The 115,343-nt window shown below is 53.1% G+C and carries 100 protein-coding genes and 3 tRNA genes (2 of these 103 running past the window's edge); 67 read left to right on the top strand and 36 right to left on the bottom strand.

What is annotated here, in order from left to right:
• Positions 1–792: the final stretch of a recombinase family protein gene (locus ABKW30_RS18735; RefSeq protein ID WP_348600448.1), read on the top strand. 891 nt of this gene lie to the left of the window's left edge; 792 of the gene's 1,683 nt are visible here — the last part of the coding sequence; its start codon lies off the left edge, out of view; its stop codon occupies positions 790–792.
• Here the strand turns inward: ABKW30_RS18735 and ABKW30_RS18730 are convergent.
• Positions 751–825, bottom strand: a tRNA-Asn gene (locus ABKW30_RS18730). The two genes, ABKW30_RS18735 and ABKW30_RS18730, sit on opposite strands and share 42 nt — an antisense overlap.
• 278 nt (positions 826–1,103) lie before the next feature.
• Here ABKW30_RS18730 and ABKW30_RS18725 point away from each other — a divergent pair.
• Entirely contained in the window at positions 1,104–1,301 is a 198-nt protein-coding gene (locus tag ABKW30_RS18725; protein WP_348600447.1) for a hypothetical protein, read from the top strand.
• Positions 1,302–1,639: 338 nt separating this feature from the next.
• Positions 1,640–1,713 (top strand) — tRNA-Cys (locus ABKW30_RS18720).
• 720 nt (positions 1,714–2,433) lie between these two features.
• On the opposite strand, the gene ABKW30_RS18715 is transcribed toward ABKW30_RS18720, so the two are convergent.
• Positions 2,434–2,781 (bottom strand): hypothetical protein, encoded by a 348-nt coding sequence (locus ABKW30_RS18715; RefSeq protein WP_348600407.1) that lies wholly within the window; start codon positions 2,779–2,781, stop codon positions 2,434–2,436.
• A gap of 200 nt (positions 2,782–2,981) precedes the next feature.
• On the opposite strand from ABKW30_RS18715, the gene ABKW30_RS18710 reads away from it, so the two are divergent.
• Entirely contained in the window at positions 2,982–3,980 is a 999-nt protein-coding gene (locus ABKW30_RS18710) for a stealth family protein (protein ID WP_348600406.1), read from the top strand.
• A gap of 24 nt (positions 3,981–4,004) precedes the next feature.
• On the opposite strand, the gene ABKW30_RS18705 is transcribed toward ABKW30_RS18710, so the two are convergent.
• On the bottom strand, positions 4,005–4,199 hold the full coding sequence (locus ABKW30_RS18705) for a hypothetical protein (protein WP_348600405.1): 195 nt from the start codon (positions 4,197–4,199) through the stop codon (positions 4,005–4,007).
• A gap of 241 nt (positions 4,200–4,440) precedes the next feature.
• Positions 4,441–4,599 (bottom strand): hypothetical protein, encoded by a 159-nt coding sequence (locus tag ABKW30_RS18700; RefSeq protein WP_348600404.1) that lies wholly within the window; start codon positions 4,597–4,599, stop codon positions 4,441–4,443.
• 283 nt (positions 4,600–4,882) lie between these two features.
• Here ABKW30_RS18700 and ABKW30_RS18695 point away from each other — a divergent pair, with 283 nt between their 5' ends.
• Positions 4,883–6,172, top strand: coding sequence for a glycosyltransferase (locus ABKW30_RS18695; protein WP_348600403.1), 1,290 nt, complete (start codon positions 4,883–4,885; stop codon positions 6,170–6,172).
• A 41-nt stretch (positions 6,173–6,213) separates the two neighbouring features.
• On the opposite strand, the gene ABKW30_RS18690 is transcribed toward ABKW30_RS18695, so the two are convergent.
• Positions 6,214–6,765 carry a GGDEF domain-containing protein gene (locus tag ABKW30_RS18690; RefSeq protein ID WP_348600402.1) on the bottom strand — a complete coding sequence of 184 codons (552 nt, stop codon included), beginning with the start codon at positions 6,763–6,765 and terminating at the stop codon, positions 6,214–6,216.
• Between the two features lie 429 nt (positions 6,766–7,194).
• Between ABKW30_RS18690 and ABKW30_RS18685 the strand changes: the two genes are divergently transcribed.
• The 3 genes from ABKW30_RS18685 to ABKW30_RS18675 all read left to right on the top strand — a co-directional run bounded on the left by ABKW30_RS18685 (position 7,195) and on the right by ABKW30_RS18675 (position 10,438).
• A complete protein-coding gene (locus tag ABKW30_RS18685; RefSeq protein ID WP_348600401.1) occupies positions 7,195–7,869 on the top strand; it encodes a protein-L-isoaspartate O-methyltransferase in 675 nt (224 codons plus the stop codon).
• Positions 7,870–8,009: 140 nt separating this feature from the next.
• Positions 8,010–9,440, top strand: coding sequence for a TolC family outer membrane protein (locus ABKW30_RS18680; RefSeq protein WP_348600400.1), 1,431 nt, complete (start codon positions 8,010–8,012; stop codon positions 9,438–9,440).
• 197 nt (positions 9,441–9,637) lie between these two features.
• Positions 9,638–10,438 carry a DUF2497 domain-containing protein gene (locus ABKW30_RS18675; RefSeq protein WP_348600399.1) on the top strand — a complete coding sequence of 267 codons (801 nt, stop codon included), beginning with the start codon at positions 9,638–9,640 and terminating at the stop codon, positions 10,436–10,438.
• Between the two features lie 2 nt (positions 10,439–10,440).
• Here ABKW30_RS18675 and ABKW30_RS18670 read toward each other — a convergent pair whose 3' ends face one another.
• On the bottom strand, positions 10,441–10,785 hold the full coding sequence (locus ABKW30_RS18670) for a hypothetical protein (RefSeq protein WP_348600398.1): 345 nt from the start codon (positions 10,783–10,785) through the stop codon (positions 10,441–10,443).
• Between the two features lie 167 nt (positions 10,786–10,952).
• On the opposite strand from ABKW30_RS18670, the gene ABKW30_RS18665 reads away from it, so the two are divergent.
• From ABKW30_RS18665 to ABKW30_RS18650, 4 genes are all read left to right on the top strand, one after another.
• Entirely contained in the window at positions 10,953–13,739 is a 2,787-nt protein-coding gene (locus ABKW30_RS18665) for a valine--tRNA ligase (RefSeq protein WP_348600397.1), read from the top strand.
• Between the two features lie 382 nt (positions 13,740–14,121).
• Positions 14,122–15,414 (top strand): OmpP1/FadL family transporter, encoded by a 1,293-nt coding sequence (locus ABKW30_RS18660; RefSeq protein ID WP_348600396.1) that lies wholly within the window; start codon positions 14,122–14,124, stop codon positions 15,412–15,414.
• Between the two features lie 359 nt (positions 15,415–15,773).
• Positions 15,774–16,001 (top strand): hypothetical protein, encoded by a 228-nt coding sequence (locus ABKW30_RS18655; RefSeq protein ID WP_348600395.1) that lies wholly within the window; start codon positions 15,774–15,776, stop codon positions 15,999–16,001.
• 53 nt (positions 16,002–16,054) lie between these two features.
• Positions 16,055–16,789 (top strand): tetratricopeptide repeat protein, encoded by a 735-nt coding sequence (locus ABKW30_RS18650; RefSeq protein WP_348600446.1) that lies wholly within the window; start codon positions 16,055–16,057, stop codon positions 16,787–16,789.
• 3 nt (positions 16,790–16,792) lie between these two features.
• Here ABKW30_RS18650 and xth read toward each other — a convergent pair whose 3' ends face one another.
• The gene (gene xth / locus ABKW30_RS18645) at positions 16,793–17,572 is read right to left on the bottom strand and encodes an exodeoxyribonuclease III (RefSeq protein ID WP_348600394.1); all 780 of its coding nucleotides are present in this window, start codon (positions 17,570–17,572) and stop codon (positions 16,793–16,795) included.
• A 141-nt stretch (positions 17,573–17,713) separates the two neighbouring features.
• Here xth and ABKW30_RS18640 point away from each other — a divergent pair, with 141 nt between their 5' ends.
• Entirely contained in the window at positions 17,714–19,204 is a 1,491-nt protein-coding gene (locus ABKW30_RS18640; RefSeq protein ID WP_348600393.1) for a nucleobase:cation symporter-2 family protein, read from the top strand.
• Positions 19,205–19,260: 56 nt separating this feature from the next.
• Here ABKW30_RS18640 and erpA read toward each other — a convergent pair whose 3' ends face one another.
• Complete coding sequence (gene erpA, locus ABKW30_RS18635; protein WP_115052915.1) at positions 19,261–19,596, bottom strand: iron-sulfur cluster insertion protein ErpA; 336 nt, start codon at positions 19,594–19,596, stop codon at positions 19,261–19,263.
• A gap of 303 nt (positions 19,597–19,899) precedes the next feature.
• On the opposite strand from erpA, the gene ABKW30_RS18630 reads away from it, so the two are divergent.
• From ABKW30_RS18630 to ABKW30_RS18570, 13 genes are all read left to right on the top strand, one after another.
• Complete coding sequence (locus ABKW30_RS18630; RefSeq protein WP_348600392.1) at positions 19,900–21,108, top strand: deoxyguanosinetriphosphate triphosphohydrolase; 1,209 nt, start codon at positions 19,900–19,902, stop codon at positions 21,106–21,108.
• Positions 21,109–21,308: 200 nt separating this feature from the next.
• The gene (gene argS, locus ABKW30_RS18625) at positions 21,309–23,066 is read left to right on the top strand and encodes an arginine--tRNA ligase (RefSeq protein ID WP_348600391.1); all 1,758 of its coding nucleotides are present in this window, start codon (positions 21,309–21,311) and stop codon (positions 23,064–23,066) included.
• A 100-nt stretch (positions 23,067–23,166) separates the two neighbouring features.
• The gene (locus ABKW30_RS18620; RefSeq protein WP_348600390.1) at positions 23,167–25,692 is read left to right on the top strand and encodes an SPOR domain-containing protein; all 2,526 of its coding nucleotides are present in this window, start codon (positions 23,167–23,169) and stop codon (positions 25,690–25,692) included.
• Positions 25,693–25,767: 75 nt separating this feature from the next.
• Entirely contained in the window at positions 25,768–26,787 is a 1,020-nt protein-coding gene (gene nagZ, locus ABKW30_RS18615; protein WP_348600389.1) for a beta-N-acetylhexosaminidase, read from the top strand.
• A 28-nt stretch (positions 26,788–26,815) separates the two neighbouring features.
• On the top strand, positions 26,816–27,658 hold the full coding sequence (locus ABKW30_RS18610; protein WP_348600388.1) for a ScpA family protein: 843 nt from the start codon (positions 26,816–26,818) through the stop codon (positions 27,656–27,658).
• Positions 27,651–28,373 (top strand): SMC-Scp complex subunit ScpB, encoded by a 723-nt coding sequence (gene scpB, locus ABKW30_RS18605; RefSeq protein ID WP_348600387.1) that lies wholly within the window; start codon positions 27,651–27,653, stop codon positions 28,371–28,373. The genes ABKW30_RS18610 and scpB overlap by 8 nt, the downstream gene beginning before the upstream one ends.
• 179 nt (positions 28,374–28,552) lie before the next feature.
• Positions 28,553–28,783 carry a twin-arginine translocase TatA/TatE family subunit gene (locus tag ABKW30_RS18600; protein ID WP_348600386.1) on the top strand — a complete coding sequence of 77 codons (231 nt, stop codon included), beginning with the start codon at positions 28,553–28,555 and terminating at the stop codon, positions 28,781–28,783.
• Between the two features lie 65 nt (positions 28,784–28,848).
• Positions 28,849–29,511, top strand: a complete 663-nt coding sequence (gene tatB, locus ABKW30_RS18595; RefSeq protein WP_348600385.1) for a Sec-independent protein translocase protein TatB — start codon at positions 28,849–28,851, stop codon at positions 29,509–29,511.
• Positions 29,508–30,326: a twin-arginine translocase subunit TatC gene (gene tatC / locus ABKW30_RS18590; protein WP_348600384.1), complete on the top strand. Its 819-nt coding sequence runs from the start codon at positions 29,508–29,510 to the stop codon at positions 30,324–30,326. Before tatB ends, tatC begins: the two co-directional genes overlap by 4 nt.
• A gap of 66 nt (positions 30,327–30,392) precedes the next feature.
• Positions 30,393–31,676: a serine--tRNA ligase gene (gene serS, locus ABKW30_RS18585; RefSeq protein ID WP_348600383.1), complete on the top strand. Its 1,284-nt coding sequence runs from the start codon at positions 30,393–30,395 to the stop codon at positions 31,674–31,676.
• Positions 31,677–31,692: 16 nt separating this feature from the next.
• Positions 31,693–32,451 (top strand): 5'/3'-nucleotidase SurE, encoded by a 759-nt coding sequence (surE, locus tag ABKW30_RS18580; protein ID WP_348600382.1) that lies wholly within the window; start codon positions 31,693–31,695, stop codon positions 32,449–32,451.
• Positions 32,448–33,101 carry a protein-L-isoaspartate(D-aspartate) O-methyltransferase gene (locus ABKW30_RS18575; RefSeq protein ID WP_348600381.1) on the top strand — a complete coding sequence of 218 codons (654 nt, stop codon included), beginning with the start codon at positions 32,448–32,450 and terminating at the stop codon, positions 33,099–33,101. The genes surE and ABKW30_RS18575 overlap by 4 nt, the downstream gene beginning before the upstream one ends.
• A gap of 146 nt (positions 33,102–33,247) precedes the next feature.
• Positions 33,248–34,510 carry a peptidoglycan DD-metalloendopeptidase family protein gene (locus tag ABKW30_RS18570; protein ID WP_348600379.1) on the top strand — a complete coding sequence of 421 codons (1,263 nt, stop codon included), beginning with the start codon at positions 33,248–33,250 and terminating at the stop codon, positions 34,508–34,510.
• Positions 34,511–34,564: 54 nt separating this feature from the next.
• Here the strand turns inward: ABKW30_RS18570 and ABKW30_RS18565 are convergent, their stop codons facing one another.
• Positions 34,565–35,428, bottom strand: coding sequence for an ATP-binding protein (locus tag ABKW30_RS18565; protein WP_348600445.1), 864 nt, complete (start codon positions 35,426–35,428; stop codon positions 34,565–34,567).
• 157 nt (positions 35,429–35,585) lie between these two features.
• Between ABKW30_RS18565 and yajC the strand changes: the two genes are divergently transcribed.
• The 4 genes from yajC (at position 35,586) to ABKW30_RS18545 (ending at position 39,612) form a co-directional block, all read left to right on the top strand.
• Complete coding sequence (gene yajC / locus ABKW30_RS18560) at positions 35,586–35,927, top strand: preprotein translocase subunit YajC (protein ID WP_348600378.1); 342 nt, start codon at positions 35,586–35,588, stop codon at positions 35,925–35,927.
• Between the two features lie 158 nt (positions 35,928–36,085).
• Positions 36,086–38,356 (top strand): protein translocase subunit SecD, encoded by a 2,271-nt coding sequence (gene secD / locus ABKW30_RS18555; RefSeq protein WP_348600377.1) that lies wholly within the window; start codon positions 36,086–36,088, stop codon positions 38,354–38,356.
• Between the two features lie 2 nt (positions 38,357–38,358).
• Positions 38,359–38,748 carry an Mth938-like domain-containing protein gene (locus tag ABKW30_RS18550; RefSeq protein WP_348600376.1) on the top strand — a complete coding sequence of 130 codons (390 nt, stop codon included), beginning with the start codon at positions 38,359–38,361 and terminating at the stop codon, positions 38,746–38,748.
• A 27-nt stretch (positions 38,749–38,775) separates the two neighbouring features.
• Positions 38,776–39,612, top strand: a complete 837-nt coding sequence (locus ABKW30_RS18545; protein WP_348600375.1) for a phytoene/squalene synthase family protein — start codon at positions 38,776–38,778, stop codon at positions 39,610–39,612.
• 185 nt (positions 39,613–39,797) lie between these two features.
• On the opposite strand, the gene parE is transcribed toward ABKW30_RS18545, so the two are convergent.
• Both parE and ABKW30_RS18535 read right to left on the bottom strand, forming a co-directional pair.
• On the bottom strand, positions 39,798–41,903 hold the full coding sequence (gene parE, locus ABKW30_RS18540; protein ID WP_348600374.1) for a DNA topoisomerase IV subunit B: 2,106 nt from the start codon (positions 41,901–41,903) through the stop codon (positions 39,798–39,800).
• A 124-nt stretch (positions 41,904–42,027) separates the two neighbouring features.
• Positions 42,028–42,402: a helix-turn-helix transcriptional regulator gene (locus ABKW30_RS18535; RefSeq protein WP_348600373.1), complete on the bottom strand. Its 375-nt coding sequence runs from the start codon at positions 42,400–42,402 to the stop codon at positions 42,028–42,030.
• Positions 42,403–42,584: 182 nt separating this feature from the next.
• Here ABKW30_RS18535 and ABKW30_RS18530 point away from each other — a divergent pair, with 182 nt between their 5' ends.
• Both ABKW30_RS18530 and ABKW30_RS18525 read left to right on the top strand, forming a co-directional pair.
• On the top strand, positions 42,585–43,511 hold the full coding sequence (locus ABKW30_RS18530; RefSeq protein ID WP_348600372.1) for an EamA family transporter: 927 nt from the start codon (positions 42,585–42,587) through the stop codon (positions 43,509–43,511).
• A gap of 62 nt (positions 43,512–43,573) precedes the next feature.
• On the top strand, positions 43,574–45,586 hold the full coding sequence (locus ABKW30_RS18525) for an acetyl/propionyl/methylcrotonyl-CoA carboxylase subunit alpha (RefSeq protein WP_348600371.1): 2,013 nt from the start codon (positions 43,574–43,576) through the stop codon (positions 45,584–45,586).
• A 9-nt stretch (positions 45,587–45,595) separates the two neighbouring features.
• Here ABKW30_RS18525 and lipB read toward each other — a convergent pair whose 3' ends face one another.
• Entirely contained in the window at positions 45,596–46,315 is a 720-nt protein-coding gene (lipB, locus tag ABKW30_RS18520; RefSeq protein ID WP_348600370.1) for a lipoyl(octanoyl) transferase LipB, read from the bottom strand.
• Positions 46,316–46,543: 228 nt separating this feature from the next.
• Here lipB and ABKW30_RS18515 point away from each other — a divergent pair.
• A tRNA-Leu gene (locus tag ABKW30_RS18515) sits at positions 46,544–46,628 on the top strand.
• A gap of 245 nt (positions 46,629–46,873) precedes the next feature.
• Positions 46,874–47,305, top strand: a complete 432-nt coding sequence (locus ABKW30_RS18510; RefSeq protein WP_348600369.1) for a PaaI family thioesterase — start codon at positions 46,874–46,876, stop codon at positions 47,303–47,305.
• 219 nt (positions 47,306–47,524) lie between these two features.
• Here the strand turns inward: ABKW30_RS18510 and ABKW30_RS18505 are convergent, their stop codons facing one another.
• Positions 47,525–49,486 carry an acyltransferase family protein gene (locus ABKW30_RS18505; protein WP_348600368.1) on the bottom strand — a complete coding sequence of 654 codons (1,962 nt, stop codon included), beginning with the start codon at positions 49,484–49,486 and terminating at the stop codon, positions 47,525–47,527.
• A 220-nt stretch (positions 49,487–49,706) separates the two neighbouring features.
• On the opposite strand from ABKW30_RS18505, the gene ABKW30_RS18500 reads away from it, so the two are divergent.
• A complete protein-coding gene (locus ABKW30_RS18500; RefSeq protein ID WP_348600367.1) occupies positions 49,707–51,749 on the top strand; it encodes an NADH:flavin oxidoreductase in 2,043 nt (680 codons plus the stop codon).
• A gap of 41 nt (positions 51,750–51,790) precedes the next feature.
• Here ABKW30_RS18500 and ABKW30_RS18495 read toward each other — a convergent pair whose 3' ends face one another.
• Entirely contained in the window at positions 51,791–52,792 is a 1,002-nt protein-coding gene (locus tag ABKW30_RS18495) for an ABC transporter substrate-binding protein (RefSeq protein WP_348600366.1), read from the bottom strand.
• A 277-nt stretch (positions 52,793–53,069) separates the two neighbouring features.
• Between ABKW30_RS18495 and ABKW30_RS18490 the strand changes: the two genes are divergently transcribed.
• Positions 53,070–54,494: an aldehyde dehydrogenase family protein gene (locus ABKW30_RS18490; protein ID WP_348600365.1), complete on the top strand. Its 1,425-nt coding sequence runs from the start codon at positions 53,070–53,072 to the stop codon at positions 54,492–54,494.
• 29 nt (positions 54,495–54,523) lie between these two features.
• Here the strand turns inward: ABKW30_RS18490 and ABKW30_RS18485 are convergent, their stop codons facing one another.
• From ABKW30_RS18485 to ABKW30_RS18470, 4 genes are read right to left on the bottom strand one after another with little or no spacing between them, the layout of a single operon-like run.
• Positions 54,524–56,110 carry a 5-guanidino-2-oxopentanoate decarboxylase gene (locus ABKW30_RS18485; RefSeq protein WP_348600364.1) on the bottom strand — a complete coding sequence of 529 codons (1,587 nt, stop codon included), beginning with the start codon at positions 56,108–56,110 and terminating at the stop codon, positions 54,524–54,526.
• Entirely contained in the window at positions 56,107–57,294 is a 1,188-nt protein-coding gene (locus ABKW30_RS18480) for a pyridoxal phosphate-dependent aminotransferase (protein WP_348600444.1), read from the bottom strand. Before ABKW30_RS18480 ends, ABKW30_RS18485 begins: the two co-directional genes overlap by 4 nt.
• Positions 57,294–57,950: a TetR family transcriptional regulator C-terminal domain-containing protein gene (locus ABKW30_RS18475; protein WP_348600363.1), complete on the bottom strand. Its 657-nt coding sequence runs from the start codon at positions 57,948–57,950 to the stop codon at positions 57,294–57,296. Before ABKW30_RS18475 ends, ABKW30_RS18480 begins: the two co-directional genes overlap by 1 nt.
• Complete coding sequence (locus tag ABKW30_RS18470) at positions 57,947–58,819, bottom strand: arginine deiminase family protein (RefSeq protein WP_348600362.1); 873 nt, start codon at positions 58,817–58,819, stop codon at positions 57,947–57,949. The genes ABKW30_RS18475 and ABKW30_RS18470 overlap by 4 nt, the downstream gene beginning before the upstream one ends.
• Before the next feature lie 171 nt (positions 58,820–58,990).
• On the opposite strand from ABKW30_RS18470, the gene ABKW30_RS18465 reads away from it, so the two are divergent.
• The 9 genes from ABKW30_RS18465 to ABKW30_RS18425 all read left to right on the top strand — a co-directional run bounded on the left by ABKW30_RS18465 (position 58,991) and on the right by ABKW30_RS18425 (position 69,706).
• Positions 58,991–59,809, top strand: a complete 819-nt coding sequence (locus ABKW30_RS18465; protein ID WP_348600361.1) for an ABC transporter ATP-binding protein — start codon at positions 58,991–58,993, stop codon at positions 59,807–59,809.
• 56 nt (positions 59,810–59,865) lie between these two features.
• Positions 59,866–60,645 carry a transporter substrate-binding domain-containing protein gene (locus tag ABKW30_RS18460; protein ID WP_348600443.1) on the top strand — a complete coding sequence of 260 codons (780 nt, stop codon included), beginning with the start codon at positions 59,866–59,868 and terminating at the stop codon, positions 60,643–60,645.
• Between the two features lie 122 nt (positions 60,646–60,767).
• Positions 60,768–61,481, top strand: a complete 714-nt coding sequence (locus tag ABKW30_RS18455) for an ABC transporter permease (RefSeq protein ID WP_348600442.1) — start codon at positions 60,768–60,770, stop codon at positions 61,479–61,481.
• A 116-nt stretch (positions 61,482–61,597) separates the two neighbouring features.
• Positions 61,598–62,332, top strand: a complete 735-nt coding sequence (locus ABKW30_RS18450; RefSeq protein WP_348600441.1) for an ABC transporter permease subunit — start codon at positions 61,598–61,600, stop codon at positions 62,330–62,332.
• Positions 62,333–62,525: 193 nt separating this feature from the next.
• Positions 62,526–64,529, top strand: coding sequence for a CocE/NonD family hydrolase (locus tag ABKW30_RS18445; RefSeq protein ID WP_348600360.1), 2,004 nt, complete (start codon positions 62,526–62,528; stop codon positions 64,527–64,529).
• Positions 64,530–64,647: 118 nt separating this feature from the next.
• Positions 64,648–66,237: an ABC transporter substrate-binding protein gene (locus tag ABKW30_RS18440; RefSeq protein WP_348600359.1), complete on the top strand. Its 1,590-nt coding sequence runs from the start codon at positions 64,648–64,650 to the stop codon at positions 66,235–66,237.
• 13 nt (positions 66,238–66,250) lie between these two features.
• Complete coding sequence (locus ABKW30_RS18435; RefSeq protein WP_008129150.1) at positions 66,251–67,210, top strand: ABC transporter permease; 960 nt, start codon at positions 66,251–66,253, stop codon at positions 67,208–67,210.
• Between the two features lie 10 nt (positions 67,211–67,220).
• Complete coding sequence (locus ABKW30_RS18430; RefSeq protein ID WP_348600358.1) at positions 67,221–68,045, top strand: ABC transporter permease; 825 nt, start codon at positions 67,221–67,223, stop codon at positions 68,043–68,045.
• A complete protein-coding gene (locus tag ABKW30_RS18425; RefSeq protein ID WP_348600357.1) occupies positions 68,045–69,706 on the top strand; it encodes an ABC transporter ATP-binding protein in 1,662 nt (553 codons plus the stop codon). Before ABKW30_RS18430 ends, ABKW30_RS18425 begins: the two co-directional genes overlap by 1 nt.
• Before the next feature lie 2 nt (positions 69,707–69,708).
• On the opposite strand, the gene ABKW30_RS18420 is transcribed toward ABKW30_RS18425, so the two are convergent.
• The 6 genes from ABKW30_RS18420 to ABKW30_RS18395 are packed head-to-tail and all read right to left on the bottom strand — an operon-like array spanning position 69,709 to position 76,649.
• Positions 69,709–70,659 carry an alpha/beta hydrolase gene (locus tag ABKW30_RS18420; protein ID WP_348600356.1) on the bottom strand — a complete coding sequence of 317 codons (951 nt, stop codon included), beginning with the start codon at positions 70,657–70,659 and terminating at the stop codon, positions 69,709–69,711.
• Complete coding sequence (locus ABKW30_RS18415) at positions 70,656–71,438, bottom strand: carnitinyl-CoA dehydratase (protein ID WP_348600355.1); 783 nt, start codon at positions 71,436–71,438, stop codon at positions 70,656–70,658. The genes ABKW30_RS18420 and ABKW30_RS18415 overlap by 4 nt, the downstream gene beginning before the upstream one ends.
• Positions 71,435–73,510, bottom strand: a complete 2,076-nt coding sequence (locus ABKW30_RS18410) for an acetate--CoA ligase family protein (RefSeq protein ID WP_348600354.1) — start codon at positions 73,508–73,510, stop codon at positions 71,435–71,437. The genes ABKW30_RS18415 and ABKW30_RS18410 overlap by 4 nt, the downstream gene beginning before the upstream one ends.
• Positions 73,507–74,670 carry an acyl-CoA dehydrogenase family protein gene (locus ABKW30_RS18405; RefSeq protein WP_348600353.1) on the bottom strand — a complete coding sequence of 388 codons (1,164 nt, stop codon included), beginning with the start codon at positions 74,668–74,670 and terminating at the stop codon, positions 73,507–73,509. Before ABKW30_RS18405 ends, ABKW30_RS18410 begins: the two co-directional genes overlap by 4 nt.
• Before the next feature lie 4 nt (positions 74,671–74,674).
• Positions 74,675–75,739, bottom strand: coding sequence for a carnitine 3-dehydrogenase (locus ABKW30_RS18400; RefSeq protein ID WP_348600352.1), 1,065 nt, complete (start codon positions 75,737–75,739; stop codon positions 74,675–74,677).
• A gap of 4 nt (positions 75,740–75,743) precedes the next feature.
• A complete protein-coding gene (locus ABKW30_RS18395; protein ID WP_348600351.1) occupies positions 75,744–76,649 on the bottom strand; it encodes a 3-keto-5-aminohexanoate cleavage protein in 906 nt (301 codons plus the stop codon).
• A 78-nt stretch (positions 76,650–76,727) separates the two neighbouring features.
• Here ABKW30_RS18395 and ABKW30_RS18390 point away from each other — a divergent pair, with 78 nt between their 5' ends.
• Both ABKW30_RS18390 and ABKW30_RS18385 read left to right on the top strand, forming a co-directional pair.
• Positions 76,728–77,708 (top strand): GlxA family transcriptional regulator, encoded by a 981-nt coding sequence (locus tag ABKW30_RS18390; protein ID WP_348600350.1) that lies wholly within the window; start codon positions 76,728–76,730, stop codon positions 77,706–77,708.
• 79 nt (positions 77,709–77,787) lie between these two features.
• Entirely contained in the window at positions 77,788–78,279 is a 492-nt protein-coding gene (locus ABKW30_RS18385) for a thioesterase family protein (protein ID WP_348600349.1), read from the top strand.
• On the opposite strand, the gene ABKW30_RS18380 is transcribed toward ABKW30_RS18385, so the two are convergent.
• A complete protein-coding gene (locus tag ABKW30_RS18380) occupies positions 78,266–79,171 on the bottom strand; it encodes a LysR substrate-binding domain-containing protein (protein WP_348600348.1) in 906 nt (301 codons plus the stop codon). The two genes, ABKW30_RS18385 and ABKW30_RS18380, sit on opposite strands and share 14 nt — an antisense overlap.
• Positions 79,172–79,322: 151 nt before the next feature.
• Here ABKW30_RS18380 and ABKW30_RS18375 point away from each other — a divergent pair, with 151 nt between their 5' ends.
• The 3 genes from ABKW30_RS18375 to ABKW30_RS18365 are packed head-to-tail and all read left to right on the top strand — an operon-like array spanning position 79,323 to position 85,475.
• On the top strand, positions 79,323–80,555 hold the full coding sequence (locus ABKW30_RS18375) for an aromatic ring-hydroxylating dioxygenase subunit alpha (RefSeq protein ID WP_348600347.1): 1,233 nt from the start codon (positions 79,323–79,325) through the stop codon (positions 80,553–80,555).
• Positions 80,556–80,586: 31 nt separating this feature from the next.
• Entirely contained in the window at positions 80,587–83,034 is a 2,448-nt protein-coding gene (locus ABKW30_RS18370; RefSeq protein WP_348600346.1) for an FAD-dependent oxidoreductase, read from the top strand.
• Positions 83,031–85,475, top strand: a complete 2,445-nt coding sequence (locus ABKW30_RS18365) for an FAD-dependent oxidoreductase (protein ID WP_348600345.1) — start codon at positions 83,031–83,033, stop codon at positions 85,473–85,475. The genes ABKW30_RS18370 and ABKW30_RS18365 overlap by 4 nt, the downstream gene beginning before the upstream one ends.
• 399 nt (positions 85,476–85,874) lie before the next feature.
• On the opposite strand, the gene ABKW30_RS18360 is transcribed toward ABKW30_RS18365, so the two are convergent.
• Positions 85,875–86,222, bottom strand: a complete 348-nt coding sequence (locus ABKW30_RS18360) for an antibiotic biosynthesis monooxygenase (RefSeq protein WP_348600344.1) — start codon at positions 86,220–86,222, stop codon at positions 85,875–85,877.
• Positions 86,219–86,548, bottom strand: a complete 330-nt coding sequence (locus tag ABKW30_RS18355) for an NIPSNAP family protein (protein ID WP_348600343.1) — start codon at positions 86,546–86,548, stop codon at positions 86,219–86,221. Before ABKW30_RS18355 ends, ABKW30_RS18360 begins: the two co-directional genes overlap by 4 nt.
• Positions 86,549–86,736: 188 nt before the next feature.
• On the opposite strand from ABKW30_RS18355, the gene ABKW30_RS18350 reads away from it, so the two are divergent.
• Positions 86,737–87,432: a winged helix-turn-helix domain-containing protein gene (locus ABKW30_RS18350; protein WP_348600342.1), complete on the top strand. Its 696-nt coding sequence runs from the start codon at positions 86,737–86,739 to the stop codon at positions 87,430–87,432.
• A 132-nt stretch (positions 87,433–87,564) separates the two neighbouring features.
• A complete protein-coding gene (locus ABKW30_RS18345) occupies positions 87,565–88,227 on the top strand; it encodes an OmpA family protein (RefSeq protein WP_307285291.1) in 663 nt (220 codons plus the stop codon).
• On the opposite strand, the gene ABKW30_RS18340 is transcribed toward ABKW30_RS18345, so the two are convergent.
• Together ABKW30_RS18340 and ABKW30_RS18335 are read right to left on the bottom strand one after the other, a co-directional pair.
• Positions 88,217–89,140 (bottom strand): pseudouridine-5'-phosphate glycosidase, encoded by a 924-nt coding sequence (locus ABKW30_RS18340; protein WP_348600341.1) that lies wholly within the window; start codon positions 89,138–89,140, stop codon positions 88,217–88,219. The two genes, ABKW30_RS18345 and ABKW30_RS18340, sit on opposite strands and share 11 nt — an antisense overlap.
• A 10-nt stretch (positions 89,141–89,150) precedes the next feature.
• Positions 89,151–90,101: a carbohydrate kinase family protein gene (locus ABKW30_RS18335; RefSeq protein ID WP_348600340.1), complete on the bottom strand. Its 951-nt coding sequence runs from the start codon at positions 90,099–90,101 to the stop codon at positions 89,151–89,153.
• A gap of 318 nt (positions 90,102–90,419) precedes the next feature.
• On the opposite strand from ABKW30_RS18335, the gene recA reads away from it, so the two are divergent.
• The 4 genes from recA to ABKW30_RS18315 all read left to right on the top strand — a co-directional run bounded on the left by recA (position 90,420) and on the right by ABKW30_RS18315 (position 95,189).
• The gene (gene recA / locus ABKW30_RS18330; protein WP_348600339.1) at positions 90,420–91,514 is read left to right on the top strand and encodes a recombinase RecA; all 1,095 of its coding nucleotides are present in this window, start codon (positions 90,420–90,422) and stop codon (positions 91,512–91,514) included.
• Positions 91,515–91,537: 23 nt separating this feature from the next.
• Positions 91,538–91,678: a hypothetical protein gene (locus ABKW30_RS18325; protein WP_348600338.1), complete on the top strand. Its 141-nt coding sequence runs from the start codon at positions 91,538–91,540 to the stop codon at positions 91,676–91,678.
• A gap of 36 nt (positions 91,679–91,714) precedes the next feature.
• Positions 91,715–94,372, top strand: coding sequence for an alanine--tRNA ligase (gene alaS / locus ABKW30_RS18320; protein WP_348600337.1), 2,658 nt, complete (start codon positions 91,715–91,717; stop codon positions 94,370–94,372).
• Between the two features lie 349 nt (positions 94,373–94,721).
• The gene (locus tag ABKW30_RS18315; RefSeq protein WP_348600336.1) at positions 94,722–95,189 is read left to right on the top strand and encodes a hypothetical protein; all 468 of its coding nucleotides are present in this window, start codon (positions 94,722–94,724) and stop codon (positions 95,187–95,189) included.
• A 19-nt stretch (positions 95,190–95,208) separates the two neighbouring features.
• Here ABKW30_RS18315 and ABKW30_RS18310 read toward each other — a convergent pair whose 3' ends face one another.
• A complete protein-coding gene (locus ABKW30_RS18310) occupies positions 95,209–96,429 on the bottom strand; it encodes a PLP-dependent aminotransferase family protein (RefSeq protein ID WP_348600335.1) in 1,221 nt (406 codons plus the stop codon).
• 148 nt (positions 96,430–96,577) lie between these two features.
• Positions 96,578–97,792 (bottom strand): NADP-dependent isocitrate dehydrogenase, encoded by a 1,215-nt coding sequence (locus ABKW30_RS18305; RefSeq protein ID WP_348600334.1) that lies wholly within the window; start codon positions 97,790–97,792, stop codon positions 96,578–96,580.
• A gap of 284 nt (positions 97,793–98,076) precedes the next feature.
• Here ABKW30_RS18305 and ABKW30_RS18300 point away from each other — a divergent pair, with 284 nt between their 5' ends.
• Complete coding sequence (locus tag ABKW30_RS18300) at positions 98,077–98,943, top strand: RNA methyltransferase (protein ID WP_348600333.1); 867 nt, start codon at positions 98,077–98,079, stop codon at positions 98,941–98,943.
• On the top strand, positions 98,936–99,739 hold the full coding sequence (murI, locus tag ABKW30_RS18295; RefSeq protein ID WP_348600332.1) for a glutamate racemase: 804 nt from the start codon (positions 98,936–98,938) through the stop codon (positions 99,737–99,739). Before ABKW30_RS18300 ends, murI begins: the two co-directional genes overlap by 8 nt.
• Here murI and ABKW30_RS18290 read toward each other — a convergent pair.
• Positions 99,736–100,773 (bottom strand): LLM class flavin-dependent oxidoreductase, encoded by a 1,038-nt coding sequence (locus ABKW30_RS18290; protein ID WP_348600331.1) that lies wholly within the window; start codon positions 100,771–100,773, stop codon positions 99,736–99,738. The genes murI and ABKW30_RS18290 overlap by 4 nt on opposite strands.
• Before the next feature lie 408 nt (positions 100,774–101,181).
• Here ABKW30_RS18290 and ABKW30_RS18285 point away from each other — a divergent pair, with 408 nt between their 5' ends.
• Positions 101,182–101,820 carry a LysE family translocator gene (locus tag ABKW30_RS18285; RefSeq protein WP_348600330.1) on the top strand — a complete coding sequence of 213 codons (639 nt, stop codon included), beginning with the start codon at positions 101,182–101,184 and terminating at the stop codon, positions 101,818–101,820.
• Positions 101,821–101,877: 57 nt separating this feature from the next.
• On the opposite strand, the gene rocD is transcribed toward ABKW30_RS18285, so the two are convergent.
• Positions 101,878–103,086, bottom strand: a complete 1,209-nt coding sequence (rocD, locus tag ABKW30_RS18280; protein ID WP_348600440.1) for an ornithine--oxo-acid transaminase — start codon at positions 103,084–103,086, stop codon at positions 101,878–101,880.
• Positions 103,087–103,110: 24 nt separating this feature from the next.
• A complete protein-coding gene (rocF, locus tag ABKW30_RS18275; protein ID WP_348600329.1) occupies positions 103,111–104,100 on the bottom strand; it encodes an arginase in 990 nt (329 codons plus the stop codon).
• 132 nt (positions 104,101–104,232) lie between these two features.
• Between rocF and ABKW30_RS18270 the strand changes: the two genes are divergently transcribed.
• From ABKW30_RS18270 to ABKW30_RS18245, 6 genes are all read left to right on the top strand, one after another.
• Positions 104,233–104,655 (top strand): Lrp/AsnC family transcriptional regulator, encoded by a 423-nt coding sequence (locus ABKW30_RS18270; protein ID WP_348600439.1) that lies wholly within the window; start codon positions 104,233–104,235, stop codon positions 104,653–104,655.
• A 200-nt stretch (positions 104,656–104,855) separates the two neighbouring features.
• Complete coding sequence (gene pabB / locus ABKW30_RS18265) at positions 104,856–106,250, top strand: aminodeoxychorismate synthase component I (protein WP_348600328.1); 1,395 nt, start codon at positions 104,856–104,858, stop codon at positions 106,248–106,250.
• Positions 106,247–106,849 carry an aminodeoxychorismate/anthranilate synthase component II gene (locus ABKW30_RS18260; protein ID WP_348600327.1) on the top strand — a complete coding sequence of 201 codons (603 nt, stop codon included), beginning with the start codon at positions 106,247–106,249 and terminating at the stop codon, positions 106,847–106,849. Before pabB ends, ABKW30_RS18260 begins: the two co-directional genes overlap by 4 nt.
• A 131-nt stretch (positions 106,850–106,980) precedes the next feature.
• On the top strand, positions 106,981–108,429 hold the full coding sequence (locus tag ABKW30_RS18255) for an aldehyde dehydrogenase family protein (RefSeq protein ID WP_348600326.1): 1,449 nt from the start codon (positions 106,981–106,983) through the stop codon (positions 108,427–108,429).
• 52 nt (positions 108,430–108,481) lie between these two features.
• Complete coding sequence (gene mgtE / locus ABKW30_RS18250; RefSeq protein WP_348600325.1) at positions 108,482–109,894, top strand: magnesium transporter; 1,413 nt, start codon at positions 108,482–108,484, stop codon at positions 109,892–109,894.
• Between the two features lie 110 nt (positions 109,895–110,004).
• A complete protein-coding gene (locus ABKW30_RS18245) occupies positions 110,005–110,391 on the top strand; it encodes a MerR family DNA-binding transcriptional regulator (RefSeq protein WP_040856683.1) in 387 nt (128 codons plus the stop codon).
• A 5-nt stretch (positions 110,392–110,396) separates the two neighbouring features.
• Here ABKW30_RS18245 and ABKW30_RS18240 read toward each other — a convergent pair whose 3' ends face one another.
• Positions 110,397–111,368, bottom strand: coding sequence for a DUF1624 domain-containing protein (locus ABKW30_RS18240; protein WP_348600324.1), 972 nt, complete (start codon positions 111,366–111,368; stop codon positions 110,397–110,399).
• Positions 111,369–111,568: 200 nt separating this feature from the next.
• Between ABKW30_RS18240 and ABKW30_RS18235 the strand changes: the two genes are divergently transcribed.
• A complete protein-coding gene (locus ABKW30_RS18235; protein WP_348600323.1) occupies positions 111,569–112,768 on the top strand; it encodes an MFS transporter in 1,200 nt (399 codons plus the stop codon).
• Here ABKW30_RS18235 and ABKW30_RS18230 read toward each other — a convergent pair.
• The gene (locus ABKW30_RS18230; RefSeq protein WP_348600322.1) at positions 112,763–113,464 is read right to left on the bottom strand and encodes a DUF599 family protein; all 702 of its coding nucleotides are present in this window, start codon (positions 113,462–113,464) and stop codon (positions 112,763–112,765) included. The two genes, ABKW30_RS18235 and ABKW30_RS18230, sit on opposite strands and share 6 nt — an antisense overlap.
• Positions 113,465–113,961: 497 nt before the next feature.
• Here ABKW30_RS18230 and ABKW30_RS18225 point away from each other — a divergent pair, with 497 nt between their 5' ends.
• Positions 113,962–115,343, top strand: partial view of an L-serine ammonia-lyase gene (locus ABKW30_RS18225; protein WP_348600321.1) — the 5' portion only. The gene runs 22 nt beyond the window's last position; only the first 1,382 of its 1,404 coding nucleotides appear in the window; the start codon lies at positions 113,962–113,964; its stop codon lies off the right edge, out of view.

Here is a 115,343-nt window from a genome sequence, read left to right as displayed (position 1 = left end):
GCGCCGCAACTCAAGGCCCCACGATTCGTGAACTCTCCGACACTCCTCGGCGGCGTTGTCTTTTGTGCGGATTGCGGCGGGGCGATGACCTTGCGCACCTCCGGTAAGGGGGACGGATACCGCTATTATACCTGCTGCACGGCGGCCAGGCAGGGAAAGACCGGGTGTAAGGGCCGGACCATCCCGATGGCGGACCTCGATGCCTTGGTCGTGGATCACATCGAGACTCGGCTGCTGTCGCCGGGTCGACTGGAGAACGTGCTGGGGGGTCTTGTCGATCGGCGCTCGGAGCAGGTCGAAAAGGAGAAGGAGCGTATCACCGCGCTGCGGCACCAAGCGGCGCAGGCCGAGGAAAAACTCACTCGGCTCTATACCGCAATCGAAAACGGGTTGGCGGAACTGGACGATTCGAATCTCAAGGGGCGAATCAGCGAGCTGAAACGGATTCGCGATTCGGCGCGGGCGGATGCTGAGCGCGCGGAGAACCGCGACGCCAATGCGGCACGGCTGACGATGGAATCGATCCGGGAGTTCGCGAAGGTGGCGCGGCAGCGTCTGCGCCGGGAGGACGGGACTTTCCGCCGCAGCCACGTTCAAAAATTCGTTCAACGGGCTGAAATCGGCTCGGATCAGATTGTGATCCGTGGCTCCGCCCTGCGGCTCCTCCAGAGCCTCGCCGAGGCGTCTGGAGGCGAGCCGAGGGTAGTAGTGGAAACTGCGGGGTCGGAAGTTCGCAGTTTCGTACCGAAATGGCTCCCCGGGCCGGATTCGAACCAGCGACCAACCGGTTAACAGCCGGTTGCTCTACCACTGAGCTACCGGGGAATAGCTTTTCAGTCATCAGCGAGGTGGCCTATAGCAAAAGGGTTTCGCTTTTGCAAAGGACCATTTCACTTTTTTTCACTTAATGTGCACAACAAAACGCTGGTACACGCGAAAACACTTCCTACATCAGGCCTATCACGTTCAATAACATGGAAAGAATTTGAGTGTCCGGCGGACCTAAAGATACTGACAACCCTGGTGATCAGGAGGAAACACCCTTGAAGCGGCGCCATATCCGCATTCTCGGGCGGCATATACCTGTGCCGCAATCGGTGGCAATGCGTCGCACGCTTGGTGGAGGGTTGATTGCCGGTGGCATACTGGGTTTTCTGCCGGTTCTCGGCTTCTGGATGGTGCCGCTTGGACTCGTTGTGCTCTCGCAGGATTCGGCCATCGTCAGGCGTAAGCGCCGCCAGCTCGAGGTCAAAATCTTACGCCGCTGGAAAGCGAGCAGATCGGGTAAGGGTAAAAGCTAACCTTGACTGTACCTGCTGTTGCCGGCAGGGGCCGGTTCAGCCTTCCGGTTTCTTACCGTAACGCAGGATCACAATAGCCTCGACAGACGTTTTGGAGGTTTGCGCCACTGCTTGCGAAGTTGGCGCCAGCATTGCAATCGCTACGGCGGAACAAGCGTTGATTTAGTGTATGAAGATTCAATTTGTTAAGCAGGATGCAGGCTCTCTGTGAATGTTTCATTTTACCTGTTGCAGCACAAAACAAAAACGACTATTCAGAACGCCGCAAGCGACCGCGTTCGGACTGAAAATGCATTGCTTGTTTAAGTAGTTAATTTCATTAGCTATTTTGCAGTTGAGGCCTCGTGGCGGAGTGGTTACGCAGAGGACTGCAAATCCTTGCACCCCGGTTCGATTCCGGGCGAGGCCTCCAAAAAAATTAATCAAATGAAATCCAACAGATAAGGCAGTTTCTGGTCTGTCGAGCATCTGCCCGTATTTCGCAACTCGACGCGATACATTCCCATTGGTCTCCAAAGATTTCACGAAGCACGGCGAATCCATGCGCCACGAATTGCATCATTACGATGATGGACAACTGGTTTTGGCAGGTTGTGAGGTACTGATTGAACTATTCATGCTCCGTTAAGGAACCTAAGCGCAGCTTATTCTTTATGGTTCTGATAGGAGATATCATGAAGAAAATAGTAACATACCTAACTTCAGGCGCTCTGGCTGCTTTCATGTCAGTTGGATCGCTAGGCATGGCATCTGCGGCACCAGTCGCAGTTCCGAGCATTCCAGGGGCCACGCAGATAGAGCAAGTTCAGTACCGTGAACTTAAACGTCATGACAGACGCGACGATAAACGAAAAAAATGGGACCGGCATGACCGGAAGGATGACAAGCGAAAAAACCGGGATCGACATGACCGGAGCGAAAGCAGGTATCATAAGGATCGCGAGCGCCCAGGATATTGGATGGGTATGCGAGGCTCAACCTACCAGAAAAGAGGTTACCGCCGTCATAGCAACGGATATTGGTATCCAGAGGTCTATTTCAATCGCAGCAGCAACTGAACCACTGCGCCAATCAATTGGTAAGGCGGCACTTTTAGCCGCCTTTACCATGTGTTCTCACATCCCCATAGATCTCAATGTACATTGTACGTTGCAAAGGAAGTAAACTCGATTGGAAACTCCGGATCGGGCCAATCTTCTCCATTGACGTAGCCTTCAATTGAAACAGTTGCTTTGCCTTCGAAGCATAAGAGAAAGCCCAAGGTATCATCTGAACCCAACGGTAACGCTTCCGGAATGTGTTGGTACACTCTTTCATTCCAATCCCAGTCGACGGCTGCATTTGCGACCATGATTGTAGTTATGAATCCCACCGGATTTCTATCGCGGCTAATCACTTTGATTGTATCGGGCAGTGGGAGACGCTTTCCTTCTTGCTCACAGTATTTCCGCAAAATTGCATATTCGAGATCGGTGATCATTATCTCTAACTCTGCATAAGAGATGGGCCAATAACTGGCTCTATATATGTGGTTCCTACGTTAAGCCGTGGCTTTATTACAACTCTGGCCCCGATTTATTTCTTCAGTTGAAGGAACCAGACAGCTCTGGAATTGATTACTGTTAAAATTTACATGTAAATTTTTAACCAGCTAAGTTGATTCGGGAGATTCTTCAGCGATTGCAACCTTCAATTGATCTATCAGTCGATGCAGTAATAGCTTGGGTGGATGGTTCCGACCCAAAGCATTTCGCCAAGATGCAAGAGCACTTGGATGGGCATGTGCTCGGCAAGTCGACGAGATATGCCAACAATGGAGAAATCTATTACTGTATTGCGTCAATTCTAAAATTTGCGCCATTTATACGGCGGGTCTGGATAGTCACCGATAGCCAGAAACCACAGTTTATTGACGAATTCGCCAGAGCTGGCCTGTGCGAACAGGATTTTATCCAAGTTGTCGATCACAAGACGCTATTCGCAGGTTTTGAAGGAGTGCTGCCGACTTTCAACGCCAGAACGATCGAAGCGATGCTATGGCGTATCCCGGAACTCAGTGAGCACTACATTTATCTGAACGACGATTTTTTCATGAACAAGCGTTTGACGCCGGATTTTTTCTTCCGGAATGGACTGCCTGTGATCTTCGGAAAGTGGGTGCCGCCGGAGCGCTGGCGCTTAAAGACGTTCATTCGCGGTGCATTGAGGCTCAAGAAGGCTTCGCAACCGAATCGCCGACCAACATATAGGTTGGCGCATGAACTAGGTGCGAATATTGCCGGATTCACCGGTAAATTCGTTCTGGTGGATCACCTTCCTCATCCCTTGCGTAAATCAACGCAACAGGCTTTTTATCAGAGTCAACCTGAGGTGTTGCGTAAGCAGATAAAGTTCCGCTCACGGAGTCTCGAGCAATATTCTCCAGTCGCCTTGATTAATCATCTCGAGATTGCGACCCGCAACGCCTATGTCCACAAACCCGTTGATATCGCTTATGTGACACCCCACGCCCTTATTTTGGTCTACCGCTTTGCCCAGCAGGTCCGCAGTCAACACAGAGTATTTGGCTGTATTCAAAGCCTGGACGGGTTTCCCGCCTCGGCAATGCGGCTGGTTCGAAAAGTGATGAAGCAAAAACTCGGGCGCTTTTTGCCGGAAACCATCGTTCTCGACGACTAGGGCGGCTCATGTCTCTCAAGCCTGCTAATGGGATGGTTTCGCGAGCAAGAATTGCGTTAGCTCATTTTGAAGTTGTTCGACTGTCTTTTTGTTGACTGCTAAAATTAGATTTCCCTCAACAGTCTGCATCATCATGGCGCCAAGCAATGGATCGTCGTTTAATTTTACAATTTCCGAGCACAATAATCGATTTAATGAACTTTCTGTCTTCTTAGGCATTCTGTCCTCCCTTGGCGGAGGTAATACACGCTCTCAGTTGGTTGGATAACGACTTGAAATGCAGAGCAGCTATGCACTTATAGCGTGTATAACGTAGAACGTTTTGCCATCATTGTTACGACTTGGAGAGTTTTATAAACTTGTGCGAGCAGGACTCTGCCATTTCTGCGGGAAAGGGGTGCGAGCCCAGTTGCGGTTTTCTTGACACTGCCGGAGATGAGGCTTGCCAATAGTCGATGCTCTAGTTTTGTCCCTTGGGACTGCAATCCCAATAGCCGGACGCGCATGATCTTGCAGAGGGAGTTGTGTCCGTCTTGCGAGGCGTCCAGCCATTATAAGTGCCGCAACCGGCGACCAGCAATGTGCTGGAAATTGCAATGACTGTAGATAGTTTTTTCATATCGTCTCCCATTCGACACAACGCGCCAATTCCCTTGGCAACAATACATTTGGCTTGGACAGAGTCTAGTCGTGTCTGATCGGGAAATCACGCATAGGTTGTTGTGCGCAGTCCGGGAATCTACCCGACTGCTCAAGACATTTACCGATGCAAAGAATGGAGGGAGTTTAGGAAATGCTCTTCCCACACTTGATATATGGAGCATAAGGGACTTGCTTCAAGAGCCTGTCCCCCCCTTATAAACGCATCCCTAAAGCAGAATCGTGGCGAAGGGAGTAGCGAAATGCGTGTGTTGTTATCGACTTATGGATCACGTGGGGATGTCGAACCTCTGGCTGGACTTGGCGTAGCGCTGCAGAAGTGTGGTGTGGAAACAACAGTCTGCGCGCCAGCAGATCAGGAGTTCGTGGAATTGCTGGAACGTGCCGGTGTGCCATTGGCGCCTGCCTTTTCGCCCGTACGCGAATGGGCAGTAAAAGCGATGGCAAACCGCGAAAAGATGGATTTTCCCAAACGCGCCGCAGAGATAATCGCTGCTCAATTCGACGCAATTTCCGCAGCAGCAGAAGGATGCGATCTGATCGTGGCGACTGGCTTGTTTCCTTCTACTGCAGCGGCCAAATCCGTATCCGAAAAATTTGGCATCCCGTATGTATACGCTGCCTATTGCCCTTACTTCGTGCCGTCGACCCATCACCGCCCACACGAATATCCGGGCAGGCTTCACCCGCAGGGGATTACCGACAACAGGATGCTTTGGGATCTGGATGTGGCAAACATGAATGCGCTGTTCGGTGGAGCATTCAACAATCACCGCGCAACAATCGGGCTGCCTGCAGTGGAGAATGTTCGCGATTACATTTTCACCAGTCATCCCTTGCTGGCATGTGACCCTGTTCTGGGTCCGTGGAAAGCAACAGACCTTCGTGAAGTAACGCAAACGGGTGCGTGGATACTGTCAGACGAACGTCCGCTCCCTGACGATTTGATTGCCTTTATCGAGGCAGGTCCGGCGCCGGTTTACGTTGGCTTTGGCAGCATGCCCATGCATGCATCGAAGGATGTTGCAGAAATAGCTATCAATGCTTTGAGGGCGCAAGGGTGCCGCGCAGTTTTATCCCGTGGCTGGGCTGATCTGGCTTTAATTGATGACGGGAATGACTGCTTCTTCGTTGGGGACATCAACCAGCAAGCACTGTTCAGTCGAATGGCCGCCGTCATTCATCATGGTGGCGCAGGCACCACGACAACCGCAACGCGAGCGGGCGTACCTCAATTAGTGGTTCCTCAAATCGCTGATCAGCCTTACTGGGCAACTCGCGTAGCAGAATTGGGTATTGGTGTCGCACATAACGGCCCGGTGCCGACCTTCGAATCTCTTTCGGCAGCTTTGGCAATTGCTTTGGACCCGGCCACGCGAAAAAGGGCCATTACTGTTGCCAGCACCATTCGCAGGGATGGGGCGATGATAGCTGCGAAGCTGTTGATCGATTCGCCGAGCCGGGAAGGATCTGTTCCGTTTGGATGCGGAGGAACGTCCCAACTTGTTTGTCAAAAGCGAATTGACAGGTGAGTTCAACGAACTGCTTACTATCGGCTGCTTGATGAGTTCTTTTAGCTTGAACGTCGCTCTGAATAACGGCGATAAATGCCTTTGCCGGCTTTCTTGGCAATATAAAGAGCTGCGTCGCCGCACCAGAGCAGGCTTTCCGGTGTATCGCCATCGCGTGGTGCCAGGGCTGCGCCTATCGTGACCGTGATTGCCGCCGTATCAGCATTAACAAGATCATAGGGCTGAGAAACACTGCCGATGATACGATCTGCAACGTTGGCAACTTCATTGGCGGTAACTTGCAACAACACTACGGCAAACTCATCACCATCGATGCGATAGACAACATCGTTCTTGCGCATGCATGTCTGAAGGCGATCAGCAACAAGCTTTAGTACCAGATCACCTTCGGCACGCCCGTACTTTTCATTGAATTGCTTGAACCCATCAAGATCAATGCAAAGAATCGCAAATTGCAGACGGTCGTCAAAGTCACTATCGGCATAGGATCCGAAGAGGCTGTCCAGATGTTCCTCTAGCGCAGCCCGGTCGGCGAGACCCGTAAGCTCATCCTGGCTGACAGGAAAATCGCCAAATCCCTTAGTTTCAATCATTCGCCTAAAGTTCCCATCGTTCACTTGAACGACTCCATTTTTGCTGTGTGTAGAATGACAGGTGCTGACATTGTACACAATACAGGAAGATTCATAGGGTTAAGAGTTTTTTATCACAAGCTGAAAGTATCCGATATCAGAAAGTCAGTAGAAGTGTGTTGTGATACCGCGATCAATTGACGGTTGGTTCATTTTTTGACAAACCCCTTGCGGGTTGGCCTGCCGGTCCCGATATGCTTTCGAGTTCACCGGGTCCGTGTCCAACTGGCATAAACATGTTATGCACGTGCGAAGTGTTCTGCGCATAATCCAAATACTGGAATCGCCTTCCGGAAAAGGTTATACGGAGTCTCGTAATGCCATTGCAATGTGTGCCGATATTGATCGCACAATGCGAATATACTGCTGCTGTTAGGAAAGCTCGTAAATATGGTGCTGAATTTCGAAGACCTGCGGACCAAGATGGTCGACAACCAGTTGCGTACCACCGACGTAACCGACAAGCCTTTGCTGCAGGCGTTTCTGGACGTTCCGCGTGAAAAATTCGTACCAAGCGTTCGTGCGCCCCTTGCCTATATTGATGACGATGTGATTGTTTCGACGGCGACTGCCGAAGCAAGCGCGCGCTACATCATGCAGCCTTCACCTTTCGCCAAGCTCGTCCAGCTTGCAAACATCCAGCCTGAGGATGTTGTGCTCGATATTGGCTGCGCTACAGGATATTCAGCGGCTGTTCTATCAAGGATCTCCGGATCGGTTATCGCTGTAGAAAGCGATGCGAATCTTGCAGGGCAGGCGACGTCCATCCTGTCGTCGCTTGGTTATGACAATGTGGTCGTTTTGACGGGGCCTTTGGAAAAAGGCCATGCGCCGGAAGCGCCGTTTGATGTAATCATAATTGAGGGTAGCGTTGACCACGTTCCTGTTACATTATTCGATCAGTTGAAAGACGGGGGGCGACTCGTTGCCGTTGAAGGCAGCGGAAACTCCGGGAAATCAATGATTTACGTGAAGAACGAAGGAATCGTATCAGGACGACGCGCTTTCAATTCCGCGGTGAAGCCCCTCCCAGGCTTCGAGAAAGTACCTGAATTCGAGTTCTGAGCGTGTCGCACGTGAGGCATAAGTGCAACGGTTGATCACTTTGTTTGCGAATTGGGGTTTGCAGCTGTGGTCAATTCTGGAATTGGCTTGTATTGAAATTACAACGTCGAACCGATTGGTTCGGTCGGAATATGTGAGACATGAAGGGGTTTATAGTGTTCATAGCGGGTAAGCGATTACTGACCGCAGTGCTGATGTCAGCCACGGTACTAGCCTCTACGCCATCAATGGCTGAGACAATCTTTGGCGCAATGGCCAAAGCATACAAAAACAATTCAGAGCTTAACGCCAGCCGTGCCGGCGTCCGTGTTACGGATGAAGGGGTTGCCATCGCTAAATCAGGCTATCGGCCGGTGATTTCTGCGACGGCAAATCTAACATCGACATATACGAAAATCGATGGACGGGGTGTTGGTAATGCTTTGACAGGTTTCGTTGACCATGGAACTTCGAATACCGGAGTTTTTGGTGTTTCGGTCGATCAGATGCTGTTCGACGGATTTACGACAAGGAACAATGTTTCGGCTTCAAAGACTCAAGTCTTGGCAGCCCGCGAAAATCTGCGCAACACTGAGCAGAATCAACTCTTCGCAGCAGCGCAGGCCTATATGGACGTGTATCTGACGCGGCAAATCGTTGCCCTGCGCCAGAAAAATATCGAAGCGCTCGACGAAAGCCTGCGCGCAGCGCGTGCGCGTTTTGATGTTGGTGAAGGAACGCGTACCGACGTTGCGCAATCCGATGCAGCTAAAGCAACTGCAATTGCTCAATTGAATGTTGCCAAATCAAACCAGAAGACTGCAGAAGCTACTTACATACAAGTTGTCGGGGAAGCTCCCGGACGTTTGGATCGTGCACCGGCAGCCAAGAAATCTTTGCCGCGTTCGATGGATGAAGCCTATGCTGTTGCGGAGAACACTCATCCTGCAATTCTTGCTACACGCTATGCGGTAGATGCTGCTGGATATACCGTGAAGGCAACAGAGGGCACATTGCTTCCGCAAGTGAGCTTGAGAGGCGAAATTTCGCGTGACGAAATATTCGGCGACCCTAGTGATCTTTCCACAAACAGTAATAATTCGACCAGCGCTTCAGCTGGAATTCGCGTAACTGTGCCGATCTACAGTGGTGGACGCACATCAGCGCAGGTTCGCCAAGGCAAGGAAACTGTCGCCCAACGTCGCATTGAGGTAGATGTAACACGTGACGATGTTCGTCAGGCAATTGCGAGTGCTTATGCTGAGATGGAAGCGGCCAATGCTTCGATTGTTGCGCAAAGAACTGCCGTTGCTGCCGCTCAGCTGGCTTTGAACGGCGTTGTTGAAGAACGTAAGGTTGGGCAGCGCACAACGCTCGATGTGTTGAACGAGCAGACAAATGTTCTGATCGCGCAGATCAATCTTGTGCAGTCTGAGCGCGATGCGGTTGTTACCAGCTATGCTGCGTTGCTTGGGGCAGGGCGTTTGACCGCATCCCAGATCGGTTTGCAGGTTGCTGAACACCGTCCGGAAGAACATTACGAAGCGGTCAAGGATAAGTGGATTGGCCTGCGTACGCCGGATAGCCGTTAATCTGCGCCTACGTATGACAAGAATTTTGGCCGCGGGATAATATCCGGCGGCCATTTCATTTTCAGGAGAGCGAATCAAAAGTCTGTGGGTTAGCCCGAAACATCGCTCTCAGGGATTCTCAAACAGATAACCAGCCTCTACACTGCATGCAGATTCGTTGCACCGCACCGAAACAAGATGTAGTAGGCAAGTTGATCATGGCACAATCACCAATCGGGGCGTCCTCTGGGCTTGGCACAGCACGAGAGCCTTCAATGGAAGAAATTCTGGCCTCGATACGCCGCATTATTGAGGAGAGCGATACGGGGCAGCCGGACGCGGCTCCACCGCTCGCTGTAAACTCCGACGTGCCAGCTCAAACGGCATCGAAGGAGCGGTACGAGGACACTCTCGATAGCGAGGAGGCAGAACTTGCGCCACGGCAGGGAATCGCCGTTGCTCCGCCAGTACAGAAAATGCCTGAGCCGGCGTTTTCTCGTGCCTTGCCGGAAGTCGAATCAAAGCCGGTCGAAGCAGCGGTTGGTCCGAGCCCTGAACAGGAAGCAGTTATTACAACCGCACAGGCACCAGTTGAAGAGCTATTATCTGCTGAAACCGCAAAACAGCCTGCTGCAGAACCGTCATTGGCAGCGCCGCAGCCAATAGCTTATGCAGGCTTCAATGAGCAGAAGAGTGAGCCGGAAGCCAAGGCGACTTTGCCGGAACCCGAACCTATCGTAATCGAAGAATTCGAAACAAGTATGGAAGAGGAGGTCTCGCTCGATCTGGCGCAGGCGCTAGAACCTATCCTCTCTGAAAGCACCGAACGGCAGGTCAGCGCTGCATTTGAAGATCTGTCGTTTGCCGTCCGTAGCGAACAACGGCGTTCATTCGATGAAATCGCCCAGGAAATCATGCGGCCTTTGCTGCAGGATTGGCTGGATAACAACTTGCCCAATCTGGTGGAACGCCTTGTACGCGAGGAAATCGAGCGCGTAGCGCGGGGCGGCAAGCGTTAATCTTAGCGCCCTTGAATCACTTTCAAGACCATTGGGGTGAGATTGCCTTTGCTGCTCTCATTGACATCTTCGCGTGTCAGCCTTCCGCTTGCCAAAGCTTGGCCGATGCGTCTGCAGAATGTTGTTGGCATGTTCTCGATATTCGTGCCCGTCACCACAGCAAGGTTCTGGCGATATTTTAGAGGCTTGTCGCCCATGCGATTTGAGCAGTAGCCGACCATTTGCTTATGCTGTGCGGGCTTCGCGAGAGTTTTTTGCATTTGGACGTAGCTGGACTCCGAAACGCGTTGGCAGCCAGCAAGTGCAATAATGGCGAAACTCAGTGTGATAAGATGTGATAACTTCATAGTGCCCCCAAAGCGCCAATAATGTATGGCGCATTGGAGTATTGGCCTTATGCCGCTGCGATTCGTCAAGCCGGGAGCCATCGCATTTGAAAGACCTCATTGACTTGCGGCTCGCCATTGGGTTTACACCCTAACAATCCTTTTTTCCGCAAATGACGGACAGTTTTATGCTTGAGAAGACTTATGACGCCGCGGCCGTAGAGCCAGAGATTGCAAAACGCTGGGAAGAGGCGGGTGCCTTCAAGGCCGGTGCCGGTTCCAAGCCGGGCGCAGATCCATTTTCAATCGTCATTCCGCCACCGAATGTGACGGGTTCTCTACATATGGGCCATGCGCTCAACAATACGATTCAGGACATCATGGTCCGTTTTGAACGTATGCGCGGCAAGAACGTTCTCTGGCAGCCAGGTATGGATCATGCCGGTATCGCAACGCAAATGGTTGTGGAACGCCAGTTGATGGAGCGTCAGCAACCAGACCGCCGTGCTATGGGCCGCGAGAAATTCGTTGAGCGGGTATGGGAGTGGAAAGCAGAGTCCGGAGGTATCATTGCCGGGCAGTTGAAACGGCTTGGAGCATCGTGCGACTGGTCGCGTGAACGCTTTACCATGGATGAAGGTCTTTCGAAGGCTGTGCTTGAGGTGTTTGTCACCCTCTATAAGCAGGGGCTGATCTATAAGGATAAGCGTCTGGTCAACTGGGACCCGAAGCTTTTAACGGCAATTTCCGATATTGAAGTCGAGTCGCGTGAAGTCAAAGGCCACCTTTGGCATTTCCGCTATCCGCTTGAGAATGTCGCATTCGATCCGGAAAATCCGCATACATTTATCGTGGTAGCAACCACTCGTCCCGAGACGATGCTGGGCGATACCGGTGTTGCCGTCAATCCCGAAGATGCACGCTATCATGCGCTCGTTGGTAATGATGTGGTTCTGCCGCTTGTTGGCCGCCACATTCCGATCGTTGCCGATGATTATGCCGATCCTGACGCCGGATCGGGCGCAGTAAAGATCACGCCTGCTCATGATTTCAACGATTTTGAAGTCGGCAAGCGCAACGATCTGCGCCAGATCAATATTCTCAATACGGATGCTTCCTTATTCCTCAAGGAAAACAATGATTTCCTCGAAGGTCTGGAGAAATCGAGTCATCTCGACCAGTTGATCCATGCCTTGGATGGCAAGGACCGCTTTCATGCCCGCAAGCTGATTGTCAGCATGATGGACGAGGGTGGATATCTGGAGAAAATCGAGGATCACACGCATGCCGTGCCGCATGGCGACCGCGGTGATGTGCCGATCGAGCCTTATCTGACGGACCAATGGTATGTGAATGCAGGCGAACTTGCCAAGCCGGCCATTGCCAGTGTCCGCGAAGGCCGGACAAACTTTGTGCCGAAGAATTGGGAAAAAACCTATTACGACTGGATGGAAAACATCCAGCCATGGGCAATCTCACGTCAATTGTGGTGGGGACACCAGATTCCAGCCTGGTATGGGCCGGATGGGCAGGTATTCGTTGAGCGCACGGAAGAAGAGGCGCTCAGCGCAGCGGTTCAGCACTATCTCGCGCATGAAGGACCGATGAAGGCTCATGTCCAGAACCTTCTGGAGAACCTGAAGCCGGGCGAAATCCTGACGCGCGATGAGGACGTGCTTGATACGTGGTTTTCTTCGGCGCTTTGGCCTTTTTCCACTCTTGGCTGGCCGGACAAGACACCGGAGCTTTCGACCTATTATCCGACCAGCGTTCTGGTCAGCGGCTTTGACATCATCTTTTTCTGGGTTGCTCGGATGATGATGATGGGTCTGCATTTCATGGATACAGAACCCTTTCACACGGTCTACATGCACGCTCTGGTGCGCGATAAGAACGGCGCCAAGATGTCGAAGTCGAAGGGCAACGTCATCGATCCGTTGGAACTGATGGATGAATATGGGGCAGATGCGCTGCGTTTCACGCTTGCCATCATGGCTGCGCAGGGCCGCGACGTGAAGCTCGATACAAGCCGTATCGCCGGATATCGTAACTTTGGCACCAAGTTGTGGAATTCAACCCGCTTTGCCGAGATGAACGGCGTTGTGCGTAACCCATCCTTCAAGCCTGAAGACGCCAAGCTGACAGTCAATCGCTGGATTTTGACCGAACTTACCAACGCGGTACGCGATGTGACAGACGGTATTGCCAATTATCGTTTCAATGATGCAGCCAGCGCTGCATATCGCTTTGTATGGAACCAGTTCTGCGATTGGTACATCGAACTGTTGAAGCCGGTCTTCAATGGCGAAGATGCCGAAGCAAAGGCGGAGGCGCAGGCTTGTGCGGCCTATGTATTGGATGAAATCTACAAGCTTTTGCATCCGTTCATGCCGTTCATGACAGAAGAACTCTGGGCACATACGGCGGGTGAGGGCGTAAAGCGCGAAACGCTGCTGTGCCACGCGGAGTGGCCTGCCTCAACATTCTTCGACGCGGAAGCGGCAGCGGAGATCAACTGGCTGATCGATCTGGTAACGGGAATCCGTTCGGTTCGTGCCGAAATGAATGTTCCTGCGTCTGCGGTCGCTCCCTTGGTGGTCATTGGTGCGAACGATGCATCCAAAGCGAGATTGGAACGCCATGAGGCTTCGATCAAATGGCGCGCTCGCGTAGACACCATCACTCTGGCAGGTGAAGCACCGAAGGGGTCGGCGCAGTTTGTCATCGGTGAAGCCACAGCCTGTTTGCCGCTTGGTAGTCTTATTGATGTCGGCGCGGAAATTGCGCGCCTGACAAAAGAGGCAGGAAAGATCGCCGATGAGAGCGATAAGATCGGCAAGAAGCTAGGCAACGAGAAATTTGTTGCCAACGCGAAGCCTGAGATTGTCCAGGCAGAGCGTGACCGTCTGGCAGAACTTGAGGAAGCTGCAGTCAAGATTGAAGTGGCGATACGCCGGGTCCGTGAGGCGGGCTGATTCCACTTTTTGCTGCGAATATATGAAAAATAGGGTGGCTCGCTCTTGAAAAAGAACGCCAGCCACCCCATTTCAGACTATCAAAAGCCCCAATTTTGTCATTTTTCACCCACGTTGCATTTGCGCAACAATGACGTTTTTTGGCCAAAAAACCCCGTTTTTTGCCCTAATGCTTTGTGACTAGAATAAAACTTCCGGTAAATTTGAGTGCAATCCTGCTGAAAATCGCATTTTGAATAATCTCACCAATTTTCACCAACAATTCGACTTGTTCAAAGCCGTTGCACGAGGTGCGGATGCTTTGTTACCTATTACGTATTGGTAATATTTTTCCGAATACGCTGAAATTCGGACACATACAAAAGCTTTTGGGGAGGACTTAATGTCTAAAGCTATTTCGACAATTTTGGGCGGGGCAATATTGTTGACAGGTGTGGCCTCCGCTGCACAGGCCGGGGGGCTGGAGCGCGGAGGCTACAACTACGATCTACTTTTCAGCGAAGATCGTTTTGCGTCAGAAGCTGGCGTCATTTATGTCATGCCAGACCGCAAGATTAAAAATGCTCGTGACACTGATCCCAGCGATGGTTTGGGTGCAAACGGTAGCCCGCTACTCGGCCTCGGCAAAACATCGGTGAGCGAAACCGAGAACTACACGATACCACGGGCCGGTGTTAAGATCGGCATCACTTCAGATTTTGACTGCCTTGCTCAATACAGTCAGCCTTGGGGCGTTCATACCAAACCGGGCGATGAATGGGTGGGCGTAAACGAGAATATTGAAACAAAGATTTCCAGCGACGAATATGGTCTAACTTGCTCCTACAAGTTTGACGTTGGCAAAGGTTATCTGCGCGCAATAGGCGGTGTATCCTATCAGGAACTTGAGGGCTTTAAGGAGCGTCTGGTTCTTTCACCAAATATTTTCAGACAGATTCCAGGCCTTGAAGGTTTTCCCGGCAACGGAACTGGTAAACTGGAACTGGAAGGCGATGGCGTCGGCTGGCGCATTGGTGCCGCTTATGAAATTCCCGAAATTGCACTGCGTGCAAGCTTGATCTATAACGCAGAAGTCGATCTTGGCGATGTAACGGGTACTTTGGACCTTACAAACCTTCCGGCGCCTATCCGCCCGGGGCTTGCAGGAAAGGTCAGCAATGTTTTCGGCACAGCGACCATGCCTCAATCACTGGAATTCAAACTTCAGACAGGTATTGCACCTGATTGGCTGGCGTTTGGTTCGGTTAAGTGGGTGGATTGGAGCGTCCTGAACGTTGTTGGGTTCTGCGTGCAAGGGACGCCTAAATGTACCCCTGACAAATATGCTACCTCGCTCGATCTGATGTTCCGCGACGGTTGGACAGTCGCTGCTGGTGTTGGACACAAGTTCAACGATCAGTGGAGCGGTCAGGTTCAGGTTAGCTGGGACCGCGGTACTTCCACAGGTCTGACCACACAGACAGACACCTGGTTGCTCTCTTCGGGTGTTTCGTGGTCGCCTAACAAGAACTTCGAAATCCGCGCAGGTGGTGCTGTAGGTGTTCTGACGTCCGGTTCATTCGGTGGTGCGCGCGATTGCGCCAACCAGTCGGGACAATGCGGGACATCTGTAAAGTATGACTTCGGTGACGACTTCGTGTCGGCTCTGTCGATCTCTGGAAAGCTGAAGTTCTAAAACAATCTACCATCGAATAGAAATACCCGGCAGAAATGCCGGGTTTTTATTTCCAAGGTTTTCCACACCGAAACAAACCGGCGTAAACAACCATTTCCTGCATCACAATTTGTGACGATTCGGCAACAGTGTGACCAGGATGATTCACACGGCGCATCTCACCGTCAAATTTGCCCATTTTGCGCCACAAACCCGGAGCACCTCGATAAGGCGGTAACCTTTTAGAGGTATAAACGTCAGGCAATATTGCTGGCGTACCGTTTGGGGTAATGATGGACGCGACACTACTTTCGCATAAAGCTTTAGGCTGTCACCAAGCGGTGACAAATCGTACTTCTATTTCAGGATTGCGATCGTCCATGACTTTTCCGGATGCTGAATACTGGAACAATTCTGTGACACACAGCCGTACTATTGCCGGAAATCTGCCCAATCATAGCTCAAATGACCTGAAATATTACGAAATCCCGTTGCGAGCCGCCATACCGGTGTTGGCTGGCGGGATTGGTGTCCGCTTTGCCGATCTGGCGCGCCCCATGGCTGCGACATTGGCAGGCAGGAACGAAGGAATTGGTCTACCATGCTGATTGCTGATCGTTTGCTCGCCCCCATTGTGGGAATTGGTCTTTTCTTCAGCGCCATGACTCTGCCTTGCATGGCTTTCGATACCAAGAATGAGATGAACGAGGATTCCAGCCCTTTTGCCCTCTTCAAGTTCGGATTTTCTGCCTACAAGAATGGCCATAAGGATGAAGCGGTAAAGGCATTGCGGTTTGCCGCTGAAAAGGGTCATCAAGGCGCAAACTGGAAACTTGGCCGCATGTACGCCGAAGGTGACGGCGTCAAGGAAGACGACTACGAAGCCTACAAGATGTTCGAGCAGGTCATTCAGGAGGGGGCCGATCAGGGCACCCAGAATGAAAGCTATGTGGCGGACGCACTTGTAGCGCTTGCGGGATATGTAAAACGCGGCATTCCCAATTCCCCGATTCACTCCAATCCCGGTGCCGCTCGCGATCTTTATCTGCAGGCGGCCTCAAATTTCGGCGATCCGGACGCTCAGTTTGAACTCGGCAAAATGCTGATGCGCGGCGAGGGTGGCGATCCAAGCCCCAATCAGGCCGCACGCTGGTTCCGTCTGTCAGCACAAAAAGGCCATGCCGGTGCGCAGGCCATGCTCGGCAATCTGTTGTTTCAGGCAGGCAAAACTGTACGCGGTCTCGCAATGATGACGGCAGCGCTTGAACACGCTACGGGCAAGGATCGCATCTGGATTGGCGATATTCAGGAACAGGCGTTCTCAATTTCCGATGAGGCTGACCGCCGCACCGCCATGGTTCTGGCCGAAGATATCGTCAAAACCGGCGATTTCTGATTTTCAGGTAATAGTAATCGCTACGGGAACGTGATCCGAGGGTTTTTCCCAGGCGCGGACATGTTTTTCTATGCTGGCGGATTCCAGACGATTGGCAGCCTCGGGGGAAAGCATCAAATGATCGATGCGAATGCCATTGTTCTTCTGCCAAGCGCCAGCCTGATAATCCCAGAATGTATAGACGCCTGAGGCATCGGTGACACTGCGGATGGCATCGGTGAAGCCCAGATTTTCAAGACGGCGGAAAGCTTGCCGTGTTTCGGGCTGAAACAGCGCGTCGTTCACCCAGACTTCGGGATTGCGGGCGTCGACAGGCTCGGCAATGACGTTGTAATCGCCAGCAAGAATGAGTGGCTCTTCGAGCGCTAACCGTTCCGCAGCCCATTTCTCAAGCCGCGCCATCCAGCGCAACTTGTAGGGAAACTTTTCCGTATCAATGGGATTGCCGTTGGGCAGGTAGAGCGACACGACACGAAGCATGCCTTTCTCGGTTGAGAACACCGCTTCAATGAAGCGCGCATGGTCATCCTCGTCCTCGCCGGGAAGCCCGCGCGTTACCTCTTCAGGCGAGGTTTTCGACAGGATGGCAACGCCGTTGAAGCCTTTTTGGCCATTTGTCTCCACGTGGTAGCCAAGTGCTTCGATTTCCTCACGGGGGAAGCCTTCGTCGACAGATTTGATTTCCTGCAGGCAGACAATATCCGGATCGGATTCCCGCAACCAAGCCTTGAGCACCTCGATGCGGGCTTTGACGCCGTTGATGTTCCAGGTGACAATTTTCATGGGAAACGCTCGGCTTTTTTCATTGGAAACACTGGGCTTTGCTGAGTTTTCGATTGCGTGGCGACCAATATAGGTCATTCTCGATCATGGGGAAAACGATACTCGTCCGGTCATCAGCCGGTCAAGCCACTGGGGGTATTTATGAGCAGTCCTTCACACATTCATGACGTTGATGCGGGATTGCCCGCACCCCGCCTTGCAGCCTTGGGAATACAACACGTTCTTGTCATGTATGCCGGGGCGATTGCGGTGCCTTTAATCGTTGGCCGCGCACTGCAACTTGCGCCAGCGGACGTTGCCTTTCTGATTTCCGCTGATCTTTTCGTTTGCGGCATTGTGACGATCATCCAGTCGCTCGGTGCTACGCAATGGTTTGGTATCAAACTGCCGGTTATGATGGGCGTCACATTTGCGGCCGTTGGGCCTATGGTTGCCATGGCAAATGCCAATACGGGACCTGATGGAGCGCGTTTGATTTTTGGCGTGATTATCGGGGCAGGTATCGTGGCAATGCTGCTGGCGCCGCTCATGAGCCGCCTGCTGCGCTTCTTTCCGCCTGTGGTTACCGGCACAATCATTCTCGTTATTGGCGTTTCGCTGATGCGGGTCGGTATCAACTGGGTTTTCGGCAACCCATTTGGCCCGACCGCTCCCAAGATCGTCTCACCCGAACATGTGGCTTGGCTGAAGGCGGTCACAGACCTTGCTGCGGCGCCGGGTTCTCTTTTGCCGGCAACGCCGGATAAACTGGCACTGGCGCCGTCACTGCAAAATCCTGCCTATGCGCCGCTGTCGAACATCGGAATATCCGCATTAGTACTTGTCTCGATCCTGCTCATCGCGCGTTTCGGCAAAGGGTTTATTTCCAACATTGCTGTGCTTCTGGGGATCGTCATAGGGGCGATTGCTGCGACGGGCTTTGGCATGATGGGTTTTGAGAAGGTAGCTTCTGCCAGCTGGTTCGCGATCATCACGCCATTTCATTTCGGCATGCCGCTGTTCGATCCTGTGCTCATCATTACGATGAGCCTCGTCATGATCGTGGTGATGATCGAATCAACAGGGATGTTTCTGGCGCTCGGCGATCTGACAGGAAGAAAGATAACGCGGCCAATGTTGTCGGCCGGACTCCGGACAGATGGCTTGGGAACAATTATTGGCGGGATATTCAATACATTTCCCTATACCAGCTTCTCGCAGAATGTAGGGCTGGTAGGTGTAACCGGCGTGAAGAGCCGTTTTGTCTGTGTTGCTGCCGGGTTCATACTGCTGATACTCGGGCTGGTTCCGAAAATGGGTGCTCTCGTGGAATCGCTGCCGCAGTTCGTGCTCGGCGGTGCAGGGCTGGTCATGTTCGGCATGGTCGCAGCAACGGGCATACGCATTTTGTCGAAGGTGGATTTTCAGTCGAGCCGCAACAATCTTTTCATTGTGGCCGTTTCACTCGGTTTGGGGATGATCCCCTTGGTTGCTCCGGATTTCAAAATGTGGATGCCGCACGCAATTCACCCATTGATCGAATCCGGTATTCTTCTGGCCTCCGTTTCGTCGGTCCTGCTCAATTGGTATTTCAATGGCGCATCAGGCAGTGCGGATGATTTGCGGGAGGCGGCAAAGGGCGCAGATGCCTGAAACAAAAAGGGCTGTCGCGAGACAGCCCTTTGAAACCTTGAGATAATGTCGAAAGCTCAAACGGAAAAGCTGGTTCCGCAACCGCACGAGGACGTAGCGTTCGGGTTGCGGATCTGGAAGGATTGTCCCATCAGATCGTCAACGAAATCGATTTCAGAACCGCCAATATAGGGCAGGGAGATTGAATCGATCAAAACCTTTGCGCCCAGTTTTTCGATCACAATGTCATCTGCATCCTGCGCATCGACAAGATCGTACTTATAGGAGAAACCTGAACAGCCGCCGCCCTCGACAGAGATACGCAGGGCCGTTTTATCGGGATCAGACTTCAAAATTGCCGAAATGCGCTTCGCAGCAGCATCGGAGACAGAAACATTTACAACTTCGGTCATTCTTCATATTCCTTCGCGGAAGTTTCCGCCCGGCTTCACAGGGTAAGACATTATCATGTCACGCCTTGCCATCCATCATACACCATAGCTAAGAATTGGCGACCGCGAAGTCAACGTCATGCGTATTATTGGATGGCAGAAGCCTCCTGCGTCGTTCGACAAGCTCAGGATGAGGGAGGGGTTTGGTTGCAGCAAGTGAAAGGCAAGGGTGACGGTTATCCTTGCCAGACACTACTTCCCTCATCCTGAGCTTGTCGAAGGACGCATGGCGTTAATGCAATTGGTGTAATTTAGGAAAGTCAAATGTCGATGCAGGGTGTGGGGTTTGGTTACAGGGAGCGGGCGTCCTATGCCTGTGATCCGCAACATAGTCGCGGGCGACTTGTACCGGAAAGTGAAAGTCCAACGCGTACTGTATTCCAACGCGACCGGGACAGGATTATCCACTCGACAGCTTTTCGTCGCCTGAAGCACAAGACACAGGTTTTCATTGCACACGAGGGGGATCATTACCGCACAAGACTGACGCATACGATCGAAGTGGCGCAGATTGCCCGTGCTTTGGCGCGATCCATGCGGCTTGACGAAGACCTCGCCGAGGCAATCGCACTGGTTCATGATTTCGGTCACACGCCCTTTGGTCATACGGGCGAAGATGCACTAGACGAGAAGATGCGCAATTTTGGCGGCTTCGATCATAATGCACAGTCGCTGCGTATCGTTACCAGTCTTGAAAAACGCTATGCGGAGTTCGATGGCCTGAACCTCACGTGGGAAACGCTGGAAGGACTGGTCAAGCACAATGGGCCGTTGATGGATGCTCAAGGGCAGGGAATTGGTCATCCCATACCAGCGGCAATCCTGGAGTATAACGCGCAGTATGATCTCGAACTGTCGCGATATGCCTCACTGGAAGCGCAGTGCGCCGCCATCGCTGACGATATTGCCTATAATGCACACGATATTGATGACGGGCTTCGATCAGGTCTTTTGTCATTGGATGCCCTGGAGGGCATGGCCATTACTGGCGATATCCTGCGTGCCGTAAGGCAGAAATATCCAAAGCTTGATGACGTCCGCACTGCTCATGAGATCGTCAGGCGGCAGATAACCATCATGGTTGAGGATGTCATACGCCAATCGCAAGCCAGTCTTGATAGTCTCCAGCCTGAAACGATTGAAGACATACGCAATGCAGGAAAAAGCATTGTTGCGTTCTCCGGGCCCATGCGATTGCAGGAAAAAGCTCTGAAGTCGTTCCTTTACAAGAACCTCTATTTTCACGAGAACGTTTTGAAAGTGCGCAAATCGGCTGACGAGATTGTGAGAGATCTTTTTGATGCCTATCTGAACGATGCAGACGCCATGCCAGAAGGCTGGAGGGATGAGCAAAATCAGGGCGATTTACCTGCCAAGGCCCGTCTTGTAGCGGATTTTCTGAGCGGTATGACGGATACTTATGCTGTGCGCGAGCATCGCAGGTTGTTTGACCACACGCCCGAATTGTCCTAGAGACGCCTTGTAAATCCACCCTGATGGACATCTGATGCGATTTTCCACGCTTCCGGTGCTCACGTACCAAACGTACGCTGCGCGCCGGTTCTCGAAAACCACACCAGCTGATCTCATCAGGTTGAATTTCAAACAATCTCGAACGCAGTTCGGCTGATGGCCGTCGATTTTTTCTACAACCTTCGAATGAGAATTACGTCATGAACATCTTCGCTGACTTCGATGCGCGGATTAAGAACGCCCTGCAAGCGCTTGATTTAAAAACAACTGATGGTGCAGCAGTCGATCTCTCCCGCGTTGGCGTCGAGCCGCCTCGCGATGCAACTCATGGCGATATCGCGACCAATGCCGCGATGGTCCTGTCAAAGGCTGTCGGCCAAAACCCACGCGAACTTGCCGTTAAAATCGGCGACGCGCTGAAGAACGATCCTGATGTCGGCTCCGTTGACGTTGCGGGTCCGGGTTTTATCAATCTGCGGTTGAAGGATAGCTATTGGCAGCAACAGCTTGCGACCATGCTTGATGCAGGGCTGGATTATGGCCGGTCAAAGCTCGGCTATGGTCACAGGGTAAATGTCGAATATGTTTCGGCAAACCCCACTGGTCCGATGCATGTGGGGCATTGCAGGGGTGCGGTGGTTGGCGATGCGCTTGCCAATCTTCTGTCTTTTGCAGGCTATGATGTCGGCAAGGAATATTACATCAACGATGCGGGTGCCCAGATCGATGTGGTGGCGCAGTCGGTGATACTCCGGTATCGCGAAGCCTTGGGTGAACAGATTGGTGAAATTCCGGCTGGCTTGTATCCGGGGGATTATCTCATTCCAGTAGGGAAGGCACTTGCTGCTGATTACGGCACGAAGCTGCTGGAAATGCCGGAGGAAGAAAGCCTTGCGATCGTCAAGGACCGGACTATTGACGCCATGATGGCGATGATCCGTGATGATTTGGCTTCTCTCAACGTTCATCACGACATTTTCTTCTCCGAGCGGACGCTGCACGCCAACAATGCGAAACTCATCCGGTCGGCTATCAATGACCTGACGCTGAAGGGGCATGTGTACAAAGGCAAGCTTCCTCCGCCCAAAGGCCAGTTGCCGGAAGATTGGGAAGATCGGGAGCAGACGCTGTTCAGGTCAACGGACGTCGGCGATGATATCGACCGGCCATTGGTGAAGTCCGACGGTCAGTTCACATATTTTGCTGCTGATGTTGCATACTTCAAAGACAAGTATGACCGGCACTTCGACGAGATGATCTATGTGCTCGGCGCGGATCACGGTGGTTACGTCAAGCGGCTGGAATCACTTGCACGGGCGGTTTCAGGCGGTACTGCAAAGCTGACGGTGCTGATTTGCCAGTTGGTCAAGCTTTACCGCAATGGCGAACCGGTGCGGATGTCGAAGCGGTCCGGTGAATTTGTGACGTTGCGGGATGTGGTTGAGGAGGTCGGCCGCGATCCTGTCCGGTTCATGATGCTTTACCGGAAGAACGATGCCCCACTCGATTTCGACTTTGCCAAGGTTACCGAGCATTCGAAGGATAACCCGGTTTTCTACGTTCAGTATGCTTCGGCGCGGTGCCATTCGGTATTCCGGCAGGCGATAGAGCAACTTGGTATCGGTGAAATCGATCTGGCCGCCAGCGCGAAGCATTTCAATTTGCTGACTGATGAGAGCGAAATCGCCCTTATCAGAAAGCTTGCAGAATACCCGCGTTTGATTGAAACTGCAGCGCTGCATCAGGAGCCGCACAGGGTCGCTTTTTATCTTTATGACCTTGCAAGTTCGCTGCATGGACAATGGAATAAAGGAACGGAAAACCCGGACTTACGTTTTATTAAGGTTAACGATCCAAACTTGTCTCAAGCCAGGCTAGGGCTGGTTCAGGTTGTTTCGAAGGTTTTGGCGTCCGGTTTGTCAATTATAGGTGCGGACGCCCCGACTGAAATGCGCTGAAAAGCGTAGAAATCCTGTCAACTTTTGCCCACATTGCGCTGGTATGGCCAATGCGTGACGTTTTCGAACGTCCCACAGTTGAGAGTACAGGATTAACGCCATGGCGGAAAACTATCTTCAGCGTTCTAACCGGCAGGATGATTCGCGACTCGGTAATGACGACCCTTTGATGGAGCTGTCCCGTATTATGGGAACGCCCGAGCAGGACGAGTCAGTTTCCGGATCCAACGATGATTTTGCTTTGGATCTTGAACGCGAACTGATGGGAGGCTTCGATGAAGAGGTCACCTCACAGTCCGCTTCGGCTGAAACAGCTAGCGATCAGCAGGACGAAGACACTGCTGCACGTGACTTTCAGGAGTCAATCGAGCGCGAGCTTTCTGCAAGCCAGCCCGAGCAGCCCTATGATGTTCCTGCACAGCCTGTCGCAGCGTATGAAGAACCTGACTACGCCGATTACGAGCCGGAAGCGGTTTATGCCGATAGCGAAGCGGGCGAGGGTGTAGACAGTTACGCGCAAGCTCCTGCTCCTGTTGAACCCGCCGCGCCGGTAGCTGCTGCTCCTGCGATGAGCCTTGAGGACGAACTGGAAACATTGCTTGCGGGTTCCGCAAGACCAGTTATCCAGCGATCGGCGAATGCTTCATGGGGATATGGTTCGCGATCCAACGTCGCTGGCCGCACAGAGCCTGCACCGGTTATAAGCCGCGCAACGGCGTACCAACAGCCAGCCGCAGCACCAGAACCCGTTCAGGCAGCTTATGAGGCGCCGGCTCCTGTTGCCTATCAGCAGCCTGCTGTGGAAGTGCCTGAGCCTGTTTCCTATGCCGCGCCCGAGGTTTCGCAAGAGCCGCAGGCGCCATATGCTGAACCGGAAGACCTTGATATTGAGATTGAGGACGCTTTTGATGATCAGGAACTCATTGCAGCGCTTGATGATTTCGAAATGCCGTTGGATGCCGATGAAGCGCCGGAACCAGTTCGCGAGCAGATTGCCGTTCCTGTTGCAGCCTCGATAGCTGGCGCACCAAAGCTTCCGGAAGTCCATGCTCTGAGCGATTATGCAGACGAACTTGATCGTGCTGCAAAGTCGGTTCAAGCGCCGGATGTTGATACCATCGCCGTTACCGAAAACCGGGTCGACTATACAGAGTCGCTCGATCTTCCGACGGTCAATTACGAAGATGATGCTCCGCAACATAGCGGTCTAAGCGAGCTTGAGAGCGAGTTTGCCGAAGTATTCGGTTCAATCAACTCAGACAGCACGCAGCATAATGATTTTGCAGCCGTCGAAGAACCGGCAAAGCCGGAAGCTGCCAAGGACGAATATGCTGACATTTTTGCCGATGTATTTGGCAATGAGGCTGAGCAGGGGCGTTACAATCAGGCCGGTTATGCGGCTGCTGGCGTTGCCGCAGCTGGTGCTGCCGGGATTGCCTCGCAGGCCCGGGAATCGGCACCTCGATATCAGCATGGTCCGGAGGACGATACTGACTTCGGTTACGATCCGCGTCAGGATGATGTCGACATCGCTGCGGGGACTTATGCGCAGAATGAAAACAAGCCGCGCCGTAGCCCCCTGTTTGTTCCAGGCGTAGCCGCTGCAGTCGTTCTTGTCGCTGTGGCCGGTGCGATGGCTTACAAGTGGACAGGTTCAACAGGAGGTGAGCCGGTTGTAATCATGGCCGACAAGACCCCGATAAAGATTCAGCCTGAAAAGACGGCAAACGCCGTCGTTCCAAATCAGGACAAGGCTGTTTTCGATAAGGGTGCCACGACTGCGCCGGTTACTCCCAAGCAGGAACAGCTTGTGACAACCCGTGAAGATCCGGTCGACTTGGCTGCCGATGAGGATGATGAAGTTCCTATTGCTGACAAGGTTGATGCCCGCGTTGATCCTGCCGAACAGGATTTGGCGGTAAACGAGCCAGCTCCGGAACGCAATGGTGCACTGGCGCCGCGTAAGGTCCAGACGATGGTCGTCAAGCCTGACGGCACGATGGTAGCTTCCATCACGCCTGATGCACCGCCTGCAGGTACTGGTGAAGCTGCTGCGCCTGTAGAACGCCCAGCAGGTGTTAGCGCAACTGCGCCATCCTCCGCTGCCGATCCGGTGGGAGCACTTGCAGGAGCCGAGCCAGTTGAGCCTGAGCCCGCACTTGCACCGGTCAAGCCAGCTGCCGCAGCGCCTGTTGCTCCAAAGGCTGCGGTTGCTGCCAAGCCGGTGGAAACAAAGAAGATCACACAGGAAACGGTCGCCTCGGCACCAAGGAATGTTCCTGTGGTGGAATCCCGTCCGGCTGAACAGCCTCTGGATATCGTAGACCGCGTGCCGGCCAGAAATGCTCCCGCACAACAAGTGGCTTCGGCTGCACCTGCTGCGGGCAGCTATTTCATACAGGTTGCCTCGCAGCCTAGCGTTGAAGGTGCGCAGAAAACCTACGCATCGCTTTCACAGAAGCATGCCGGGGTGATTGGCGGACGTGGCGTCGATATCAAGCAGGCAGAGATTGCGGGTAAAGGCACATTCTATCGTGTACGTATCCCGGCCGGCTCCAAGAGTGACGCGGTGAACCTGTGCTCCAAGTACAAGTCCGCTGGTGGTAGCTGCTTTGTTACGCAGTAAAAACAGGCAAATTAAGAGAAAAGGCGGCCTCTGGCCGCCTTTTCTTTTTGGGCGTCTACGCAGTAGACTCAAGCCATGAGCGAATCAAAAGCATGGATTGCCGGTGCAACCGGCCTGAAACTGACCCCGGATGAAATCGCATTCTTTCGCGATGAACGTCCTTGGGGTTTTATTCTGTTTGCACGCAATGTCAGCGAGGCAGCGCAGATCGAGGATTTGTGCGCGCATTTGCGGGATCTGGTCGGTCGCGAGGATGCACCCGTTCTCATTGATCAGGAAGGCGGTCGTGTGCAACGACTACGCCCTCCGCTTGCACCTGACTATCCGTCAGGATCGGCCCTTGCCGCTCTATACCGTGAAAACGAAGAAAAGGGCTTGCGCGCAGCTTGGCTTTTGTCGCGGCTCCACGCTTTCGATCTTTTAAAGCTCGGCATAGATGTGGATTGCCTGCCGGTGCTGGACGTGCCGGTTGAGGGCGCCAACGACGTTATAGGGACACGCGCTTACGGCAAACATCCGGAAATCGTGACGGCCATGGGGCGTGCGGCTGCTGAAGGTCTGTTGGCCGGTGGGATGCTGCCGGTGATGAAGCACATTCCCGGCCATGGCAGGGCATTTGCCGATACGCATCATGAGCTGCCGACAGTAACGACCGGGCTGGACGAATTGGCGGAGCATGATTTCGCGCCATTCAAGACACTCTCGCACCTGCCTATGGCCATGAGCGCTCACGTGATCTTTTCGGCGGTAGATCCCAAATATCCCGCTACGACTTCTGGAAAGGTGGTTGAGGAGATTATCCGCGACTATATAGGCTTTGACGGGCTTTTGATGAGCGATGACGTCTCCATGAACGCACTTTCTGGGGATTACTTCGATCGGACCAAAGCAATCTTTGCGGCGGGATTGGATATGGTGCTTCATTGTCACGGGATTATGGAGCAAATGACGGCTGTTGCCTCGTGCACTCCTGAGCTTGAAGGCAAGGCATTGGAGCGGGCGGCAAAGGCTATTCAATCCAAGCGCAAGCCTGATGATTCCGTGGAAGAAGAGCTTAGGGATGAGTTCCGCAGCATGTTCGAAATGGTCGCGTAGACGCTGACAGCAAGGAAGAGAGAGAAGTTTGGCAGTTACCGAGAAAAACACGAATGGCAGTAAAGCGGCTCCGATGGAGGCGCTTTGGGAAAGCCAGGTTGATCGTGCTGCCAGCGAACCCTCGCTTGTCATCGACATTCAGGGATTTGAAGGTCCGCTTGACCTTCTGCTTCATCTTGCGCGTAACCAGCGGGTGGATCTCGCGCGGATATCAGTCGTTTCGCTGGTAGATCAGTATCTCGTTTTCATCCGGCAGGCACAGGCACTGCGGCTTGAGCTGGCGGCTGATTATCTGGTGATGGCGGCCTGGCTGACATATCTGAAATCCAAGCTGCTGATCCCGAAGGCTCCCGGTGACGACAGCGAGAGCGGCGAAGAGCTGGCTGCCACGCTGCAATTCCGGCTCAAGAGGCTGGAAGCGATGCGCGATGCGGCCATGAAGCTGGTCAACCGCAATCGTCTGGGCCGTGATGTCTTCGCCCGCGGCATGCCGGAGGCAGTCATTGTCGATCAGACGAACGCTTATGCAGCGACGCTCTATGAATTGCTGACCGCCTACGCGGCACAGCGGCAGAAACGGGCAACGTCGCACGTACAGATTGCACGCCGTTCCGTCTGGTCGCTCAAGGATGCACGAACAATTTTGATGCGTCTTGTCGGTGAAATGCAAGACTGGACCGCATTGGATCAGTATTTGCTGGAGTTCATCGCAACACCTGCGGAACGCGCGTCGGCTATGGCAAGCTCTTTTGCTGCGAGCCTTGAGATGGTTAGGGAAGGGCATCTGGAAATTCGCCAGACTGGCGCATTCACGCCGATTTACCTTCGCAACAGGCCGGATGAGCCAATGAAGGACGTGGTCAATGGCTGATCCTGCAAATGACGATATCCGACCGGAAATGGAAGGCGAAGAAGAAAGCTGGAACGCTGCTGTAAAAGCTTCGGATGCGTTGCGGATGGTTGAAGCGATTCTTTTTGCGTCGGCGCATCCTGTGACAGAAAAAGCGCTCAAGGAACGATTGCCATCGGGTGTTGATATTGCCGCGCTGCTTGGCGAGTTGCAGGAAATCTATGCCAATCGCGGTATCAATTTGCGGCAGGTTGGCGGCGCATGGGCATTTCGCACTGCTGCGGACCTTGCTTTCCTGATGAACCGCGAAGCGGTGCAACTGAAAAAGTTGTCGCGCGCAGCGCTCGAAGTGCTGGCTGTTATTGCCTACCATCAGCCGGTAACACGTGCCGAGCTTGAGGATATTCGTGGTGTCGAAACGTCCAAGGGCACGCTGGATGTGCTTATGGAAACGGGCTGGATCAAATTTCGTGGTCGCCGCCGCACACCCGGACGGCCAATCACTTATGGAACGACAGCTTCATTCCTTGATCACTTTGGTTTGCAGGAAGTCCGAGATTTGCCGGGTATCGATGAATTGCGCGGCGCGGGTCTTCTTTCTGCGCGCATGCCATCGAATTTCGCTGTTCCGGTTCCGTTCAATGATCCGGACGAGCTTACAGAAGATGAAGATCCGTTGACGGATATCGATCTGGAAGAGTTGGGGCTTTTAACGCCCAAGGTTGAGCAGGAGTGACATTATTTCTCGCCACATTTGCGGCGGATAGTCTCTTCAGGCAGAATTCGTAGCTGCAAGGCTAATTCGCACTTGCGCTGGCTTTACGCGAATGTGAAAGAACAAAAGCGACTTGTGTTTGAAAAGCACGGGGAAAAGGCTTAGATCAACCCAAGCAATTGGGTGAATGTGAGGGTAAAATGGGTAGTTTTTCAATCTGGCACTGGCTTATCGTGCTCGCGGTCGTATTGCTTCTCTTCGGTCGGGGCAAGATTCCTGAGCTGATGGGCGATGTTGCCAAGGGTATCAAGAATTTCAAAAGCGGCATGAGCGATGACGACGCTACTGCCGATGCCGACAATTCCAAGACCATCGACAACACGACAAGTCAGCCGGTGAACTCAGTCAAGGAAAAGACCAAGAAGTCTTGAACGGCGGGGCCAAGGCCTTGCCTTGCGCGTGGCTGAATGGCCGCGTTGTGGCTGGAGCATGATGAATGTTTGATGTTGGTTGGTCGGAAATACTGGTCATCGCAGTCGTTTTGATTGTGGTTGTAGGTCCGAAAGATTTGCCCAAAATGTTACGCGCATTCGGCAAGGCGACCTCGAAGTTTCGCGCGACGGCTGGAGAATTCCGCAAGCAGTTTGATGAGGCTCTCAAGGAAGCTGAGCTGGACGATGTTCGCGGCATTATAAACGATGCCAAGAGCCTCGATCCGCGCAATGACATCCGCAAGGTTTTTGATCCCGTCAGAACCATCGGCGAGGAAATCCGCTCGACCCTCAAAGACGCGACCGATACGGCCAAGGACAATGTGGCCATCCCCGATCCTTCCGCGCCGGGTGCAACCCAAATGCAGCCACAGGTGATGGAACCCTTGCCGCTTCTCAACGAACCGAAGAAAAAGCCGAAAAGCACACCTAAGCCGAAAGCTGTTGCAAAGACATCAGCTGTTGCTGCCAAACCGGCCAAAGCTGCGCCTGCAAAGCCAGCCGCCGCCAAGCAAAGCACGGCAAAGCAGGCTGTTGTGAAACCGGCCAAAGCAGCACCTTCAAAGCCAGTCGCTGCGAAACCGGCTCCAGCCAAGGTGACAGCAGCGTCAGCCAAAAAACCGGCCAAGCCGCGTGCTAAAACCGGCGATACGGGGACGAAATCTTGAGCAATACCGACGATGAAATTGACAAGAGTTCAGCACCGCTGATCGAGCATTTGATTGAGCTGCGGCGCCGCCTGATTTGGGCGTTGTTGGCCTTCTTTGTCGCATTTCTTGGTTGCTTCCACTTCGGCAAGCAGTTGTTCAACCTGCTGGTCATTCCCTATCAGTGGGCGGTGAGCTGGGCTGGATTTGATCCTGCCAAGGCGCAATTGATCTATACCGCGCCACAGGAGTTTTTCTTCACGCAAGTGAAGATTGCCATGTTCGGCGGTATTGTTATCGCGTTTCCGGTTATCGCCTCGCAGATATACAAATTCGTTGCACCCGGCCTCTATAAGAATGAACGCATGGCTTTCCTGCCATTCCTGATTGCCTCGCCAATCCTGTTTCTGATGGGTGGCGCGCTGGTCTATTTCTTCTTCACACCAATGGTCATGTGGTTCTTCCTTGCCATGCAGCAGACAGGCGGCGCTGGAGAGGTGCAGATTTCACTTCTGCCCAAGGTTTCTGAATATCTCAGCCTCATCATGACGCTGATCTTTGCCTTTGGTCTGGTATTCCAGCTCCCGGTTGTTACCACGCTTCTCGCTCGGGTCGGTCTTGTCGGTTATGAGGGGCTCAGGTCAAAGCGCAAATATGCCATCGTGATCGCGTTCATTGTTGCCGCAGTCATTACTCCACCTGATCCCGTCAGCCAGATCGGCCTTGCACTGCCGACCATCCTTCTCTACGAGGTTTCCATCTGGATGGCGCGTCTTGTCGAGAAAAAGCGTGCAGCGGCTGAAACAGAAACACAGTCGAGCGAACTCTCGTCCTGACACTCTCCAGTTCGCCGGGGGTGTACCCCATAATATATAAAACTATTCCAATACGGCTTTACTCCCATGCATGACATCAAATGGATCGTCCAGAATCCGCAGGCTTTCGACACAGCAATGGCCAAGCGTGGAGTGGAATCTGTTTCGTCGCGTCTGATCGAGCTTGATGAAAAGCGGCGGCAGTCCATTGCCAAGTCTCAAGCGCTGCAGGAACGCCGCAATGCCGCTTCGAAAGAGATTGGCAAGGCAATGGGTGCCAAGGATCAGGCGACAGCCGACCGGCTCAAGGCGGAAGTTGCCGATATAAAGCAATTGCTGACTTCTGCCGAAGAGGAAGAGCGTCAGCTTGAGCGTGCCCTCAATGAAGCTTTGGAAGTGCTGCCAAACATCCCGCTCGACAGCGTACCGCTGGGCAAAGACGAAAGCGGCAATGTGGAAACACGCCGTGTAGGTCTGCTCAAGAACTTTTCGTTTGAACCGAAAGAGCATTTCGAAATTGGCGAAAAGCTCGGCTATATGGATTTCGAGCGCGCTGCCCGCTTGTCCGGCAGCCGCTTCACTGTCTTGAAGAGCCAGCTTGCCCGGCTGGAACGGGCCCTTGGCCAGTTCATGTTGGACATGCACACCACGGAGCATGGCTATATCGAGGTCAGCCCGCCGCTGCTGGTTAACGACGATACGCTCTACGGCACGGGGCAATTGCCAAAATTTGCCGAAGATCTCTTCAAGACCACCGATGGCCGATATCTCATTCCGACTGCCGAAGTGCCGCTGACCAATCTGGTGCGTGAGGAAATACTCGATATTCGTGATCTGCCGATCCGTATGACTGCACTGACGGCTTGTTTCCGCTCAGAGGCGGGTTCCGCCGGGCGTGATACACGCGGAATGCTGCGCCAGCATCAGTTCATGAAGGTGGAACTGGTTTCGATCACTGATGCGGAACGCTCCGTTGAAGAACATGAGCGTATGACTGCCTGTGCCGAGGAAGTTCTGAAACGGCTTGATCTTTCATTCCGTACGATGACGCTTTGCACGGGCGATATGGGTTTTGGTGCGCAGAAGACCTATGATCTGGAAGTATGGCTACCGGGCCAAAAGTCCTATCGGGAAATTTCAAGCTGTTCGGTCTGCGGTGATTTCCAGGGAAGGCGGATGAATGCCCGTTACCGGCCCGAAGGCGAGAAATCCACGCGCTTTGTTCACACGCTGAATGGATCGGGCACTGCGGTTGGCCGTGCCTTGATCGCAGTTGTCGAAAATTATCAGAATGAAGACGGCAGTGTTACAGTTCCTCAAGCACTTGTGCCTTATATGGGTGGACTGACGCGGATAGAAAAAGCGGCATAACAGACAGGGTAGGGCGATGCGGATTCTCTTGACCAACGATGACGGAATTCATGCGGAGGGTCTGAGTGTTCTGGAGCGCGTCGCCCGCCAGCTTTCCGATGACGTCTGGGTTATCGCGCCGGAGACAGACCAGAGTGGACTCGCTCACTCGCTCACCCTTTCCAATCCACTGCGGTTGCGCAAGATTGATGATCGGCATTTTGCCGTCAGCGGCACGCCAACCGATTGTGTGATCATGGGCGTTAAACATGTGATGCCAGAGCCGCCTGATCTGGTCCTTTCGGGTGTCAACTCCGGATCGAACACTGCGGACGATGTTACTTATTCCGGGACGATTGCCGCCGCTATTGAAGGCACATTGCTTGGCATCAAATCCATTGCCCTGTCGCAGGAATACAACCTCAACGGCGGTGCTCGCGTGCTGCCATGGGAAATCGTGGAAGAACGCGCTCCAGCTGTATTGAAGAAGGTCTTGGGCGTTGAACTTGCCAAAGGTGTTCTGGTCAACATCAACTTTCCGAGCTGTCAGGCGTCGGAAATTGCTGGAACGCGCGTGACAGTGCAGGGGAAACTCTCGCATGGGCTTGCGATAGAGGAACGCCAGGACGGACGCGGATTGCCCTATTACTGGCTGCGCTACGGGAGGGGAAAGGATGTACCTGCCGAAAACAGCGACGTCGCGGCGATCCGTAACAACTTCATCTCCATCACGCCATTGCAACTCGATCTGACTGCGCATGAAATGCGGGCGGTTCTGGAGGAAACATTCGTATGAAGGCTGCGATGTCCGAACGGGAGGGGTTTGCCGCATTTGTGCTGCGGATGCGGGGATTGGGGCTGAGCGACCAAAGATTGATGAGTGCGCTCGAGGCAACGCCGCGCATGAGTTTTGTCGGCGGCAATCTTGGAAATGTAGCCTATAGCCGAGGAGTTTTGCCGATCGAATGCGGCGAATTCATCGAAGGACTGGACCTGCAGGCTCAGTTGATCAAGACACTTGAGCTGGAGCCATCGCACAGGGTTCTGGAAATCGGAACCGGATCAGGTTTTACAGCTTCCGTCATGGCACGACTCTCGGGGCGTGTGCTTTCGCTTGAGCGTTATCGCACGCTGGTCGAACTCGCCCGGCAACGCATTCAGGCTTTGAAGATTGAAAATTGCATTGTCAAACACGCCGACGGACGTCTCGGGCTTGCGAGTGATGGCCCGTTCGACCGAATTATTGTTTGGTCCGCGTTCGACTCCATGCCAAGGCATTTTGTTGATCTTTTGTCGTCTAACGGCATTCTGGTAGCGCCTATTGGCCCCGTTGATGGAGAGCAGACTGTTGCACGACTTACAAAGGTGGGCAGTCGTTTTGACCAGCAGGATTTGATGCGTGTGCGGTTTTTACCTTTGGCCGAAGGGGTTTCTTCAGCCCTTTAGCTGACGATGGCTTACGCTGCCATTAGGCCAAGCGTTTACGAGCTTGGTGAATTTTTTCCAAATTTTTTGAAAGTTTAACGGTCGGGTAACATTAACGCGATCTAATGCGTCTAATATTCTTGTATGAGTACGGGCGGGATTAAGCGATGCGTTTGAGTACACTAGACAAAGCGTCACGGCGGTTGGCTCTCAATGCCGCCATTCTCACAGTTGCCGGCATTGCTGCCGGCTGCAGCTCCGGAGTGTCACGTTTCTCCAGTGCAGATTTCAGCTCCGGTTACAGCGATAACCAGAGATCGGTCATGCAGTCGCAGAATAACGGCCAGAACGGTTATACGCCGCCAGTCGATTCCACTTACACTGCCTCAGTCAACAATGCTCCGATACGCTCGTCCGGCAGTGTCCAGCGTGGCAGCTTGCCTGCTGTGGGTAGCCAAAGCGCTTCATCGCTGCCTCCGGTTTCATCGCAGCCGTCGCGCCCGGCGCTTGCTCCCGTTGCAAACAATGCGCCCATCCGTCAGCAGCAGGTCGCCATGGCAGCCCCAATGCAGACCGCTCCTGCAGGATCGGCAACATTAAGAACGCCTGATGGACGTGAAGCCAGAATGCCAACGGCAACTGCTCCTGCGCAGGCTGCTGCAAAGCCGATAGCAAATGCGACAGCCAGCAGCACGTACAAGGTGCAATCCGGCGATACGCTTCATGCGATTTCCCGCAAGACCGGCGCCAACATCGACGCGATCAAGCAGGCAAACAACATGCAGGACGGCACGGTCCGTCTTGGTCAGTCGCTGATCATCCCGCCATCCAATTCATCGATGGCCCAGAATGTCGCCAATACGATGAAGCCAAAGGGTGCCACAGATCAGGTGAAGACTGCTGCTACGCAGCCGGTTGAGCAGCCAAAGGTTGTGGCGAGCGCACCTGCGCAAGTTGCGCCTGCTGCTGCAGGATCGGAAGCCAAGCCTTATACGCCTCCACAGGCGAGTGAGAAAGTCATTGGCGAAGCCGAGAAGGAAGTCGCGTCGGCTCCGTCAGCCACGGGTGCTTCGCAGTTGCGCTGGCCTGTACGTGGCCGTGTGGTTGCCAACTACGGAAAGGGCAGCGACGGTATCGATATTTCGGTTCCGGAAGGCACGCCGATCAAAGCCGCTGAAAATGGCGTCGTGATCTACTCCGGTGATGGCTTGAAGGAATTCGGCAATACCGTGCTGGTTCGCCACGACAACGGTCTGGTTACCGTATATGGCAACGCAAGCAAGTTGAGTGTGCAGCGTGGCCAGAAGGTCAAGCGGGGCGAAGAACTGGGCATGTCCGGTATGACGGGCAATGCAACGACGCCTAAGCTGCATTTCGAGGTACGCAAGAACTCGACACCTGTTGATCCTGCGAAGTATCTCGAACTATAATTGAGCCGCTAAACTGAAGAAAAAGCCCGTGTTGAAAGACGCGGGCTTTTTTCTTTACAGCTTCTTTCCGAGCCGTCCGGCAAGATCCTGTATGAACTGCCAGGCAACGCGCCCGGATCGCGCTCCACGGGTCGTCGACCATTCCAGCGCCTGCGCGTGAAGTTGATCTTTCTCCATAGTCAGATCAAAATGTGCGGCGTAACCATCGATCATTGCCAGATAATCGTCTTGGCTACACTTGTGAAAGCCGAGCCAGAGGCCAAATCGGTCCGATAGCGAGACTTTCTCTTCCACGGCTTCCGACGGATTGATGGCAGTCGATCGCTCGTTTTCAATCATGTCACGGGGCAGCAAGTGACGGCGGTTGGAAGTAGCGTAGAAAATGACGTTGTCCGGACGGCCTTCGACGCCTCCCTCAAGCGCAGCTTTCAACGATTTGTAAGACGTATCGTCGTGGTCAAAGGAGAGATCATCGCAAAACAGGATGAACAGATAAGGCGTGTTTTTGATGATACCCATCAATGCCGGAAGACTGTCTATATCTTCACGGTGAATTTCAACCAGCTTGAGCGGATGAGCCGCCGCTGGCGCATCGGCATTTACCGAGGCATGAACAGCCTTGACCAGCGAAGACTTGCCCATACCGCGTGCGCCCCAAAGCAGTACGTTGTTGGCCTGCATGCCGTCGGCAAAGCGCTTGGTATTATCGAAAAGAATATCGCGAACCGTGTCGACGCCTTGGATAAGCGAAATATCCACGCGATTGACCTTGTTTACGGGATCGAAGCCAAGCCGTGCAGGGTTCCAGACAAAACAATCTGCAATTTCAAGATTGACCGGCTGCGGGGTAGGCGGCGCCATGCGCTCAAGTACAGCAATCAGGCGGTCAAGTTTTTCGCTCAGCAATTCCTCAGTCATATCGTTCACAGCCCTTACATTCGTCAGCGTGCTGTCACTATCATGTTGACCGGTAATGGAAAAGCAGCCGCGGCGGTTTTGTACTGTTGCTTTTGCCAGCTTAAACATTGTATTGCGCAGGTTCTGATTGTTTCAAATTTGATCTACTGGAGGTTCTATGTTCGTAACTCCCGCATATGCACAGGCAACGGGTATCGGTGGCGCACCGGAAATGCTGATGAGCATTCTGCCCTTCATTCTGATTTTCGTGATCATGTACTTCCTGATCATCCGCCCGCAGCGCACAGCTGCGAAGAAGCGTGAAGAGCAGTTGAAGAATATCCGCCGCGGCGACACAATCATCACGGGTGGTGGTTTCATTGCGAAGGTCACGAAAGTTTACGAAGAAACCGGTGAACTCGATGTTGAAATCGGCGACGGTGTAAAGGCTCGCGTTCTACGCGGACTGGTGGCTGATGTTCGCGTCAAAGGCGAACCGGTTGCCGACAACAAGAAATAAAGCTTAAGTGAAGGGCGGCTTGCGCATATCCCCAAAACTGATTCTGTTTTGGATAGGGAATATGCGTAAATTCAACGGGTTACTGCGTCCTTTGTGCGTCCAAACGGGCGCACGGCGCAGTAAGGAGCCGTCCTTTTGATTCTTGAGGTTGCGACCGTATGCTTTACTTTAGCCGCTGGAAGACTGTTCTCATCTGGGCCGTGGTCCTTATTGGACTGATACTTTCGCTTCCCAATGTGTTTACGCAGAGCCAGCTGGACGGTTTGCCCGACTGGCTGCCAAAGAAGCAACTGGCGCTTGGTCTGGACCTTGAAGGCGGATCGCGCATACGTCTGCAGGTGGATAGAGAGCATCTGCCCGATACCGACGCGACCGTTGCAGTGCTTACACGGCGTCTCAACGAACTAGGCTATGCCAACCCTCACGTCGTGACCGAACGAAATGGCCGCGTGCTGATCGAAGTTCCCGGTCTTTACGACTCCCAACTTCTCAAGGACATTCTTAGCCTCACGGGCGAATTGAGTTTCCGCATGGTTGATCCTTCTGTGCCGGTCCAAGAGGCTATTGACGGAACGCCGCCTGAAGGGGACGAAGTCGTCTATTCGTTTGACGATCCGCCTGTGGCTTATCTTGTAAAGAAAGAGCCTCTCGTCACCAACAAGAACTTTGTCGACGCGCAGGCTGGAATTGACACGGCGACGCAGCAACCGGTTATTACTTTTCATCTGGACAGCGTTGGTGCCGACCGTTTCTCAAAGGCCACCAAGGCGGGTATCGGGCAATCATTTGCCATCGTTCTCGACAATCAGGTGCTCTCCGCACCTGTTATCCAGGAAGCCATACCCGGCAATACCGGACAGATTGCGGGCAATTTCGACCTTTCCGGTGCCAGCAATCTGGCGCTTGTCATGCGGGCCGGTTCCCTGCCAGCTGGTGTAACTGTTCTTGAAGAACGTACAATCGGCACCGATCTTGGAGCGGCATCTGTTTCATCAGGTAAGATCGCGGCGCTGATCGGTGCTGCCTTGGTCATTCTTTTCATGCTTTTGACCTACGGATTACTCGGCGTAATCGCCAGCATTGCGCTTGTGGTCAATGTCGTGCTGATCGTGGCTGTCCTGACATTGTTTGGTGCGCCGCTGACGCTTGCTGGTGTTGCGGGTATCGTTCTTACCATTGGCATGGCTGTGGACTCGAATGTGCTGATCTATGAGCGTATACGCGAGGACAGGCGCGCTGGTTTCTCGGTTATTCAGGCAATCGATTCCGGTTTCGCCCGGGCATTGGCGACCATTGTCGATGCCAATGTTACGACATTGATTGCGGCATTGGTGCTGTTTACCCTTGGCAGTGGACCGGTGCACGGGTTTGCGTTGACTGTAACCATCGGTATAGTGACGACGCTGTTTACAACCTTCACGCTGACGCGCCTCCTGGTTTCTGTATGGGTTCAGCGTTCGAAGCCGAAGGAGGTGCCAGGCGCACTGCTGAAGCTCGTTCCGTACGATACGAAAATAGGCTTCATGAAGCTGCGTGGCTTAACACTTGGTTTCTCAGCGCTTTCCAGCATCGCGGCAATCGTTCTTTTCGCGATTATCGGCATGAATTTGGGCATCGATTTCAAGGGTGGAACGATGGTCGAAATGCAATCGTCAGAAGGTGCCATTGATCTTGATGATGTTTATAGCCGTCTTGACGAACTGAACATTGGCGACGTCAAGATAGAACGTTTCAAATCCGATGACCGGGCGCTGATTACGGTTGGCAGTCAGGGCGAGGGCGAAGACGCAGAGCAGACAGTGGGCGTCAAAATTCGCGGTGAGTTTCAGGACGAATATAACTTTCCGCGCGTAGACGTCATCGGACCGTCTGTATCGAGCGAATTGTCTCAAGCTGGTCTGCTGGCGGTGGGGCTCTGCCTTGTGCTGATCTTTGCCTATGTCTGGTTCCGCTTTGAGTGGCACTTCGCTCTTGGAGCTATCCTTGCAACAATCCACGACGTGCTGTTGCTGCTTTTGATGTTCATTGTATTCAAGATGGAATTCAATCTCTGGAGCATTGCGGCACTACTTGCGATTGTCGGATACTCGTTGAACGATACAGTGGTTATTTACGACCGCGTACGCGAGAACCTTCGAAAATATGGTAATAGAGCATCGCTCGCTTCCATACTGGATGCTTCGATCAATCAAACGCTTTCGCGGACGATCCTCACATCTCTGGCGACATTCCTCGCTCTCATAGTGCTTTATCTCTATGGCGGCGATGATGTGCGTTCCTTCGCTTTGACCATTGCAGTTGGTATCATCGTTGCAACTTACTCATCGATCTTCGTAGCTGGTCCGTTATTGATGCTGTTCGGCCTTAAAGGACGCGATGTGATGGACGAGCAGAGCCCTGCGCCGATTTCCGACGAAAGCAGAGTTTAATCGTGGCCAAAGGGATAGAAATTCGGGATGCGCATTTTCCCGGGCGTGCTCCTATTGACGCCTATGGCAACGGTGGCTTCCGGTTCGCCGATATGTCGCATCGTGGTTCAATCCTTTGCCTCCCTTCTGGTATCCATGGCTGGGAGCCGAAATCGCCGCCTGTACCTACTGCGGCTGATCTGGTGCTTGTTCTTGAACAGTCATCAGAAATTGAAATTCTTCTGGTTGGGACGGGCACCGAGCTGCGGCGTTTGCCGGAGGAGCTGCGCGACGTCTTGCGCAAGCATCGCATTTCCGCAGACCCCATGAGCACCGGAGCTGCGGTGCGCACCTATAATGTGCTTCTGGCCGAAAATCGCGCTGTGGCTGCGGCGTTGTTTGCGGTGGATTAATTTCACCGGCCCGCTATATCTCACGCCATGAATGTCAATGAAACTCACTGCATGCAATTGCTGCGGGACGCCGATCCTGATCGCTATCTTTCAGTTCTTTACGCACCTGAAGAAAAGCGCGGCGCTTTGGCAGCGCTTTATGCATTTAATGTCGAAATTGCGCGTATTCGCGACCTGATCCGCGATCCTCTTCCGGGTGAAGTCCGGTTGCAGTGGTGGCGTGATCTGATCAACGGCACGGAGCATGGTTCAGCAGCGGCTAATCCTGTAGCGGCGGCGCTTCTGGACGCGATCAAAGCATATAATTTGCCGCGAGCAGCTTTTGACAATTACTGTGAAGCGCGCATTTTCGACTTTTACGATGATCCCATGCCGAGCCGCAATGATCTGGAGGGCTATTGCGGGGAAACTGCTTCGGCGATTATCCAGCTCGCGTCACTAATCCTTGATGCAGAGCAGGCTGCCAAATTTGCCGATCTTGCCGGACACGCCGGTGTCGCTCAAGCCATCACGGGGCTTTTGCGGCTTTTACCGCTGCATCGGCGTCGTGGTCAGGTCTATATACCGGCGGATGTGCTTGCCGCTGTCGGCTGCTCATCGCAGGTTTTGCTGGATGGAACTGATCCCGAGGCAACCAAGCGTGCCATCGCTGCGATGATTGCGTTGGCCGAAGATCATTTCACAAAGTTTCATGCAGGCGCGAAATCCTTGCCGAAATCACTGCGCCCTGCCTATCTGCCGGTTTGGCTGACGCCGGTGTATTTGAAGCGGCTGAAAGCCAAGGGCTTTGATGCCGCTACGGAGATAGCCGAGATTTCGCCCCTCCGTCGCCAGTGGACGGCGTTTAGAGCATCGATGGGCTGAATTTAGATACGCTTGCATGAACTTTTTGCGTGGTTCGCCCTTCGACAAGCTCAGGACGCTCACTATGAGGAAGGTGGTTGATTGCAGAACAGCAATAATTGCATCGTCCGCAATTGCCCATGCAGTCTCCCACCTTCCTCATGGTGAGCCCCGTCGAACCACGCAGCAGGAGGGTGCAACCTTGTCTAGATATCCAATTCCTCAACAAATGCAGCCCGGTCCTGAATAAAGCGGAACCGTGCATCCGGTCTCGTTCCCATCAGGTCATCGACGGCAAGACGGGTTTCATTCGCCCATTCTTCGTCGATCTGGACACGAAGCAATGTGCGCTTCTTGCGATCCATGGTCGTTTCCTTGAGCTGATCAGCGCGCATTTCACCAAGTCCCTTGAAGCGCCCGATTTCAATCTTCCCACGACCCGTGAAAAGCGTCTTCATCAACTCATCCTTGTGGGCATCATCCCGCGCATAGGCGACTGTACCGCCTTGGGCGATCCGGTACAGGGGCGGAACGCCCAAGAACAGGTGGCCGTTGCGGATAAGATCCGGCATTTCCTGATAGAAGAACGTGATGAGGAGCGAAGCGATATGAGCGCCATCAACGTCGGCGTCGGTCATTATAATAATGCGGTCGTAACGCAAATCTTCATCGCGATACTTCGACCGCGTTCCGCAACCAAGCGCCTGAATGAGATCGCCAATCTGCTGGTTTGCCGTCATCTTTTCGCGGCCAGCGCTTACGACGTTCAGTATCTTGCCGCGTAGAGGCAATACGGCCTGCGTCGCGCGATCACGTGCCTGCTTGGCGGAACCACCTGCGGAATCACCCTCGACGATAAAGAGTTCTGCGCCAAGCGCGCCAGTTTGACTGCAATCGGCCAGTTTGCCGGGCAGGCGCAGCTTCTTGACCGCTGATTTGCGGTTTACTTCTTTTTCCTGACGGCGTTTCACGCGCTCTTCCGCGCGATCCACTACCCAATCGAGCAGTTTGGATGCTTCCTGTGGAGAGGCAGCAAGCCAATGATCAAATGGATCGCGGATAGCATTTTCCACGAGGCGCTGTGCCTCGACAGTTGCAAGCTTGTCCTTGGTCTGTCCGACAAACTCCGGCTCGCGGATAAATACAGACAGCATGGCGGCGGACGAAATCATCACGTCATCTGTGGTGATGATGGAAGCGCGCTTGTTGTTTGTCAGTTCCGCATAGGCCTTCAAGCCACGGGTGAGGGCAATGCGTAGTCCGGCTTCGTGGGTGCCACCTTCGCCTGTGGGAATGGTATTGCAGTAGGAGTTTACGAAACCGTCCCCGCCATACCATGCAACTGCCCATTCCATCGAACCGTGCCCGCCGGACTTCTCGGTCTTTCCGGCAAACATTTCGCGGGTAATCTGAAAATCCTTGCCGAGCGAAGCGCCAAGGTAATCTTTCAATCCCCCGGGGAAGTGGAAAACAGCCTTATCAGGCGTCGGATCTTTTGGATCAAGCAATGATGGAGCACAATTCCAGCGAATCTCAACGCCGCCGAACAGATAAGCCTTCGAGCGTGCCATCTTGTAGAGGCGCGCGGGATCGAACTTTGCGTCCTGGCCGAAGATTTCGGCGTCCGGATGGAAGGTCACGCGGGTACCACGCCGGTTCTGTACTTCACCGACCTCTTCAAGCGGGCCAAGTGCCTTGCCGCGCGAGAAGCGCTGACGATAAAGGCGGCGGTTGCGGGCAACTTCGACCTCAAGATGATCGGACAGCGCATTGACCACAGAAACGCCAACACCATGCAGACCACCGGAGGTTTCATAAACCTTGGAGTCGAATTTGCCACCCGAATGCAGCGTGGTCATGATGACTTCGAGCGCGGATTTGTCCTTGAATTTCGGATGCGCATCTATCGGGATACCACGACCATTATCCATCACGGACAAGTAGCCGTTTTCGTCAAGGTCGATATCGATGAAGTTGGCATGGCCGGCAACGGCCTCATCCATGGAGTTATCAATGATTTCAGCAAAAAGGTGATGCAGGGCACGCTCATCCGTGCCCCCGATATACATACCCGGACGACGGCGGACAGGCTCGAGACCTTCAAGAACCTCAATGTCGGAAGCGTTATAATTGCCGCTGCTTTCCGGAACAGCGCGCAGAGGGGCTCTTGCGGCAGCGGATTGCGCTGGTGCAATTGGAGCCGCAGTGGCAGCCTGAGGAGCAGTATCGGCTTTCTTTGCCGGTGCAACTGCTTCCTGCCGCTCGCGAGCAGTTTTCACAATTGCTGAAAATAGATCGTTATTATCATCCATGGCAGGCCAATATTCTGTCGTTTCGAATCACTTCTGATCTTTGCATGGTTCGATGTTAAACGCGATGGGCGTTCGCTATATGTTCCAGAGGTCACCGTCGAACAAAGCGGTGAATCCCCATATTTTACGCGGCTTTGAGCGTTGCGACGCGATCTTCCAGCTGACTGATCCGGTCGCCAAGCTTTTCGTGGTAATTCTTGAGTATCCGGAGTTCTGCATTGATTGTTGCGGCATCTTCTGCTGCATCTGCCGGAGCCTGACCAATGCCATGCATTAACCAGGTCGGTGTCACGCCGAGAAATCCTGCAAGCATGACCAATCTGTTGGCGCGGGGTTCTGAGCGATCGGACTCCCATGCAAGAATTGTCTGGGTCTTTACACCAATACGTTCGGCAACCTGCGATACGCTCATGGATTTGACATCGCGTGCCCGCAACAGCCTGCCGCCCATGGTGTCCATGTCTGGTGTTTCGGTCATGATGTTTGAATGAAAATTCATTGAATTCTCCAGTTTCTTCTTGTTTTTTCAGTCTTGGGAGGGCCCTTTGCAACATTTACGGCCTGAAAAGTCAAATTCCGTAGCTATTTTGCGAGTTTGTTGGCGCGCCGAGATTGCTTTTTCTGATGGAGTGGATATGCCGAAAGTCCCACCGGCAGGCTTTCCTCAGAAAGGTCAAGGCAATGGAAAATACGACCTCACAGCAAGTGCGGGGCGTTTCTGCAATGGCCATCGCCATGTTTTTCCTGCCGATGATGGACGCGATTGCAAAATGGCTTGCGGTATTTGACAGCTTGCCGCCCGCAACCGCCACGCTTTTCAGGTTTGTCGTACAGACTATTCTGACAATGATGATTATTGTCCCGATGACGGGATTCAAATCACTGAAGCCGGTAAAACTTTGGGGAAACCTGTTTCGCGGCTTCCTTATGGGTATTGGCAGCCTGTGTTTCTATGCCGCTGTGAAGTACATGCCACTTGCTGATGCAATGGCTGTATTTTTTGTCGAGCCGTTAATGTTGACTGTGTTGTCAGCGCTCATCTTGAAAGAGCAGGTTGGGTGGGGGCGGCGTATTGCCGTTGCAATCGGCTTCATCGGAACGTTGATTGTGATCCAGCCAAGCTGGGAACTGTTTGGTTGGATATCGCTGTTGCCGCTTGGCACTGCTGCTGTTTTTGCGATCTATCTTATCCTTAACCGCCGCTATGGCACGGTCGATACACCCCTTGTCATGCAGCTTTACGCCGGGCTTGGCGGGACAATCACCGTTTTGCTGGCTCTGATCCCCGCCGCGATACTGGGCATTCAGGACATGACTTTCGCCATGCCAGGCAATGCCATGTCGTGGTTCCTGCTTTTCATGATGGGATTGATAGCCACAATCGGCCATCTCCTTATTACGCAGGCGTCACGCCTCGCTCCGGCTTCGTTGCTGGCACCCTTTCAATATCTTGAGATTGTCATGGCAGTACTCATCGGGCTTCTGGTTTTCAATGATTTTCCAACACCCTCTAAATGGGTCGGGATCATCATAATCGTGGCGTCCGGCGCTTATCTGATCTGGCGCGAGGGGAAGAAACGTGAAGTTTCGGAACCTGCATACAATTGACAGACAGCGGTTGAGCAAAAATGTGTTTCACAATAGAAACAAAGATCTGTTGGGAGGTCTAAGTGTTTAAAAAGATTCTGATTGCCAATCGCGGCGAGATTGCATGTCGCGTTATCAAATCCGCGCGCGAGATGGGTATTGCAACTGTAGCGGTCTATTCCGACGCCGATCGCGATGCCGTGCATGTCGAAATGGCTGATGAGGCTGTGCACATTGGCCCTGCCGCTGCATCCGAAAGCTACCTCATTCCTGAAAAGATCATTGCAGCCTGCAAGGAGACGGGAGCTGAGGCGGTACACCCCGGCTATGGCTTTCTTTCAGAGCGCGCTGCCTTTTGTGAAGCTTTGGAAAAGCAGGGCATCATCTTTATCGGCCCGAAGCCACGGGCAATCATTGCCATGGGCGATAAGATCGAGTCCAAGAAATTTGCCAGTGAAGCGAAGGTTAGCACGGTTCCAGGCTCGCCGGATGTGATTAAAGACATTGCGCATGCCGAGCGGATCGCGGGAGAAATTGGCTATCCGGTCATGATCAAGGCTTCCGCTGGCGGCGGCGGAAAGGGTATGCGCATCGCCTGGGATGAGGCAGAAGTGCGCGATGGCTTCGAACGGGCCACTTCGGAAGCCCGTAACTCCTTCGGCGATGATCGCGTTTTCATTGAAAAATTCATTGTTGACCCGCGTCATATCGAAATTCAGGTGCTGGCTGATGGATTCGGCAACTGCATTTATCTCGGCGAACGTGAATGTTCCGTACAGCGGCGTAACCAGAAAGTGGTTGAAGAAGCGCCATCGCCTTTTCTGGATGAAGCAACCCGCAAGGCGATGGGCGAACAGGCCGTCGCCTTGTCAAAGGCGGTTGATTACCAGAGTGCGGGTACTGTGGAATTCATCGTCGACAAGGATCGCAATTTTTACTTCCTTGAGATGAACACGCGTTTGCAGGTGGAACATCCGGTAACCGAACTGATTACTGGCATTGATCTGGTTGAGCAGATGATCCGTATTGCAGCGGGTGAGAAGCTTGCAATCAAGCAAAGCGATGTGAAGCTCAATGGTTGGGCTGTCGAGAGCCGTCTGTATGCGGAAGACCCTTATCGCAACTTCCTGCCTTCCATCGGCCGTCTGACCCGCTATCGCCCGCCGGCGGAAGGGCCAGCCGGCAAGGCGATCATCCGCAATGATACTGGCGTGACCGAAGGCTCCGAGATTTCTATGTTCTACGATCCCATGGTGGCAAAGCTTTGCACATGGGCACCGACGCGGCTGGAAGCGGTGGATGCGATGGCCGATGCGCTCGACAATTTTGTCGTTGATGGCATTGAGCACAATATCCCGTTTCTGGCGGCGCTGATGCAGCATCCGCGCTGGCGCGAAGGCAGGCTTTCCACGGCTTTCATCGCCGAGGAATTCCCGGATGGTTTCAAGCCAATATCTCCGACGCCTGAGGATCTCGATATTCTGGCGTCGATTGCACTTTCCGCTGAATTGGTGCGGAAAGAGAGGCTTGACCGTCTGGGCGATCGCCTGCGTCCGCACTCAGGCAAAATCCATGCTGAATGGGAGGTGCGAATTGGCGATGAGTATGTGCCGGTAATTATACGCACCACTTCGGCAAAGCCGCCCGTCAAATTTGAATTCTCATTGCGGGACGGCGACTTCATCAATGTTCGCAGTGATTGGCGGCCGGGCGATGCCGTTTGGGATGGCTATGTGAACGAGCGTCCGGTTAAGGCGCAACTTCGTCCCGTGGCAAACGGTATGCGAATTGACTGGAAAGGTTTGTCAGTCGTTGCGCATCCGATGCAAAAGCACGTGGCAGTGCTTGAAAAGCTGATGCCAGTGAAAATTCCACCAGACACATCGAAGCTATTGCTCTGCCCGATGCCGGGACTGCTGGTTGCGGTCAATGTTGTTGTCGGGCAGGAGGTAAAGGCGGGTGAAACGCTTGCTATCGTCGAAGCCATGAAGATGGAAAATGTACTGCGGGCAGAGCGTGATCTGACCGTTTCCGTAATCAATGCAAAGCAGGGCGATAGTCTTGCGGTGGACGCTGTTATTATGGAATTTGACTAGGGTTGCGACCTAGGCCCGTTCGATGGCGCCAAACACGCCTTCAAAAGACTCAAGCAATGCTTTGTCGAGATCATGCATCTCAACTGGCAACCCCAGATCAACGAGGCTGGTAACGCCGTGTCCGCGCACGCCGCAAGGAACAATCCCGTCAAAATGTGACAGCTCCGGTTCGACATTGATCGAGATTCCGTGAAAGCTGACCCATTTACGCAGGCGGATGCCTATGGCCGCAATCTTGTCTTCAGCGGGGGAGCCATCCGGCAGAGCAGGGCGTTCGGGTCTGGTGACCCACACGCCAACGCGGTCTTCGCGCCGTTCACCCCTAACATTGAAAGAATCGAGGGTGGAAATGATCCATTGTTCCAAAGCCGTTACAAACGCCCGGATGTCTTCGCGCCGACGCTTCAAGTCCAGCATTACATATGCTACGCGCTGGCCGGGGCCATGATAGGTGTATTCGCCGCCGCGACCAGTCGCATAGACGGGGAAACGATCAGTCGTCAGCAAATCTGCCTGTTTGGCACTCGTGCCAGCTGTATAGAGTGGTGGGTGCTCGACAAGCCAGATCAGCTCGGACGCTGTACCCTCTCTGATTGCTGCGACACGCTCTTCCATAAAGGCAAGGGCGGAGTCATAATCGGTCAAACCTTCAGCCACTTTCCATTCCACTGGTCGTGATCCGTCTTGCGGCAGAAAAGCGGGAGCGAGTTCGTCGCGGCTGGATTTCATGGCGTTCAGTTATTCCAATTAATACTGCCTGTCGGGCTCCCCACAGGGAGATCAGGATGGGTCCCGCGCATATGGACTTTTTCCGGCTGGATTTCCAGTGGGATGCGGCAAGCGCGGCTTTTTGACAGGTTTGTGAAAAACAATTTGAGATATCGCGCGATAGGGCTTGTTTACCGGAAACCTATTTGCTACTAGCGCCAAGCCGACATGTTCGGCTTCTACCACAGTGCGGTCGTGGCGGAATTGGTAGACGCGCAGCGTTGAGGTCGCTGTGTCGCAAGACGTGGAAGTTCGAGTCTTCTCGACCGCACCACTTTCCCTTTCGGGTTGTTGTAAGCCTTTGTCTATATTGCACTTTGCAGATTTGGATGTTCCCCATTCAGGTTAGAGCAATATGCGTTCACAAATTTGCCCAGAGCTTGCGGGAAACGCAGTTTCGTTGAGCGATGCCATTCTGTTGTCGGTTTTCTCGAAAATTAGCTTTAGTCTTCGGCCTTTGTTTTAGTATTCCTAACTCCATGGCACTTAATTGGGAGGATGAGGCTCATGAACGAACCCATGGCTTTCGAACAGCGTATCCGCTCTAGTTTTGCCAAACAGGGGCTGATGAGCACTATCGGCGCTTCACTTACCTTGGTTCAATCTGGTGTTGTAGAGATTGAGTTGAAGCCTAAATCCGCAATTTCACAACAGCACGGATTCGTTCATGCGGGAGCGGTCAGTGCCATTGCAGACACGGCTGCTGGCTACGCTGCGCTCACTCAAATGCCTGCCGGTCGAGGAGTGCTGACCACCGAATTTAAAATCAACCTCGTTGCGCCTGCGGTCGGGGATGTCATTATTGCTCGCGGCAAGGTGATCAAAGCAGGGAGAACACTAACATTGGCTCAGTCAGAAGTGTTCGCTGAAAAGGATGGCCAACGAAAGTTGATTGCTCTCCTCACTGCTACATTGATGTCGATTGAAGGGCGCGATGGCATTAGCGACTGAGATCAATATTACCAAAGCAAAACTTCATTTCCGGTTCCACCGTTGATGATGTTGGCACCGCTCTTGCCGACCAGATAATTGCTCAACGCATTTTTGCTTGCATTAATATTGGCGGAGCCCGTCAGAAGAATATTTCTATATGTTGGCCGCGCGTCGCAAAGGAACTTGATGTCAACACAACCTGCTACAATGGTGGTCTTTGAAAAATTACCGTTGAACTTAAAGCCCAGCTTCTGCTTTGAGATATGAGGACAAAAGGCCAGCATAGGTTGCCGAAAGATGCACAGGATCTCGCCATGCTATAACATTGCCGACAACAACCGAGCATGTGTTCGTCAGGCAAATTCCATCCGTCATATCGATATAATCGACAGCCGGCATGGTCTGAGCGGCTTTGAACAAAACACTCGCTTTGGAAACATCATCGCGGGTATAGATACACGGTCCCGCGTTTCGCGCTAGACAATCCGCCGGGTCAAATGGCAGTAATGGCGTAGATTCAATGACATACAACTTTGCACCAGTTGCAAGGAAATCCTGCCAGACACTTTTGAAGCCATTTTCCATTTCTTCGTCACTGACGTCGAAATAGTTGCTTGCCTGACTGGCGAAGATCATACTGGGGCGCATTTGAGCGATTTCCGATATCATATCATCGCGCCAGCGCATGCATGATGGATAATGCTCACCTTCCAACTCGACTTGGACTCTGGCGTAAGGGCAGGCAGACTTGGTGACGGAAACGAGTTTAAAATCTTCCTGAAAGGCTATTTTTTCGAGTGCTGGTGCCCATTGTGCAGCTACGGAATCGCCAACGAGAACAATCAATTTATTGGAAGAAGGTGTTCCAGAGTTGCACTCGGTTGCCTCTTCCTCTTCCTTGTCCTGATGGCACTTCTCGCGGTATGACGCTGGAACATCGCGCTTAAGCTGTTCCAGCGAGGGGAAATAATCCACATTTGGCGGTGTGGCGAAGCCATCGAGCAATGTCAATGGGCCCGGATATTCCCAAGTCTCGGATGCGGGAATGGTTATAGGTTGATGTTGACCCCATATGCTGAAAATCACCGCACAAGTCAGGCTTATAGCGATGCCGCTTCCTGCGACGTACATGGGAACGCTGTCACGCGGTTTCGAAGGTGTCCGGAATCTCTGTTCGATTACTCTGTAAGAGGTTTCGGATAACAATGCGATCAGCACGAGCAGGGCTAGGCCAGTCGGTAACCCCATGCCATCAAAATTGGCTTTGTAGAGAACGATGACTGGCCAGTGCCACAGATAGAGTGAGTAAGACCTGTCACCAATTTTTTTGAGTGGAGTGGCATTCAGAATGCTGAATACATCGCCTTCGAGATTGCGCGCGCTGATAATGAGAGCAGCGCCCAAAGTCGGCACAAGTGCGGCGAGTCCCGGAAATCGCGTATTAGAATCGTAGAACAAGATCGCATAGAGGATTGCGAGCATACCGGCGGTCGACAGGCCAAGCTTTGTATTGTGCCTGAATTCCCGGCCATACATACCGATCGCAATCAATCCACCCAATGCCAGTTCCCACACACGGGTTTGGGTAAGAAAGTAGGCGGAAGCTCTTTCCGTAGCTGTGAAATACCATGAGGCGTAAAGCGAACAGGCGAAAACAATAAGGATGCCGATAAAGAGGATTTTTGGGAGAGCCCATTTCAGACGAGTTGATAGCCAGATTGCCAGTGCAAACGCAATTGGCCAGAAGAAGTAGAACTGCTCTTCAATTGACAAAGACCAATAATGCTGGACGGGACTGGCTGCGTTTTTTGACGCCAGATAGTCGACCGTATTGGCTATAAGCATCCAGTTTTCTACAAAGAGCGCACTCGCTAACAGCTCGTATAGCGTCTCATTCCAACGATTTGGAGGCAGGAAAAAGTAACATGCAATGAATGTCACAATCAGAACGGTTGTGGCCGCCGGAATAAGCCTGCGGACGCGTCTGGAATAAAAGTCCAATAATGAAAAGTGGCCGGTCTTCAATACCTGCACGTATAGCGAGTTGGTAATTACGAAGCCGGATATAACGAAAAAAACATCTACGCCGACGAACCCGCCTGGCAGGACGGATGCCCACGTATGGAAAATCAGCACGGCAAGGACTGCAATTGCCCTTAAACCCTGGATCTCTCCAAAGCCACCCGTTGTTCTACTCATCAAATGCTCCGCTTAAAGCTGTATATGCATATAGCGGCGCTGCCCGATAAGCAATTCCGTGCTGTGCTGTGTTTAACGAGCGACCTATCTACTCGATTGTTGACATTATTGAGACGACGAACATTCGCGCGGCGGATGCGTATCAAAAGAAGTCGCGGGCGAGAAACTCATTTGTAGATTGTGGGATTAGGATGGACCCAAAATAAAGGGAACAGGTCCATTGCCGTCACATGATGATCCGCTTCTGCAACCTTACCAGCTGAAACATTTGCGGCTCAAAAACCGCATTATGTCCACCAGTCACGAGCCTGCCTATTCTGAAGATGGTATGCCGAAGCAGCGGTACCGGCTCTACCATGCGGAAAAGGCCAAGGGTGGAATTGCGCTGACAATGACAGCTGGTTCGGCCGTTGTTTCGCGGGAATCTCCGCCCGCCTTCGGTAATCTTCATGCTTATAAGGACGAGATTGTTCCTTGGCTGAGCGAACTGGCCGACGACTGCCATCAGCACGGCGCAGCAGTGATGATACAGCTGACCCATCTTGGTCGTCGTACCAGCTGGAACAAGGCAGACTGGTTGCCAGTCGTTTCCGCATCTCCAATACGCGAGCCTGCCCATCGCGCTTTCCCCAAGGAAGCGGAGGAATGGGACATTGAACGGATTATTGGCGATTATGCCTCTGCAGCGCAACGCATGCAGGCGGCAGGGCTGGATGGTATTGAGTTTGAGGCCTATGGCCATCTCATGGATGGGTTCTGGTCGCCGGCGACGAATAAACGTGATGACGAATATGGCGGTTCGCTGGATAATCGGTTGCGTTTTACCTGGGCTGTGATCGATGCGGTTCGCAAGGCGGTCGGACCGGATTTCATCGTTGGTATTCGCATGGTGGCTGACGAAGATTGGGAGCAGGGCCTTTCCAGACAGGAAGGCGTGGAGATCGCCCGGCGCATTGCCGCGTCCGGCAAGTTCGACTTTCTGAATATCATACGCGGTCATATCGATACGGATGCGGCTTTGAATGAAGTCATCCCAATTCAGGGAATGCGTTCTTCACCACATCTCGATTTTGCCGGGGATATTCGGCAGGAAACGAAGTTTCCGGTGTTTCACGCTGCGCGTATTGCCGATGTTGCCACTGCCCGCCACGCGGTGGCTGAAGGTAAGCTCGATATGGTCGGGATGACGCGCGCTCATATTGCTGATCCGCATATTGTCCGCAAGATCATGGCAGGAGAGGAGCACAGGATACGCCCATGCGTTGGAGCAACATACTGCCTTGACCGCATTTATGAGGGTGGTGAGGCTTTATGCATTCACAATGCTGCAACAGGGCGAGAGCTTGCCATGCCGCATGTGATTTCCAAAGCGGATCGCTCCAAGTCCATTGTAGTGGTGGGGGCGGGTCCTGCTGGACTTGAAGCGGCCAGAGTTGCCGCGGAGGCAGGCCACAAGGTGGAGATATTGGAGGCATCGGATCAGGCGGGCGGACAGATAACCCTTGCTTCGAAAAACCCTCGCCGGAAGGAAATGATTGGTATTGTTGATTGGCGCTTGGCTGAGCTTGAGCGTCTGGGCGTGCCGTTGCGCTATAATATTTGGGCAGAGGCGAGTGACGTTGTAACGCTTGATCCAGACATTGTGGTTGTGGCAACAGGCGGACTGCCGCAAAACCCGCCGCTTGCAACTGGCGATGACCTTGTGACGTCGAGTTGGGATATTCTGGCAGGATCGATCAAGCCTGGCGAAAACGTTCTGCTCTATGATGACAATGGCGGTCATCAGGGAATGAGCGCGGCCGAAATGATTGCGCGAAGCGGCTCAAAGCTGGAACTCGTCAGCCCCGAGCGCTTTTTTGCACCTGAAATGGGTGGCATGAATCATGTGCCGTATATGCGCGCATTCCAGCAGAAGGGTGTTCGTGTAACTATCAATACACGGCTTGTATCTGTCGCCCGCGACGGAAACCAGCTTATCGCGACACTGGGCTCGGACTATGCGCCGGACTATCGCGAAGAGCGCAGGGTGGATCAAGTGGTGGTTGAGCATGGCACATTGCCGATTGATGACCTTTACCGCGAGTTGAAGCCACTCTCGCGCAATGGCGGCGCGATTGATTATGGCAGGCTGGTCAATGGCGGCGCCATCTTCCCGGTTCGCTCCGAAGGTACATTTGACCTTTTACGCATTGGCGATGCGGTTCATGCGCGCAATATTCATGCGGCGATCTATGATGGTTTGCGTTATGCAACGCGCTTTTAGAAACAAGGGCAGCGAGAAAGTCGCTGCCCTTGTTTGCCGGATCAATTGACCTCGGCTTTGACCTTTTCCGCAACGTCAGCACTGACCCATTTCGTCCAGACTGCCTCGTTGTTTTTCAGGAAGTGTTTTGCGCCGTCTTCACCAGTTGCCTGATTGTCAGTCATCCAGGCGAGCAGTTCATTGACTGTTTTATTGTCCCATGAACGGGCTTTGAGATAGTCCATGATTGGACCCGCACTATCGCCGAATTTCTTGGTAACAACAGTATCGACCTCGGCGATTTCCCAATCATTTTTCTTCGGGTCGGGGCAATCGGCCACCGTGTTGCACCGCTTCCATTCGGCAGCATCGAACTTCGCACCATGGTCCAGCTTGACCATTTCGTACTTGCCTAGAATGGCGGTTGGTTCCCAATAATATCCGACCCAGCCTTCCTTACGTTCGTATGCTTTTGCAAGTGAGCCATCGAGGCCGGCAGCGGAGCCGGTGTCAACGAGTGTGAACCCCTGTTTCTCAGCATCATAAGCCTTGAAGAACTGAGCTGTAGCGACAGTGCCGCCCCAACCGGGAGGTCCGTTGAACACGGCACCTTTTGACTTGTCTTCAGGCGCTGGGAACAGTTCCGGATGCTTCAACGCATCGTCGATTGTCTTGATGTCCGGGTGAGCATCCGCGAGGTATTTCGGTATCCACCAACCCTGCACACCGCCGTCGGATAGAGACTTACCCGTGTAGACGAGTTTGCCGTCCGCGACAGCCTTGTCCATGATATCGCGCATAAAGTCGATCCAGCCCTCCGGAGCGATATCCGGCTGACCTTTTTCAGTCATGGAAGTGAGGGTCGGGATCGTATCGCCCTGTACAACCTCGGCGTTGCAGCCATAGCCTGCGTTCAGAATAATCTTGTCGAGATTGGCGAGAACTTCAGCAGACTGCCAGTTCATGCTGGCGATGGTAACATCACCGCATTCTGCAGCAGACGCATTGCTGATAGCGCCAAGCAGCGCCAATCCCATTACGCTGCTTAATAAGAGTGATTTCATCAAAGTACCCCTTTGTTTCTTATTTGAATTTTTGGTCTGGAAATCATGGTCACCCGTGCCTGCCCGGATGCTGTAGACGCGTCCGGTTGCAATTGCACATGCTCAAAGCAGGGGTAAACCATAGGTTGAGGATAATACCCGGCCATACAGTCGAGAAGCCCGGATGCGGCAAGTCGTGTGTCGTCAGCGACATCAGTTGTATTCAGTTGTAGGAGGCCTTGCCTTCGTACAATTGATGGTCAGAATGGGAGAAAATCTTAGCTGGCAGGAGGATGTTATGCTCGACAAACGCAAGTTTTATATCAATGGCGAGTGGGTTGATCCGCTGCAGGCAAATGATCTTGAGGTATTGAACCCGGCAACGGAAAAACCGATCGCGGTTATCTCGATGGGAAGTGCGGCGGATGTTGATCGCGCTGTTGCTGCAGCGAAAAAGGCGTTTGAAAGTTACAGCCGGACTTCAGTTGAAGAGCGGTTGGAGCTGTTGGAGAATCTGCTGGCAATTTACAAGCGTCGTTACGATGAAATGGCCCGAACCATCACACTGGAATTGGGTGCTCCGATTACGATGAGCACGCAGCAACAGGCGGATGTCGGCGTAGGTCACCTTCAAGGATTTATTGACGGGTTGAGAAACCTTCACATGCGTGAAGATTTGCCCAATGGTGATCTGCTGGTGCGTGAGCCAATCGGCGTTTGTGGCTTGATTACGCCGTGGAACTGGCCTGTCAACCAGATTGCGTTGAAGGTTATTCCGGCACTCGCAACAGGTAGCACTTGCGTATTGAAACCAAGCGAATTCACTCCGCTCAACGCAATGCTTTACGCGGAAATGGTGCACGAAGCCGGTTTCCCTGCAGGAACTTTCAATCTTATCAATGGCGATGGACCTTCGGTTGGCGCAGCGCTTTCCAAGCATAAAGACGTCGACATGATGTCGTTTACCGGCTCCACCAGAGCGGGCATTGCAGTGAGCAAAGACGCTGCTGATACTGTAAAGCGCGTCACGTTGGAGCTGGGTGGCAAATCGCCCAACATCGTTTTCGAAGATGCAGACCTTGAGGATCGTGTTGCTGGGAGTGTGCTCGAATGCTTCAACAATAGCGGGCAATCCTGTGATGCTCCGACGCGCATGCTTGTGCAACGTTCGGTCTACGATAAGGCCGTCAGGATTGCTGAAGAAACCGGAAAGCAAGCGCGCGTCGGCAATCCCGAGGAAGAGGGTGATCACATCGGTCCGCTGGTCAGCGATGTTCAGTATGGCAGGGTTCAAAACCTGATCGAGGCTGGCATTGCCGAAGGTGCTCGTGTTCTTGTCGGCGGTGCCGGCAAGCCAATGGGGTTTGAGACGGGTTATTTTGTGCAGCCGACGATCTTCGCCGATGTGAACAACAATATGCGCATTGCGAAGGAAGAGGTGTTTGGGCCGGTTCTGGCACTTATTCCATTCGATACGGAAGAAGAAGCCATCGCTATCGCCAATGATACGCCATACGGTCTTGCCGCCTACGTCCAGACCGGAGATGCAAAACGGGCCGAACGTGTCGCTTCACGCCTCAAGGCAGGTATGGTCCATATTAATGGCGGACCGCATCGCTATGGCAGCCCGTTCGGGGGCTATAAGCAATCTGGTAATGGGCGTGAGGGCGGAAAACTCGGTCTTGAAGACTTCCTTGAAGTCAAAACAATCCATAGGCCGTAATTAAATCTGGTTGGCTGACTGATATCCTGTCAGCCAACCAGTTTTTCATCTATTTCAATAAGATATGGCTTTCCGCTTGCCTTAGCAGTTAACAATGCTGCGGGAAGTTCATCGATATTGGCCAAACGCTGTGAGGGTAAGCCATAGGCCTCGGCAATCTTGATATAGTCAGGAGCCGAAGGCCGGACTCCAACAGGGTTGATGTTTACCTCAACCATTGCCCGTTCGATTTCCTGATAGCCCTGATTGTTCCATACAATGAAGATGACAGGGACATTTTCGTCGATTGCCGCGCCGAGTTCGCCCAATACGAATTGGAATCCGCCATCACCAACAATGCATATCGTGGTGGTGTCGGCTTTACCAAGCCCAGCGCCAATCGCTGCGGGTGGACCGAAGCCAAGTGCTCCAAACCCGGTTGCCGCATTGAACCAGCCTCCGACACGATCATGATCGTAATACATATTGCCGGAATAGATGGTCTGGGTGGAATCACCCACGATCAACGAATTGGGCAATGTGTCGCGCAAAGTATTGAGGAACTTCACCTGACCTTGAGTCCGGGCGCCAATGTCAGCCCAAGCGGCTTCGCGCGTCTTCAGCGCACGATCTTCGCCGGATCGGGCGTTGCGGCGTTCAGGTAGTGCCGTTGCCAAACGCTCAACTGTCTCTTTGGCAGACGCTTCAATCGGCAGGAATGCTGGCCAACGATCAAGCTGGCTGGCATCGATATCGATGCGGACAAAACGAGTCAGTTCGGGAAAACCGCCATCGCCGTACATATCATAGTCGGTTGGACCCATTTCTGTGCCGACAGCTATGACAAGATCGCTGTTTGCGATCAGTTCACGGACGGCTTTCAGACTGGGGCTCGCAGGAATCAGCAACGGATGGTTATGCATGATGCCGCGGGCATTTGTTGTTGCAACAACCGGCGCATCCAGCCGCTCTGCAAGGTTCGTCAAACCATCTGCTGCGGCTTTCGCTCCGCCTCCGATCATGAGGACCGGGCGCTGTGCATTAAGGCATAGGCGGGTTAGTTCCGCCATCGTCTCGGCAGAGGCGTGTGGAATTGGCGCATCGGATACAAGGCGCTCTGCATTGTTCAGCGGGAGTGCCATGATATCGAGTGGAATTTCGATGTGAACCGGGCCGGGGCGACGTGATGCAAACAGCGCAAAGGCTCTGGCGAGGACGATGGGTAACTCATCGGGCTTTTCGATACGATGTGAAAACATGGCCACGGTTTGCAGCATGGCGCGCTGGTTGGGTAACTCATGCAGGAAGCCCATGCCTTTACCGAGAGACTCACGCTGGTTGACCCCGGAAATGACCAGCATGGGGATCGAATCGGCGCGGGCCTGTCCCATGGCAGTGATCGTATTGGTAATGCCGGGACCAGTGATGACAAAAGCCACGCCGGGTTTGCCGGTTGCTCTTGCGTAACCATCGGCCATAAACCCCGCACCTTGCTCATGGCGAGGGGTTATATGGCGGATTTTTGATCCGCCAAGGCCGCGATAAAGCTCTATCGTGTGGACGCCCGGAATGCCGAAAACCGTATCGACATCATAGGATTCAAGCAATTGGACGAGAGCTTCACCGACAGTAGTCATGCGGATTTCCGTTGTTGCAGGCGTGATGCGAGCCGAACAATACCAGCGCACGCGGCGTCGATCTTGTCTTCGGCAACACTGAGGCTAAGGCGCAGATAACCGGAAAGATTATTGCCAAAAGATTCGCCCGGCATGACCGCGACAAGCTCTTCTTCCAGAAGACGCATGGCAAAATCCTGCCCGGAAAGGCCGGTCGCGCGGATATCGACAAGAATGAACATGCCAGCTTGCGGCGGCTTGGCAGAGATTCCTGCTACACCATCAAGCCGTTCCGAAATCATTTGAGCGCGCCGCAGGAAGTTGGCTTTCATCGTCGCAGCCGCCGCAGCAGGTTGGCTGAGCGCGTAAGCCGTCATGTCGGCAATGAAGGGCTGGACGCCAAAGAGAATGGATTCCGACAATGGCAAGAGCTTTTGCGTAAATTCCTTTGGGCCAACGCACCAACCGCTGCGGAAACCGGGGGCTGCATGTGATTTGGAAATTGAAGCTACGACTATGGTGCGATCGGCCAATTCCGAGCGATCCAACGGCGATGCAAACTTTCCGTCGAAAATCAGCAACTCATAAACTTCATCAGAAACGATCCAGAGATTATGCTTGCGGCAAACCTCACCAATCTCCGCAACTTCCTTTTCGCTCAGGACAGCGCCGGTCGGATTGTGCGGTGTATTGAGAAGCAAGACTTTGGCATTTGGCGTAATGACTTTTTCAAGGTCCGCCGCCTGCATGCGGAAGCCTTTTTCCGGTCGAAGCGGGACCGAAACGCGTGTCGCGCCTGTAGCTCGGACAACGCCGTCATAGGTGGCGTATAGCGGGTCGCCAGTGATGATTTCATCACCTTCCTCGGCCAGTCCCAACATGACCAGCGATAGAGCAGTCTGTGTGCCTGGAAAACACATGATATTATCAGGGTCAATCTGCCGGCCCGTGCGAGCGGTATATTTTTTCGAAAGTTCCGCAAGAACCGCAGGCTCGCCGCGTCCATTGGAATAGCCGGTACGTCCCGAGCGCATTGCACTTTCGGCAACATCCATCATGTCTGTAGGAGTTGGAATGTCGGGCTCCCCGATTGTCAGTTCAATGATTTCGGCACCGGCGCGTTTCATTTCACGAGCACGGATGTGCACAGCCCATTTATCTGAGCCCAAGCCGGCAAGACGATCAGTAACAGACGCAAAGCGCATCATTTCGCGCCTCCTTTGGTGCTAAGTGAAATTCCAAGTACCGCCTCGATAGCGGCTATGCCCGTTTCAGCCAACTCCCCATCCGCAAAAATATCGCCTGCCAAGCATCCTTCCAGCCACAATCCATCGATAATGGCGTTGACCGCAATAGCATGGCGGCGTGTTACTGATCCATCCGCAGGCTTTCCGGCGGAAAACAGGGCATCGCGGATAAGAGCTTCCAGCTCGTCGCGAAACCCCAGATATCCGTCGCGATGGGCAGCTGCCATGGCGGGGTCTGCATGAACAAGGCCAATGAACCCAGCCCAGAGTGAAAGATTATGCGGGTCCATAATGGGCGCGCCAAGATTGGCGGTCACGAAAGCGCTAAGTCTGGCGCGAGGATCGGTATCGGCGTTCTTTAGCGCGTCGCTTGCCTGAACTGTCATGCGGCTCATGACAGCCCGATAAGCTGCGCCGATCAGATCGTCCTTGGCAGGGAAATAATAACGTATCAGACCGGGAGTAACATCAGCGCGTAGCGCGATCTCGCGTACAGTTGCCCCGGCAAGGCCACGCTCCGCCACACATTGCAGAGTTGCCGCGATCAAATCCTCGCGGCGTTTGTCTTCACCTTCGCGGCGGAAGCTCTTGCGTGTGGCGCTTTGCGTTTTCATTGGCGCCAGACAGGTCGGGTAAGGCAGGTTGGGCCACCTTCGCAGGCGATGCATAAGGCATCGGCATCGAAAGTGGTCACAGTACAACCGGCCGCTTCCATTGCGGCTTTGGTTTTCTCGAAGCCCGCTACGGCTATTACCTCGTATGGAGCAGTTGGTAGCACATTGAGGTTAAGGCCATTGCTGGCGGCAAATTCCTCTTCCGGAGCAACAACAAGTCGGATGCCGCGTTCTTTCAGGAGTTGATAGAAGGCGGCAGGCAAAAGAGGCAGGTGAACAAGCGCCAAATCTTCGGCGAGTGGCGAAATGATCGACATGAGATGCAAGCAGGCTTCTTCACCTTGCCAGAGCGGCAGGTCGAAACCCAGAACAGTAATACCAAGTGGCTCCAGAATTGCACCAAGCTGCTCAATGCCGGATTGATTGGTGCGGACACCACGTCCGACTGCCAATGTCTTGCTATCCACCCACACGCAGTCGCCACCTTCGACAGTGCCCGGCGCTTCAATGCGGCCAAGGACCGGCACGTCCATTTGCCGGTAAATCTCTTCGTGAAGGTCTGGCTCATCAAGGCGAAGACTTTTACCCATACGCAGAAGGACCGCACCCTTGTCAGTTACCAGAGATGGATCATGCGTGAATATGGAATCCGAAAGGCCGTCATTACCGTCACGAATCCAAGTGATGTCGGCACCGGACTTTGCAACCAGATCAGCGAACACACTGTGCTGTTCGGATGCCTTGCGCGGATCGAATTGAGGTCCATAGTGCCAGACATCACGTTCCGCACCGGCCATAACGCGATCAGGCATGCGCATGATGACGCGTTTCAAGGGAAGGGCCATGGATTGTGAACCGAATGCGCTCATCGCGGGATGCTCTCAAAAAATTGCAACTTCCAGTATTTATACGCTTGCATAATTAGAGCGCAAGTGGTGTGATGCGGTTAATTCAGGCAAATTAGACCTGTGCTGACAAAAGAGGCGGATCAGGATTGTCATGAGTAATCGTGCACAGCATAGACGAATCGGAATTCCCGTATGACGGTAAGTGACGCGGTTTCAATTGATCCGCTCCAACCGCAGACAGCCGAGCAGGCTGAAGCCATTCATGTGTGGAATTTGCATAAACGCTTCGGGGCGCTCGAAGTTCTCAAGGGTGTCTCACTGACCGCCAAGGATGGCGATGTCGTTGCACTGATCGGAGGTAGCGGCTCCGGAAAATCGACCTTCCTGCGTTGTATAAATTTCCTCGAAAACCCAACAAGCGGTGTCATTCGCATCAATGGCGAAGATATCGAAATGGTCAGTGACGGGGCAGGTGGGCAATATCCTGCAAATCGTCGTCAAATCGAGCGTATCCGCAGCCGTCTCGGAATGGTTTTTCAGAACTTCAATCTCTGGCAGCACATGACGCTATTACAGAATATCATCGAAGTCCCGGTTCATGTCCTCGGTATGAAGCGCGATGAGGCAATTGCCATTGGCGAACAATTGCTGGAGCGTGTGGGCCTGTCTGCCAAGCGTGATGTTTACCCTGCATACCTTTCCGGAGGACAGCAGCAACGCGGTGCTATCGCCCGCGCGCTCGCTATCCAGCCTCGCGTCATGCTCTTTGACGAGCCGACCTCAGCACTTGACCCTGAACTGGTAGGGGAAGTCCTGAAGGTTATTGCAGACCTCGCAAAAGAAGGTCGGACAATGCTGCTTGTGACCCATGAGATGAAATTTGCGCGCGAAGTGGCCAGTCACGTGATGTACCTGCACAACGGCATTGTCGAAGAAGAAGGGACGCCGGAAGAACTATTCGGATCGCCAAAATCCGAACGTTTAAAACAGTTTATTCGGACAGTCTCATAAACGGAATCAATAAATACGGGAAATAATCCCGGGGAACAGCAAGAGTGGAGATAATGATGAAGACATTACTGAAATCAACGGTCGCAGCTTTTGTCGTGCTGGCCGGACTGGGCGTGGCCAACGCCGAGACAATCAAGGTTGGCATTGCCGCAGAACCTTACCCGCCTTTTGCCTCGCCTGATGCATCCGGTAAATGGCAAGGTTGGGAAGTCGACATCGCAATGGCGCTTTGCGCAGAAGCCAAGCTTGATTGTGTCATCACGCCGGTGTCTTGGGACGGTATTATCCCCGCATTGACGACAAAGAAGATCGATATCATCACAGCATCCATGTCGATTACGGCGGAGCGCGAAAAGACGATCGATTTCTCGGACAAATATTACAACACGCCGACAGTTATTCTGGGTTCCAAAGACGTCAAGATGGACCCGACGCCCGAAGGGCTTAAAGACAAGATCATCGGTGTGCAGGTTTCAACCGTCCACCAGGTCTATGTAAAGAAACATTTCGCGGCCACGGCGGCTGAGATCAAGGAATACCAGACACAGGATGAGGCCAATCAGGATCTTGCGGCTGGCCGTATTGACGCGACGCAGGCAGATGCATTGGCGCTGGAAACTTTTGCTGAAACTGACGCAGGTAAAGCGTGCTGCGAGATCAAAGGCAAGGTTTCCGACGATCTTGAAGTTCTCGGGCCGGGCGTTGGCGTAGGGCTTCGTAAGGGAGACACCGGGCTCAAGGACAAAATGAATGCCGCAATCAAAGACATACGTGCCAATGGCAAATATGACGAAATCTCAAAGAAGTATTTCAACTTTGATATGTATGGCGGTTGATCTTGCATCTTGCCGGGCGGCTTAAATCCGCCCGGCTTTGTTCCTGTTTAGAATTGCGCCAATAACGCTGAATCGAGGACGGCTTGGCCGACGGATCGATTATCCCTGAAGCACTATCGCAGATGCTGGCATTGCTATCGCCAAGCCCGCCGGGCTGGGGTGGCAATCTGCTCCGCGGACTTTTTCACTCATTGCAGATCGCATTGGGTGCATTCGGCATGGGACTGGTGATTGGCACTCTGGGCGCTTATGGCAAGCTTTATGGATCACCTCTCGTGCGAGATCTGGCTGGCATCTATACGACGATTGTTCGGGCAGTACCGGAACTCGTGTTAATCCTGCTGCTTTATTATGCAGGCACCGACTTGATCAATCGCACTCTGGAGGCTGTCGGCTATCAACGTGTCGATATCAGCGGTCTGGTAGCGGGTATTGTCGTCCTTGGTTTTGTTCAGGGTGCTTACGCAACGGAAGTCTTGCGCGGGGCAATCAAGGCAATTCCGCAGGGTGAAGTAGAAGCGGCGCGAGCCTATGGCATGTCGCCGACATTGATGATGCGACGCATAACGCTTCCTTCAATGCTGCCATATGCATTGCCCGGCCTTTCCAATCTTTGGTTGATTGCGACGAAAGACACAGCGCTGCTTGCCGTTGTAGGATTTAGCGAATTGACGCTGGAAACACGGCAGGCCGCAGGCGCCACCAAAGCCTATTTCCTGTTTTTCATGGCCGCCGGGGTGCTCTATCTGTTCATCACACTCTTCTCCAACGTCATCGTGGGGAGAATTGAGAAATGGGCACGACGCGGCATGCCGTCGGTCAGGGAGGCGCGATAGTGTCTAACCTGACCGTAAATACAGAAATCGAAGTACCGCTTGAGACATTTCCCATCCACAAGGAGAAAGATCCTGAGCGGCAGAATGAGTGGACGCAGCCGCACCGCATTGTTTTGATGTTGATCGGGTTGGCCCTTGTGGTGTCGGCGATATTTTTCCTGCGCTGGGATTGGTTGCCCAATTATAGCGGGCTCATTCTTCAGGGGCTTTGGCGAACAATCTGGATTCTCTGCGTCACCGTCTTTCTCGGTTTTTTATTGGCAGTTCCGCTAGGCTTGGCACAAGCCGCCGGTCCAGCCATTCTCGCTGTTCCTGCACGCTGGTTCTGTACAATCATTCGCGGCACACCGCTGCTGTTGCAGCTTTGGTTGCTTTACTACGGGTTGGGTTCACTTTTTCCGCAGTATCCCTGGATACGCAGTTCGGAACTCTGGCCGTATCTGCGACAGGCATGGCCCTATGCCATTCTTGCTTTAACATTGTCCTATGCCGGTTATGAAGGCGAAGTCATGCGTGGTGCTTTTGCCGGTGTGCCGAAAGGCCAATTGGAGTCGGCGCGTGCCTTTGGAATGCGTCGTTTCACTATCCTGCGGCGCATCTGGCTGCCCCAAGCAATTCACCGGGCTTTGCCCACGCTGGCAGGCGAGGCGGTGCTACAACTCAAGTCAACACCGCTCGTTGCTACGATCACAGTTGTAGACCTTTATTCGGTAGCTTCGCGGGTTCGACAAGACACGTTTATCACCTACGAGCCTTTGCTGCTTCTCGCAGCAGGATATCTGGTCATAACTGGAATAATTGTCTTTTTGTTCCGGCGGGTTGAGAGACTTATACCATCTCGTCTTGGTTGACATGGATACTGACGTTTGGCGCAAATGGCGGGACTTATGTCGCAAGTGTTCGGTGCGTGATCGTGGGCAAATGCGCATAGTGTGAGCATAAGAAAACGCCTCGCAAAGACGAGAAAATGGGTATTGATTGTTCGCTGGTCTAAACCGGCGTGTCTTACCTGTTTTCGTATCCATGTGAGGGCGAAAGGTGGTAATGCGAACGGTCGAAACTTTTCCGCATAAGATCACAGAGCAAGCCGATATGGGCATTGTCATGCCTGACGGCTGCCGTCTCTCGGCGCGAGTCTGGATGCCCGAGAATGCAAATGAAAATCCTGTTCCTGCCATTCTTGAGTTTCTTCCATACCGCAAGCGAGATGGCACTACAGCACGCGATAATCTGACTCACCCATATTTTGCAGGGCATGGTTATGCCTGCTTGCGCGTCGATATGCGCGGTAATGGTGATTCAGAAGGATTGATGGAAGACGAATATTCCGAGCAGGAATTGCAGGATGCTTGCGACGTAATCAAATGGATTGCTGCTCAACCATGGTCCACCGGAAAGGTTGGCATGATGGGGATATCATGGGGTGGGTTTAACTCGCTTCAAGTGGCCGCAATGCAACCTGATGCGCTTAAAGCGATTATCACGCTCTGTTCGACTGACGACCGCTACGCCGACGATATTCACTACAAGGGCGGCCTGTTGCTGAATGAGAATCTCGGCTGGGGCGCAACGATGCTTTCCTATTCGTCGCGTGCACCTGATCCAGTGTTGGTGGGCGACAAATGGCGGGACATGTGGCTTGATCGTCTCGACAACGAACCGTTTTTGCCTGCGGTCTGGCTCAAGCATCAAACACGCGATGCCTATTGGCAGCGCGGTTCGGTTTGCGAGGATTTTTCGAAGATCAAAGCCGCGACGCTTGCCATCGGTGGCTGGGGTGATGCTTACAAAAACGCTGTCTCCAGACTGATGACGGGAATTACAGCGCCGGTAAAAGGCATTGTCGGGCCTTGGGTGCACAAGTATCCGCATTTCGCCGTTCCGGGGCCGCGTATAGGCTTTTTGCAAGAGGCGCTTCGCTGGTGGGATCGCTGGCTCAAGGATATCGACACGGGTGTCGAGAATGATCCGGCTTATCGTGGGTATCTGATGGATTCAGTCCGGCCGAAAAGCTGGTATACTGAGCGACCGGGCCGCTGGATCGCAGAAGATCACTGGCCTTCGCAGAGCATTGGAACCGAGCAGTATCATTTGCAGGCAGATAAGAGCCTATCAGGGCAACCGCCGGAGCAGTTTTCGCACCTTGTTTCATCACCTCAAGATTGCGGAATGATGGGCGGTGAATATTGCGCGATCTGGCTGGGTCCGGAAATGCCCGGTGATCAGCGTCGCGATGATGCGCTCTCCGTTTGCTATGATACTGTTCTTGAAAAAACGATAGATATCGTCGGCGCACCTGTGATTACGCTGACACTAACCAGCGACAAGCCCGCTGCAATGGTAGCGGTACGCCTTTGCGATGTGCATCCGGACGGTGCATCGACGCGAATTACTTACGGCGTTTTCAACCTTTGCCATCGCAATGGTCATGCCGAACCGGAAGCATTGGAGCCGGGCAGGAGCTATGAAATCAGCTTCAAGCTTGATGACATAGCCTATCGTATACCGGAGGGGCATACGCTGCGCGTTGCCGTGTCGTCATCCTATTGGCCCATGGTCTGGCCATCTCCAGAGCATGTAAGCCTGATTGTTCAAGCAGGGAAAATAGATATTCCGTCACGGGCATTGGCGGCTGGTGACGAATGGATATTTGCGGAACCTGAAGCTGCATCGCCGTGGAGGTTGGAAACCCTACGCGATAGCGCCAACAGCCGCTCAATCGCGCACGATCAAGTCAGCGGAAAAATTGCGCTAGTGATTGAAGATGATTTTGGTGAAGCCCGCGACAAGGAACACGGCCTGATCCATGGGGGCGTGGCGAGAGAACGTTGGGAGATTGAAGCGGATGATCCTTTATCGGCGCGGGGCGAAACCCATTGGACAGAGATTTCCGGACGCGACAACTGGCGTATCAGAACCGAGACTTTCACGAGCATGCATTCGGATAAGCACAAGTTTTATCTGACGGGCCGTATCGAAGCCTATGAGAACGACAACATGGTCTTCGAGCGCGATTTTGCCGAAACAATTGACCGGCAATTCATATGAGAATGCTCGGAACGAGCACGAGAGACACATCTAAAGGTTGAAATTTATCAATATCAGGTCGCATAATTAGAGAAAACCAAAGGACGCGAGACGTCCGACATAAGAAGGGGAATTTCAGATGTCTAATGAACTCGACTATCTCAGCCGCAGGGTTGCACTTGGGAAGCTTTCGCGCCGTGATTTTCTCGGCCGTGCTGCCGCTCTCGGGGTTACAACAGTGTTTGCCAACTCCCTTTTGACCAGCGCCGCTTTGGCGGAAGGTCCTGTAAAGGGCGGTACACTGAAAGCCGGTATGCAAGGTGGCGCTTCTACGGACAGCCTCGATCCGGCAACCTGGCAAAGTCAGGTTCCATACAAGTTCGGGCGCCAGTGGGGCGAGCAGCTTGTTGAAATCCAGCCTGATGGCACCCTGCAACCAAAACTTGCTGAAGAGTGGGGCTCATCGGACGACGCTAAAGTATGGACGTTCAAGATCCGCAAGGGTGTTCAGTTCCATGACGGCAAAGACATGACGCCGGATGACGTTGTTGCAACAATGGAACGCCATTCCGATGCGAACTCCAAGTCTGGTGCGCTTGGCGTCATGGGCGGTATCTCCAGCGTCAAGAAAGACGGAGATACTGTTGTCTTCACGCTCAAGGAAGCCAATGCTGATCTGCCGTTCCTCATGGATGACTACCATCTGATGATTCAGCCGGGCGGAGGCAAGGATAAGCCTACAGCAGGTATTGGTACCGGGCCATATAAGGTAGTGACCGATGAACCGGGCGTTCGGCACATCGGCACAAAGTTCGAAAATTACTGGAATGGCGATAAGCGCGGCCATGCCGAGCAGATCGAAATAATCGTCATCAATGACGCGACTGCACGCACATCTGCGCTGCAATCCGGTCAGGTGCATATGATCAACCGCGTCGAGCCGAAGATTGTTGATCTCGTTAAGCGCGTGCCAGGCGTAACAATCCAGAATGTTGCAGGTAAGGGACATTATGTCTTCATCGCTCATTGCAACACGGCACCATTTGATAATGTCGATCTGCGGCTTGCGCTGAAATACGCAATGAACCGCGAAGATATGGTGCAGAAAATCCTGCGTGGCTATGGTTCTATCGGCAATGACTTTCCGATCAACAAGGCTTATCCGCTGTTCTCGGACGATATCGAACAGCGTGCATATGATCCTGACAAGGCCGCGTTCCACTTCAAGAAGTCGGGTCACGACGGTCCGGTGTTGCTGCGCACGTCCGATGTTGCCTTCCCGGGCGCAGTCGATGCGGCTCAACTGTATCAGCAGAGCGCGGCAAAAGCCGGTATCACGATTGAGGTCAAGCGCGAGCCGGGTGACGGTTACTGGTCTGAAGTCTGGAACAAGCAGCCATTCTCCGAATCCTATTGGGGCGGTCGCCCGACACAGGATCAGATGTATTCGACCGCTTACCTCTCGACGGCTGACTGGAACGATACCCGCTTCTTCAATGAGAAATTCGACAAGCTGCTGATTACGGCGCGCGGTGAACTGGATGAAGCCAAGCGCATGGCAATGTACCGCGATATGTCGGTCATTGTCCGCGACGAGGGCGGTGTCATTGTTCCAATGTTCAACGATTTCATCGACGCCACGAGCGCCAAGGTGGGTGGTTGGGTGCCGGACGGCAATCAGGAGATGAGTGGCGGTTACGCGCTATCGCGTTGCTGGCTGAACGCCTGATAGGGCCCGGCAGATGAGCACACCTGTCCTGAAACTGGTTGCCCAGCGCATTGCGATGGGCATCCTTCTCCTCCTTGCAGTTTCCGTGCTGATTTTTGCCGGCACGCAGATTCTGCCGGGAGACGTTGCGCAATCCATACTTGGCCAATCCGCCACGCCGCAGGCGCTTGAAAACCTGCGGCGGGATATGGGCCTCAATGATCCGGCCTATATCCGCTACCTCCACTGGCTTGGCGGTATATTGACTGGCGATCTGGGAACAGCCCTATCGAGCGGGCAGGATATTGCAAGCTCCTTGAAGGGAAGGCTCTGGAACACATTGTTCCTCGCTTTCTGGGCTGCGATTGTTTCCATTCCGCTAGCCATTGGTCTTGGATTGCTGGCGGTTCGCTATCGCAACGGTTTCGTGGATAAGCTCATCTCCGGCCTTGGTCTGGCTTCAACATCACTGCCGGAGTTCTTCACCGGCTACCTGTTGATCTATTTCGTCGCTGTTCGTCTGCAATGGTTCCCGAGTGTTTCGACGGTTTATGAGGGCATGTCGCTGGGTGAAAGACTCAGCGCCATCGCTCTGCCCGTCACTGTCCTGACACTGGTCGTACTCGCGCATATGATGCGCATGACGCGAGCTGCCATTTTGAACGTTATGCAATCTGCTTATGTCGAGACCGCAGAATTGAAGGGGTTATCGCCCTTGCAGATTATCACGCGGCATGCGTTTCCAAATGCCATCGCGCCAATCGTCAATGTAGTCATGCTCAATCTGGCATTTCTTGTCGTGGGTGTCGTCGTTGTAGAGGTTATCTTTGTTTATCCCGGTATGGGTCAGTATCTGGTGGATCATGTGGCCAAGCGCGATGTGCCGGTGGTTCAGGCATGCGGGCTTATTTTCGCGGCTGTCTATGTCAGCCTGAATATTATTGCTGACATCGTGGCGATTGTTTCCAATCCCCGCCTCAGACATCCGAAGTGAGGCCCGCGCAATGTTGAATGTAAAGAATATTCCAATCAGCGCGTGGATCGGGTTAATCGTAACTGCCGTCTTCGTGTTTGCAGCAGTCTTTGCGCCGTGGGTCGCGCCTTATCCTGTTGGTGAAACGGTAGGTGATGTGTGGGAACCCAGTTCTGCAAAGTATCTGCTCGGCACTGACAATCTCGGGCGGGACTTGCTGTCACGTATGATTTTCGGTGCACGTATCACCATCTTCATTGCGGCCATGGCAACAGCACTTTCATTCATTTTGGGTTCGGTGCTCGGCTTTGCCGCAGCTGTTATCGGTGGATGGTTTGATCAGTTGATGTCGCGGTTCGTCGACCTGATCATGGCAATACCGACACTGATCTTTGCCCTTGTTGTGCTTTCGGTACTTCCGGCAAATGTCCTTACGCTCATTCTGGTCATGGGGCTTCTTGATGCTACCCGCGTGTACCGTCTGGCGCGAGCCGTCGCAGTCGATATCAATGTGATGGATTTCGTTGAGGCTGCAAAGCTGCGGGGTGAGGGACGTATCTGGATCATCTTCCGCGAGATACTGCCCAATGCTCTGACACCTTTGATTGCGGAACTTGGGCTTAGGTTCATATTTGCAGTGCTGTTTCTTTCGGCTCTTTCCTTCCTCGGGCTCGGTGTTCAACCACCCGATGCCGATTGGGGTGGAATGGTGAAAGAGAACAAGGAAGGGATCGTTTTCGGCATACCGGCGGCACTTATCCCGGCTGCGGCTATCGCCATCCTCGCCATCTCGGTCAACCTTGTGGCTGACTGGATATTGAACCGAACCACCAGCCTGAAGGGAGGGCGCGGATAATGGCTAAAGCTCCATTGAAAGATAAAACCGGCCTCCTTCTTGATATTCGTAATCTTCGAATTGAAGCAACAAGTTACCCGCCCGGCGAGCCACCGAAGAATATCGTCATTGTCGATGGTATTTCGGTCAAGGTCGAGCGGGGCAAAGTGCTGGGGCTTATCGGTGAATCCGGTGCCGGTAAATCAACGGTCGGTCTTTCCAGTATGGGATATGGCCGAGGCGGTGTTCGAATTACCGGAGGCGAGGTTCTGCTGAACGGCCGGGATATATTGAAAGGTGGAGCCAGAATTTTACGGCAGGTGCGCGGACGCGAAGTCTGCTATGTTGCCCAGTCTGCTGCAGCAGCCTTTAACCCTGCCCGAAAACTGATGGATCAGGTGATTGAAGCGGCATTGCTGCACGGGATATGTTCAAAGGCCGAAGCCGAGAAACGTGCGGTGGGCCTTTTCAAAAAGCTTGGGCTTCCTAACCCTGAAACATTCGGTCAACGGTTTCCACATCAGGTATCGGGAGGTCAGTTGCAACGCGCCATGACCGCCATGGCGCTTTGTTCCGAGCCGGATCTGATTGTATTCGATGAACCGACAACTGCGCTTGACGTGACCACACAGATTGATGTGTTGGCTTCCATTAAAGATGCGATACGCGATACGAACGTCGCCGCGCTTTATATCACTCACGATCTTGCGGTGGTTGCGCAGGTTGCCGACGACATCATGGTCTTGCGCCATGGAAAGCTTGTTGAATATGGCGATACCCGCCAGATCATCAAGGAACCGCGCCAGCAATATACGAACCAGTTGGTGTCAGTGCATCATATTCCGCACGAACAGAAGAATCCTACCGATAAGCCTATTTTGTCGGTGAAAAACATCACTGCGGCCTATGGCGGCGGTGTTGTCAAAGTGCTCAAGAATGTCTCAGTCGACATTCATCTCGGCCAGACATTGGCTGTCGTGGGTGAATCCGGTTCGGGTAAATCAACATTGGCCCGTGCCATCACGGGCCTTTTGCCACCGATGGAAGGGACGATTACGTTTGAAGGTAGAACTCTGTCTGCCCGGCTGGCCAATCGAACGCGCGACGATTTGCGCGAATTGCAGATGATTTACCAGATGGCCGATACGGCGATGAATCCGCGCCAAACCGTTGGCTCGATTATTGGCCGCCCACTGGAGTTTTACTTTGGAATGCGCGGCAAAGAGCGCGACAAACACGTTGCTGAACTGCTTGAGAAAATCGAGATGGGCAAAGGTTTTGCCGATCGTTATCCGGCTGAGCTTTCTGGTGGTCAGAAACAGCGTGTCTGTATTGCACGTGCATTGGCGGCCAAGCCGAAACTCATCATCTGCGATGAGGTGACAAGCGCGCTTGATCCACTGGTTGCGGATGGCATTTTGAAACTGCTGCTGGATTTGCAGAAGGATGAAAACGTCGCCTATCTTTTCATTACGCACGATCTGGCGACAGTGAAATCCATTTCGGATTCGATTGCAGTCATGTATCGCGGCGAGGTCGTGCGTTACGGATCGAAGTCTGAAGTGTTGCACCCGCCATTTGATGACTACACGGATTTACTGTTGTCGTCAGTCCCTGAGATGGAACTTGGCTGGCTGGAAACCGCGATGAAGACAAGGCGGATGGCAAGCGCCGGCAACTGATTTTAAAGCTGGCCGGGCCAGCGGCCTTGGCCGAGCAGGTGGACGGCGGTTGTAATCCGCCGGAAGCTTGCTCGTGCACGATCGACGCCGTGGCGCGCGCGCAGATACCCATGAACTAGACCGGGTTCATTGTTCCAGATTGCTTTTCCTCCCGCTGCGCTGACCTTATCGCAATAGTTGCGGCCATCGTCGGAGAGTGGGTCACATTCTGCGGAAATGACAATCGTGTCGGGCAATCCACTGAAATCCGGATCATTCAACGGTGCAAACCGAGGATCGGTTGACCAATTGAAGCCACCGCCACGAATGTTTGCATAGTAGATCGTGTCGCGCGTTGTTAGCATTGGCGCTTCAGCATGTTCCAGATAGGAGCCTTGATCAGTTTCACCGCCCAGTCCGGGATAGATCAGCACCTGGCCGATTGGAGCGCGCTCGTGATGACGTATATGATGGGTGACCGCTGCTGCGAGATTGCCGCCTGCACTGTCACCGCAAAGAATGATTGGAAGTTCCGACGTTGATGCGACATGCTCAAAGGCAGCGAGACAGTCGCGGAATGCGGCGGGATGCAAATGTTCCGGCGCTAAACGATAGTCGACGGAGATGATACGAAAGCCGGTTGCATCGCAAAGCTCTGCACAGACATCATCATGGCTTTCAAGCCCGCCGACAACGAAGCCGCCGCCATGAAAGTACAGGCAGGCCGCTTCCGGATCGCTACCAAGCTTTTCGTAAATGCGAACTGGTATCCGGTGGTTTCTGGCATCGATAAATCTGTCTGCCGAGGACACCGCTTCCGGATACCCGGTAAAAAATGCCCGACACATGGTGTTATAGACTTCGCGTTGCCGGGCGACAGAATAATCAATTGAATCGGGCGGATAGAAACTGTTGGTCCTGTCGATGAAGGCCCAAGTCTGTTCGTCGATCAGGATTGAATAGTCTGCCGTCATTTACCTTTCCATACGGGATCGCGTTTTTCTGCAAATGCCTTGAAACCTTCCTGCCCGTCTTCCGAAGCGTAGAGCGTATCCACTGTACGAAATTTGCGCTTGGTGATCCAGTTCATGGCTTCCTGAAACCCCATGCTTTCTGCTTCGCGTGCCACTTCCTTGATCGCGGCGAACACCAATGGCGGACCGCTTTCAAGCATACGTGCAATTTCCCAAACGCGTGCCATAAGATCGTCTTTCGTCAGAATCTCATTGACCAGACCCCAGCGATGCGCCTCGGCAACGTCCATCCAACGCCCTGTCAGAAGAAGGTCCATCGCAACATGATAGGGGATGCGCTTGGGTAATTTTACCGTCGCTGCATCGGCGAGAGTTCCGGCACGTATTTCCGGCAATGCAAAACTTGAATGATCGGACGCGTAAATGAGATCGCAGGAGAGGGCGAGTTCAAAGCCGCCACCCACAGCCATGCCGTTGACGGCGGCAATGACCGGCTTGTTGAGGTCGAGCAGTTCTTGCAAGCCACCAAAACCGCCGACACCATAGTCGCCATCAACTGCATCGCCGCCAGCCGCAGCTTTCAAGTCCCATCCGGCACAGAAGAATTTGTCGCCTTCAGTCTGCACGATAGCAACACGCAATTCTGGATCATCCCGGAATTTCTTGAATGTTTCACCGAGTAGCCTACTGGTGTTCAGATCGATTGCATTGGCCTTGGGCCGGTCAAGCGTGACTTCGAGAATGCCTCCTTCGCGGCGCGTTCTGACAACTTCGTTCATGACAGTTCTCCCTTTGTCACCAGCAATGCATCTGCGATCCAAGCGCCGTGTCCTACGCTACAGACCAGTAGTGGATTAATGTCGAGTTCTGCAATTTTTCCCGTATTTCTTGTAGAAAATGCAGAAATGCCAACGATTGCATCCAGAGCCGCATCCAGATCGGCTTTCGGCTTGCCGCGATAACCATCAAGCAACGGAAACATACGCAAGGAGCGTAAAGCCGTTTCGATTTCCTCACGGCTCGACGGCAGGAGCAGAGTAACTGCATCCTGAAGCAGTTCCACCAGAACGCCGCCAGTACCCAATGTCATGACAGGGCCGAACTGCGGATCGTCGATAATTCCGACGATAAGTTCAGCAACTGCTTCGGTTATCATACGCTCGACGTAAATGCCGGAACCAAGCTCAACCAGTTCATCCGCAGCAGCCTTAACAGCATTGGCGTCCTTCAAATTGAGCCGGACTGCATTCTGCTCGGATTTGTGGGCAATGCCGAGTGCTTTGAGCGCAACCGGGTAAGTCAGTTTGTTGGCAATCGCTGCTGCTTCATCAGTTGTTGAACAGCGTTGACCATTTGGGACTGGCAGACCAGCAGATTTCAATATTGTCTTTGCCTGAGATTCATCCGGTGCTGCTGTTTGTTCGGTGCAGTTCCCTGGAACGGCGACCGGCAAAACCAGGGGGGCTTTCCAAGCTTTGCCAATAAAGGCTGCGGCTTCGGCGGCGTCGAAAGCTTCGGTAATGCCGCAAAGTGGGACAATGCCTTTTCCCATGAGCCCCACCATATATTCTTCGGGGATGTTTTCCGGTAGCGAGGCAACGATTGCCCCTTTGGCCTTATTTTTCCTCAAGGCGCTTTCGAACCCGCGAACAGTCGACCACCAGTCAACATCCGAGCAACGATCCTTGCGCGGGAAGTCAAGAACGAGACAGCTTAAGGAGAAACCGCCGGAGACCATCGCTGTAAACGTGTCGGTCAATGCCGGTTCATTGTTCCAGATGAAGGTGTGGTAATCGAGTGGATTGGCAACTGCGACGAGGGGTCCAAGTGTCGATTTTACCTTTGCGCGATGCTCTGGTGTCAAAGGCGGAAAGTTGACCAGACGTCCCTCGGCACTATCCGCCATGACAGACGCTTCACCGCCAGAACAACTCATGGAGCAGAGTGTGTTGCCGTCTAGCGGTCCATGCACATGCAATAATTTGAGTGTTTCGAGGAATGAGGCAATCGAATTGACCCGTGCAATGCCCAGCCGTTTCAGAAATGCATCGGAGGCTGCGTCCGATCCAGCCAGCGAAGCCGTGTGGGAAACAGTTGCGGCTCGCGCTTGTTCAGAGCGCCCCACCTTCATTGCAACGATGGGTTTGTTCAGTTCACGCGCTCTTTTTGCCAGTAGTTCGAACTTGAGTGCAGATTGAAACGCTTCGATGTGCAGGCCGAGCGCCGTGACACGTTCATCCTCAAGCAAGGCAATCGCCATATCGGGCAGGCCGGTCTGGGCTTGATTGCCTGCGGTCATGACGTGGGCAATCGGTAGGCCTCGCGTCTGCATCGTCATGTTGATGGCGATGTTGGACGATTGCGTGATGATGGCAACGCCGCGCTCATTCTGCTCCAATCGCCGCCCGCCATGTTGATCGGGCCAAAGCAGAGCGCCATCGCAATAATTGATGAGGCCGTAGCAATTGGGACCGATGATCGGCATTTCGCCAGCAGCTTCAACCAGTTCCTGCTGCAACCTTGCGCCGTCGGCATCATCCGCACCTGCTTCAAGAAATCCGGATGCGTAGCAGACGGCGACACCTGTGCCGATTGCGCGCAACTCGCGAACAATATCCAATGTGAGGAAGCGATTGACGCCAATGAATGCGGCATCGGGACCAGCGGGTAAATCGGCGACAGAGCGATAGACCTTGAGCCCGCATATTTCGTCGTGCTTGGGGTGAACCGGCCATATTTCGCCGGAGAAACCCATTTTCTGCGATTGCTTGATGACTTCAGCGGCTTGAAGGCCGCCAAAAACAGCAATGGTTTTGGGTCGAAGCAGTCGATCCAGTCTATGCGCCATCATGCACCGTGAGGGCGGAGTAGGGCACGCGATATGATATGCCGCTGTATCTCAGAAGTGCCTTCCCAGATACGCTCGACCCGCGCATCGCGCCAGATACGTTCAAGCGGCAGATCATCCATCAGGCCCATTCCGCCATGAATCTGGATGGCCTCATCAGCAACGAAAGCCAGCATTTCCGTGGCTTTGAGTTTGGCCATGGCCATGTCCTGATCGGTGACTGTACCCTGATCGAACTTCCAACCAGCCTCGAACGTCAGCAGATCCGCTGCTTTCAACTCGGTCGCCATATCCGCGAGCTTGAATGATACGCCCTGGAATTTGCCGATCTGCTGGCCAAATTGCTGACGTTGTGCCGCATATTCGATTGCATGGCCAAGTGCACGTTCGGCACGTCCAAGGCATGTTGCAGCGACTTGCAAGCGGGTAGCCCCGAGCCATGTATTCGCAACATCGAAGCCTTTATGAACTTCGCCGAGGATCGCGTCTTGCGGCAGGCGGCAATCATCGAACTCAATAATCGCGTTGCTATAGCCACGATGAGAAACGTTGCGATAACCTTCGCGGATGGTCATGCCGGGATGGTCTTTATCGACGAAAAAGGCGGTGATCTTCTTCTTTTTGCCGCGCGGCGTGTCTTCCTCGCCGGACGCCACAAAGAGAATGACGAAATCGGCTTCAAGTGCGTGGCTTATGAAATGCTTTGTTCCGTTAACGACCCAATCGCCGTTGTTCTCAACAGCGGTCGCTTTCATACCGCGCAGATCAGACCCCGCTCCAGGTTCCGTCATGGCAAGGCAATCGGACTTTTCGCCGCGAATACAGGGGTAAAGATACTTTTCTTTCTGTGCCTCAGTCCCGGCAAGCAAAATGTTGGATGGGCGGCCCACGCAGCTCCAGTGCAGCGCATAATTGGCTCGGCCAAGTTCTTTTTCATAAAGTAGCCAAGTGACCGTATCGAGACCTGCACCGCCAACCGATTCCGGCATATTGGCTGCATAAAGGCCTGCCTCTATAGCCTTTTGCTTCAATTCATCCGAGAGTTCCTTGCGCAGAACGCCGGTACGCTCGACTTCCGCTTCATGGGGATACAGTTCATTCTCAACAAAGGCTCGGGTTGTATCGACGATCAGCCTTTGTTCTTCTGAAAGACCAAAATCCATCGTTTCAGCCCTTCTTCTTTTTAGGCTTGCTCGTTACAGCCTTGGCTGCCGCTTTAGAGAGTGCAGGTTTCTGCGCCAGCTTGGAAAGGCGCTTGGTGTAGTCCTTGTAGAGCGCGCCAGCACCCCAACCCTTGCCTTTATTCTGCTTGGACAGTGCATCCATGATGGCAACGAGGTTATCGTCGCGTATGCGCTCCAGCTCACGGATCGAAAGCCCGTGTGCCTGCTCATCAGACTGATTGGCGATCTTGTCGACCAACTCTTCAGTAAGTTCCGGCACGTCCATGAGCTTGGTCCATGGCCATGACAGGCAAGGGCCAAACTGCGCAATGAAATGACGCATGCCAGCTTCACCACCGGCGACACGATAGACTTGAAACATGCCCATCTGCGCCCAGCGAATGCCGAATGAATAGCGCATGATATCGTCAAGTTCTTCGACAGTCGTAATGTCGTCCTTGATCAGCCAAAGGGACTCACGCCAGACAGCCTCAAGCAGACGGTCTCCAACGAAGGCTTCAATCTCCTTGCGGATGACGACAGGCTTCATGCCTATTGAAGCGTAGAGTTCGCGGGCTTTTTCAATAGATCCCGGGGAAGTAAGCTTGCCACCTACGATTTCCACAAGCGGTAGCAGGTACACAGGATTATATGGGTGTCCTACGACTAGCCGCTCGGGGTGCTTCATCGAAGTCTGCATGTCCGAAGGCAGGATGCCGGAAGTCGAAGAGCCGATAATGGCGTCCACGTCGGCATGTTTGTCGATTTCAGCCAGAACCTTGTGTTTCAGGTCCAGACGCTCCGGCACGCTTTCCTGAATAAAGTTCGCGCCAGCTACAGCTTCTTTAATCGACTTTGCAAAAGTCAGTTTGCCTTCTTTGGGCAGACCATCCGGCAGCATGGTCTTGTATGCCCGTCGAGAATTCTTCATGACTTCGCTGACCTTACGTTCCGCTTCCGGATCGGGGTCGAAAATTGAAACATCTATGCCATTGAGAAGAAGGCGGGCGACCCAGCCTGCACCGATAACACCGCCGCCGACGGCAGCTGCTTTGCGAATGCTTGCCATGATCTTACCAGCCCTTCGTCAATTTCATGCGTTCGCGAACTTCCTGAGGGCCAAGAATACGAGCACCGATACCCTCAGCGACTTTCACTGCACGTTCGACCAAAGGACCATTTGTGGCCAGGACGCCTTTGTCGAGCCAGATATTGTCCTCAAGACCAACGCGGATATTGCCGCCCGCCAGCATGGCCATTGCAGCATAAGGCATCTGGTTACGTCCGATGGAAAAGGCAGAGAATGTCCAGTTTGAAGGCAGATTATTGGTCAGGGCCAACAGCGTTCCAATGTCATCCGGTGCTCCCCACGGAATACCCATGCAGAGCTGAACCATAACCGGATCATCGAGCAATTTTTGATCGTAAAGCCACTTTGCCAGCAGCAGGTGGCCTGTATCGAAAATTTCAACTTCGGGACGCACACCCAGCGCCTGAATCTGTGCCGCCATTGCCTTGAGCATGGCAGGCGTGTTGGTCATGACGTAATCACCTTCACCGAAATTCATCGTGCCGCAATCGAGCGTGCAGATTTCCGGGCGTAGCTTTGCCACATGCTCCAGACGCTCCGTTGCACCGGCCATGTCAGTTCCGTCAGCGGAGGGCGGCATTGGCTGCTCCACACTGCCCAGCGTCAGGTCGCCGCCCATACCTGCCGTGAGGTTCAACACCATGTCGACACCCGAAGCCTTTATGTGCTCGACGACTTCCGTGTAGAGGGCAATGTCGCGAGAACCTTTGCCGGTCTTGGGGTCACGCACATGGATATGTGCAATCGCTGCGCCTGCATTTGCAGCGGCAATGCATTCGTCCGCAATCTGGCGTGGAGTGACCGGCACCTTATCGGACCGGCCTGTAGTGTCGCCAGAGCCGGTAACTGCGCAAGTGATGAATACATCGCGGTTTGGAGTTAGTCCCATTTGTCTGCTCCCATTATTTATTGACCTGATCATGCCTCCATTGCCAAAAAGTGCTTTGCGATATACGAATCAAAATTGATGAATAGCGAAATATCGCCACTCTTTTTGCCCAACACCGAAACCTTGAACGTGACTGTTCTCGTGTTCAGCGGCGCTTCGCTCATGTGTGTGGCTTCAACCGTTGATCCGATGCGGGCTGCGAACCGGGTCTCAGGCTCTCCATTGTTCAAATGGCAGATTGTTTCGCTTGACGGACAGCCGACAATGACAACATGCGGTCTGCCTATTGCGGTTTCCGGCTCGTTCAACGCTAGAGAAAAGGGCGACATGCTGCTGGTGGTCGGGGGCTTTGGTACTGCTGATATCGCACGCACAACGTTCACCGCGAACTTGCGGCGTGCCGTCCATAACTACCAGATGATAGGTGGCATTGAGGCTGGCTCATGGCTGTTGGGCCGCGCTGGTTTGTTGTCCGGCCGCAGGGCGACAACGCATTGGGAAGATATGGAGGAATTTACCGCCGAGTTTCCCGATGCCGACATCAGGCCGGATCGCTACGTCATCGATGGTCCGGTATTCACCAGCGGCGGGGCATCGCCAACGTTTGATCTGATGCTGCATTTGATCCGTTCGCGCTACGGCATGTCAGTCGCTCTCGATGTCGCAAGCGTGTTCATTTATGACGAGGCGCATGCCTCAAACGATGCCCAGCCACTGGTTTCGCTCGGCAGATTGGACGATGTACACCCCAAGCTCGCAATTGCAGTACGCCTTATGGAAAATCATATCGAGCAACCGCTTACGATTGGCGCGATTGCCAAACGTTGCGGACTAAGTGCCAGAAGCCTTGAAAAAATCTTTGCGAAAGCAGTGGGAGAGGGTCCGGGACGTTATTATCTGCGGCTTCGTCTGAAAGTGGCGCGCAGACTGGTTACAGACACGAGGTCACCACTTGCTGACATCGCTGCACGTACAGGATTTTCGTCAGCGTCTGCCTTTACACGCACATTCCGCAGTTTTGAAGGAAGGCCACCCAGTGCCTTCCGGCCTGTTCACTAGAAGTCGTTTTTGACAAAGCGATGAACTGCGCATCCATGTTTCAACGTCGAAGATCAGAAAGATCGCGCAGGAGCAAGAAATGACAGTCAGCCATCAAGCCGGGGAACTATACCGATCCGCACCCATCTCCATGGAAAAGGACTGGATTGATTATAATGGGCATCTCAACATGGCCTATTACAACGTGGTTTTTGACCGGGGAGGTGACGAATTTCTGGCAGAGCTGGGGTTTGGCCCTAAATATGCCGCCGAACGCAAGCTGACGATCTACACCGCCGAAGTGCATATCTGCTACGTGCAGGAAATTCATCTCGATCATATCGTTACTGTTACAAGCCAGCTTATCGACTTCGATGGCAAGCGGCTTCACACCTATAATGAGATCATTCACGTAGACGGATGGGTGGCTGCAACCGCAGAAGTACTTTCGTTGCATGTGGATATGAATGGACCGAAAGTCGTGCCGTTTCCTGATGATGTTTTGCCAAAGCTCGACTTTTACAAAAATGCGCATTCCGAGCTGCCAATGCCAGCGCGCGTTGGCCGGGCGATTGGAATCAAGAAGAAGTAACACTGAACTGATCGACCAGCCAGTTTTCAAACTGCTTTATGCGAGCCTCGCCAACGCGCTCTTTGCGGCAGATCATGTACCATGCGCCGGGTTGCGGAACCTTGAGCGGGAAAGGTGCGACAAGCCTTCCGGCCCTGATATCTTCTTCCACTAGAAAATCAGGAGCTACGGCAATTCCCTGTCCATCGAGAGCTGATTGGAGCGCTGCAAGATAGGTATCGAATTTTAGTGTGACCGCCTTTGCCGTGTCGGCGATACCAGCGGCGTCCAACCAGGTGCCCCAATCTTCGGGCGCAGTATAAAGCGCCAGACGGGGTATTTTACTCAAAGATGCTACATCCGTCTCATTCGCTATGCGTGCCGCCACATGGGGACTACATACTGGCCGCATCTGGGCTTTTACCAATTGCCGATAGTGCAGGTTCATGCGCTCCGGGCGAGTGGTATGGATGATTCCGATGTCAGAACTATCGATGTTCAGTTCCCAATCCAACTGGCTGGTGCCGATCCGGATGGCCAGATTTGGATTGACCCTGCGAAAATCTGTCAGTCGCGGAATGAGCCAGCGGATGGCAAATGTTGCATAGGTTTCAATAGCAAGATCATCCGTGGTACCAATACGGTTTATCAGAGCCGTGCCTCTGGCGATCTTCTCAAAAGCATCGCGCATGTAGGGATAGTAGAGCGTTCCCGCGTCAGTGAGCGAAACTCCTCGTGGAAGCCGCTCGAACAATTTTACTCCAAGAATTGTTTCCAGTTCGGCAATGCGATGGCTGATCGCTGATTGAGTGACCCCAAGCTCGTCTCCAGCCAAGCGGAAACTCAACAGCCGCGCCGATGCTTCGAAGGCTCGGAGCGAGCCTAACGGCGGTATCCGTGGTTTGGACATCATCGCAGAAAACCCTTGTAACCAGACAGGTGAGAATAATTCATGTCTTTATGAGTAACCATCGCTTGAATGCTGCGCAATGCGGAATCATTCTAAACTGCGACGCGCATCAAGAGAAAACAAGCGTCCGGGAACAATGATTTCGGAGAATGAAATGGGTGCGGAACAGGCATTTGCAGAAATTGCGCCATCTCTGGACAAGATCGACAAGTTGATCGCCGAGCATAGGGCGGGTCATGGCCTGGTCCGCTCATTCTATATGGACCCTGATATTTATGCTCGCGACATGGAGCGCGTATTCCGGCGCCATTGGCACTGTATCGGCCATGCCAGCATTATCCCCAATGCCGGGGATTTTGAGCTGTTCAAGATCGACACGGAAGCGGTGATCGTTTCAAGAACCGAAGATGGCTCAATCCACGCCTTCCTGAATGTTTGTCGCCATCGCGGTGCTGAAGTCTGCACAAAGCCTAAGGGCAACGCCCGGTTTTTTGTTTGCCCCTATCACGCCTGGACGTACACCAATGATGGCAGCCTGCGGGCAGCAAGGCTTATGCCAAGGGATTTTGACCGTACTGCCCATGGTTTGAAGAAGCTGCAAGTACGCGTGGCAGAAGGATTGATTTTTATCTGCTTTGCCGACGAACCGCTGGATTTTTCAATTATCGAACAGTCTTTGCGAACGACTTGCGGGCAATATGGCTGGGCAGACGCCAAGGTTGCTCATCGTGAAACCTATCCGGTTGATGCCAATTGGAAACTCGCAGTCGAGAATTATGTGGAGTGCTACCATTGTGGTCCGGCACATCCGGAATATTCGCAAACCCACGCGCTCGAGCAGCCTGCGGAAAAAATCGTTGAACTCAATGCTCGTATGGAGCAGCGCACCTGTGCGCTGGGTATCGATATTGCCACCGGCGATCATTGGCAGAGTTCGGCGCAGGGGCAAGAGACAATCCATACCTTCCGCTATGCGCTTTATGATGGTGTTTCGAGTGGCAGTGAGGATGGTACACCCGTCGGGCCTCTTATGGGCCGATTTACAGAGTTCGATGGTGGCGTAACCTCCATTCATCTTGGCGGCACGAGCTTCCTTGTGTGTTATCCGGATCATGGAATGATTTATCGGTTTGTTCCGAAGACCGTCGACACGTGTGAAATGGAACTGATCTGGCTGGTGCGGGGCGATGCCGAAGAAGGCAGGGATTACGACCTTGAAAAGCTTACATGGCTCTGGAAGGTGACCACCGCTGAAGACAAGACAATTATCGAACATACGGCACGAGGCGTACGTTCGCACTACTTCGTGCCGGGGCCTATCGCTCCAATGGAGTATAACGAGTTGCGGTACATCCAGTGGTACCTCGATGAAATCGCACGGGCGTGAGCCAATAGCATGACACTACGGGAGATTTTGTATGTCTGATTTTCCAACGTCGGCGCGCGTCGTCATTATTGGTGGCGGGGCGGTTGGCGTATCGTCGCTTTACCACCTCGCAAAGGTTGGCTGGACAGATTGCGTGCTGCTTGAGAAGAACGAGCTGACATCAGGCTCCACATGGCACGCGGCGGGGAATGTGCCTACGTTCTCGGCGTCTTGGTCCGTTATGAACATGCAGCGATATTCGGCAGAGCTTTATCGCAGGCTGGCTGCTGAAGTCGACTACCCGATGAACTATCATGTCACCGGATCGCTGCGACTTGCCCATAGCAAAGAGCGCATGCGCGAGTTCCAGCGCGTCAAGAGCATGGGCCGCTATCAGGGTATGGATATTGATGTGCTGGGCGTTGACGAGATTAATAGCCAATATCCGTTTATAGCGACCCACGAGCTTGCAGGTGCACTCTACGATCCGAACGATGGTGACATTGATCCGGCTCAACTGACGCAGGCTCTGGCAAAGGGGGCTCGCGATCTTGGCGCAAAGATTATCCGGTTCTGTCCTGTTACTGGTGCACGGCGGGAGAATGATGAGTGGATAATTACTACGCCTCAAGGGGAAATTCGCTGCGAATATGTGGTCAATGCCGCTGGCTATCGCGCGCAGGAAATCGGCAAGCTGTTTGGGCGTGACGTACCGATGATGGTGATGAGCCATCAATATTTGCTGTTCGACGAGATTCCGGAAATTGCTGCGTGGTCCCGGGAGCACGGCCAAAAGCTTCCACTCCTGCGCGATGTCGATTCTTCCTACTACTTGAGACAAGAGAAGAACGGCATGAATCTTGGTCCCTATGAGCGCAACTGCCGTGCGCATTGGGCCACGGCAGATGATCCTATGCCGGATGACTTCTCGTTCCAGCTTTTCCCCGATGATCTGGAGCGGTTGGAATGGTATCTCAATGATGCGATCGCGCGCGTTCCGATCCTCGGCACTGCCGGACTTTCGAAAATCATAAATGGGCCTATTCCTTACGCTCCCGATGGCAACCCGCTGATTGGGCCTATGCCCGGAGTTCCGAATGCCTTCGAAGCGTGTGTATTTACTTTCGGGATCGCACAGGCTGGCGGTGCAGGCAAAGTGCTGGCTGAGTGGGTGACTGAAGGCGCAACGGAATGGGATATGTGGTCCTGCGATCCGCGCCGCTTCACTGCCTTTACTGACAAGGATTATTGCGTTGCCAAAGGCCTAGAAGTCTATGGCCATGAATACGCTATCCATTTTCCACGACATACATGGTCAGCAGGTCGCAACAAGAAACTTTCGCCCATCAATGATCGTATTCAGGGGCTTGGCGCGCAGTTCGGCGCTTATAATGGCTGGGAACGTGCCAATTGGTATGCGCAGCCGGGCGATGATATTTCCGAAGAAGCAACCCAAACTTTCAAACGCGAAGGGCCTTGGCAGCAGCGCATTCGCGAAGAATGCCACGCCGTTCGTGATGCTGTTGGTATTCTCGATCTGCCGGGGTTTTCCCGGTTCAAGGTGAGTGGTGAAGGCGCACGCGCTTGGCTGACCATATTGATCACCGGGATTGTACCCAAGCCTGGACGCATCGGACTTGGCTATTTCTCTGATGAGAAAGGTCGAGTGGTCACTGAAATGTCGATAATGGCTATCGATGAGGACGTATTTTTCCTGATAACCGCTGGTGTTGCCGAATGGCATGACCGTGACTGGCTGCTCAATCATTTGCCACAAGAGACCGCTATTACTATCAGTAATGTCACTGAGGATTTCTCCTGCCAGATCGTTACCGGTCCAAAGGCGCGTGAGCTTTTCAGTGAAATTTGTGACGCCGATCTCGAAAAATCATGGTTATCGCATCAGACGACGCAGATAGAAGGACGTTATTGCCAGTTGGTTCGTGTGTCCTTTGCGGGTGAACTCGGGTGGGAAGTGCATAGCAAAGTGGCAGACACAGCTGCGATTTTCGATGCTGTGTGGTTGGCAGGCCAGAAATACGGGATCAAACCATTTGGCATGTTTGCATTGGATTCTTTGCGTTTGGAAAAAGGGTATCGGGCCTGGAAAGGTGATCTTTCAACCGACTATACGCCGCTGCAAAGCGGACTTGAGCGCTTCATCAAATGGGAAAAGCCGGAGTTTCTCGGCAAGGCCGCGCTGGAGAGCGAAAAACAACGGGGCGTGGCGAAGCGCTTTGTCACCCTGACCGTTGATGCTGGAGATTGTGATGCGCCCTATATGTCAACGCTTTGGCATGAAGGGGCTATCGTTGGTGAAACCACTTCCGGCGGTTGGGGGCATCGCATAGATAAATCCATTGCGCTTGGCATGTTGAAGACCGAACTGACAGAACCCGGAACGGAAGTCGAAGTAGAAATCTTCGGCGAGCGATACAAAGCAACAGTTCACCCGGATGAGCCTCTTTGGGACCCCAAAAACGAAAGAATCCGCGCATGAGTTCTTTACCGGCCAAGGCCCGGGCCGTCATCATCGGCGGAGGTGTTTCCGGCTGTTCAGTCGCTTATCATCTGGCAAAGCTTGGCTGGACCGATATTGTTCTGCTTGAGCGTAAGCAGTTGACTTCCGGCACAACGTGGCATGCTGCCGGGTTGATCGGGCAGCTTCGCGCGTCACAGAATATGACAAGGCTCGCGAAATATTCTGCCGACCTTTATGTCAAGCTCGAAGCGGAAACCGAGGTCGCCACAGGTATGCGGCAGGTTGGATCAATCACGGTTGCTTTAACCGAAGAGCGCAAACATGAAATTTACCGGCAAGCCTCGTTGGCACGGGCTTTTGATGTGGATGTTCGTGAAATATCTCCCAGCGAAGTCAAAGAGATGTATCCGCATCTTAACATTGCGGATGTCGTCGGTGCCGTCCATTTGCCGCTCGATGGGCAATGCGACCCCGGCAATATCGCGATGGCACTGGCAAAAGGCGCCCGCCAGCGTGGTGCGAAAATCGTCGAGAATGTGCAGGTCACTGAAGTTCTGAAAAAGAACGGTCGAGTTACCGGGGTGTCATGGTCAAAGGGTGGTGAACAGGGCACCATCGAAACAGATGTTGTCATCAACTGTGCGGGCATGTGGGCGCGTGATTTGGCTGCCAGCTCCGGCGTTACTGTACCTTTGCATGCCTGCGAACATTTTTATCTGGTTTCCGAGCCTATTGAAGGGCTGGGGCGGTTGCCTGTGCTTCGCGTTCCCGATGAGTGCGCATATTACAAGGAGGATGCCGGCAAGATGATGCTCGGTGCGTTCGAGCCGGTGGCAAAGCCATGGGGTATGAATGGCATCTCCGAGGATTTCTGTTTCGACCAGTTGCCGGAGGATTTCGAGCACTTCGAACCCATTCTCGAAATGGGCGTCAATCGCATGCCAATGCTTGGTACGGCTGGTATCCATACATTTTTCAACGGCCCGGAAAGCTTTACACCGGATGATCGCTACTATCTTGGTGAAGCGCCGGAACTCGGCGGCTACTGGGTCGCTGCAGGCTATAATTCCATCGGCATCGTATCGTCAGGCGGTGCTGGCATGGCGCTGGCGCAATGGATAAATGATGGCGAAGCGCCCTTTGATTTATGGGAAGTAGATATCCGTCGCGCCCAACCCTTTCAGAAGAATCGGCGCTACTTGAAAGAGCGCGTTTCCGAGACTCTTGGTCTGCTCTATGCGGATCATTTTCCTTACCGCCAAATGGCAACGTCGCGAAATATTCGCCGCTCACCTATTCACGAACATCTAAAGGCGCGCGGGGCTGTTTTTGGCGAGGTCGCTGGGTGGGAGCGGGCAAACTGGTTTGCCAAGGAAAGTCAGGAACGCGAATATCGCTATTCTTGGAAGCGGCAGAACTGGTTCGATAACCAGCGCGACGAGCATTTGGCCGTACGTAATGGCGTCGGTCTGTTCGATATGACTTCTTTTGGCAAAATTCGCGTCGAGGGTCGCGATGCGCTGGCATTTCTGCAGAGACTTTGCGCCAACCAACTCGATGTCGAAGCTGGCCGCATCGTCTATACGCAAATGCTCAATAATCGTGGCGGGATCGAAAGCGACCTGACGATTACACGCCTTTCGGAAACAGCATTCCTGGCTATTGTTCCGGGAGCCACGTTACAGCGCGATCTCGCTTGGATGAGGAAACATCTCATGGATGAGTTCGTTGTCGTCACGGATATTACTGCGGCTGAATCGGTGCTGTGCCTTATGGGGCCGAAATCCCGTGAGCTGATCCAGAAAGCCAGCCCCAATGATTTTTCCAACGAGGCCAATCCATTCGGAACAGCGCGCGAGATCGAGATCGGTATGGGGCTGGTCCGTGCACACCGCGTTACCTATGTCGGGGAACTGGGCTGGGAGCTTTACATTCCCACTGATCAGACGGCCCATGTGTTTGAGGCGATAGAAGAGGCGGGAAGGGAGTTTGGCTTGAAGCTTTGCGGCCTGCACACTCTTGATTCCTGCCGTATAGAAAAAGCCTTCCGGCATTTCGGTCATGACATCACCGACGAGGATCACGTTTTAGAAGCAGGATTGGGCTTCGCGGTGAAGGTCGATAAGGGTGATTTTAACGGCCGCGACGCGGTCTTGAGAAAAAAAGAGGCCGGACTTGACCGCCGGTTGGTGCAGTTCCGGTTGAGCGATCCTGAGCCGCTATTGTTTCATAATGAGGCCATCGTGCGTGATGGTAAAATCGTGGGCACAATCACCTCCGGAAATTATGGGCATCATCTCGGCGGTGCAATCGGTCTTGGGTATGTACCCTCGAAAGGTGAGTGTGCTGAACAGATATTGGCGTCCGATTACGAAATCGAAATTGCGGGAACGCGGGTCAAAGCGGAAGTTTCACTGAAGCCAATGTATGATCCGAAGGCTGAGCGCATACGGACGTAGATTAACCAATCGAAGCGTTCATTAAGGCCTTAAAAGTTAAATTTGAAATTGCTACCACTTGTATAAAATCCAGCAAAACGGGCGGTTTAAGCCCGTTTTGCTTTTTTGGGGCCGTGGTTTGCCTTACTGGTTAAAGCTAATTTTTCATGAATTCAGATGATTTTAACCAAAGACGTTCAGGAGGCGTTCATACTTTTAAGTTAAGTTTTAGCTAATTGATCACTATCGGAGATTATCCGGTATGTATGAACCAAGGCACACGACCATGACCATGATTTTCCAGTTACGCGATACACTTCGTATCGTCCGTGAATTTGTTGTTCCAAGCTACCGTCCGGAGCGCCATTATATGCGTGGTCCTGGGCCCGCTTGCGCTCAACGTAATCCCGATCCGCGCGTTCAGGCGTGATGGTAAATTCGCGCATCAAGCGGAGCCTCATCACGGGCACGCAAACCATAGTCGCGCACAACGGACGCGATCCTCAGCCGGTAATCAGCAAAGATTCCGGCACGGCCATCACTTTGGGCCATTCGATGTTCTTCGGTGTTTCGCCAAGCCGCAACTGACGCTTCGTCGCGCCAGAACGACAGTGAAAGATAGCGGTTTTCGTCAGTCAGGCTACGAAACCGCTCTACTGAAATAAACCCATCCATCGTTTCCAATATTGGCCGCAGACTTGCGGCCCAATCGAAATAATCTTTGCTGCGGCCTTCCGCAGGTTCAACTTCAAAAATTACTGCAATCACCTTATCAATCCTCCATTGGTGCCCGTCACGAGACGCAGAAACGTGCGGTCCTCGCGACGAATAAGGCGTTTCTCTTTGGCAAATGCATAATTGGCTTGCCCGATAGGATCAGCCATGAGTTTGGCACGATAGGCCTCATAAGCGGCAAGATTCTCGACATTATATGCAGCGTAAGCCAGCGTTGCAGAACCTTCGTGTGGTGCATAATAACCAATCAAATCCGCGCCGCAGCGCGGAATTGCTTCATTCCAGTTGCGAGCATATTCTTCGAATGCATCTTTCTGATAAGGGTCGATTTCATATCGGATGAAACAGGTAATAGGCATGTCATTGCTCCTTGTGACTGCCTTTGTTCTAGCCCGGCGTGGCTATCGATGCTTCGAGTATGATCGAAGCGTTGTAACCTAAGAGCTGTCAGGAGATTGGAAACCAGCTCTTGATAGTTCGACCGCTTTCGAAGCAACATTGCCTTGCTTTAGTCAGTATCAGGGTAATGACAACACGGAATAATATCATGTCTAACAATGCACGATTTGCGGAAATTGCTGCTCTGGCAGGTGATCCGGGCCGAGCTAGCATGCTTAACGGGCTGATGGATGGTCGCGCATTGACGGCATCTGAACTTGCGCGCTTGGCCGGAATAACCGCTCAGACTGCAAGCAGTCATTTGACGCGAATGATTGACGCGGGACTATTGCAGGTGGAGAAGCAGGGGCGTCACCGCTATCACCGCTTGGCGTCACCAGCAGTCGCGCAAATGATCGAAAGTATCATGCGGCTGGCTGCACCAATGGCAGACAGCAAGCCCGTGAGAACAGGACCCCGCGATGCAGCATTACGGGCGGGGCGCACTTGCTACGATCATCTGGCGGGCCATCTCGGCGTTTCCATCGCAGACGCGCTGATTGGTGCGGGACATCTTGATCTTGGAGTTGACGCTGGAGAAATGACGCCGAGCGGAATCAGACTTTTCGAGCGAGCCGGGATCAGCATTGAAGCGATCACGGCCAAGAGCAATCGTATTCTATGCAGACCATGTCTCGACTGGAGCGAGCGCCGACCACATCTGGCGGGCGCAATTGGGGCTGCTCTATGCAGTCATTGCTTTGACCAGGGCTGGATCAGGCGCGTTGAAGGTACGCGGGCTGTTTCCGTTACTCCTAACGGGCAGAGACAGTTACGCGAGACCCTTGGCGTAAACCTGTCCTAGACGTGCTTTTTATCGTTTGAGAGCAGGAAGGCTGCAAAAACTTGCATACCAACGACGTGCTTACTTTTTGTGATCCTTCTTTTGCCCAAATCCAATGTATATTCCCCGCCATATTCAACGGGGACTGATTCCATGATCAAGAAATTTGCCATCGCCTGTCTTGCGGCGACGTTTTTGGCAGGCTGCACCACGACCGATCCCTATACGGGCGAACAGAAGATGTCGAACACGGCAGGCGGTGCCCTGATTGGTACGGCAGCAGGTGCTCTTGCCGGTCTTGCGGTAGGTGGCAGTGGGCGTGCCCAGCGCAATGCCGTTCTCATCGGCGCAGGTCTTGGTGCACTCGGCGGTGGCGCTATCGGCAATTACATGGATCGTCAGGAATCGGAATTGCGTGCGCAACTGCAAGGCACAGGCGTTTCCGTTACCCGCAATGGTGACCGCATTATCCTTAATATGCCATCCGCCATCACGTTCAACATTGATCGTGACCAGGTGAAGCCGGAGTTCTTCTCAACGCTGGCATCGGTTGCTGTTGTTCTGCGCAAATTTGACCGCACGATTGTCGATGTTGCTGGCCACACAGACTCAACCGGCAGCATGGAACACAATCAGTTGCTGTCAGAGCGGCGTGCACTTTCCGTTGCCAATTATCTGACACAGCAGGGTATCGACAATCGCCGCTTCGATGTTCGCGGCTATGGCCCGACCGAGCCGGTCGCCAGCAATGCCAGCGAGTCCGGTCGGGCTCAAAACCGCCGTGTCGAAATTCAGATTTCGCCACTTACCGAGTAGCGAGTGAAACAGCGATTTTTGCTGCGAGGCGCGCATTGTTCTCCACAAGGGCAATGTTCGCCACGAGGCTTTCGCCCTTGGTTATCGTCAGTAGTTCTGACAGAAGGAATGGCGTTACGGCTTTGCCGGTGACGCCATTTTTTGTGGCGCGGGAAATTGCTTCATTAATATAACCAGCCATGATTTCAGCTGGGATCTCGCTTGTCTCCGGAATTGGATTTGCAATCAGCATGCCGCCGACAACGCCGATGGCCTCGCGCGCCTTCTGAAAGTCTGCGATATGCTGAGCGGTATCGAGACGCAACGGGGCCTTTAACGACGATTGCCGGGACCAGAACGCCGGAACAATGTCTGAGCCGTAGACAACGACCGGTACGCCGTTTGTTTCAAGTACTTCCATTGTTTTCTCAATATCGAGAATCGCCTTTGCGCCGGCCGATACGACAATAACAGGTGTCCGTCCGAGTTCTTCGAGATCCGCGGAGATATCGAAGCTGGTTTCCGCGCCTTTGTGCACACCACCGATGCCGCCCGTGGCGAAAACCTTGATCCCGGCGAGATTGGCAGCCAACATTGTTGCTGCGACAGTTGTTCCACCTGTTTTGCCTTGAGATAAAGCGAACGCCAGATCGGCGCGGGAAAGTTTCATTGCTCCCTTGACCTGCGCAAGTGCCTCCCGCTCTTCAACAGAAAGGCCAATTTTCAGTCTACCATCAACGATAGCGATCGTTGCGGGCACGGCACCTTCCTTGGTGATGATCCGCTCTACATCTGCCGCCATTCGGCTGTTGTCCGGGTAGGGCATGCCATGTGTGATAATGGTGCTTTCGAGGGCGACCACCGGTTTTCCTGCCGCGAGAGCATTCTGCACGTCACCAGCTATATCCATGTATGGGTTCAGGTTGTTTGTCATCGATATTTCCTTATGCGAGCGGGCTTGCTGTGGGGATTAACGCAAGCGCCTTGTCGAATTCCTGTGATGAAAATTTGGGGCTGGCCGAATGGATTTGCAGCGTCAGGAAGGATGCTGCCATTCCCTCGCGGCATGCCTGCTGAAGTGTCTCACCGCGCATCAAAGCGGCAATAGCGCCGCCAGCCATTGCATCGCCGGCACCGGTCACATCGACAATACCGGAAGCATCTGGCGGCAAAACAGTGAAAGCGCCGTCGCTATTGAAGGCGAGGGTGGCTTCCCGCCCATTTGTTACTATCGCGCTATCAAGGCCTTGATCTCGCAGCTCAGCGTAAATGTCAGAAAGCTCGGCATCCTCTTCAAGACCGGTAACAGCCAACGCTTCGCGCCTATTCATGAAGAGGCAGGAGAGTTCAGAGAAAACCGGGCGTAAGCGAACCACTTTTGCCGGTGAAATTGCCAAGGCAAACAAAGGAAGATCGCCAGCAAGGTCTGAAAGGCGCTTCAAGCCCTCCGGCGGCAGATTTGCATCACAAAATACCCCGTTCGCCAATGCAATGGCATCACGAACCTTGCGCCGGCGCAATTGCTTCGGCAATGCAAGTTCATAGAGTGCCATATCGGCGATTGCGGCGACCACGTCGCCATGTTCATCCAGAATCGCGGTGTAGCTTGGCGTCGGACGATCCATGAATATAACGGAACTATCCTTAATGCCTGCCAGTTCTATCGCTGATGCCACCGAATCTCCCGCAGGATCAGCGCCACGCACCGAAAGTATCTCCGTCAAGACGCCGCGTTGGGCCGCGAGACGAAGTGCATTGAAAACGCCACCACCCGGCTCTTCGCGCATTATGCCCGGGTTGGAAGCGCCGGGGACGAAAGGGACCGAACTCTGCCCGCGGCGATCAAGATGAGCGCCGCCAACAGCAAAGAGCAGCGGTTTGACACGTTTTGTCATGATTGAAGAAATGCCCAGGTAAAACTAGAGGTTGTGAGGATGCCGCGTTTATTCTTTCTCTAGACTGCGGAATCGCTTGGCGCAATGATATGAACGATTCGAAGCTGGTTTCAGCCCCGGACAGGTTGTCTCGTCACACGCAGCAAAACAATATGTGGAAAGCTGAGATGTGCATATCCGGAACATTATAAGAACAATTTTATTTTATCTTTTAATTTCAAAGTCATAGCGCTATTGCAAAATGAGAACAAAACAGATACAAATAAGTTCACAAACAGGAACATCCGGACTTCATGGAAATCACAGGGGTAGTGTAACATGGCTCAAAATTCTTTGCGATTGGTTGAGGGTAATTCGGTGGATAAAACTAAAGCGCTTGATGCGGCATTGTCGCAGATTGAAAGGTCCTTCGGTAAGGGATCGATTATGCGACTTGGGCGCAATGAGCAGGTCGTCGAGATTGAAACAGTCCCGACGGGTTCCTTGTCGCTGGATATTGCTCTTGGTGTTGGCGGTCTGCCCAAAGGCCGTATCGTGGAAATCTACGGGCCTGAAAGCTCGGGTAAGACGACACTTGCCTTGCATACGATTGCCGAAGCCCAGAAGAAGGGTGGCATTTGCGCGTTTGTCGATGCGGAACACGCGCTTGATCCGGTATATGCACGCAAACTCGGTGTCGATTTGGAAAACCTGCTTATCTCCCAGCCGGACACTGGAGAGCAGGCACTTGAAATTACGGATACGCTGGTTCGCTCCGGGGCAATCGATGTGCTCGTTATCGATTCTGTCGCTGCATTGACGCCTCGTGCTGAAATTGAAGGTGAAATGGGCGACAGTCTTCCCGGTCTTCAGGCTCGATTGATGAGCCAGGCATTGCGCAAGCTGACGGCCTCCATTTCGCGGTCCAATTGCATGGTGATCTTCATCAACCAGATTCGTATGAAGATCGGTGTGATGTTCGGCTCGCCGGAAACGACGACAGGCGGCAATGCGTTGAAGTTCTACGCATCGGTTCGTCTGGATATTCGCCGCATCGGTTCGCTTAAAGAGCGCGACGAAGTGGTCGGCAATCAGACACGTGTCAAAGTGGTCAAGAACAAGCTGGCGCCACCTTTCAAGCAGGTCGAATTCGACATCATGTATGGTGAAGGTGTTTCAAAAACCGGTGAGCTTGTTGATCTTGGTGTCAAGGCTGGTCTGGTTGAGAAGTCGGGATCATGGTTCTCCTATAATTCACAGCGTCTTGGCCAAGGCCGCGATAATGCCAAGCTTTTCTTGAAGGAAAATCCTGATCTGGCAAATGAGATCGAACTTGCGATACGTCAGAATGCTGGACTGATCTCCGAGCAGATGCTCGATAAAGGTCCGAATGATAGTGAGGATGATGATACTCTGGATGCTGCCGAAGGTTGATTCTTCAGGTGGAATTTAGCTGAATGGCTTTAAAAAACCCGCATGCCACGCTTGGCTGCGGTTTTTTTGTTTTCCTTCTCGCGCAGACAGGGATTTTCTGGACAGCGGCAGAACGCATCGTTACAAGCGTTGCGTTCTATCTCTTCATGTTTTGGAGGGAATGATTACGCGTTGGATATATGGATCAGAGGCTGAGAATTATGAGTGGCGTCAACGAGATACGGTCGACATTTCTGAACTACTTTAAGAAGAACGGCCATGAGATTGTCGCCTCGAGCCCGCTTGTGCCTCGAAATGATCCGACGCTGATGTTTACCAATGCCGGTATGGTCCAGTTCAAGAATGTCTTCACAGGTATTGAGCAGCGTCCCTATAACCGTGCGACGACTTCGCAGAAATGCGTGCGGGCTGGCGGCAAACATAATGATCTGGATAATGTTGGTTACACAGCACGCCATCACACCTTCTTTGAGATGCTCGGCAATTTTTCGTTCGGCAACTATTTCAAGGAAGAAGCCATCTCGCTTGCCTGGAATTTGATCACCAAGGAATTCGGCTTGGCCAAGGACAAGCTGCTTGTCACTGTCTACCACACTGACGACGCAGCCGCTGATTTCTGGAAGAAAATCGCCGGGCTTTCTGATGATCGCATCATTCGAATTGCTACGAGCGATAATTTCTGGGCCATGGGTGATACCGGTCCTTGCGGTCCTTGCTCGGAGATCTTCTACGATCATGGCGAAAACATCTGGGGCGGACCTCCCGGTAGTGCAGATGAGGATGGTGATCGCTTTATCGAGATCTGGAATCTCGTCTTCATGCAGTTCGAGCAGCTCACGAAGGAAGAACGCATTGAATTGCCGCGCCCATCCATCGACACGGGAATGGGGCTTGAGCGTCTTGCAGCTGTTCTGCAAGGCGTGCATGACAATTACGATATCGATCTGTTCAAGGCTTTGATCCGTGCATCCGAGGATGCCACCGGGGTTAAAGCGGAAGGAAAATTCCGCGCAAGCCATCGCGTTATTGCTGATCATCTGCGTTCGGCCAGTTTCCTTATTGCAGACGGTGTTCTTCCCTCGAATGAAGGCCGCGGATACGTTCTGCGTCGTATCATGCGTCGCGCAATGCGCCATGCACAGTTACTTGGCGCTCGCGATCCGCTGATGTGGCGTTTGCTCCCGACCCTGGTGCGCGAAATGGGGCAGGCTTATCCGGAGCTTATCCGCGCCGAGGCACTCATTTCCGAGACACTCAAGCTTGAAGAAACACGGTTCCGCAAGACACTAGAACGGGGTCTCGGTCTCCTGGGTGACGCAACGGAATCTTTGAGTGAAGGAGATAGTCTCGATGGCGAGACGGCCTTTAAGTTGTACGACACTTTCGGTTTCCCGCTCGATCTGACCCAAGACGCATTGCGGCAACGTGGCATTACTGTCGATACTGATGGTTTTTCCGCAGCTATGGAGCGTCAGAAGGCAGAAGCTCGGGCGCATTGGTCCGGCTCAGGTGACGCTGCAACTGAAACCGTATGGTTCTCTGTTCGTGATAAAGTCGGCTCCACAGAGTTTCTTGGTTATGAGACCGAGAAAGCTGAGGGCGTTGTCACTGCATTGGTCCAAAACGGTGCAGTAGTGGAAAGCGCCGCTGAGGGTGAGGCAGTCTCCATCGTTGTCAACCAGACACCGTTTTATGGCGAATCCGGTGGCCAGCAGGGTGATACCGGCGTTATCTCGGGCGAAGGCTTCAGTGTCGCGATAAGCGATACTTTGAAGAAGAATGACGGTGTTTTCGTCCATATTGGTGTGGTAACGAAGGGTACGGTCAAAACTGGTGCAACAGTGGAATTGACTGTTGATGCTGTTCGTCGAACCCGCATCCGTTCCAATCACTCGGCGACACATTTGCTGCATGAAGCACTGCGCGAGACATTAGGCACGCACGTGGCGCAAAAGGGCTCGCTCGTAGCCCCAGACCGATTGCGTTTCGATTTCTCGCATCCAAAGCCTATTTCTGACAAGGAACTCACGGCAATAGAGAACATTGCCAATGAGATCGTCTTGCAGAACGCACCGGTTTCTACCCGGTTGATGGCCGTGGATGACGCAATCGCTGAAGGCGCGATGGCATTGTTCGGCGAAAAATACGGTGATGAAGTGCGCGTCGTGTCGATGGGAACCGCCCTTCACGGCGACAAGGCTGGTAAAAGCTATTCCACGGAGCTTTGCGGCGGTACGCATGTCCGCGCGACCGGCGATATCGGTCTTATCCGCGTTGTCTCTGAAAGCGCGGTGGCTGCGGGTGTACGGCGTCTGGAAGCGTTGACGGGTGAGGCAGCGCGTCGTTATCTTGAAGAGCAGGACGAGCGCGTAAAAGCGATTGCCGGTGCACTGAAATCATCTCCTGCCGATGCTTTGTCCCGGGTGACAGCGCTTATCGATGAGCGTCGCAAGCTTGAACGTGAACTCACCGAAGCGCGCAAGCAGCTTGCTCTGGGAAGCACAGCTTCGGGCGGTGCGAAGTCTGAGACAGTCAATGGCGTGGGTTTCCTCGGAAAAGTAGTTTCGGGCGTCAGTCCCCGCGACCTCAAGCCATTGGCAGACGACGCGAAGAAGACTGTCGGTTCCGGCGTTGTTGCATTTGTCGGTGTATCAGACGATGGGAAGGCAAGCGCGGTTGTCGGCGTTACCGATGATTTGGTCGGAAAGTTCAATGCTGTCGATCTTGTTCGCATTGCTTCGGCAGCTCTGGGTGGTGCCGGTGGCGGCGGTCGTCCTGATATGGCACAGGCAGGCGGCCCTGACGGATCGAAGGCAGAAGAGGCTGTTTCCGCAGTGCGCCAAGCTCTGGAAAACTGACACCCGGCAAATCCACCTGCGTGTATTGCGAGTGGGTTTGCATCTGCTAATTGTTATTGGACCAGTATTGGTTGCTATACCTATTGTCTAGAACCGGCATCTTGATGTTTCATATTTGTTGAAATCTAATGCCTCTGTTTACAGTCCGAATATTTCCCAAGTTATTCGCTCGCGGAGATAGCTCTTCTTAAAAATTATAATGTTGTGATCCCGGTAAATGCTGATGCTGTGCCGATAGGAGATATTTATATCCAATTGCGAAGTTGCGTTGCGCAGAATTTTGTCACTTGTTTTTATAATGCTGATACTAACTTCATGCCAGACAACTTCCGTTGTCAAAGACGTGCATATGGGCGCCGATATTGTCTCGGGAGGATATGTCATCGCTTATATTGGTCTGATTGAGGCGCTTCATGTTGCGCCTGTGTACTCCACAAAATCTGGATTCGCGCTGAAGACAAGTTTTCAAAGCCCAAGAAGAATGCAGTTCGCCGAGGCATGGAGTTATGGAAAGCAGTTTTCCTATACCAAGACCGCAACAGAGAAAATGATGTGTCTGCTTCCTCCGTGTGCGCCCATGGTAGCCGAACAGGGAATTATATTGATGAAAGATGCGGAATTTACCGAAGCTGCGTCAAGAGGATTTGAGTTTCAATTGGTTGGTAAAATGGGAAAGATTGTAGCCAAAATGCCTGCTCAATCGTTCCGCGCGATACTTGATCTGAAAAATAAACATGGTCTGATCTCTGCAACGCCGAGCCCGGGAGCAGAGACCGCTGATAAACTGAATCAAAGTACGCAAAACGATGAGACGTAGCCGGTCGGATATGCTGCGATTAGACCACTGACTGGCTCTTGATGAGCTGACCCAGACGAGACATGCCAGTGTCGATAGCTTCGGCGTCCGGCAAGGAATAATTCAGCCGGATCGTATTTTTGCCTGTACCGTCTGCATGGAAGGCAGATCCCGGCACGAACGCAACTTGTATTTCCTTGATCGACTTTGCCAAAAGCTCAGCACCATCCATGTGCTCGGGAAGGGTCATCCAGACAAACATGCCACCTTCCGGCTTTGTCCATGTCACGCCGTCCGGCATGTAGCGCTGTAGAGCCTGCAACATGTAATCCCGTCGCTTCCTATAGCTGTCACGGGCCTTATTGACCTGCTGGTCGAAATGCCGCTCGGCCACATGGTGAATGACCATCTGGTTGATCGTGGGACTATGGAGATCGGCGGCCTGTTTTATCAGAACCAGCTTGGAGATAATGGGCTTCGCCGCACATACCCAACCGACGCGCAAACCCGGCGTCAGGGTTTTTGAGAAGCTACCCGAATAAATCACCCGCGTTTTATCGATGTCACCCTGACGTTCAATATCGAGGGCGAGCATGGAGGGCGCGTTTTCGCCATCAAAGCGAAGTGATCTATAAGCCGCATCTTCGATGAGCGGGATATCCAGCTCATGGGCCAGTTCAATCAGCTTCACACGTTCGGCGCGTGCGATCGTTTCACCGGTAGGATTGGAGAAATCGGCAGTTAGATAGGCAAGTTTGACTTCGCCGCCAGCTTTCTCCGCATTCTTTTTGTATTCGGCAGGCGTCGTGTTGCCACCCTCGGGCGTCAACCGGTCATAATGTGGCTCATAGGCGTTGAATGCCTGCAACGCGCCGAGATAAGTCGGCCAAGTTGTGAGTATGGTATCTCCCGGGGAGATGAACAGCTTTCCTATATAGTCGAGCGCCTGTTGCGAGCCAGTCGTGATGATAATGTTGTCGATGGAACATTCAACGCCAAGCGCTGCCATATGGTGCACAAGCCATTCACGCAATGGCTTGTAGCCCTCACTGACTGAGTATTGTAGTGCCGCACCGGCATTCTCACTCAGGATGGAGTTGTATGCTTCCTGAATTGCATCTTTAGGGAATAGCGCAGGATCGGGTATGCCACCGGCAAAAGAAATAATGCCCGGCTGATCGAGGAGCTTGAGCAGTTCGCGAACTTCGGACGCCCGCATGTTGCTGATCCGGGTTGAATACCTGTCGTTGCGATCGCTCATTTTTTCCTCCACATTTTGCGGGCACTCGACTGCAAAACGAATTATATGTCAATAATGCTGTCTTATATTTATTGCTGCGGAGCGTAAAATATCCGCTTAACAAAAAGCCCCGGCAAAACCGGGGCTTTTTCGTTGTTCTCTTGCGCTATCAGGCAGCCATTGCCTTTGTCAGGTTCTCGCTGATTTTGTCGAGAAAGCCTGTTGTCGAAAGCCAAGGCTGATCCGGGCCGATGAGGAGCGCCAGATCCTTGGTCATGTAGCCTGACTCAACAGTGTCAACGCAGACCTTTTCGAGCGTATTGGCGAAGCGGTCGAGCTCAGCATTGCCATCGAGCTTGGCGCGGTGCGCGAGACCACGTGTCCAGGCAAAGATTGATGCAATGGAGTTTGTCGACGTTTCCTGACCCTTTTGATGCTGGCGGTAGTGACGGGTCACCGTTCCGTGGGCAGCTTCAGCTTCAACTGTCTGGCCATCTGGAGTCATGAGAACGGAAGTCATGAGACCGAGTGAACCGAAGCCCTGTGCAACGATGTCGGACTGAACGTCGCCATCGTAGTTCTTGCACGCCCACACGTAGCCACCGGACCACTTCAATGCGGATGCGACCATGTCGTCTATCAGGCGATGCTCATAGCTGATCTTCTTTTCCGCAAACTTGTCCTTGAATTCTGTATCGAAGACTTCCTGAAAAATGTCCTTGAAGCGGCCGTCATAGGCCTTGAGAATTGTGTTCTTGGTTGACAAATAGCAAGGAACGCTGCGGTTGTAGGCATAGTTCAGCGAAGCACGTGCAAAGTCGCGGATGGAATCGTCAAGATTGTACATGGCCATGGCGACACCAGCGCTTGGCGCATCATAAACGTCATGCTCGATAGTCTGGCCATCTTCACCGACAAACTTGATCGAAAGCTTGCCTTTGCCGGGGAATTTGAAATCGGTTGCGCGATACTGATCGCCGAATGCGTGACGGCCAACGATGATTGGCTGTGTCCAACCGGGAACCAGACGAGGAACGTTCTTGGCAATGATTGGTTCGCGGAAAATTACGCCGCCGAGAATGTTGCGGATCGTGCCGTTAGGCGACTTCCACATCTTCTTGAGGCCAAATTCTTCAACGCGCTGTTCATCAGGAGTAATCGTCGCGCACTTAACGCCCACGCCATACTGCTTGATCGCGTTTGCAGCATCGATCGTGACCTGATCGTCAGTTGCATCGCGATGTTCCATGCCCAGATCATAATATTTCAAATCGATATCGAGGTAAGGATGGATCAGCTTTTCCTTGATATACTGCCAGATGATGCGTGTCATCTCATCGCCATCGAGTTCGACAACCGGATTTGCAACCTTGATCTTTGCCATGAATATTGGGCCTCTTTTTTGCCGGGTTTGGGATGCCAGCCTTGGTTTGATTGAGGGTTCGCGCCCCTATAGCACCGGAAAACAGATACGCAAAGACGCTCTCATGCGGTTTCGCGCAAACAGCCGCATTGCATTACTGCGCCACGCGTCTTTTTGGGCGCGTATAGGACGCAGTAACACTTTTAAATGCGCAAAATCCCTATCCAAAAACCAAAATGAGATTTTTGGGGTTTTGCGGAAAAAAAACGCGAGCTATTACGGCGCGATCAACGCAAGGATTGAAAATGGCCGGAACTGACAGACAGCGCACCCTTATTGCGGAAGGCCCGGCAATTATTCTGGTCGAACCGCAATTGCCGGAGAACATCGGCATGGTGGCTCGTGCAATGGCTAACTTTGGTCTGGCAGAGTTGAGGCTGGTCAAGCCGCGCGAAGAGTTTCCGAATGAAAAGGCCCGCTCCGCAGCGAGCCGGGCAGATCACATTATCGATAACGCGCGCGTTTTTGACGATCTGGCTTCTGCCATAAAGGATTTGCATTTTGTTTATGCGACAACGGCGCGGGAGCGCGACGCTTTTAAACAGGTGCGCGGTCCTGTGGAAGCAGGACAGATTTTGCGGCAGCGCTTCAATAATGATGAAAAAACCGGAATTCTGTTCGGGCGTGAACGCTTCGGCCTCAACAATGACGAAATCAGCCTTGCTGATGAGCTTGTAACATTTCCGGTCAATCCGGCTTTTTCGTCACTGAATATAGCGCAGGCAGTGCTCCTCATGTCCTATGAGTGGATGAAATCAGGTCTTGCAAACGAAACTGATACCGCCTTTCGTGGTCCGGAACTTGAACCTGCTCCCAAGGAACAATTGCAAGGCTTTTTCAATCATCTGGAAGATGCGCTCCAGGCACGCGGCTATTTCCGCCCCATGGCGCGCAAGGAAATCATGGTCAATAATCTGCGCGGTGTGCTCACAAGGGCAGGATTCTCTGAATCCGAACTGCGGCTGTTGCGCGGAGTTGTTGTTTCCTTGGATTATTTCAGCCCGAAAACCCCGCGCGGTTCGGGAGCGCCTGAGGGGCGCAAGCGGGAAAAGTCTCTGCCATCAGAAAATGAAGCTCAAATCTCGGACAAGGATTCGTCAGGCGATGAATAATGCGACAGGCGACAGGCCAATTATTGCTTTTGACAGCGGTATTGGCGGTCTCACGGTCTTGCGCGAGGCGAGGGTGCTCATCCCGGATCGCCGCTTTGTCTACATCGCTGATGATGCCGGTTTTCCTTACGGCGATTGGGAAGAGGAAGCGTTGAAGCAACGCATCGTCGGGCTTTTTGATGGTTTCATCAGAACCTATGATCCCGAGATCGTCATCATACCGTGCAATACGGCATCGACACTTGTGCTTGAGGATTTACGCAAAGCATTTCCGCATGTTCCATTTGTGGGCACCGTTCCAGCGATAAAACCTGCGGCGGAGCGCACATCTTCGGGTTTGATTAGTGTACTGGCAACTCCGGGTACCGTTAAACGTGCTTATACGCGTGATCTCATTCAGTCATTTGCCACGAAATGTCATGTGAGGCTTGTTGGCAGCCAAACGCTTGCCCGCATGGCAGAAGCACATATGCGTGGTGAAAAGCTGGATGATGCGGCGTTGCTGGATGAAATCATGCCTTGCTTCTACGAGAAGGATGGCAAGCGTACCGACATCGTGGTGCTGGCCTGTACCCATTATCCATTTCTCGTGAATGTATTCCGGCGTCTTGCACCTTGGCCGGTGGATTGGCTCGATCCTGCCGAAGCCATTGCCCGCCGTGCCGTTTCGCTGCTCAAACCCAACCCGGAAGGCATTGAGCCGGAACACGGCGACGATATCGCCGTGTTCACTTCAGGGAAGCCGGATTTTCAAACGCGTCGGCTGTTGCAGGGTTTTGGACTGGATACGATCTAGACCGTGGCCAGTTCCTTGCGGATGATCGGCGCAACCTTGGTGCCGTAAAGCTCGATTGCTTTCAGCGTATTTTTATGTGGCAGGCTACCAAGATCGATTTGCAACATGAAGCGGTCATGCTTGAAATAAGTGTGTTGAATCATAATCTTATCGATTATCTCCTGCGGAGAACCAACGAGAAGAGCGCCGCGTGGCGTGCGTCCGGCTTCATACTGAGCACGGTTGCTCGGTGGCCAACCGCGTTCACGGCCGATCTTATTCATCACCACTTCGTAGGACGGCCAATACTCGTCAGAGGCAGCCTGCGAACTATCAGCCACATAACCATGCGAGTTGATGCTGACCTTTAGTGTTTCCGGTGAATGACCGGCTTTCGCTCCGGACTCGCGATAAAGCTCAACCAAAGGCGCAAAGCGATGCGGTTCACCGCCAATAATCGCAACAGCAAGCGGTAATCCAAGCGTTCCGGCTCTGATAACTGACTCCGGTGTTCCGCCAACGGCAATCCAAACTGGCAGGGGATTTTGCATCGGACGAGGATAGACGCCGAGATTATCGAGCGGGGCCCGCAATTTACCGCGCCAAGTTACCCGCTCACTTTCCCGCAGTTTCAGCAGAAGATCGAGCTTTTCCGTAAAGAGCTCGTCGTAATCATGCAAATCATAGCCAAATAGCGGAAAAGATTCGATAAAAGAGCCCCGGCCAGCCATGATTTCGGCACGTCCCGACGAGATCAGATCGAGTGTCGCATACTCCTGAAACACGCGGACCGGGTCTTCTGAACTGAGCACGGTTACGGCACTGGTGAGCCGAATATTCTTCGTTCGAGCAGCACCGGCCGCCAAGGCAACAGCAGGTGTGGAGATGACAAAGTCTGGACGATGGTGCTCGCCAATACCAAATACATCCAGACCGACCTGATCGGCGAGTTCCATCTCTTCAAGTAGATTCTGCATTCTTTGATGGGCATCAATGGCCACACCTGTTGCAGGATCGGGGCTCATGCCGGCAAATGTATAAAGACCAAGTTCCATGATTTTGCTCTACAATTTCTGACTGGAACTTAGGTAAGCTTAGTGCTCAGCCTTGTGAAGAACGCACGTTTCAGTGTCCGAGGCACTAAAAGGATACCGAATTGGTAAGTTCAACTCGCCACACCAAAATTTCGCGTGCAGGTTACAGTTTTGCTCCAAAAATCGACGGTTTTTCTCGTATTTTGCTTGTTAATGCTGGAAAAGACCGAATGTTTGCTCCGGTTCTCAGTCGGGCAGCGGAAATTTGCTGGTATGATCAGCCGAACATGTCACGGTGACAGTTTTCGCTGATGACTAACTCTCATTCTTTTGTCAGATAAGGCAAGGACCGCCACCGTCTGGAAGATCAAAACTCTGCTACGGTGGGGTGCTACCTACTGGTGTAATGTGGCGAGGATAGCGACGCAAATGAGTTGGTCAGTAATATTTGCATTCATGATAACGGCGACACTTTTGGTTACGTCGCCGGGTCCAAACGGGATGTTGATTGCCAAGACAGTTCCGACCTCCGGACGGACAGCAGGCTTTGCGAATATCGCGGGTTTTTTCACCGCCTTTTACATTCACGGTGCCCTGTCGATTTTAGGCATTTCCATCATCGTCATGAAATCTGCAACAGCATTCATGATCGTCAAATATGTCGGTGTAGCCTATTTATGCTGGATTGGAATAAAGGCGCTGATCGCTGCATTTAAAGGCGTCGAGACCGCGCCAAAAATTGCCCCGGCCAAACGTCAGCGCACTCTCGTCAAAGCTTTCTTTGAAGGGCTATTGACCAATGGCCTGAACCCCAAAGTGTCGATGTTTTATCTGGCAGTTTTTCCGCAGTTCATTCCGTTGAATGCTCATCCGGTAGCCTCGGCATTTCTGCTCGTATTTCTGCATTCTATGATCAACATCGTCTGGTTTGGCGCAATTGTCATGCTGTTCTCAAAGCTGACAGCTTTCACACGGCAGGGGAAATTCCAGCGTTGGCTTAAAGGTGTGACCGGCGTTGTTTTTATCGGTTTCGGCCTAAAGTTGGCCACTTATAAACCGGCCATTTGAAACTCATGGAAATTGCTCTGCGCAATTCGTGGCGCAGAGCAGGTTTTCGCTCACGTATCAGTTTAGACGTGTAAGCACGTCGTCAAACTGTTCGAGCGCCCAATCGACCTGTTCGCGATTGATGACCAGCGGCGGGGCAATGCGGATCGTGTCGCCATGGGTGTCCTTGGCCAGAATGCCGCGGGCTTTCAGTTCATAGCAGAAGCGGTTTGCTCCGCCAGCTTCAGGATGCAGCTCGACGGCCAGCATCAGGCCGCGTCCCCGCACTTCCCGAACAATATTGCTGCGGATGCCTTTGAGCTGCTCAAGGAAATACTGGCCTTCCACCCTTGAGTTCTCAATCATGCCCTCTTCGGTCAAAACGCGCAGGGCGGCTCTGGCAATCGCACAAGCCAGCGGGTTGCCGCCAAATGTGCTGCCATGCTGACCGGGCTTCAGAACACCTAGAACATCGGTATTGGAGAGAACGGCTGACACTGGATAAAAACCGCCTGAAAGCGCTTTGCCGATCAAGGTCACGTCGGCCTCAATGCCTTCATGCTCTTCAGCAAGCAATGTTCCGGTACGGCCAAGCCCAGTTTGAATCTCATCAAGGATCAGCGTGACGTTGTTGCTGGTGCAAAGCTCGCGCACCTTGGTGAAATAGCCTGTCGGCGGAATGATTACGCCAGCTTCACCCTGAATAGGTTCCACAAGGAAGGCTACGGTGTTTGGAGTGAGCGCGGCACTGAAAGCGTCAATATCGCCGAAGGGAACGACCTTGAAGCCGGGAGCAAACGGGCCGAAATTCTCGCGCGCTGAAGGGTCGGTACTGAAACCGACGATACCCATGGTGCGGCCATGGAAGTTGTCCGAGCAAACGATGATCTCCGCCTGATTTTCCGGAACGCCCTTTACCTCATAGCCCCACTTACGTACGGCTTTGATCGCTGTCTCCACTGCTTCCGCGCCGCTGTTCATCGGCAGGATTTTATGTGAGCCGGTCAGTGCGGCCAGCTCTTCATAAAACAGGGCAAGCTGGTCATTGCGGAAGGCGCGGGACGTGAGAGTCAGTTTGCTTGCCTGTTCGGTCATTGCTTTGAGAATTTTTGGATGGCAATGACCCTGATTGACCGCGGAGTAGGCTGAAAGGCAATCGAGATAACGGTTGCCCTCAATATCCCAGACATGCACGCCTTCGCCGCGTTCCAGTACCACGTCGAGGGGTTTGTAATTATGTGCCCCAAGGCGGGATTCTGTGGAAATGAGATCGGCGGCTGTGTGCAGCAAAATATCCTCCTATTGCCGTAATCAAACGTTGCTGGCGTTTATGCTCTGGTCAACGCGGTTTGGTTTTCCGAAAACTGAGCGGCCGAAAAGGCTGGCCACGAGATCGACGAGCAGCAGGGCACTCTTGCCGCGCTCGTCGAGAAATGGATTTAGCTCAACAAGATCAAGCGAGCAGACGACACCGGAATCGTGAAGCATTTCCATGACAAGATGGGCTTCGCGGTACGTTGCGCCACCGGGAACAGTGGTGCCAACACCGGGCGCAATTGAAGGATCGATAAAGTCGACGTCGAAACTGACATGCAGAACGCCATTGGCTTTTTGGACGCGTTCAAGGATGCGGCGCAGAAGTGGTGCGACACCGAATTCATCTATCTGGCGCATATCGACAACATCAATGCCACGTTCGCGCAGAAGAACACGCTCGGTGCCATCAATCGAGCGTATGCCGAAGAGATGCAGATTCTCCGGCTTGACGAAACCGTGCGGCTCATCACCAAAAACACCTTCAAGACCGGGCTCTCGGCATAGGAGCGCCAGAGGCATGCCGTGCATATTTCCCGAAGGAGAAGTGGCAGGCGTGTTGAAATCGGAATGCGCATCAAGCCAGAGCACGAAAAGCTCGCGGTTCTGCTCTTCACAATAGCGCGCAATGCCGCCAACCGAACCTATGGAAAGGCTATGATCGCCGCCAAGAATGATCGGAAAGGAACCGGATTTCATTGCGTCATAAGTCTCGACGGCCAGCATACGCGACCATGCAGCAATTTCCTCAATGAAATGGGCAAGGCCATTAACCGGCGGGACAACCGGCAATATTTCGGGAAGACGCAAATCACCTCGATCTTTTGCCGCATGACCTAGTTCTTCAAGGGTTCGAACAAGACCTGCGGTGCGCAGAGCGGCGGGGCCCATGAGCGCACCAAGTCGGCCTGCACCTTCTTCGATCGGGGCACCGATGATGGTCAGGTCCTGTTTTTGATTGTCTTCGAAATTGCCGTGCATGTTCATTAATCGTCGCCGTTTCGGAAATTGGAATGAATAGATGGTCGCATTTTTCCGCGGTGACAAAAAGCCAGCATCTTGATAGAAATGCGCAGCTTAATGCGCAATTTGCTCAATCAGTTTGATCGGTTTGTAAACATGGATGATATTGATCGCAGGCTTTTGTCACTAATGAGAGATGATTGCCGTTTGCCGGTTTCGTCGATGGCGACGATTCTGGGCATATCGCGCGCTACCGTGCGAACTCGCATCGACAAGATGACAAATGATGGGACAATTCAGGGCTTCACGATAACCTTGAAGCCCGGCGCTGGTGTTTACGGCGTGCGCGCCATCGCCATGATTGAAGTTGCCGGGCAGGGTGGTGAGAAGGTGATCCGCCGCCTACAGGGTTTCCCGGAAATCCGTGCGATGCATACCACCAATGGCCGCTGGGATATTGTCGCGGAAATCGAGGTCGAGACGCTGGAAGCCTTTGACAGGACATTGCGTGACATTCGCCACATTGACGGAATCACTTCGACTGAGACAAGTATTCTGCTCGCAACGCGTAAGAGCTGAGTGATTTGGGCTCAGTATTCAATCTTTGGCTGTTACAGTAAGTCTGTGCGTGGTTCGACGGGGCTCACCATGAGGAAGGTGGGGACTGTAAAGTAGTTCTGTACACCGGGTGTTCTTGAGACTGAAGCCCATCAACCTTCCTCATGGTGAGCCCCGTCGAACCACGCACAATTTTACTGTCGCGCTAACAGGAGAGCTATTTGCATATTCGTGAAATTCCCTGGCTGGAGCCTGTTGATGCTGCTGAAAGCTTGCGGGCACTCGGGGGATTGAGCTTTCTCGACAGTGCAATGCGCCACGACACGCTGGGGCGATATTCCTACGTAGCGGCCGATCCTTTTGGACGGCTCGTTGCTGATAAGGGTGCTGTAAAATGGAATGGTGACTTGGTGGATATGGCGTTGCCGGAGGCCATTTCGCACTACCTCCAGCTATATCGCACAGAGGATCAAGCCGGATTGCCGCCATTTCAGGCAGGCGCCATAGGCTATTTTTCTTATGAATTCGGACGCTTGCTCGAACGTCTGCCGCAACCGGAGGTGCCAGCGCAAGGTGCTATGCCTGATGCCGTATGGAACTTTTATGATGTCGTGCTGGCATTTGACCACAGGGAACAAAAAGTCTGGCTGATTTCGACCGGGTTTCCGGAGTTAGATGAAGCTTCCCGCGTGAAACGCAGTGAAGAGCGTGCCGCATTGTTCATGAACCGGATTGCTACCGGGGGAGAAGGCAATACGAGTCGGGTACCAGCAATTAAACGTGACGCCTGGCGCTCCAATTTTGACCGCGAAAGCTATATGCGGGCCGTCACACAGGTTGTTGAGTATATTTTGGACGGCGATATTTTTCAGGCGAACATAGCACAGTGTTTCAGTGCTGATCTTCCAGAAAATTACGCGCCATGGCACTTCTACAAGCAACTGCGCCAGAAAAACGCTTCGACTTTTGCAGCATTTATCGAGCACGACGACATTGTTATAGCGTCGAGTTCGCCGGAGCGATTTCTTTGTGTAAAGGGCAAAGATGTCGAGACGCGACCAATCAAGGGCACGATGCCACGCTCTGCTGATCCGGTGGAAGATAAACGCCTTGCAGATGTACTTTTGGAGTCAGAAAAGGATCGCGCCGAGAATCTCATGATTGTCGACCTGATGCGAAATGACCTGTCGCGCGTCTGTCGTCCGCATTCCGTTCTGACGCCTGTGCTCTGTGGTTTGGAAACCTATGCCAGTGTTCATCATCTGGTTTCGGTGGTGACGGGTGAATTGGCTAAAGACAAGTCCTTGGCCGATCTTATAGCCGCTTCATTCCCCGGCGGTTCAATAACCGGCGCGCCGAAACTGCGTGCCATGGAGATTATCACCCAGATCGAGCGGCAGGCACGGGGCATTTATTGCGGTTCAATAGGCTATCTGGCGTTCAACGGTAATTTCGATAGCAATATCGGGATACGGACAGTGCTGTTTCAGGGCGGAAAGGCAGTTTTTCAAGCTGGAGGGGGGATTACAGCCTTATCCGACCCTGCGGCTGAATATCAGGAAACCCTCGATAAGGCAGCGCGCATCTTCAATGTTTTTGAAAGCGATGCGCCATGATCCTGATCATCGATAATTACGATTCGTTTGTTTTTACGGTTTCACGCTATTTCGCCGAACTGGGCGCGGTAACAAAAGTCGTTCGCAACGATGCCATAACAGTTGAAGACGTGAGGCAACTGGCCCCGGAAGCAATCATCCTGTCACCGGGGCCTTGCGGGCCGCATGAGGCAGGGCAGTCCATGCCCATTGTCGAGCATCTGAGTGGAGAAATTCCCATACTTGGCATATGCCTTGGTCATCAATGTATCGGTGAAGTGTTTGGCGGGCGGGTGGTGCGTGCATGCGAGCCGATGCATGGACGCTCTTCGGCAATTCAGCATGATGGCACAGGCGTCTTCAAGGGCCTGCCTAGCCCTTTCAAAGCGGGTCGTTATCATTCCCTGATCGTCGACTATGAAGAGCAGGAGGGGCCTTTATTGATTACTGCACGGTCAGGTTCCGGAGAAATCATGGGATTGGCCCATACCAGCCATCCAACGCATGGGGTTCAATTTCACCCGGAATCCGTACTGACGGAATATGGTCACGCCATTCTCGGAAATTTCCTGCGGCTGGCGCGACAATTCAACCGAGAACAAATAAAGGTTGCGCCGTAATTTTCGCCTCTTTGTTCGATATTCCTGTTGGCCGTTGCAACGATCCTCGCTACACACACATTACAGTAACAGCCGATCACAGACGGCCTGTTAAAATTGCCCTTCTAAAACAAATCAGCAGGAGACAGATCATGCTTCGCAAGACCGATTTCTATATTGATGGAAAATGGATAGCTCCGGTTGTCGCTAAAGAGCTTGAAGTGATCAATCCTGCCGATGAACAGGCTTTCGCAACGATATCCATCGGTTCTGCCGCTGATGTGGACAAGGCGGTTGTTGCAGCACGCAAAGCATTCACAAGCTGGAGTGTCAGCAGCCGCGAAGAGCGTGTCGCCTGGCTGGATCGCCTGATCGCAGTTTACGAGTCGCGTCTATCCGACATGGCCAAGGCAATTTCGTCTGAAATGGGCGCGCCCATGACGATGGCATTGGAAGAGCAAGCTGCTTCCGGTATGGGCCATTTGAAGGCATTTCAGCGCGCCCTGAAGAATTTTGAGTTCGAGCGTCCGCTCGATGCTCACAACAAGAATGTTCGTATTGCCTATGAGGCGATTGGTGTCTGCGGGCTGATAACCCCTTGGAACTGGCCGATGAATCAGGTGGTTCTGAAAGTTGTGCCTGCTATTGCTGCCGGTTGCACGGTTATCCTGAAGCCATCGGAAATTGCACCGATGTCCTCAATGTTGTTTGCGGAAATCGTTGACGCTTCTGATTTGCCTGCTGGTGTGTTCAATCTCGTCAACGGCGATGGCCCAACCGTAGGTGAAGCGATGTCACGTCATCCCGGCATCGACATGATGTCGTTCACCGGCTCCACAAGGGCGGGTATTGCTGTGACGAAAGCTGCTGCCGATACAGTGAAGCGCGTTTCGCTGGAACTGGGCGGCAAGTCGCCGAACATCGTTTTTGCGGATTCGGATGTTGAGGCAGCGGTAAAGCGTGGTGTTTCGCATGTTTTCAACAATACGGGGCAATCCTGCAACGCACCGACACGCATGCTGGTGGAACGCTCGGTCTATGACAAAGCGACTGAGGTTGCTGCTGCGACAGCCAAGGCCACCAAGGTTGGTGATCCGGCGCAGGACGGCGATCATATGGGACCGCTGGTGTCTGAGCTTCAGTTCAACAAGGTTCAAGGCCTGATAGAGCAGGGCATCAAGGAAGGCGCGCGGCTTATCGCTGGCGGCACCGGACGGCCTGAAGGCTTCAACCGCGGCTATTATGTGCGGCCGACGGTCTTTGCTGATGTGAACAATGACATGGTTATCGCACGGGAAGAGATTTTCGGACCGGTTCTGGCGATGATCCCGTTCGATACGGAAGAAGAGGCTGTCGAAATCGCCAATGACACGCCCTATGGTCTGGCAGCCTATGTCCAGTCCGGGGACGTGGAACGTATCAAGCGCGTGTCGAAACAGCTACGGGCAGGGATGGTGCGTATCAATGGCGCCAGCCATGCGGCGGATGCACCTTTCGGTGGCTACAAGCAGTCCGGGATAGGCCGCGAGGGCGGGCATTGGGGGCTAGAAGACTTCCTCGAAGTCAAGGCCATAAGCGGCTGGGAAGACAGCGCCGCCTGAACCGGATATTGCCTGAACTACGATTGATGCCAGCCAGACGGGTGCGGACAGAATGGATGAAACAGAACGCCAACCCAATGCCGCTCCCGAGGTTGAGGAAGCGGACATCTATGGTGAAGACGGTGCGGTCCGCTCGTCTTACCTAGCTAGGGTCGGTGCGGCTATTGCCGACCGCGATGTTCTGTTTCTGCGTTCGCATGTCGGCAAGCTGCATCAATCCGAACTGGGTCACGTTCTGGAAGCCCTGCAGACCGAACAGCGCCGCGCGCTCATCGAACTGCTTGGGGATGAGTTCGACTTTGCATCGCTGACCGAGGTGGACGAAGCCGTCCGCCTCGAAATCGTCGATGCCATGCCGAACAGGCAGATTGCCGAGGCGGTTCAGGACCTCGATTCCGATGATGCCGTCTACATTCTGGAAGATCTCGATCAGGAAGATCGCGACGAGATTTTGGCGCAGTTGCCGTTCACTGAACGCGTCCGCCTGCGTCGCTCGCTTGGCTATCCGGAAGAGACGGCCGGTCGGCGTATGCAGACCGAATTTGTGGCCGTGCCACCATTCTGGACAGTCGGGCAGACCATCGACTACATGCGTGAAAATGCTGATCTGCCGGAATCCTTTTCGCAGATTTTCGTTATTGATCCGATGTTTCGCCTGCTCGGAGCAATTGATCTCGACCGTATTTTGCGCACCCGCCGCGATACGAAGATCGAAGAGATCATGCATGAAACACGCCATGCCATTCCGGCGACAATGGATCAGGAAGAAGCCGCGCAGATATTCGAGCAGTACGATCTCTTGTCTGCCGCCGTCGTGGATGAAAATGAGCGGCTTGTCGGTGTTCTGACTATTGAGAACATCGTCGACGTTATTCAGGAAGAAGCCGAGGAAGACATATTGCGCCTCGGTGGTGTCGGTGACGAAGAGCTTTCCGACTCCGTACTTTCAACATCGCGCTCACGCACCCCGTGGCTGGTGGTCAATCTGTTCACCGCGTTTATCTCCGCTTCGGTTATCGGACTTTTCGATGGGACGATCCAGCAGATGGTGGCGCTCGCCGTTCTCATGCCGATTGTTGCCTCCATGGGGGGCAATGCAGGCACACAAACCATGACCGTTACAGTGCGCGCGCTCGCGACACGCGACATGGATATCTACAATGCCGGACGTATTATCCGACGCGAGGCATCTGTTGGCCTCATAAACGGCGTCGTTTTTGCTATTCTGATAGGGCTGGTGGCTGGCTTCTGGTTCAGCAGCGTCAACCTTGGCGGGATTATCGCTTCTGCGATGGTCATAAATATGCTGGCCGCCGCTCTTGGGGGGATTCTTATCCCGCTGCTGCTGCACAGGTTCGGCGCCGACCCCGCAATTGCCTCGGCAGTCTTTGTCACAACAATCACCGATGTCGTTGGATTCTCATCATTTCTCGGGCTCGCAACCTGGTGGTTCGGCTTCAACTAACAGTGTTATGCACCAAAGTTTTCAACCGAGAACAATCGTTCAATTGACTTTTACGTAAATTCGTGAACAAAACATTCAATCGGTTAAAGAGAGAATGATCTGTGTCTGCCATTCGCGAATATTACTCAATTACGGAATTGACACGGGAATTCGGTGTTTCGACCCGCACATTACGCTTTTACGAAGATGAAGGGCTGATCCATCCGGTACGCCGTGGCCGGACGCGTCTGTTTCGCCCGTCTGACCGTCATTTGCTCAAGCAGATACTTCGCGGCAAGCGCCTTGGCTTTTCGATCAGTGAGATTCAGGAAATAATCCAGATGTACAAGGCACCGCCCGGTGAGCTTGGACAAATTCACCTGATGATGAAGCGCGTCGAAGAAAAGCGCGGTGAGCTGCGCCAGAAGCGCCGCGACATCGAAGAAACGCTGGCAGAACTCGATCAAGTTGAAGAGGGCTGTATCGAGCGGCTCGCGGAACTCGGCGTCAACACCTAATTCCTTCAGGGCTGCATGCTTTGCTGGGTGCAAACCCCGGCTATATCCTGCATGGTCGGATCGCTCTGGTTGCGCTTTCCTGAAAACAACTCGTCAAAGATACCCGCTGTTTCTGTCTCGCCGATTACGCAATCACAGAAGCGCTGGCAAAAGGCTGGATCATTATCGCTTTGGCAGCTTTGCACGCATGCTTGGCCAAACACTTCGTGCGGTGTTGCCGTTGCTGGCGGGACAATCAATGAAAGCACATAAACACAACCGATCAACACCGGCTGATGGATAAGATAAAAGGCAAGGCTATGCCTGCCGATAAAACGCAAAATTTTGTCCAGCCATTGGGGCCTGATGTTGCCGGCAAACAGTTTCAGTAAATCGAAATGCTGAAATGTTTTGGCGAGTGCCATACCGGCCAGCACGGCTCCGAACCATGGAAAAATCGGCACAAAATCATTGGAGCGAATAGCGATTTCGGAAAGCCCCAGTGGCCAGAGCCACGGCACATCAAACGTAGACGATGCCAGAAAGTGCGGCGCGGCGATGACTGCCACTGCAGCGGCCGCGATTATCAATGCCGGTAAACGCAGGAAAATCAGCCCCAGTAGGCTAGCAGCGGCGATCTGATGCAGAATGCCGAAGAACACGAAGCTGTCCGGAGTGAACTGATAGGTGGCGATGGTGATTGCCAGCGCGGCGGCGACGATCTGCGCAAGCCGGATGCCGAATGGCTGCCAGCGAATTCCATTTTTATGGGCAAGCACGAGACTGAAGCCGACCAGAACCAGAAAGGTCGAGGCGATGCAGCGGGCATAGAGTTTCCACAGGCCATGCCCGGTGGTGCCGGGTTCAAGATATCCAAAGAACTCGAAATCCCAACCCGTATGATATGTTGCCATCGCGATAAGAGCGATACCGCGCAACATGTCCAACCTGCCAAGGCGTGCCTTTACGGGAGGACTCGAAACAGCATTCTGACTCATTTTGCGGATTCTCGGATTATACAAGTTGCCGCAAGCTAGTGGAGATGATGGTCAAAATCCATGCGGTTATCACAGCTTACTCATGGCAAATTATAAAAAATCTATCGAAAGTTGCATGTCATGTCGCCTAATTGACTGCTATCGATAGATTCTCGTCCGATGCTTCCTGCGACGTACGAATCAAGCTCCAAAGTCTCATTGTGATAAATCAGGTTCGCCACCCTATCTGGATTAACACGGCCAAGCGTCCTACCGCGCGGGTATTCGCTATACTATTCGGTATCGAGTCCATGGCCCGGGCGATCATTACCAGCGTTGTGCCTATCCAGACCTATGATCTGCTGCAAAGCGAACGCAGCGTCAGTATCCTCTATACCTGCATGTCCTTGCTGGGACTTATTTCTACATTGTCGATTCCGCTATTGATCGTGCGTATTCCAAGACGCTGGGTATATACGGCAGGTTCGGTATCCTTGATGTTGGGCTGTGTTGCCTTTGCCCTCGACACGATATCGGGGCAGGCAATAGGGCTGTTCCTAAGGACTTTCGGGGCCGGAACACTCTCCATAACGCTCAGCCTCTATATAATGGATCATATCAAGAAGGGCGAACTTGTCAGGGCCGAATCCGTGCGCATGGCAACGGCAACGCTGGCTTGGACTGCCGGGCCATTCCTTGGCGTATTTCTCTATACGCGTATCGGGATGATTGCCCCGTTTCTGGTATCAATCGGCTTTTCACTACTGCTTTTGACGCTGTTTTGGTATTTCCGATTGAGCGACAATCCCGCCTTGCAAAAGGGACCAAGCCGTCCCGCCAATCCAATTGCAAATGTGCGCCGTTTCGTTGTGCAGCCAAGACTAAGGCTGGCATGGCTCATTGCTTTTTCCCGCTCCTGCTATTGGAGCACGTTCTTCGTATACGGACCGATCCTGATGGTGGCTACCGGGCAGGGTTCGCTGGCTGGTGGCATGCTCGTGTCGCTGGGCAACCTGTTCCTGCTGGGGTCGATTATCTGGGGGAAAGTCGGCATGAAGCAAGGGTTGACGCGAACAATATCCGGCGTTTTCCTCCTGTTGGCTGTTGCCCTTGTCGGTGCGGGTATTGCCGGAGAGAGCTTCCCGATGGTTGCGGCGCTCATGCTGCTTTCCGGTTCATTTTTCTGCGTAGCGCTGGATACTCTGGCATCGACAACATTCATTCGTGCCGTTCACCCGCACGAGCGGGCCCAGATGACGGCCGTATATCGAACCTATCTCGATTTTTCCGAGATACTGCCTGCGTTTTTTTACTCCATCATCCTGACATTCTTCAGTTTTGGATCGATATTTATCGCTTTGGCAGGATTGATGCTGTTCACAGCCGTGTTCGTTTGGCGATATCTGCCACGCCGCCTATGAGCCGCTGATATCCGCGTTGCGGATAAGCACGTCGCGAGCTTTTGAGAAGAACTGCCTGCGCAAGAGGACAAAGGCAACGAGCGTTGTCGTGATCATGAAAAGCACCGGATGAAGAAACCAGCCCAGATACCCAATGGAAAAGAATATGCCGCGAAGGCCGCTGTTGAAATGCTGTCCGGCCTGAATATTGATTCCCGCAGCGCGGTTTATGCCCGCGACAACCTGAGGATCATCGGGTGCCCTGTCTCGGGCCATAGGCACACTGCCGATCAGGATTGAGCAGTAGTTGAACAATCGGTAGGACCAGGCGAATTTAAAGAAGGCATAGGCAAACAGAATCAGCAGGCCAAGTATTTTTGTTTCGAACAACTGCTCAGTCGTATCGCTGATGAAGGGCAGATCGTGAAACAGGGTTAGTACACGCCCCGAGGAGTTTAGCAGACCGAAGCAGCCGCCTATTGCCAGTATCGAAGTCGAGGCAAAAAAACCTGTGCCCTGCTGCAACCCGATCATGATGCTGGTGTCAATCATGCGCAACTCGCGCGTGGCCATCGTGGCCATCCATTGCGTTCGTGCAAGGTTCATTTCAGATGTCAGTGATTTCCTGCCGGAAAAACCATGGGCGGTGATACGGGAATAGAGCGCCCAGACAGCGAAAAAATATACGAGAGCAAGAACGTCGAGCCAATAGGACATATTCGGGGTACTTACCTTTTTGCCACTCTGTAGTAACGGTATCCTTTATTCGGGCACTTGATGTTACTGTCAATAATTGGCGGCATTCGAATGCACTTATCTCTTGGACTTTCGTCTTGCACACCCTATGTCGTATAAATGCAAGGCAAAGTCGGTGGCTGGCTGCGCCTTTCACGGCCAAACAGCCATTATCGAATACTCCGGATTTCACCTTTTGAGGTTGCTTGAGCCCTTTCTGACCATATTGACCAATTCTGACGGAGGCATGTTGTGACAAGATCAAGCAAAGACAGGAAGACCCGCACTCTGCGTGCGGGCGAGTGGCTTTGCGCTGGAATTGGCGCAACAGGACCCGTCCCTTCGGGTTTCCGCTGGCGGACACCCATTTTGTCAGGCGGCTTCGTCTGATGAACCACATCGGCCTCGCCGCCTTCCGCGTGGATTGTCTCGCCAGTCGAGAAACAGAATACGGCCAATATGGTCGGAAAGGGCTCTAGATGTTCCTGTCGGTTTTCGATCTGTATAAAATCGGCATTGGTCCTTCGAGTTCTCACACAATGGGACCGATGACCGCCGGTGGACAATTTCTCAACGAGTTGAAGAATGGTCAATGGCCACGGCCAACTGGCGTGAAAGTCTATAAGCTGCGCGTTCATCTGCATGGCTCACTGGCTTTTACCGGCATTGGGCATGCCACGGATCGCGCTGTAATCCTTGGATTATGCGGGCTTTTGCCAGCAACTGTCGATCCCAACGAGATGGACTCTCTGCTGGATAAAGTTAAGCAGACCAAGACACTATCGCCGGAAGGTCATCCTACCTATCGTTTCGATCCTGCGGTTGATCTCATCATGGATCGTCGCACAGCGCTGCCGGGACATGCCAACGGCATGGCTTTTGAAGCTTATGATGTCGACGACCGGTTATTGCTGCGGCGCATCTTTTACTCAATCGGCGGTGGTTTTGTTGTAACCGAGGAAGAGCTGGAATCGGCGAAGACCCGCACTGCGCCCAAGGCGGAAACTCATTCTGTGCCATTTCCGTTTAAGAACGCAGCACAGATGATGAGCATGGCCAAGGAGAGTGGCCTTTCCATCGCCGAAATGAAACGTCGCAACGAAGAAATGTTCATGAGCCGCGTTGATTTGAATGCGGGTCTCGATCGAATCTGGTCGGCCATGCGTTCATGTATTGATCGTGGTCTTGAGCAGGAGGGCATCATGCCGGGGGGGCTCAAGGTCAAACGCCGTGCCCGCTATTTGCATGACCGTCTTCAGGAAGAGTGGCGACAGAATCGTATCAATCCCTTGCTCGCCAACGACTGGCTTTCGGTCTATGCGATGGCAGTGAATGAGGAGAATGCTGCGGGCGGCCGCGTTGTGACGGCGCCGACAAATGGCGCTGCGGGCGTCGTTCCGGCGGTGCTGCGCTATTATCTGCACTTTCATGAAGATGCCGATCAGGATGGCATTCGCGACTTTCTGCTGACCTCAGCAGCCATCGGCGGCATTGTGAAGACCAATGCGTCAATTTCGGGTGCCGAGGTTGGTTGTCAGGGCGAAGTAGGCTCTGCTTCAGCCATGGCCGCAGCTGGACTTGCGGCAGTGCTTGGTGGAACACCCGAGCAGATTGAGAATGCTGCAGAAATCGCGCTGGAACACCATCTTGGCATGACCTGCGATCCTGTGGCTGGTCTGGTGCAGGTGCCGTGCATCGAGCGTAATGCTCTGGGTGCGGTTAAAGCTGTTACTGCCGCTTCGCTTGCCGTCAAAGGTGACGGAACGCATTTCGTGCCGCTGGATGCCTGTATTGAGACGATGCGCCAGACAGGCGTGGATATGAATGAACGCTACAAGGAAACCAGCCTTGGCGGATTGGC

The organism is Phyllobacterium sp. SB3, assembly GCF_040009165.1.
Lineage (GTDB): Bacteria > Pseudomonadota > Alphaproteobacteria > Rhizobiales > Rhizobiaceae > Phyllobacterium.
This window is presented reverse-complemented; position numbering and strand designations above follow the sequence as displayed.

Coding starts and splice junctions, on each gene's coding strand:
- ABKW30_RS18725 (WP_348600447.1), top strand. CDS start 1,104: ATGCGTCGCACGCTTGGTGGAGGGTTGATTGCCGGTGGCATACTGGGT.
- ABKW30_RS18715 (WP_348600407.1), bottom strand. CDS start 2,781: ATGATCACCGATCTCGAATATGCAATTTTGCGGAAATACTGTGAGCAA.
- ABKW30_RS18705 (WP_348600405.1), bottom strand. CDS start 4,199: ATGCCTAAGAAGACAGAAAGTTCATTAAATCGATTATTGTGCTCGGAA.
- ABKW30_RS18700 (WP_348600404.1), bottom strand. CDS start 4,599: ATGAAAAAACTATCTACAGTCATTGCAATTTCCAGCACATTGCTGGTC.
- ABKW30_RS18695 (WP_348600403.1), top strand. CDS start 4,883: ATGCGTGTGTTGTTATCGACTTATGGATCACGTGGGGATGTCGAACCT.
- ABKW30_RS18690 (WP_348600402.1), bottom strand. CDS start 6,765: ATGATTGAAACTAAGGGATTTGGCGATTTTCCTGTCAGCCAGGATGAG.
- ABKW30_RS18685 (WP_348600401.1), top strand. CDS start 7,195: ATGGTGCTGAATTTCGAAGACCTGCGGACCAAGATGGTCGACAACCAG.
- ABKW30_RS18680 (WP_348600400.1), top strand. CDS start 8,010: ATGAAGGGGTTTATAGTGTTCATAGCGGGTAAGCGATTACTGACCGCA.
- ABKW30_RS18675 (WP_348600399.1), top strand. CDS start 9,638: ATGGCACAATCACCAATCGGGGCGTCCTCTGGGCTTGGCACAGCACGA.
- ABKW30_RS18670 (WP_348600398.1), bottom strand. CDS start 10,785: ATGAAGTTATCACATCTTATCACACTGAGTTTCGCCATTATTGCACTT.
- ABKW30_RS18665 (WP_348600397.1), top strand. CDS start 10,953: ATGCTTGAGAAGACTTATGACGCCGCGGCCGTAGAGCCAGAGATTGCA.
- ABKW30_RS18660 (WP_348600396.1), top strand. CDS start 14,122: ATGTCTAAAGCTATTTCGACAATTTTGGGCGGGGCAATATTGTTGACA.
- ABKW30_RS18655 (WP_348600395.1), top strand. CDS start 15,774: ATGACTTTTCCGGATGCTGAATACTGGAACAATTCTGTGACACACAGC.
- ABKW30_RS18650 (WP_348600446.1), top strand. CDS start 16,055: ATGACTCTGCCTTGCATGGCTTTCGATACCAAGAATGAGATGAACGAG.
- xth (WP_348600394.1), bottom strand. CDS start 17,572: ATGAAAATTGTCACCTGGAACATCAACGGCGTCAAAGCCCGCATCGAG.
- ABKW30_RS18640 (WP_348600393.1), top strand. CDS start 17,714: ATGAGCAGTCCTTCACACATTCATGACGTTGATGCGGGATTGCCCGCA.
- erpA (WP_115052915.1), bottom strand. CDS start 19,596: ATGACCGAAGTTGTAAATGTTTCTGTCTCCGATGCTGCTGCGAAGCGC.
- ABKW30_RS18630 (WP_348600392.1), top strand. CDS start 19,900: ATGTCGATGCAGGGTGTGGGGTTTGGTTACAGGGAGCGGGCGTCCTAT.
- argS (WP_348600391.1), top strand. CDS start 21,309: ATGAACATCTTCGCTGACTTCGATGCGCGGATTAAGAACGCCCTGCAA.
- ABKW30_RS18620 (WP_348600390.1), top strand. CDS start 23,167: ATGGCGGAAAACTATCTTCAGCGTTCTAACCGGCAGGATGATTCGCGA.
- nagZ (WP_348600389.1), top strand. CDS start 25,768: ATGAGCGAATCAAAAGCATGGATTGCCGGTGCAACCGGCCTGAAACTG.
- scpB (WP_348600387.1), top strand. CDS start 27,651: ATGGCTGATCCTGCAAATGACGATATCCGACCGGAAATGGAAGGCGAA.
- ABKW30_RS18600 (WP_348600386.1), top strand. CDS start 28,553: ATGGGTAGTTTTTCAATCTGGCACTGGCTTATCGTGCTCGCGGTCGTA.
- tatB (WP_348600385.1), top strand. CDS start 28,849: ATGTTTGATGTTGGTTGGTCGGAAATACTGGTCATCGCAGTCGTTTTG.
- serS (WP_348600383.1), top strand. CDS start 30,393: ATGCATGACATCAAATGGATCGTCCAGAATCCGCAGGCTTTCGACACA.
- surE (WP_348600382.1), top strand. CDS start 31,693: ATGCGGATTCTCTTGACCAACGATGACGGAATTCATGCGGAGGGTCTG.
- ABKW30_RS18575 (WP_348600381.1), top strand. CDS start 32,448: ATGAAGGCTGCGATGTCCGAACGGGAGGGGTTTGCCGCATTTGTGCTG.
- ABKW30_RS18570 (WP_348600379.1), top strand. CDS start 33,248: ATGCGTTTGAGTACACTAGACAAAGCGTCACGGCGGTTGGCTCTCAAT.
- ABKW30_RS18565 (WP_348600445.1), bottom strand. CDS start 35,428: ATGACTGAGGAATTGCTGAGCGAAAAACTTGACCGCCTGATTGCTGTA.
- yajC (WP_348600378.1), top strand. CDS start 35,586: ATGTTCGTAACTCCCGCATATGCACAGGCAACGGGTATCGGTGGCGCA.
- secD (WP_348600377.1), top strand. CDS start 36,086: ATGCTTTACTTTAGCCGCTGGAAGACTGTTCTCATCTGGGCCGTGGTC.
- ABKW30_RS18545 (WP_348600375.1), top strand. CDS start 38,776: ATGAATGTCAATGAAACTCACTGCATGCAATTGCTGCGGGACGCCGAT.
- parE (WP_348600374.1), bottom strand. CDS start 41,903: ATGGATGATAATAACGATCTATTTTCAGCAATTGTGAAAACTGCTCGC.
- ABKW30_RS18535 (WP_348600373.1), bottom strand. CDS start 42,402: ATGAATTTTCATTCAAACATCATGACCGAAACACCAGACATGGACACC.
- ABKW30_RS18530 (WP_348600372.1), top strand. CDS start 42,585: ATGGAAAATACGACCTCACAGCAAGTGCGGGGCGTTTCTGCAATGGCC.
- lipB (WP_348600370.1), bottom strand. CDS start 46,315: ATGAAATCCAGCCGCGACGAACTCGCTCCCGCTTTTCTGCCGCAAGAC.
- ABKW30_RS18510 (WP_348600369.1), top strand. CDS start 46,874: ATGGCTTTCGAACAGCGTATCCGCTCTAGTTTTGCCAAACAGGGGCTG.
- ABKW30_RS18505 (WP_348600368.1), bottom strand. CDS start 49,486: ATGAGTAGAACAACGGGTGGCTTTGGAGAGATCCAGGGTTTAAGGGCA.
- ABKW30_RS18495 (WP_348600366.1), bottom strand. CDS start 52,792: ATGAAATCACTCTTATTAAGCAGCGTAATGGGATTGGCGCTGCTTGGC.
- ABKW30_RS18490 (WP_348600365.1), top strand. CDS start 53,070: ATGCTCGACAAACGCAAGTTTTATATCAATGGCGAGTGGGTTGATCCG.
- ABKW30_RS18485 (WP_348600364.1), bottom strand. CDS start 56,110: ATGACTACTGTCGGTGAAGCTCTCGTCCAATTGCTTGAATCCTATGAT.
- ABKW30_RS18480 (WP_348600444.1), bottom strand. CDS start 57,294: ATGCGCTTTGCGTCTGTTACTGATCGTCTTGCCGGCTTGGGCTCAGAT.
- ABKW30_RS18475 (WP_348600363.1), bottom strand. CDS start 57,950: ATGAAAACGCAAAGCGCCACACGCAAGAGCTTCCGCCGCGAAGGTGAA.
- ABKW30_RS18470 (WP_348600362.1), bottom strand. CDS start 58,819: ATGAGCGCATTCGGTTCACAATCCATGGCCCTTCCCTTGAAACGCGTC.
- ABKW30_RS18465 (WP_348600361.1), top strand. CDS start 58,991: ATGACGGTAAGTGACGCGGTTTCAATTGATCCGCTCCAACCGCAGACA.
- ABKW30_RS18460 (WP_348600443.1), top strand. CDS start 59,866: ATGAAGACATTACTGAAATCAACGGTCGCAGCTTTTGTCGTGCTGGCC.
- ABKW30_RS18455 (WP_348600442.1), top strand. CDS start 60,768: ATGCTGGCATTGCTATCGCCAAGCCCGCCGGGCTGGGGTGGCAATCTG.
- ABKW30_RS18450 (WP_348600441.1), top strand. CDS start 61,598: ATGTTGATCGGGTTGGCCCTTGTGGTGTCGGCGATATTTTTCCTGCGC.
- ABKW30_RS18445 (WP_348600360.1), top strand. CDS start 62,526: ATGCGAACGGTCGAAACTTTTCCGCATAAGATCACAGAGCAAGCCGAT.
- ABKW30_RS18440 (WP_348600359.1), top strand. CDS start 64,648: ATGTCTAATGAACTCGACTATCTCAGCCGCAGGGTTGCACTTGGGAAG.
- ABKW30_RS18435 (WP_008129150.1), top strand. CDS start 66,251: ATGAGCACACCTGTCCTGAAACTGGTTGCCCAGCGCATTGCGATGGGC.
- ABKW30_RS18430 (WP_348600358.1), top strand. CDS start 67,221: ATGTTGAATGTAAAGAATATTCCAATCAGCGCGTGGATCGGGTTAATC.
- ABKW30_RS18425 (WP_348600357.1), top strand. CDS start 68,045: ATGGCTAAAGCTCCATTGAAAGATAAAACCGGCCTCCTTCTTGATATT.
- ABKW30_RS18420 (WP_348600356.1), bottom strand. CDS start 70,659: ATGACGGCAGACTATTCAATCCTGATCGACGAACAGACTTGGGCCTTC.
- ABKW30_RS18415 (WP_348600355.1), bottom strand. CDS start 71,438: ATGAACGAAGTTGTCAGAACGCGCCGCGAAGGAGGCATTCTCGAAGTC.
- ABKW30_RS18410 (WP_348600354.1), bottom strand. CDS start 73,510: ATGATGGCGCATAGACTGGATCGACTGCTTCGACCCAAAACCATTGCT.
- ABKW30_RS18405 (WP_348600353.1), bottom strand. CDS start 74,670: ATGGATTTTGGTCTTTCAGAAGAACAAAGGCTGATCGTCGATACAACC.
- ABKW30_RS18400 (WP_348600352.1), bottom strand. CDS start 75,739: ATGGCAAGCATTCGCAAAGCAGCTGCCGTCGGCGGCGGTGTTATCGGT.
- ABKW30_RS18395 (WP_348600351.1), bottom strand. CDS start 76,649: ATGGGACTAACTCCAAACCGCGATGTATTCATCACTTGCGCAGTTACC.
- ABKW30_RS18390 (WP_348600350.1), top strand. CDS start 76,728: ATGAATAGCGAAATATCGCCACTCTTTTTGCCCAACACCGAAACCTTG.
- ABKW30_RS18385 (WP_348600349.1), top strand. CDS start 77,788: ATGACAGTCAGCCATCAAGCCGGGGAACTATACCGATCCGCACCCATC.
- ABKW30_RS18380 (WP_348600348.1), bottom strand. CDS start 79,171: ATGATGTCCAAACCACGGATACCGCCGTTAGGCTCGCTCCGAGCCTTC.
- ABKW30_RS18375 (WP_348600347.1), top strand. CDS start 79,323: ATGGGTGCGGAACAGGCATTTGCAGAAATTGCGCCATCTCTGGACAAG.
- ABKW30_RS18370 (WP_348600346.1), top strand. CDS start 80,587: ATGTCTGATTTTCCAACGTCGGCGCGCGTCGTCATTATTGGTGGCGGG.
- ABKW30_RS18365 (WP_348600345.1), top strand. CDS start 83,031: ATGAGTTCTTTACCGGCCAAGGCCCGGGCCGTCATCATCGGCGGAGGT.
- ABKW30_RS18355 (WP_348600343.1), bottom strand. CDS start 86,548: ATGCCTATTACCTGTTTCATCCGATATGAAATCGACCCTTATCAGAAA.
- ABKW30_RS18350 (WP_348600342.1), top strand. CDS start 86,737: ATGTCTAACAATGCACGATTTGCGGAAATTGCTGCTCTGGCAGGTGAT.
- ABKW30_RS18345 (WP_307285291.1), top strand. CDS start 87,565: ATGATCAAGAAATTTGCCATCGCCTGTCTTGCGGCGACGTTTTTGGCA.
- ABKW30_RS18340 (WP_348600341.1), bottom strand. CDS start 89,140: ATGACAAACAACCTGAACCCATACATGGATATAGCTGGTGACGTGCAG.
- ABKW30_RS18335 (WP_348600340.1), bottom strand. CDS start 90,101: ATGACAAAACGTGTCAAACCGCTGCTCTTTGCTGTTGGCGGCGCTCAT.
- recA (WP_348600339.1), top strand. CDS start 90,420: ATGGCTCAAAATTCTTTGCGATTGGTTGAGGGTAATTCGGTGGATAAA.
- ABKW30_RS18325 (WP_348600338.1), top strand. CDS start 91,538: ATGGCTTTAAAAAACCCGCATGCCACGCTTGGCTGCGGTTTTTTTGTT.
- alaS (WP_348600337.1), top strand. CDS start 91,715: ATGAGTGGCGTCAACGAGATACGGTCGACATTTCTGAACTACTTTAAG.
- ABKW30_RS18315 (WP_348600336.1), top strand. CDS start 94,722: ATGGGCGCCGATATTGTCTCGGGAGGATATGTCATCGCTTATATTGGT.
- ABKW30_RS18310 (WP_348600335.1), bottom strand. CDS start 96,429: ATGAGCGATCGCAACGACAGGTATTCAACCCGGATCAGCAACATGCGG.
- ABKW30_RS18305 (WP_348600334.1), bottom strand. CDS start 97,792: ATGGCAAAGATCAAGGTTGCAAATCCGGTTGTCGAACTCGATGGCGAT.
- ABKW30_RS18300 (WP_348600333.1), top strand. CDS start 98,077: ATGGCCGGAACTGACAGACAGCGCACCCTTATTGCGGAAGGCCCGGCA.
- murI (WP_348600332.1), top strand. CDS start 98,936: ATGAATAATGCGACAGGCGACAGGCCAATTATTGCTTTTGACAGCGGT.
- ABKW30_RS18290 (WP_348600331.1), bottom strand. CDS start 100,773: ATGGAACTTGGTCTTTATACATTTGCCGGCATGAGCCCCGATCCTGCA.
- ABKW30_RS18285 (WP_348600330.1), top strand. CDS start 101,182: ATGAGTTGGTCAGTAATATTTGCATTCATGATAACGGCGACACTTTTG.
- rocF (WP_348600329.1), bottom strand. CDS start 104,100: ATGAACATGCACGGCAATTTCGAAGACAATCAAAAACAGGACCTGACC.
- ABKW30_RS18270 (WP_348600439.1), top strand. CDS start 104,233: ATGGATGATATTGATCGCAGGCTTTTGTCACTAATGAGAGATGATTGC.
- ABKW30_RS18260 (WP_348600327.1), top strand. CDS start 106,247: ATGATCCTGATCATCGATAATTACGATTCGTTTGTTTTTACGGTTTCA.
- ABKW30_RS18255 (WP_348600326.1), top strand. CDS start 106,981: ATGCTTCGCAAGACCGATTTCTATATTGATGGAAAATGGATAGCTCCG.
- mgtE (WP_348600325.1), top strand. CDS start 108,482: ATGGATGAAACAGAACGCCAACCCAATGCCGCTCCCGAGGTTGAGGAA.
- ABKW30_RS18240 (WP_348600324.1), bottom strand. CDS start 111,368: ATGAGTCAGAATGCTGTTTCGAGTCCTCCCGTAAAGGCACGCCTTGGC.
- ABKW30_RS18230 (WP_348600322.1), bottom strand. CDS start 113,464: ATGTCCTATTGGCTCGACGTTCTTGCTCTCGTATATTTTTTCGCTGTC.